Annotated in this window: 93 protein-coding genes, 6 tRNA genes, 2 pseudogenes and 3 other annotated features; of the genes and pseudogenes, 28 read left to right on the forward strand and 73 right to left on the reverse strand. The window is 28.1% G+C overall.

Features of this window, described 5'->3' with window-relative positions; genetic code table 11:
- The 15 genes and pseudogenes from OW763_RS00035 to OW763_RS00105 all read right to left on the reverse strand — a co-directional run.
- Positions 1–393 (reverse strand): annotated as a pseudogene (locus OW763_RS00035) (beta strand repeat-containing protein); the annotation flags it as partial.
- A 166-nt stretch (positions 394–559) separates the two neighbouring features.
- Positions 560–1,873 carry a nucleotide sugar dehydrogenase gene (locus tag OW763_RS00040; protein ID WP_268039000.1) on the reverse strand — a complete coding sequence of 438 codons (1,314 nt, stop codon included), beginning with the start codon at positions 1,871–1,873 and terminating at the stop codon, positions 560–562.
- Positions 1,874–2,008: 135 nt separating this feature from the next.
- On the reverse strand, positions 2,009–3,334 hold the full coding sequence (rfbH, locus tag OW763_RS00045; RefSeq protein ID WP_268039002.1) for a lipopolysaccharide biosynthesis protein RfbH: 1,326 nt from the start codon (positions 3,332–3,334) through the stop codon (positions 2,009–2,011).
- Positions 3,335–3,377: 43 nt separating this feature from the next.
- On the reverse strand, positions 3,378–5,135 hold the full coding sequence (locus OW763_RS00050; RefSeq protein WP_268039003.1) for a thiamine pyrophosphate-binding protein: 1,758 nt from the start codon (positions 5,133–5,135) through the stop codon (positions 3,378–3,380).
- A gap of 17 nt (positions 5,136–5,152) precedes the next feature.
- Complete coding sequence (locus tag OW763_RS00055; protein ID WP_268039004.1) at positions 5,153–6,100, reverse strand: NAD-dependent epimerase/dehydratase family protein; 948 nt, start codon at positions 6,098–6,100, stop codon at positions 5,153–5,155.
- Positions 6,101–6,217: 117 nt separating this feature from the next.
- Complete coding sequence (gene rfbG / locus OW763_RS00060; RefSeq protein ID WP_268039791.1) at positions 6,218–7,312, reverse strand: CDP-glucose 4,6-dehydratase; 1,095 nt, start codon at positions 7,310–7,312, stop codon at positions 6,218–6,220.
- Positions 7,303–8,070 carry a glucose-1-phosphate cytidylyltransferase gene (rfbF, locus tag OW763_RS00065; RefSeq protein ID WP_268039006.1) on the reverse strand — a complete coding sequence of 256 codons (768 nt, stop codon included), beginning with the start codon at positions 8,068–8,070 and terminating at the stop codon, positions 7,303–7,305. Before rfbF ends, rfbG begins: the two co-directional genes overlap by 10 nt.
- 206 nt (positions 8,071–8,276) lie before the next feature.
- Positions 8,277–9,224 (reverse strand): GDP-L-fucose synthase family protein, encoded by a 948-nt coding sequence (locus OW763_RS00070; protein ID WP_268039008.1) that lies wholly within the window; start codon positions 9,222–9,224, stop codon positions 8,277–8,279.
- Positions 9,225–9,272: 48 nt separating this feature from the next.
- Entirely contained in the window at positions 9,273–10,454 is a 1,182-nt protein-coding gene (locus tag OW763_RS00075; RefSeq protein WP_268039009.1) for a DegT/DnrJ/EryC1/StrS family aminotransferase, read from the reverse strand.
- 37 nt (positions 10,455–10,491) lie between these two features.
- The gene (gmd, locus tag OW763_RS00080) at positions 10,492–11,559 is read right to left on the reverse strand and encodes a GDP-mannose 4,6-dehydratase (RefSeq protein ID WP_268039011.1); all 1,068 of its coding nucleotides are present in this window, start codon (positions 11,557–11,559) and stop codon (positions 10,492–10,494) included.
- Positions 11,560–11,575: 16 nt separating this feature from the next.
- A complete protein-coding gene (locus OW763_RS00085; protein ID WP_268039013.1) occupies positions 11,576–12,625 on the reverse strand; it encodes a mannose-1-phosphate guanylyltransferase in 1,050 nt (349 codons plus the stop codon).
- A gap of 178 nt (positions 12,626–12,803) precedes the next feature.
- Entirely contained in the window at positions 12,804–13,784 is a 981-nt protein-coding gene (locus OW763_RS00090; RefSeq protein ID WP_268039015.1) for a glycosyltransferase family 10 domain-containing protein, read from the reverse strand.
- Positions 13,785–13,808: 24 nt separating this feature from the next.
- Positions 13,809–15,689, reverse strand: a complete 1,881-nt coding sequence (locus OW763_RS00095; RefSeq protein ID WP_268039016.1) for a glycosyltransferase — start codon at positions 15,687–15,689, stop codon at positions 13,809–13,811.
- Positions 15,690–15,925: 236 nt separating this feature from the next.
- A complete protein-coding gene (locus tag OW763_RS00100) occupies positions 15,926–16,195 on the reverse strand; it encodes a putative Se/S carrier protein (RefSeq protein ID WP_268039017.1) in 270 nt (89 codons plus the stop codon).
- Positions 16,196–16,314: 119 nt separating this feature from the next.
- Positions 16,315–17,190, reverse strand: coding sequence for a hypothetical protein (locus OW763_RS00105; protein WP_268039018.1), 876 nt, complete (start codon positions 17,188–17,190; stop codon positions 16,315–16,317).
- Between the two features lie 190 nt (positions 17,191–17,380).
- Between OW763_RS00105 and OW763_RS00110 the strand changes: the two genes are divergently transcribed.
- Positions 17,381–19,117, forward strand: a complete 1,737-nt coding sequence (locus OW763_RS00110; RefSeq protein WP_268039019.1) for a coiled-coil domain-containing protein — start codon at positions 17,381–17,383, stop codon at positions 19,115–19,117.
- Between the two features lie 34 nt (positions 19,118–19,151).
- Here the strand turns inward: OW763_RS00110 and OW763_RS00115 are convergent, their stop codons facing one another.
- From OW763_RS00115 to ytxC, 12 genes are all read right to left on the reverse strand, one after another.
- The gene (locus OW763_RS00115) at positions 19,152–20,288 is read right to left on the reverse strand and encodes an aminotransferase class V-fold PLP-dependent enzyme (RefSeq protein ID WP_268039020.1); all 1,137 of its coding nucleotides are present in this window, start codon (positions 20,286–20,288) and stop codon (positions 19,152–19,154) included.
- Between the two features lie 165 nt (positions 20,289–20,453).
- Positions 20,454–21,050 (reverse strand): cell division protein ZapA, encoded by a 597-nt coding sequence (locus OW763_RS00120; RefSeq protein WP_268039021.1) that lies wholly within the window; start codon positions 21,048–21,050, stop codon positions 20,454–20,456.
- A gap of 78 nt (positions 21,051–21,128) precedes the next feature.
- Positions 21,129–23,507 carry a phenylalanine--tRNA ligase subunit beta gene (gene pheT / locus OW763_RS00125; RefSeq protein ID WP_268039022.1) on the reverse strand — a complete coding sequence of 793 codons (2,379 nt, stop codon included), beginning with the start codon at positions 23,505–23,507 and terminating at the stop codon, positions 21,129–21,131.
- 65 nt (positions 23,508–23,572) lie between these two features.
- Positions 23,573–24,592: a phenylalanine--tRNA ligase subunit alpha gene (pheS, locus tag OW763_RS00130; RefSeq protein WP_268039792.1), complete on the reverse strand. Its 1,020-nt coding sequence runs from the start codon at positions 24,590–24,592 to the stop codon at positions 23,573–23,575.
- A gap of 70 nt (positions 24,593–24,662) precedes the next feature.
- Positions 24,663–24,879 (reverse strand) — a binding site (T-box leader).
- 72 nt (positions 24,880–24,951) lie between these two features.
- Positions 24,952–25,743 (reverse strand): TrmH family RNA methyltransferase, encoded by a 792-nt coding sequence (locus OW763_RS00135; RefSeq protein ID WP_268039023.1) that lies wholly within the window; start codon positions 25,741–25,743, stop codon positions 24,952–24,954.
- 13 nt (positions 25,744–25,756) lie between these two features.
- Positions 25,757–26,419, reverse strand: coding sequence for a potassium channel family protein (locus OW763_RS00140; RefSeq protein WP_268039024.1), 663 nt, complete (start codon positions 26,417–26,419; stop codon positions 25,757–25,759).
- A gap of 11 nt (positions 26,420–26,430) precedes the next feature.
- A complete protein-coding gene (locus OW763_RS00145) occupies positions 26,431–27,774 on the reverse strand; it encodes a TrkH family potassium uptake protein (protein WP_268039025.1) in 1,344 nt (447 codons plus the stop codon).
- Positions 27,775–27,966: 192 nt separating this feature from the next.
- Complete coding sequence (gene rplT, locus OW763_RS00150; RefSeq protein ID WP_268039026.1) at positions 27,967–28,326, reverse strand: 50S ribosomal protein L20; 360 nt, start codon at positions 28,324–28,326, stop codon at positions 27,967–27,969.
- Positions 28,327–28,357: 31 nt separating this feature from the next.
- Positions 28,358–28,555 carry a 50S ribosomal protein L35 gene (gene rpmI / locus OW763_RS00155; protein WP_268039027.1) on the reverse strand — a complete coding sequence of 66 codons (198 nt, stop codon included), beginning with the start codon at positions 28,553–28,555 and terminating at the stop codon, positions 28,358–28,360.
- 39 nt (positions 28,556–28,594) lie between these two features.
- Entirely contained in the window at positions 28,595–29,089 is a 495-nt protein-coding gene (gene infC / locus OW763_RS00160; RefSeq protein ID WP_418921784.1) for a translation initiation factor IF-3, read from the reverse strand.
- Positions 29,090–29,364: 275 nt separating this feature from the next.
- A complete protein-coding gene (gene thrS, locus OW763_RS00165) occupies positions 29,365–31,281 on the reverse strand; it encodes a threonine--tRNA ligase (protein WP_268039028.1) in 1,917 nt (638 codons plus the stop codon).
- A 95-nt stretch (positions 31,282–31,376) separates the two neighbouring features.
- Positions 31,377–31,606, reverse strand: a binding site (T-box leader).
- 59 nt (positions 31,607–31,665) lie between these two features.
- The gene (ytxC, locus tag OW763_RS00170) at positions 31,666–32,562 is read right to left on the reverse strand and encodes a putative sporulation protein YtxC (RefSeq protein WP_268039029.1); all 897 of its coding nucleotides are present in this window, start codon (positions 32,560–32,562) and stop codon (positions 31,666–31,668) included.
- A gap of 154 nt (positions 32,563–32,716) precedes the next feature.
- Between ytxC and OW763_RS00175 the strand changes: the two genes are divergently transcribed.
- Positions 32,717–33,424: a DUF6873 family GME fold protein gene (locus tag OW763_RS00175; RefSeq protein WP_268039030.1), complete on the forward strand. Its 708-nt coding sequence runs from the start codon at positions 32,717–32,719 to the stop codon at positions 33,422–33,424.
- Positions 33,425–33,548: 124 nt separating this feature from the next.
- Here the strand turns inward: OW763_RS00175 and OW763_RS00180 are convergent, their stop codons facing one another.
- The 8 genes from OW763_RS00180 to OW763_RS00215 all read right to left on the reverse strand — a co-directional run bounded on the left by OW763_RS00180 (position 33,549) and on the right by OW763_RS00215 (position 41,666).
- Positions 33,549–34,529, reverse strand: a complete 981-nt coding sequence (locus OW763_RS00180; RefSeq protein ID WP_268039032.1) for an ABC transporter ATP-binding protein — start codon at positions 34,527–34,529, stop codon at positions 33,549–33,551.
- On the reverse strand, positions 34,522–35,550 hold the full coding sequence (locus tag OW763_RS00185; protein WP_268039033.1) for an ABC transporter ATP-binding protein: 1,029 nt from the start codon (positions 35,548–35,550) through the stop codon (positions 34,522–34,524). Before OW763_RS00185 ends, OW763_RS00180 begins: the two co-directional genes overlap by 8 nt.
- Positions 35,551–35,564: 14 nt before the next feature.
- Positions 35,565–36,482 (reverse strand): ABC transporter permease, encoded by a 918-nt coding sequence (locus tag OW763_RS00190; protein WP_268039034.1) that lies wholly within the window; start codon positions 36,480–36,482, stop codon positions 35,565–35,567.
- A gap of 17 nt (positions 36,483–36,499) precedes the next feature.
- Positions 36,500–37,450, reverse strand: coding sequence for an ABC transporter permease (locus OW763_RS00195; RefSeq protein WP_268039035.1), 951 nt, complete (start codon positions 37,448–37,450; stop codon positions 36,500–36,502).
- A gap of 185 nt (positions 37,451–37,635) precedes the next feature.
- Positions 37,636–39,282: a peptide ABC transporter substrate-binding protein gene (locus OW763_RS00200; protein WP_268039036.1), complete on the reverse strand. Its 1,647-nt coding sequence runs from the start codon at positions 39,280–39,282 to the stop codon at positions 37,636–37,638.
- Between the two features lie 361 nt (positions 39,283–39,643).
- Positions 39,644–40,522 carry an Hsp33 family molecular chaperone HslO gene (gene hslO, locus OW763_RS00205; protein WP_268039038.1) on the reverse strand — a complete coding sequence of 293 codons (879 nt, stop codon included), beginning with the start codon at positions 40,520–40,522 and terminating at the stop codon, positions 39,644–39,646.
- A gap of 16 nt (positions 40,523–40,538) precedes the next feature.
- On the reverse strand, positions 40,539–41,276 hold the full coding sequence (locus OW763_RS00210) for a class I SAM-dependent DNA methyltransferase (RefSeq protein WP_268039039.1): 738 nt from the start codon (positions 41,274–41,276) through the stop codon (positions 40,539–40,541).
- Positions 41,277–41,393: 117 nt separating this feature from the next.
- A complete protein-coding gene (locus OW763_RS00215) occupies positions 41,394–41,666 on the reverse strand; it encodes an alpha/beta-type small acid-soluble spore protein (RefSeq protein WP_268039040.1) in 273 nt (90 codons plus the stop codon).
- A 280-nt stretch (positions 41,667–41,946) separates the two neighbouring features.
- Between OW763_RS00215 and OW763_RS00220 the strand changes: the two genes are divergently transcribed.
- From OW763_RS00220 to dapB, 3 genes are read left to right on the forward strand one after another with little or no spacing between them, the layout of a single operon-like run.
- A complete protein-coding gene (locus tag OW763_RS00220; RefSeq protein WP_268039042.1) occupies positions 41,947–42,942 on the forward strand; it encodes an aspartate-semialdehyde dehydrogenase in 996 nt (331 codons plus the stop codon).
- A 17-nt stretch (positions 42,943–42,959) separates the two neighbouring features.
- Positions 42,960–43,847, forward strand: coding sequence for a 4-hydroxy-tetrahydrodipicolinate synthase (gene dapA / locus OW763_RS00225; protein WP_268039043.1), 888 nt, complete (start codon positions 42,960–42,962; stop codon positions 43,845–43,847).
- Between the two features lie 6 nt (positions 43,848–43,853).
- Entirely contained in the window at positions 43,854–44,606 is a 753-nt protein-coding gene (gene dapB, locus OW763_RS00230; protein WP_268039044.1) for a 4-hydroxy-tetrahydrodipicolinate reductase, read from the forward strand.
- 38 nt (positions 44,607–44,644) lie between these two features.
- Here the strand turns inward: dapB and OW763_RS00235 are convergent, their stop codons facing one another.
- The 6 genes from OW763_RS00235 to OW763_RS00260 all read right to left on the reverse strand — a co-directional run bounded on the left by OW763_RS00235 (position 44,645) and on the right by OW763_RS00260 (position 51,995).
- Positions 44,645–46,294: a peptide ABC transporter substrate-binding protein gene (locus OW763_RS00235; RefSeq protein ID WP_268039045.1), complete on the reverse strand. Its 1,650-nt coding sequence runs from the start codon at positions 46,292–46,294 to the stop codon at positions 44,645–44,647.
- A gap of 95 nt (positions 46,295–46,389) precedes the next feature.
- Positions 46,390–47,367: an ABC transporter ATP-binding protein gene (locus OW763_RS00240; RefSeq protein WP_268039046.1), complete on the reverse strand. Its 978-nt coding sequence runs from the start codon at positions 47,365–47,367 to the stop codon at positions 46,390–46,392.
- On the reverse strand, positions 47,367–48,365 hold the full coding sequence (locus OW763_RS00245; RefSeq protein WP_272507202.1) for an ABC transporter ATP-binding protein: 999 nt from the start codon (positions 48,363–48,365) through the stop codon (positions 47,367–47,369). The genes OW763_RS00240 and OW763_RS00245 overlap by 1 nt, the downstream gene beginning before the upstream one ends.
- Positions 48,366–48,379: 14 nt before the next feature.
- Positions 48,380–49,276, reverse strand: a complete 897-nt coding sequence (locus OW763_RS00250) for an ABC transporter permease (protein WP_268039795.1) — start codon at positions 49,274–49,276, stop codon at positions 48,380–48,382.
- Positions 49,277–49,352: 76 nt separating this feature from the next.
- Positions 49,353–50,273 (reverse strand): ABC transporter permease, encoded by a 921-nt coding sequence (locus OW763_RS00255; protein ID WP_268039047.1) that lies wholly within the window; start codon positions 50,271–50,273, stop codon positions 49,353–49,355.
- A gap of 537 nt (positions 50,274–50,810) precedes the next feature.
- The gene (locus tag OW763_RS00260; RefSeq protein ID WP_272507204.1) at positions 50,811–51,995 is read right to left on the reverse strand and encodes a pyridoxal phosphate-dependent aminotransferase; all 1,185 of its coding nucleotides are present in this window, start codon (positions 51,993–51,995) and stop codon (positions 50,811–50,813) included.
- 203 nt (positions 51,996–52,198) lie between these two features.
- On the opposite strand from OW763_RS00260, the gene dapD reads away from it, so the two are divergent.
- A complete protein-coding gene (gene dapD, locus OW763_RS00265; protein ID WP_268039048.1) occupies positions 52,199–52,909 on the forward strand; it encodes a 2,3,4,5-tetrahydropyridine-2,6-dicarboxylate N-acetyltransferase in 711 nt (236 codons plus the stop codon).
- A gap of 82 nt (positions 52,910–52,991) precedes the next feature.
- Here the strand turns inward: dapD and OW763_RS00270 are convergent, their stop codons facing one another.
- The 3 genes from OW763_RS00270 to pdaB form a co-directional block, all read right to left on the reverse strand.
- Positions 52,992–53,681, reverse strand: coding sequence for a single-stranded DNA-binding protein (locus tag OW763_RS00270; protein WP_268039050.1), 690 nt, complete (start codon positions 53,679–53,681; stop codon positions 52,992–52,994).
- A 105-nt stretch (positions 53,682–53,786) separates the two neighbouring features.
- Complete coding sequence (locus tag OW763_RS00275; protein WP_268039051.1) at positions 53,787–54,278, reverse strand: hypothetical protein; 492 nt, start codon at positions 54,276–54,278, stop codon at positions 53,787–53,789.
- Positions 54,279–54,458: 180 nt separating this feature from the next.
- Positions 54,459–55,226: a polysaccharide deacetylase family sporulation protein PdaB gene (gene pdaB / locus OW763_RS00280; RefSeq protein WP_268039052.1), complete on the reverse strand. Its 768-nt coding sequence runs from the start codon at positions 55,224–55,226 to the stop codon at positions 54,459–54,461.
- A 167-nt stretch (positions 55,227–55,393) separates the two neighbouring features.
- Between pdaB and OW763_RS00285 the strand changes: the two genes are divergently transcribed.
- Complete coding sequence (locus OW763_RS00285; protein ID WP_268039053.1) at positions 55,394–55,912, forward strand: DUF4364 family protein; 519 nt, start codon at positions 55,394–55,396, stop codon at positions 55,910–55,912.
- Here the strand turns inward: OW763_RS00285 and OW763_RS00290 are convergent, their stop codons facing one another.
- Positions 55,913–56,797 carry a YncE family protein gene (locus OW763_RS00290; protein WP_268039054.1) on the reverse strand — a complete coding sequence of 295 codons (885 nt, stop codon included), beginning with the start codon at positions 56,795–56,797 and terminating at the stop codon, positions 55,913–55,915.
- A 173-nt stretch (positions 56,798–56,970) separates the two neighbouring features.
- Between OW763_RS00290 and OW763_RS00295 the strand changes: the two genes are divergently transcribed.
- The 3 genes from OW763_RS00295 to OW763_RS00305 all read left to right on the forward strand — a co-directional run bounded on the left by OW763_RS00295 (position 56,971) and on the right by OW763_RS00305 (position 58,827).
- Positions 56,971–57,210 carry a TIGR03905 family TSCPD domain-containing protein gene (locus tag OW763_RS00295; RefSeq protein WP_268039055.1) on the forward strand — a complete coding sequence of 80 codons (240 nt, stop codon included), beginning with the start codon at positions 56,971–56,973 and terminating at the stop codon, positions 57,208–57,210.
- Between the two features lie 176 nt (positions 57,211–57,386).
- On the forward strand, positions 57,387–57,518 hold the full coding sequence (locus OW763_RS00300) for a hypothetical protein (protein ID WP_268039057.1): 132 nt from the start codon (positions 57,387–57,389) through the stop codon (positions 57,516–57,518).
- Positions 57,519–57,726: 208 nt separating this feature from the next.
- Positions 57,727–58,827, forward strand: coding sequence for an AI-2E family transporter (locus OW763_RS00305; protein WP_268039059.1), 1,101 nt, complete (start codon positions 57,727–57,729; stop codon positions 58,825–58,827).
- Positions 58,828–58,861: 34 nt separating this feature from the next.
- On the opposite strand, the gene OW763_RS00310 is transcribed toward OW763_RS00305, so the two are convergent.
- Both OW763_RS00310 and OW763_RS00315 read right to left on the reverse strand, forming a co-directional pair.
- Positions 58,862–60,169: a bifunctional folylpolyglutamate synthase/dihydrofolate synthase gene (locus OW763_RS00310; RefSeq protein ID WP_268039060.1), complete on the reverse strand. Its 1,308-nt coding sequence runs from the start codon at positions 60,167–60,169 to the stop codon at positions 58,862–58,864.
- Positions 60,170–60,252: 83 nt separating this feature from the next.
- A complete protein-coding gene (locus OW763_RS00315) occupies positions 60,253–62,892 on the reverse strand; it encodes a valine--tRNA ligase (RefSeq protein WP_268039062.1) in 2,640 nt (879 codons plus the stop codon).
- A 138-nt stretch (positions 62,893–63,030) separates the two neighbouring features.
- Positions 63,031–63,245 (reverse strand) — a binding site (T-box leader).
- A gap of 188 nt (positions 63,246–63,433) precedes the next feature.
- Between OW763_RS00315 and OW763_RS00320 the strand changes: the two genes are divergently transcribed.
- Together OW763_RS00320 and OW763_RS00325 are read left to right on the forward strand one after the other, a co-directional pair.
- Entirely contained in the window at positions 63,434–63,964 is a 531-nt protein-coding gene (locus OW763_RS00320) for a serine/threonine protein kinase (protein WP_268039064.1), read from the forward strand.
- A gap of 232 nt (positions 63,965–64,196) precedes the next feature.
- Positions 64,197–65,396, forward strand: coding sequence for an iron-containing alcohol dehydrogenase (locus OW763_RS00325; protein WP_268039065.1), 1,200 nt, complete (start codon positions 64,197–64,199; stop codon positions 65,394–65,396).
- Positions 65,397–65,571: 175 nt separating this feature from the next.
- Here OW763_RS00325 and OW763_RS00330 read toward each other — a convergent pair whose 3' ends face one another.
- Both OW763_RS00330 and OW763_RS00335 read right to left on the reverse strand, forming a co-directional pair.
- Positions 65,572–67,470, reverse strand: a complete 1,899-nt coding sequence (locus tag OW763_RS00330) for a tetratricopeptide repeat protein (protein ID WP_268039066.1) — start codon at positions 67,468–67,470, stop codon at positions 65,572–65,574.
- Between the two features lie 339 nt (positions 67,471–67,809).
- Complete coding sequence (locus OW763_RS00335; RefSeq protein ID WP_418921785.1) at positions 67,810–71,175, reverse strand: AAA family ATPase; 3,366 nt, start codon at positions 71,173–71,175, stop codon at positions 67,810–67,812.
- A 419-nt stretch (positions 71,176–71,594) separates the two neighbouring features.
- Between OW763_RS00335 and OW763_RS00340 the strand changes: the two are divergent.
- Positions 71,595–71,828, forward strand: a pseudogene (locus tag OW763_RS00340) (ABC transporter substrate-binding protein); the annotation flags it as partial.
- Between the two features lie 556 nt (positions 71,829–72,384).
- Here the strand turns inward: OW763_RS00340 and OW763_RS00345 are convergent.
- Positions 72,385–74,151 (reverse strand): DUF262 domain-containing protein, encoded by a 1,767-nt coding sequence (locus tag OW763_RS00345; RefSeq protein ID WP_268039070.1) that lies wholly within the window; start codon positions 74,149–74,151, stop codon positions 72,385–72,387.
- A 286-nt stretch (positions 74,152–74,437) separates the two neighbouring features.
- On the opposite strand from OW763_RS00345, the gene OW763_RS00350 reads away from it, so the two are divergent.
- Entirely contained in the window at positions 74,438–74,833 is a 396-nt protein-coding gene (locus tag OW763_RS00350) for a helix-turn-helix domain-containing protein (protein WP_268039071.1), read from the forward strand.
- Positions 74,834–75,041: 208 nt separating this feature from the next.
- On the opposite strand, the gene OW763_RS00355 is transcribed toward OW763_RS00350, so the two are convergent.
- Positions 75,042–75,380 (reverse strand): hypothetical protein, encoded by a 339-nt coding sequence (locus OW763_RS00355; protein ID WP_268039073.1) that lies wholly within the window; start codon positions 75,378–75,380, stop codon positions 75,042–75,044.
- A 74-nt stretch (positions 75,381–75,454) separates the two neighbouring features.
- Positions 75,455–78,235, reverse strand: coding sequence for a TrlF family AAA-like ATPase (locus OW763_RS00360; protein WP_268039074.1), 2,781 nt, complete (start codon positions 78,233–78,235; stop codon positions 75,455–75,457).
- A gap of 429 nt (positions 78,236–78,664) precedes the next feature.
- Between OW763_RS00360 and OW763_RS00365 the strand changes: the two genes are divergently transcribed.
- The 6 genes from OW763_RS00365 (at position 78,665) to OW763_RS00390 (ending at position 83,219) form a co-directional block, all read left to right on the forward strand.
- Positions 78,665–79,183: a hypothetical protein gene (locus tag OW763_RS00365; RefSeq protein WP_268039075.1), complete on the forward strand. Its 519-nt coding sequence runs from the start codon at positions 78,665–78,667 to the stop codon at positions 79,181–79,183.
- 41 nt (positions 79,184–79,224) lie between these two features.
- Positions 79,225–79,368, forward strand: a complete 144-nt coding sequence (locus tag OW763_RS00370; RefSeq protein WP_268039076.1) for a hypothetical protein — start codon at positions 79,225–79,227, stop codon at positions 79,366–79,368.
- A complete protein-coding gene (locus tag OW763_RS00375) occupies positions 79,352–80,869 on the forward strand; it encodes a recombinase family protein (RefSeq protein WP_268039078.1) in 1,518 nt (505 codons plus the stop codon). Before OW763_RS00370 ends, OW763_RS00375 begins: the two co-directional genes overlap by 17 nt.
- Positions 80,799–81,596: a recombinase family protein gene (locus OW763_RS00380; protein ID WP_268039079.1), complete on the forward strand. Its 798-nt coding sequence runs from the start codon at positions 80,799–80,801 to the stop codon at positions 81,594–81,596. The genes OW763_RS00375 and OW763_RS00380 overlap by 71 nt, the downstream gene beginning before the upstream one ends.
- Positions 81,560–82,333, forward strand: a complete 774-nt coding sequence (locus OW763_RS00385; protein WP_268039080.1) for a recombinase zinc ribbon domain-containing protein — start codon at positions 81,560–81,562, stop codon at positions 82,331–82,333. Before OW763_RS00380 ends, OW763_RS00385 begins: the two co-directional genes overlap by 37 nt.
- 190 nt (positions 82,334–82,523) lie before the next feature.
- The gene (locus OW763_RS00390; protein WP_268039082.1) at positions 82,524–83,219 is read left to right on the forward strand and encodes a hypothetical protein; all 696 of its coding nucleotides are present in this window, start codon (positions 82,524–82,526) and stop codon (positions 83,217–83,219) included.
- A 151-nt stretch (positions 83,220–83,370) separates the two neighbouring features.
- Here OW763_RS00390 and OW763_RS00395 read toward each other — a convergent pair whose 3' ends face one another.
- From OW763_RS00395 to OW763_RS00420, 6 genes are all read right to left on the reverse strand, one after another.
- A complete protein-coding gene (locus OW763_RS00395) occupies positions 83,371–87,363 on the reverse strand; it encodes a P-loop NTPase (protein WP_268039083.1) in 3,993 nt (1,330 codons plus the stop codon).
- Positions 87,364–87,511: 148 nt separating this feature from the next.
- Complete coding sequence (locus OW763_RS00400) at positions 87,512–87,922, reverse strand: hypothetical protein (RefSeq protein WP_268039084.1); 411 nt, start codon at positions 87,920–87,922, stop codon at positions 87,512–87,514.
- Positions 87,923–87,973: 51 nt separating this feature from the next.
- Positions 87,974–88,603 (reverse strand): hypothetical protein, encoded by a 630-nt coding sequence (locus OW763_RS00405; RefSeq protein ID WP_268039085.1) that lies wholly within the window; start codon positions 88,601–88,603, stop codon positions 87,974–87,976.
- Positions 88,604–88,755: 152 nt separating this feature from the next.
- A complete protein-coding gene (locus OW763_RS00410) occupies positions 88,756–89,916 on the reverse strand; it encodes a hypothetical protein (RefSeq protein ID WP_268039086.1) in 1,161 nt (386 codons plus the stop codon).
- A 603-nt stretch (positions 89,917–90,519) separates the two neighbouring features.
- A complete protein-coding gene (locus OW763_RS00415; protein ID WP_268039087.1) occupies positions 90,520–90,696 on the reverse strand; it encodes a hypothetical protein in 177 nt (58 codons plus the stop codon).
- Between the two features lie 150 nt (positions 90,697–90,846).
- Positions 90,847–91,686: an Rpn family recombination-promoting nuclease/putative transposase gene (locus tag OW763_RS00420; RefSeq protein ID WP_268039088.1), complete on the reverse strand. Its 840-nt coding sequence runs from the start codon at positions 91,684–91,686 to the stop codon at positions 90,847–90,849.
- Between the two features lie 169 nt (positions 91,687–91,855).
- Here OW763_RS00420 and OW763_RS00425 point away from each other — a divergent pair, with 169 nt between their 5' ends.
- Both OW763_RS00425 and OW763_RS00430 read left to right on the forward strand, forming a co-directional pair.
- Positions 91,856–93,526 carry a recombinase family protein gene (locus tag OW763_RS00425; protein WP_268039090.1) on the forward strand — a complete coding sequence of 557 codons (1,671 nt, stop codon included), beginning with the start codon at positions 91,856–91,858 and terminating at the stop codon, positions 93,524–93,526.
- The gene (locus OW763_RS00430; RefSeq protein ID WP_268039091.1) at positions 93,513–94,316 is read left to right on the forward strand and encodes an ABC transporter substrate-binding protein; all 804 of its coding nucleotides are present in this window, start codon (positions 93,513–93,515) and stop codon (positions 94,314–94,316) included. Before OW763_RS00425 ends, OW763_RS00430 begins: the two co-directional genes overlap by 14 nt.
- Before the next feature lie 109 nt (positions 94,317–94,425).
- Here the strand turns inward: OW763_RS00430 and OW763_RS00435 are convergent, their stop codons facing one another.
- Complete coding sequence (locus tag OW763_RS00435) at positions 94,426–98,715, reverse strand: 2-hydroxyacyl-CoA dehydratase (protein WP_268039093.1); 4,290 nt, start codon at positions 98,713–98,715, stop codon at positions 94,426–94,428.
- Positions 98,716–99,124: 409 nt separating this feature from the next.
- On the opposite strand from OW763_RS00435, the gene OW763_RS00440 reads away from it, so the two are divergent.
- Positions 99,125–99,889, forward strand: coding sequence for an ABC transporter ATP-binding protein (locus OW763_RS00440; RefSeq protein WP_268039094.1), 765 nt, complete (start codon positions 99,125–99,127; stop codon positions 99,887–99,889).
- The gene (locus OW763_RS00445) at positions 99,882–100,697 is read left to right on the forward strand and encodes an ABC transporter permease (protein WP_268039095.1); all 816 of its coding nucleotides are present in this window, start codon (positions 99,882–99,884) and stop codon (positions 100,695–100,697) included. The genes OW763_RS00440 and OW763_RS00445 overlap by 8 nt, the downstream gene beginning before the upstream one ends.
- Positions 100,698–100,754: 57 nt before the next feature.
- Here OW763_RS00445 and OW763_RS00450 read toward each other — a convergent pair.
- From OW763_RS00450 to OW763_RS00475, 6 genes are all read right to left on the reverse strand, one after another.
- Positions 100,755–100,828 (reverse strand) — tRNA-Cys (locus OW763_RS00450).
- A 39-nt stretch (positions 100,829–100,867) separates the two neighbouring features.
- A tRNA-Cys gene (locus tag OW763_RS00455) sits at positions 100,868–100,941 on the reverse strand.
- Positions 100,942–100,952: 11 nt separating this feature from the next.
- Positions 100,953–101,027: transfer RNA gene (locus OW763_RS00460), tRNA-Gly, on the reverse strand.
- A 5-nt stretch (positions 101,028–101,032) separates the two neighbouring features.
- Positions 101,033–101,108, reverse strand: a tRNA-Phe gene (locus OW763_RS00465).
- A gap of 4 nt (positions 101,109–101,112) precedes the next feature.
- Positions 101,113–101,189, reverse strand: a tRNA-Asp gene (locus OW763_RS00470).
- Between the two features lie 15 nt (positions 101,190–101,204).
- Positions 101,205–101,280: transfer RNA gene (locus OW763_RS00475), tRNA-Val, on the reverse strand.
- 316 nt (positions 101,281–101,596) lie between these two features.
- Between OW763_RS00475 and OW763_RS00480 the strand changes: the two genes are divergently transcribed.
- Positions 101,597–101,959 (forward strand): tetratricopeptide repeat protein, encoded by a 363-nt coding sequence (locus tag OW763_RS00480; protein WP_268039096.1) that lies wholly within the window; start codon positions 101,597–101,599, stop codon positions 101,957–101,959.
- A gap of 43 nt (positions 101,960–102,002) precedes the next feature.
- Here the strand turns inward: OW763_RS00480 and OW763_RS00485 are convergent, their stop codons facing one another.
- The 7 genes from OW763_RS00485 to OW763_RS00515 all read right to left on the reverse strand — a co-directional run bounded on the left by OW763_RS00485 (position 102,003) and on the right by OW763_RS00515 (position 110,343).
- Positions 102,003–103,352, reverse strand: coding sequence for a sensor histidine kinase (locus OW763_RS00485; RefSeq protein WP_268039097.1), 1,350 nt, complete (start codon positions 103,350–103,352; stop codon positions 102,003–102,005).
- Positions 103,353–103,387: 35 nt separating this feature from the next.
- Positions 103,388–104,737, reverse strand: a complete 1,350-nt coding sequence (locus OW763_RS00490; protein ID WP_268039098.1) for a sensor histidine kinase — start codon at positions 104,735–104,737, stop codon at positions 103,388–103,390.
- 112 nt (positions 104,738–104,849) lie between these two features.
- Positions 104,850–106,004 carry a transglutaminase domain-containing protein gene (locus OW763_RS00495; RefSeq protein WP_268039099.1) on the reverse strand — a complete coding sequence of 385 codons (1,155 nt, stop codon included), beginning with the start codon at positions 106,002–106,004 and terminating at the stop codon, positions 104,850–104,852.
- A 150-nt stretch (positions 106,005–106,154) separates the two neighbouring features.
- A complete protein-coding gene (recX, locus tag OW763_RS00500; RefSeq protein WP_268039101.1) occupies positions 106,155–107,012 on the reverse strand; it encodes a recombination regulator RecX in 858 nt (285 codons plus the stop codon).
- Positions 106,993–108,264, reverse strand: coding sequence for a M16 family metallopeptidase (locus tag OW763_RS00505; protein ID WP_268039102.1), 1,272 nt, complete (start codon positions 108,262–108,264; stop codon positions 106,993–106,995). Before OW763_RS00505 ends, recX begins: the two co-directional genes overlap by 20 nt.
- Positions 108,265–108,361: 97 nt before the next feature.
- Entirely contained in the window at positions 108,362–109,945 is a 1,584-nt protein-coding gene (locus tag OW763_RS00510; RefSeq protein ID WP_268039103.1) for a glycoside hydrolase family 57 protein, read from the reverse strand.
- Positions 109,946–109,956: 11 nt separating this feature from the next.
- Positions 109,957–110,343, reverse strand: a complete 387-nt coding sequence (locus OW763_RS00515) for a DUF4912 domain-containing protein (protein ID WP_268039104.1) — start codon at positions 110,341–110,343, stop codon at positions 109,957–109,959.
- A 169-nt stretch (positions 110,344–110,512) separates the two neighbouring features.
- On the opposite strand from OW763_RS00515, the gene OW763_RS00520 reads away from it, so the two are divergent.
- From OW763_RS00520 to pssA, 3 genes are all read left to right on the forward strand, one after another.
- Complete coding sequence (locus OW763_RS00520; RefSeq protein WP_268039105.1) at positions 110,513–111,229, forward strand: L,D-transpeptidase family protein; 717 nt, start codon at positions 110,513–110,515, stop codon at positions 111,227–111,229.
- 213 nt (positions 111,230–111,442) lie between these two features.
- Positions 111,443–112,888: a HAMP domain-containing sensor histidine kinase gene (locus OW763_RS00525; RefSeq protein ID WP_268039106.1), complete on the forward strand. Its 1,446-nt coding sequence runs from the start codon at positions 111,443–111,445 to the stop codon at positions 112,886–112,888.
- 129 nt (positions 112,889–113,017) lie between these two features.
- Entirely contained in the window at positions 113,018–113,536 is a 519-nt protein-coding gene (gene pssA, locus OW763_RS00530; RefSeq protein ID WP_268039107.1) for a CDP-diacylglycerol--serine O-phosphatidyltransferase, read from the forward strand.
- Positions 113,537–113,595: 59 nt separating this feature from the next.
- Here the strand turns inward: pssA and hcp are convergent, their stop codons facing one another.
- A complete protein-coding gene (hcp, locus tag OW763_RS00535) occupies positions 113,596–115,251 on the reverse strand; it encodes a hydroxylamine reductase (RefSeq protein ID WP_268039108.1) in 1,656 nt (551 codons plus the stop codon).
- Positions 115,252–115,343: the final 92 nt, after the last annotated feature.

Consider the following 115,343-nt stretch of genomic DNA (forward strand, 5'->3'; position numbering starts at 1 on the left):
TACTTTAGTTAGTGTTCCTACTCTAGTTATTGTTCCTACTGTTACTAATTTTGTTATTGTTCCTGCGGTTCCTACTTTAGTTAATGTTCCCACTCTAGCTATTGTTCCCGCTGTTCCTACTTTAGTTAATGTTCCCACTCTAGTTATTGTTCCTGCGGTTCCTACTTTAGTTAATGTTCCCACTCTAGTTATTGTTCCCGCTGTTCCTACTTTAGTTAGTGTTCCTACTCTAGTTATTGTTCCTACTGTTATTATCTTTTCTAAGGTTCCTACATTAATATCTAATTCGCCATCAGAATTAACTTTAAGCGGTTGATAATTATTTCCATCATAACCATATACTGAAGATTTTAACTGCTCAGCTGAACGTTGAAATACTATATTATTAGCCAAAGTTGTTCACTCCCTATTTTTAAGTTAAATATTAAAGCACACGTTGGTACTTCAATATATAATATGAACAACAAGTAACATATGCTACAAATTCAGGACAAGCTTTTATTAATTTTAATCTTACTAAAACAAAAAGTCAGGACAAGCCTGACTTTTGTTTTGCTTATTACAATAATTCAATATTATCTTTATTTTCAATATATTTTGTCGCATTTCTTGTATCAAATATAAATTTAGAATTTTTTTGAATAAAATCATAATCATATTTACTATGAGCTGTTGTTATAACAACTAAATCTGCATTGTTTAATACTGCCTGTGTTAATTCTATTCCATTATATTCTTTTCCTTTATATTTATAAGATAATATATACGGATCATTAAAATTAACTTTTGCTCCTTCTTTTTTAAAATTTTCAATAACCTTAAGAGCAGGACTTTCTCGATAATCATCTATATCGTTTTTATATGCAACTCCCAATATTAAAATTTTTGAACTATTTAAAGGCTTTTTAAAGCTATTTAATATTTTTGAAGCTCTCTGTAAAATATATTGAGGCATGTAATTGTTTATTTCTCCCGAAGTTTCTATAAGTCTTGTATGATAATCATATTCTCTAGCTTTCCATGTTAAATAATATGGGTCAAGCGGTATGCAGTGTCCTCCTAATCCTGGACCAGGATAAAATGGCTGAAATCCATAAGGCTTGGTTTTTGCCGCTTCAATAACCTCCCATATATCTATATTCATTTTATTACATATAATTGCCATTTCATTTATTAAACCAATATTTATGTTTCTATAGGTATTTTCAAGAATTTTTTCCATTTCAGCAACCTTTGGACTAGACACTTCAAACACTTCATCTTCAAGCACATTTCTATATATAGCTGCTGCTAATTGTGTACTGTCTTTTTCTATTCCACCTACTACCTTAGGGGTATTTCTTGTCTTATAAGTTAAATTACCAGGGTCTACTCTTTCAGGCGAAAATGCTAAATAAAAATCACGCTCACATTTTAATCCTGATTTTTCTAATATAGGTAATAGTAATTCTTCTGTTGTGCCTGGATAAGTTGTACTTTCAAGAATTACTAACATTCCTTCGTGAATATATTTTGCAACAGCCTCTGTAGATGATTTTACATAACTTATATCAGGCTGTTGATATTTATCTAAAGGAGTTGGAACACATATAAAAACTATATCTACATCTTTTACAAAATTAAAATCTGTAGTTGCACTTAATTTATCCTTTTTTACTAACCCTTCAAGCTCCAAATCCACTATATCTCCTATATAGTTCTGTCCTTTATTCACCATACTAACTTTTTTTTCTTGAACATCAAATCCTATAACTTTATATCCATCTTTAGCATTTTCAACAGCAAGAGGCAATCCTACATAACCCAAGCCTATAACTCCTATAACCGCAGTTCTGTTTTGTATTTTTTTTGCTAAATTTTCTTTGTTTGTCAATTTAAGCACTCCCTTTGTATATTTAAAGTACTTCTTATTTATTAGTATATAATATGATACTATATTATATTTGTTAATATGCCCATGGGAAGTACTTAAACAGATGTTATAACTGAAAATTCTTCTATATAAAATTTAGGTAATTATATTAACCATAAATCTATCAACAACTTCAATTATATATTGAAGCATTTCATCTGTTAATGCAGGATAAACACCTAAAAAAAATGTATTTGTGAGTATATTATTTGTATTATCTAATTTATGAACAATTCTATAATTTATATTTTTATAAGCTGGGTGTTTTAATATATTACCTGTAAATAACATTCTTGTTTCTATCATATTTTCTTCAAGATAAGTAACAAATTCTCTTCGTGTAAAACCAGCATTTTTTCTTATTGTTAATGGAAATGCAAACCAAGAAGGATCAGCTTTAGGTAAAGTTATTGGAAGTATAAATTTGTCTTCATATTTTTTGAAAAAGTTATAAAGAATATTAAAATTATGTTTTCGTTTCTGTGTAAATATAGGAAGTTTTTTTAATTGTTCTATTCCAATAGCACATTGAATATCAAGAGGTTTTAAATTATATCCTATATTGCTATAAACATATTTATGATCATATCCATAAGGTAAATTTTCATACTTATGCTTAAAGCGTTTACCACAAGCTCCATTTGGATTTGGTTCTCCTGTTTGACAATAACAAGCTCTTCCCCAATCTCTTATAGATAGAGCTTGTTTATATAAATTTAAATTATTAGTAAGAACCGCTCCTCCCTCTCCCATAGTCATATGATGAGCAGCATAGAAACTATAAGTTGAAAAATCACCAAATGTTCCGCAAAGTTGATTATCATATCTAGAATCTAAAGCATCACAAGTATCTTCTATTACATAAAGATTATATTTTTTAGCCACCTCCATTATATTATCCATTTCTGCTGGATTACCTAAAGTATGAGCAAATATTATAGCTTTGGTTTTATTTGAAATAGCATTTTCTATTTTTGAAGCATCTATATTATAAGTTCCTTCTTCAATATCAATTACTACAGGAATTAAATTGTTTTGAATAATAGGATTAAATGTTGTTGGAAATGTCATAGCTGTAGTTATTACTTCATCACCAGGTTTGATTGGATTTTCAATATTAGAAGAGCAGAGAGTACTCAAGGCTATTAAATTAGCTGATGAACCTGAATTTGTTACTACTCCATATTTTATGCCCATATACTTAGTAAATTCATTAATAAATTTCCGTCCCTCTTTGCCTAATGTTAGCCAAAAATCTAAGGCTGAATTTATTACTGCAACCATTTCTTTTTCATCAAATACACGACCTGAATAATGGATTCTTGTTTTACCTGGAATAAATTTCTTATCTTGTTTTCTAACATTGTATAACTCAACTACTTTTTGTAATATTTGCTTTCTGATTTCAGATTCCTTTTCCATATAACACCTTCCTTTTAAAACTTTACATTTAAAACAACAAACTCTAAAAATCAAAAATATTATTTATTATTTCATTTTCTTTCTTTGTAATATATGGACTTATTTTATCTATAGGCTTATCAAATTCTAGTTTAGGATATACAAATGTCTGATAATCAATTTCAATTTCCACAAGAATTGGTAATTTTGAGTTCCCAAAAATTTCGTTAAATCTACTTTCCAAGTCCGACTCTTTATTTATTACTACACTATCGATTCCATAAGCTTCAGCTATCTTAGAAAAACAGCATGACTTATATCCATTTTTTTCATCCGTTGCCGCAAAATTTTTATTAAAATACAATTCTTGAAATTGCTTTATCATTCCTAAACTTTTATTATTAAATACAATTATTATTATTGGAAGATTATAAAATGAAACCATATTAAGTTCCTGTATATTCATCTGTAATCCACCATCCCCTACTATCACAACACATCTATTTCCAGTAGCAATAGATATTGCAATTCCAGCAGGCAGTGCATATCCCATGGCTGCCATTCCCCCACCGTTGATAAATCTTTGATTTTCTTTAATATCTATAACTTGTGCAGCCATCATTTGATTTTGTCCTACGTCTACACAAATTGTATCATTTTCATTTAAATTATCTGAAATAATTTTCATAACTTCATAATGCCATTTATTTTTTATATCTCTATCTAACTCTGATAATGGTGAAAAAAGATTCTTAAGAATTTCAATACCCTTCAAAAATTTATCTTTATTTTTATAAGTTTTATTTCTTTGACTACAATAACAGAGCATTTTTTCGAGGAAATCATTTGCATCTGCAATTATCTTTTCACTAGGGTGTATTCTACTTCCTTCTATTTCGGAATTATCTATATCAACCCAAGCTATTTTTTTACTCAAAAATGGTTCTATATTATTTCCTATCTGTCTTGAATCAAGTCTAGAACCTACAACCAATAGAAAATCCGATTTAGATAAAACTATGTTTCCATACCTATTGCCATACGCACCAATATATCCAGCAAAATTTCTATGATCGTGTGGAAAAGAATCTTTTCCCATTAATGAAACCAACACTGGAATACCAAGTTTTTCAGATAATTTTATAAGATTTTTTTTAGCATTAGATAAACTGCTACCTCCTCCTGATAATATAACAGGAAACTTGGAATTAACAATCATATTATATATATTGGCTATTGCTCTATCACTTATTTCATACTTCATTGAATTTATATCGTTTATGAAACTCTTTTCACAAATCTTTATTTCCTGTCTTTGAATATCCATCGGTATATCTATTAATACAGGTCCTTTTCTTCCACTTAAGGCAATACAAATAGCCTTTTTAAGTTCTTTTTCTACACTATTGACATCATCAATTAATATGCTATATTTAGTTATAGGTTTTACTAAACTTACTATATCTGTTTCTTGAAAACCTTTTTGTCGTACATTAGCTTCATATTTAAAGTTATACGTATTTACCTGTCCTGTAATAAATAATGTTGGAGATGAATCAAAATATGCATCTGCTATTCCAGTAATCAAATTCGTAGCACCTGGTCCACTTGTAGCTATAGCTACTCCCAAATTTCTTGAGTATTTTGCATAAGCAGTTGCCGAAAAAGCTGCAGCCTGCTCATGATAACACTGTATAAATTTTACACTACTGTTTTTATTTATAGAATCTATCAAGTGGGTTACTGCTCCTCCTGTATACCCAAATATATAATTAACACCTAAAATTTCTAGATATTTGATTAAGTAATCGGAAACTTTCATATTGTATACCTCCAGCTTTAACACTTCCTTAAATATAAATTTATATTATTTTTAAACCATTCAATATCTTTTAAAATTCCTTCTTTTAAATTATATTTTGGTATCCAACTAAGTTCTTTTTTCACTAAACTCATATCAGATTCCCATCTGTCTGTATCTGATCTATTTGATTTAAACACATTCCACACTGGTTGTAAATTGGGATTACATTGAGATATTATTGTTTGTACCATTTCTCGAACAGTATGTTGTTTTCCATAACCTGCATTATAAATTTTACCTTGTGTTTTTATATCAAAAGCAATGTATTTTAATAATTCAACTACATCTTCAACAAATATAAAATCTCTTACTGTATCACCACAAGCAAGTTTTGGATCTTCACCTTTTAAACAAGAAAGAATTACACTTGGAACAAGTCTTTTCTTATCTTCATAATATCCGTAAACTGAAAAAAGTCTTATTGTATTAATTGGTTTCTTTTGAGTTTTAGCAATCATATTGCAATATAATGTAGCCGTACTTTTAGTAATACCATAAAGATTAATAGGTTCTAATAGATTACATTCCCTCATAGGATTCTCTTTAAGTCCATATTCTGAAGAACTGCCTATATTTATAAATGATTTATAATCAATATTTTTGCAAGCATTTATGAGATTAATTGTTCCATTTATATTTGTTGATATTATTTTAGATATTTCGTGTTGAAAAGGATAACCGCCATAAGTTGCTAAATGAAAAATATATTCGGGGTTAATTACTTTTATTATTTTATTTAATTTATATTCATCATAAAGATCAACATAATATATTTTTACATCATTTCTTATCTTCTGTAATCTCCAAAGATTTGAAGTACTTCTGACAATTAAGTTTACATCGTATCCCTCATTCACTAAACTTTCTGCTAAACAGGAACCTACAAATCCACTTGCACCTGTTATCAATATTTTTTTATTCAAATTAACCACCTCTTTATTACAAGACAAAAAATAATTATTCTGAGATATAAACAACTTATAGTATTTTCAATAATAATTGTTAGTGAGAATTTTTATTTGCCCACTAACAATTACTTACTATACTAAATTTATATAATTTTTTATTTGTTTTAAACAAATTTCATAAGGATCTTGTATAAAAAAATTCTTATACCATCGAACAGTAAAATCTATGGATTTTTCTATACTCAATCTAGGATACCATTCCAAATATGTTTTAGCTTTTGTACAATCTAAACTTAATAACTTAGATTCATGATAATTTGAGGTCGATTGAACATTTTTCCATAAACCTTTTTCTATTGAATCTCCCTCCCAATATTGTATTAAAAAATTCACAACTTTTTTCACAGGTACTATAGATGTATAATTAGGTCCAAAATTCCAAGCACCAGAATATTTAATTCCATCTGAATACATTTTAGTTGCTAATAGCATATATCCATATAAAGGTTCAAGTACATGCTGCCATGGCCTTACCGAGTCCGAATTTCTAATTTCTATTGTTCTATTATTTATTAATGAACGAATGCAATCAGGAATTAGTCTATCTTTTGCCCAATCCCCTCCTCCTATGACATTACCAGCTCTAACAGATGCTATAGCCTTTCCATGTTCTGCATAATTTTCAGTATTCATAAAAGAATTTCTATAAGAAGCTATAAGAAGCTCAGCACAAGCCTTGCTAGCACTATAAGGATCATAGCCTCCTAATGCATCAACTTCTCTATAGCTCCAAATTTGTTCTTTATTTTCGTAACATTTATCAGTAGTTATCATTACTCCAACTTTAACAGAATCTGTATTTTTAATGCATTCCAAAACATTTAGTGTACCTATAACATTTGTTTCATATGTTTCTTTGGGAATTTTATAAGATAATCCAACTAATGGTTGAGCAGCTAAATGGAAGACTATTTCTGGTTTGTATTTATTAAAAACAAATTTAAGTTTTTCGTCATCTCTGATATCACCACGTATATCTGTCATTTTATTATTCAATTTACATACAACAAAATTGTCATTTTCTGTATAAGGATCTAATCCATAACCAATAATATTAACTCCTAATTCTTTAAGCCAAATTGAAAGCCAAGAACCTTTGAATCCTGTATGTCCTGTAATTAAAACTGTTTTTCCTTTGAAAAAATCTCTAATTTTATTTATATCCATACTTTCCAAGGGGTATCACCACTCTCACAAAGTTTGTTTAGCCTTTGAACATCTTTAAAAGTATCTATTGCAGTCCAAAAACCTTTGTGTTCATATACAGCAAGTTCATTAGCTTTACTTAAATTTTTTAATGGTTCTTCTTCAAAGGCACAATCATCCTCTGGAAAATAATTAAAAATTTTTTTATTTAAAACCATAAAACCTCCATTTATAATATCTTTTAATACAGGTTTTTCACTAAAAGATGTTACTATACCATCTTTAAATTTTAGTATTCCAAAAGGCGAAGTAGGATGCACACCTGTCAACGTTGCAATTTTTCCTTTTTTCTTGTGGTATTCTAAAAGCTTATTAATATTAACATTACTTAATCCATCTCCATAAGTTAACATAAATTCATCCTCTTCTATATACTCTTTTATCTTTTTTATTCTACCTCCAGTAAGAGTTTCGAAACCTGTATCTACCATTGTTATATTCCACTGTTCTTCTTTTAAGTTATTACATATTAAATTATTATTAGTAATATTTAATGTAATATCATTATTTCTCCAATACATTTCCATAAAATATTGTTTTATCATTTCCCCTTTATATCCCAAACATAATATAAAATCATTAAATCCAAAATAGGAATATATTTTCATTATATGCCATATAATCGGTTTCCCACCTATATTCACAAGAGGTTTAGGACGATACTCTGTTTCTTCTCTCATTCTTGTACCTTTACCTCCACAAAGTATTACAACTTTCATAATATCACCTGCAATTTTATTTAATCTTTTTCAAAATTAATGTTTCTTTAAATAAATTTTTATACTTACATTTCTCCATTACATTATATTATTGCATTAAAATTTATGTGATTAATATATATTATCTTTATTCTTCTAATTACATAATCATTCAAAAAAGAATACCTCTCTAAGGTATTCTTAATGATTTCTTTAATACAATTATCTTATTTATAACTTTTAGTACTCTTAATTTTATTCAAGTACCAATTATAAGTTTTTACTACTCCATCATAAAGTTCTGTTTTGTACTTCCAGCCTTTCTTATCTAATCTTGATACATCTAGCACTTTTCTAAACATACCATCTGGTTTAGTAGTATCAAATTTCAATTTTCCTTCATAGCCTACAACCTTTTTAATAGTTTCTGCTAATTCTTTAATTGTTACATCTTTACCTGTGCCTACATTTATAAATTGACTTTCATCATAATTCTCCATTAAAAACAACGCAGCATCAGCCATATCATCAACATACATAAATTCTCTATATTGATTTCCACCACCCCAAATTTCAACAAATGGTATTTTGTTCATCTTTGCTTCATATATTCTTCTTATTAGTGCTGGAATAACATGAGCAGACTTTAAATCAAAATTATCATTTTCTCCATATAAATTACAAGGCATTATACTTATATAATTTACTCCATATTGCTTATTATAAAACTCACAAGCTTTTAATCCCGCAATTTTAGCAATTGAATAACCTTCATTCGTAGGCTCCAAACATCCTGAAAGTAAGTATTCTTCTTTTAATGGCTGTTTAGCATTTTTAGGATATATACATGAACTACCTAGAAAAACTAATTTTGTTACTTTATTATTAAATGCACTTCTAATAACATTACACTGTATAATCAAATTTTCCATTAAAAACTCAGTTGGATATTTAATATTCGCTTCTATTCCACCTACTTTTGCTGCTGCAAGAATAACATATTCAGGTCTTTCTTCATAAAAAAATTCTTCTACTTTTGCTTGATCAATTAAATCTAATTCTTGCCTAGTTCTTACTATTATATTTTTATATCCTTCTTTTTTCAACTTCCTTACAATAGCCGAACCTACCATACCATTATGTCCTGCTACATAAATTTTATTATTCTTCTCCATACTTCATCTCCCTACAAAAACATCTTACTTTTTAATTAATTTTCCAACTTACAAACCATTATTTTGTAAATCTTGTATCAACCCACAAATTCTTTGCAATTTATCTATTATATTATAATGATGATTTCCAATAAAAAGTCCTCTTTCATGAATATAGTCAGAATTATCTAAGCTATTATAAACACTATAATCAAAATATTCTATAACTTTGTTTTTAGTAAAATTTCCAGCAACTATTGGTCTACATTCTATTCCATTTCTATTAAATAAATTAATTAAATCTCCTCTAGAAAACAATGCATTATCTTTAATAATTATTGCAAACCCAAAATATGAAGATTCTCCTATTGATTTCTGTATTCTTATATAATCAATTTTAGAAAATAATTTCTCAAATACTTTACCATTTTCCCTTCTTTTTTTTATAATAATATTAATTTTTTTTAACTGTTCTTTTCCTACAGCCCCTTCAAATTCTAGAGGGCGAACATTATATCCTGGTAATATAAAATTAAACGCTTCATAAAATTCTTCATCCTTCTTACTATAAATTTCACTTGTTTTAGATAATTGTCTAGTCCATCCATGTGCTCTTAAACATACAAGTATATCTCGTAATTCTTTATCATCAGTAACTATCATTCCACCTTCCATTGTAGAAATGTGGTGTGAAAAGAATGTACTAAATGTACCCATTATTCCAAAAGTTCCAGTAAATTTGCCTTTAAATTTTGCTCCCATTGACTCACAATTATCTTCTATTAAAATTAAATTATATTTATTCACTATTTCTTCCAATCTATCATATTCTATAGAATTCCCTAATAAGTTAACAGCAAAAATTGCTTTTGTATTTTTAGTAACTGCTTTTTCAACTTTATCCAAATCAATATTTAATGTATCTAAATCAATATCTACAAATCTGATTTTCAATCCATATTGCTGTAAAGGGAAAAAGGTAGTTGCCCATGAAACAGCTGGAACAATAACCTCATCTCCCTTTTTTAAATTATATTTACTTGAAAAAAGCAGTGCAGCAACAGCTAATAAATTAGCTGATGAACCTGAATTAACCATTACTGCATATTTTGTTCCAAAATAATTTGCAAATTCTTCTTCAAATTCTTTTACTTCTTTTCCCATAGAAAATCTATTAGAATTAATTACTCTTTTAATAGCCTTATATTCTTCATTATCCCATGTTGTTGTAGCTAATGGTAATTTAATCATAAAAGCCACACTCCCCTAAAATATGAAATTTTATTTTTTACTCCAATGTCCTTCTTATATACTCTAACTCTTTTCCTGTTATTTCTTTACAATCAGCTTCAATCATCATATGAATTAATTCTTTAAAATTCACTTTTCTCTTCCACCCCAATTCTTCTTCAGCTTTTGAAGGATCTCCTAACAACATTTGAACCTCAGCAGGTCTAAAATATTGAGGATTAACTTCGACTAAAATCTTGCTTGTTTTCTTATCATAACCTTTTTCTTCTATTCCTCTTCCTTTCCACATTATATCTATTCCAACTTCTTTGAATACAGCTTCAACAAACTCTCTTACTGTATGCGTTTCATTCGTTGCAAGTACATAATCTCCTGGCTTTTCTTTTTGAAGCATTAACCACATACCTTCTACATAATCACCAGCAAACCCCCAATCTCTTTTAGCATCTAAGTTACCAAGTGAAAGAATATCTTGTTTAGCTACAGCAATACTAGCTACTGCTCTTGTAATCTTTCGCGTAACAAAAGTTTTACCTCTTCTTGGTGATTCATGGTTAAACAATATTCCATTACAAGTAAAAAGACCATATGCTTCTCTGTAATTTACTGTTATCCAATATGAATATAACTTTGCAGCAGCATATGGACTTTTGGGATAAAAAGGAGTATTTTCATTTTGAGGATCCATTCCTGGAATCCCTCCAAAAAGCTCAGATGTAGAAGCTTGGTAAAACTTACATTTAACTCCACACTCTTTTATAGCATCTAATATTCTTAGTGTACCTAATGCATCAACCTCAGCTGTATATTCTGGAACATCAAATGAAACCTTAACATGACTTTGAGCACCTAAATTATAAATTTCATCTGGTCTTATTTTTTCAATTAATCTATTTAAATTACTTGAATCTGTTAAATCACCATAATGAAGAAATAATTTTACATTCCCTATTTTAGGATTTTCAAATAAATAATCTATTCTTTTTGTGTTAAATATACTTGCCCTTCTAACTATTCCATGAACTTCATATCCTTTTTTTAATAAAAACTCTGTCAAATATGAACCATCTTGTCCTGTTATACCTGTTATTAAAGCTTTTTTCATAGCTTTATCCCCCATTCTAACCTACTGTTTCTTTTAATTCTTTTATATTAACCAATCTATCTTTTTTACCAATTATTATTACTCCATCATTTTCAACTACATAAATATCATTTACTCCATCAATAATAATAGATTTGCTATTAGAAACTATTATATTATTTCTTCCATCTATACTTTTCACATTTCCTATACTTACATTCCCATTACAGTCCTTTTTCTTACATCTTTCTAGCGCACTCCAACTCCCTACATCATCCCATCCAAAAGCACTTGGAATAACATAAATATTATCTGCTTTTTCCATAATTCCATAATCTACGGATATACTATCAACTTGAGTATATTTTTCTTCCAAAGATTTTTGATACTCTTCATCAGATAACTCTGTTATTTCTCTAAGAATATTAAAGGTATTTTCTAAATACAGCTTTGTAAGTCTTAAAATATTTGATGTTTTCCATATAAACATTCCTGCATTCCAAAGATAATGTCCTTCCTTTAAATATTGTTCTGCCTTTTCTTTATTAGGTTTTTCAACAAATTTCTGTACCTTTCTTATTTCATGTCTGTTAATTACACAATCCATATCACTAAACTTTATATAACCATAACCTATTTCTGCTCTATTAGGCTTCATACCTATAGTCACTATGGCCTCTTTTCTTTTCTCCACAAATTCATCAGCATCCTTTAATGTTTCTATAAACTCTTCTTCGTTAACTATTAGATGATCCGCAGGTAATACAGCTATAGTTGAATTCTTGCATATTTTATTAATATAAAAAGCTGAAAGAGCTATACATGGTGCCGTATTTTTTCCAATAGGCTCCATAATTATATTTCTTTGTGGTAACTCTGGTAATTGCTCTTTTACTAAATGTATATATCTCTTTTCCGTTATTATAAAAATTCTTTCTATAGAAATTAATTTTCTCAACCTTTTTACAGTCATTTGAATCATTGTGTCTTCTCCAAGAAGCTTCAAAAATTGTTTAGGTCTGGATTTAGTTGAAACAGGCCAAAATCGAGTCCCTTTACCTCCTGCCATAATTAACGCACATAACATAAAATCACTCCCAAAATGAATACACAATCTTCATAAAGTTCTCCATATACTTAACTTTATAGTCAAATGTTTTAATTTTGTTTTCATAATAATTATATTAATCGTTGTAAATAAATGTGCATAAAAAACAACAGTCCATTAAACTGTTGTTTATAATTTATTAATTGAAGTAACTTTATCAATCCATAATTTCCTTAATTATATTTTCTGCAAAACCCTTTGCACTAAATTTTTGTATTTGTTCACTTTTTATAAACGCTGAAATTGCATCTATATATTTAATGTATTCATTCTGCGACATATTCTTAATATAATCATATAATTCTTTATACGTACTAAAATCTCTTTTATCTATAAAAGTATTTTTAGGTATTGAATCTGTAATATTAGTAACTCCCCAATAAATTGGTATACATCCTGCAAAAAAGCAATCAAATATTTTTTCCGTAATATACCCATTTATACCTGTTGCATTTTCATAGCAAATACAAAATTTATACTTCTTTAATATTTTATTTTTTGACTCTATTCTACCTTTATAAGAAGGATAGTTATTATTATCTATTAAATTTCCATTAAAACCAACAATCATCTTATCCCAATCAATTCCATATAAATCAAAATCCTCTATATGATTTTCTTCAAACCACCGAACTGCTTTAATTCTTTCACTATATAATTCTAAAGGATGAATTCTTAGTTTATGACCTGCTATCATAGTACAAAGTTTTGATTTTGAATTAATATCAAAATTAATTGATACAGGAATCTTATTGGGCCAATAATATTTAATATACTTCTTTTTATCTACTAATTCATCATTCCATGTAAATATTTTTTTAAAACACTTATGATTTTCCTTTATATAATTCTCTGGTTTTATAAGTGATGATTCCATAAGAATTAAATATAAATCTTTAGAAATTAAATTGTAATCATATCTTATATTACAACTTGGTATATCAATAAAGATTATTTTGTCGTACTTTTCAATAGGATACATATCCAATGTGTCAATACTACTATTCATTTTATTAAGTTTATTTTTTAATATTACAATAGGATATTCCATATTCTCTCCTATCGAATATCTAGCTGGATTAAATAGTGAATTTTTTTTATTATATATCTCATAACAATTAATTATTCCTATCTGCATATTCTTTACCTCTCATAAACAATTTTATAAATTTGATTGTTCTTTATCATGTAAAAGTTTTATTCTCATACTATTTAATGTCGTTGTATTCTCATCTGATAAGTACTTATCTTCTTTTAAAATCAAATCAATCATTTCTAGTTTCTCATCTGAATTATTATTTTTTTGTAATGAATATAAAGAGCTTGTAGTTGCATTTTTATAAGATATCTTTATATCTTCTTTAGAAAATTCATTATCATTTATAAATTCTCTTAATAATTTATAAAAATCTCTTACCCTTGAAACACTTGCTATTGTTTTAGTTGTTGCTGATTGTGAATGAATTCTAAAGTAAGACAGTATTCTGTTCATAAAATAAAAATTTCCTTCTCGTGCTAATCGAACCCATGCATGATAATCATGCATATACTCATATTCATCGCTGAATCCATTAATTTTATCTATTGTTTCTTTTCTAATTAAAATGTTTGAAGGTGCTCCAATTAAATCTCCATACATAATTAATACTTTAAAAAGATATTTCCCATCATATTTTCCCTCGCCAATATTAACTAAATCCCCACTAATAATACGGTTATTTTCATTAATTTGTCTAAAATTATTTGCTACAAAGTTAACATCTGGATTTTGTTCTATTATCTCTGTCAATATTTTCACATTGTCTTTTTCTAATATATCATCAGCAAACAAATATTTTACATATTTTCCATTAGCCATTGACAAGCATTTATTCAAGTTAGCTAAATAACCATCATTAGAAGAATTTTTATGAAGTTTTATTCTTCTATCATTAAATGATTCAATAATTTTAACAGTATTATCAGTAGAACAATTATCGCTAATAATAATTTCTATGTTTTCATAACTTTGTTGTAATGCAGTTATTATAGCTTGGTTTATGAATTTTTCACCATTGTATACAGGTATGCAAATACTTACTAATGGTAATTCGTTACATTTTTCTTCATAGTTTTTTTGAACTAAATATTTTATTAATAATTTTATATTTACAATATTATTATCTAATGAATATCTTTTAGTAATAAAATCTCTATATTCTTTAGAATTATATTCATCGCTACTAATCATTTTTACTGCTTCATCTATTGTATTCCAAACATACTCTTGAGGATAAATTGTTTTTGCTCCAACAAAATTATGCACAATAGGTTTAATTCCCTTACTTGCTGCCTGCATAACACTCATATTTTGTGATTCAAGTACACTTGTACATAATATATAGTTCTTGTCTTCTAGCCATTTATCAATATTATCCTGCCACCCATCAAATATAACATTATCTTCAAGTCCCATTTCTTTAGCCATCTGTTGAAAATATAATACATATCTTTCTTCATTAAATCTGCCTGCTATATACAGCTTATATCTATTATCTCTGTCAAAAATTGCTTTAAATACATGAAATAACAGCATAGGTCCTTTTTTAAAATCTATATACCCTATAAAAGCTATATTGAATCCCTTTTCTCTTTCCTTATAATCATACTTATCTAAATCAACACCATTTGAAATTACTATTGTTTTTTCCTTTTCAACTTTTACTTTACTTAATACATTATTTCTTATATGCTCTGCCACAAATATAATCTTATCAACAGTATCCCAATTAACTTGAGATATATTATTTGTAAAAGCTTCGTAACTGTGTATTCTACATATAATCTTTTTTTCTTTTGCTATTTCTAATTTACTTCCATATATAATAAGTGCATCACACCATTCAAACCAGCATACATCAGCCCATTTCATACCTTCATCAATTTGATTATAATATTTAACAATAACTTTTTTTGTATCATATTTTTCAGATAAAGCATTAATTATATCATTTATGAAGCTATCTAAACCAGGTAAAACAAAAAAAACAATTTTCTTTTTCAATAAATTTCCTCCTTAAAATTAATATCGTTTTGTTAAGTTATATGAATATTGATGAAATTGTAATAACCTTACCATTAGTAATATCACCTATTATTCTTATCTAATAAATTGTAATACAATATAAGTTTATGCTTATTATTATCAAGATGTGTAATATATTAAAAAGTTTAAATTTTTCTTTTAAATAACTGTAATTTTAAAAATAAAAATCCTTACATTATCAATCAATGTAAGGATTAATTTTTACTTTTTATATAATATAAACTATTACCTATATATTTTTTTTGGTATATACTTCTTACTTTTATATCTTTTTCTATTATAGTTTTTTTTGCCTCATCTATATTTTCTTTTTTTACTCTTACAGCCCTAGCACACCCTGCTGATATTGTACATGGTGTAGAAATTATTTTTACATTATATCCTTTTTCTTTTAATGTTTTATATAAAACTATGCTGTGATTGGCAGAATCAAAAACTATTATATAGTCTTCCTCTCTTTTCACTTAGCAGCACCTCTTTTTTTATCCACAATAACTTAATTTATTTTGCTGCTATAAATACTGTTTATCAACGTATTTACAAATGTTTAATAAACTTCATGCCTTATATTAAATTTATACAATTAACACTCAGGTTCACTGCTTGGTGGATCAAATTCATCATATGGGAATTCTAAATCATTAAAGTATGAACATGGATCTCCTGGTGTAATTTGTACACAATCTGGTAATTCTCCACAGCCTTTAGCTGGTACTGATATATTAACTAATCTATATAATTTTATAATAGTAAACAAACCAATAGTTACTCCAAATATTGTATATGTTGTTGTATCCTCAGTAATAGTTCCCATATTAGGTCCTAATGCACTTGCTTTTGCCTGCACTAATACATATGGAGAATTTTGTGGACCATATGCACCTTGATTAGAAAATAAGTTAGACCCAATGTAAACTCCTCTTTGACCTATTCCACCAAATAATACTATTTCTTTTTCATACAAACTGTATGCACAAGCATATTCTTTTTGTGCTGATCCTGGTGGATTTGGCGTTATATTAATTACGTTTCCACCACTATCATAAAATCTTAATTTATAAGTAAATTTATATAGTATTGTAATTTTCCAATATCCATCATTATCATATACACTCAATGGCTCTTCCTTAATTATTTTTATTTCCTCAATTCCAAAACTTTCATCTACTACATTTACAGAACTAACCCCAGTTGGTAATGAAGCATCATATTTAATCAATTGGTCCTTTGGAATATTTACAATTTGATCTCCTATTTTGTAAATTCCCTCTTCTTCATTACAATATGAACCTTTAATAGGTATAGATTCAACTTCTGATTCTCCAGGAATAAAATCTGGTCTTAGGCAATCTTGTTGTTTACATCTACCATATACTTTTGCTGCAATTATACATTCATATTGTGTAATGTCGTGATCACTGTGCCTATATCCATCATTAATTTCTAAGTTCTCTTGCATACAATATCCTCCTTTATAAGAAATTATCAAAAATAATTCCCACCAAGTATTATCTTACAATAACATATTATGTATTAAAGTAAAATTTGTGATTAGTATTATATATTTTTATATCATTTTAGAGTTATAAAATTTTATGTTTTAAACATATATTTTATATATGAGAAGAACTTTTTAAAGGAGTATTTTTATGTTATTGAATGACAGGAATTTTTATACACTAAAGCAATCTGACGGAACTATATGGCAGTTTTCATATAAAAAGAGTTTTGGAATTATTTACAAGACTTTAGAAAACACAAAATGGTCAAACTATAATATTTTAGTAAATGAATGCAGTAATAATTTTTCAGTAGTACTAATACATGATGATAAAATTTGTGTTTTATACCAAGATTCTAGTGGTAACATAAATTTAAATGTATATAATGGTACAACTTGGACTAAGCATGAAATTCTTAAAAAGAAAACTAGTGTGGTAAATGATGTTTATCTTAAAACCATTTACAACAACGATAAACTTCATATATTTTATGGCATACTAAATACTAAAAATAATATAAGAACATTATTCCATCAAACTATTGATGATGATTTGAATTTATCAACACCTAATATAATAGATACAACTAATGTACGCCATATCAATCAATTTACAATTTGCTGTTCAGATAACAACGATCTATATATTCTATATCAAAAACTTATAAATAAATATGAACTAGGCTATAAAATATTTAACTTCAAAAATAATACATGGTCTAAATTCTATACTGTTGATAAAAATGTATCTCCATATATAGACTTTTCATTAACTAGCCTACAAAACACCTTACATACACTGTATATAAAAAGCAATGGTATAAGTAATATTTTAGTTGATGCTTCTGGATATTTATCAGATTTAAAATATACTAAAATACATGAATCTAATAATATAACTTCATGTTCCTTAACCCTATTAAATAATATTATATGGTGTTCTTGGATTTGTGGAAACTGGATTTATAGTTGTTTTTCAAATAATAACGGACTTACTTTTAATACTCCACCTCATCGTGAAATAATTAATACATCACCAATAATTTTCAAAAGTCTATATAATGAATTTTCATCTACCCATAATTGTATAAATAACGAAATATATATGCAAAACACAACTACCTTTAAAATATTACCTAATGTACTTAATACCTTAACCTCTAATGTTAAGAATACAGAACTTCAAAGTGATATCCCTGACAATTATTCAGTATACATGGAAAAATATATGTTAAACCTTAAGCAAAGACTTTCTTTTTACCAAAAAAAATTATCGCAAAAAGACCAATTAATCAATCATCTTAACTCTATACTTTCCCAGGAAAAATCTAAACATTTATGTTCACAAAATATGCTTAAATCTCTTAACCAAAAATATACTGAATTTGAAAAAGAAAAAAAATCATTAACCGAAAATTTAAATTATTTGAAAAAGGATTTAGACGTAAAACAAAACAAAATTGATGATTTAGAAAATATAACTATAAAAAAAGAAAAAGAATTCATATCACTCTCTAATGAAATCAATACTTTAAAAAATCTCGCTACAGAAAAAGATAATAAAATATCTACTTTAAAAAAAGAAATTTCTAAATATGAAGATGTAACACCTGAATATAAAAATAAAATTTCTAACTATGAAGATAAAATAAATGAAACTGAAAACTTAATTTCTGAATATAAATCAAAAATAAATAAAAAAGAAACTACAGTTTCTGAATATGAAAATAAAATAAATGAATATGAAAATATGATTGATGAATATAAAAATAAAATAAATGAATATCAAAATACACTTTCCCAATATAAAGATAAAGTTTCATCACTTACTGAAGAAATAGCTTCTTTGCAAAATGCCTCTATATTAAAAAAAATATTTTTTTAAAAGCAGTATGCAGGATTATCCTACATACTGCTTTTCACTTAGTGCTTATTTTTTTAATTATTTCAATTGTCTTTTCTATTTCCTTTAAAGTATTAAAATATCCTGGACTTATTCTAACTGTACCCTTATAATTAGTTCCAATTATTCCGTGAATCAATGGTGCACAGTGATATCCTGTTCTTACTGCAACTCCTTCTTCATTTAATAAATATCCAACTTCTGAACTATCAATCCCATCTATATTAAAAGATACTACAGCAGCTCTATTATCATAATTAGAGCCTCCATATATTTTAATTCTTGAAATTTCACTTAGCTCTTGTACTAAATATTTAGTAATCATATTCTCATGTTTTCTTATTTTGTCTATCCCTACTTTTTTAATAAATTTTACGCCTTCACAAAGCCCTGCTATACCAGGAGTATTTCTTGTTCCACTTTCGAATCTATCTGGCAAAAATTTCGGTTGTTTCATTAAATTAGATTGACTTCCTGTTCCACCTTCAGTATAGGGATACATATTAACTTTTTCATTTATATATATACATCCTGTACCCTGAGGTCCAAACAACCCTTTATGTCCTGGAAATGCTAAAATATCTATATTATCTTTTACTACATCTATAGGAACAACCCCTGCACTTTGAGAAGCATCAACCATAAATATTATTCCTTTTTCTTTAGCTATCTTACCTATTTCATTTATATTTTGAATAGTTCCCAAAACATTAGAAGCATGATTTATTACTATTGCTTTTGTATTTTTTTTAATTTCTTTTTTTAAAGCTTCAATATTCACATATCCTCTAGTATTAACTCCTATTAGACTAACTTCTGTTCTTTTTTTATTTAAACTATTTATCGGTCTTAATACTGAATTATGTTCAATCATTGTACTTATTACATGATCTCCAGCTTTTAATATGCCTTTTATCCCTATATTAAGTCCATCTGTAGCATTACTAGTAAAAACTATATTAAGCGGGTTTTTAATATTAAATATCGTACTTATTTCTTGTCTGGCTTCCATAATTTTAGATTCTGCTTTAATAGCCATATCATGAGAACTTCTTCCTGGATTAGCAGCATAGTTTCTCATACACTCTAACACTTCATCATAAACCTGCTGAGGTTTTGGAAAAGTAGTTGCAGCATTATCAAGATATATCATTATACCCTCCTGAATTTAGTATTTATTTCTCTTCTACTACTATAATATTAAAATAAATAGATAAAATTTCACTTTTTGCTACACTTAATAATTAAAATATAAATTTATACATAAAAATAAGCCTCCTGTGCACTACCACACGGAGACTTATTTATTTGCTTATTTTTAAGGATTTACATTTAATAATGGATTTTCTTTCTTTTTAATTTTCACCAAATCAATTTGATTTTCAATTAATCTATTTTGTAAATCCATTACCTTATATTTAGAAGACTGAACTTGAAATTTTAATTCTTTGTTTTGTGATTTCAAATCATTTCTTTCCTTTAAATACTTTTTAGCATTTTCCTTTAATATTTCTAATTCTTCATTTAGGCTTTTATTTCCATCTTCAATTTGCTTTACATATTCACCATTTCTAGTCATTTCTAAATTGCTTTGAAGTTCACCATTATATTCTTCTAAATTTTTTATATGCTTTTTTAAATCCTCAACCTGTGTTTGTAAAATAATTTGATTCTTTTTAGCTTCATCTACTTGCTTATGCAAGCTTTCTTTATCAAATTCACATTTTAACAACTCATCAACAACATTTACAGCAGCTAAAACAGAGGCATCAGATATACTTAATCGATTATTCTTCTTTAATATATCTGAAATTTTTTTATCTACATATCCTGCTACTTTATGTAAATATTCTTCTCTTTCTTCGCCTTTTAAATTATACTCAGAACCATTTATCCTAACAGTTACCCTATTCATATGAACACCCTCTTAGATAAATTCAAGAATTTTCTTTATTTATATAATAACATATTTTCTTATCATATGAAATATTAATTATCTAAGCTCTGCTCCTAATTTATATTCTAAGGCTCTTACAATTTTATCATGAACTTTGTTTACTTCTTTATCTGTTAAAGTTTTATTTTCTCCTCTATATATTAATGAATAAGCAATACTCTTTTTACCTTCTGGAATTTGCTTTCCTTGGTATACGTCAAATAATTTTACACTTTCAAGAATTTTTCCACCCTGTTTATATATAGTGTCTTCTATTTCTTGAACTAATACACTTTCATCAATTAAAACGGCAATGTCTCTAGTAACCGCTGGAAATTTAGGAAGTGCGATATATTTTTTTTCTATATTTGCACACTTAAACAACAAATCAAGATTAAGTTCTGCTACATAACATCTTTCTTCTATTCCATAATTATCTGCTACATCTGGATGAATTTCTCCAACTATACCAACAAATTCTTTTTTGATATAAAGTACTGCTGTTTTTCCTGGATGAAAGCTAGAATTTTGATTTTCTCTTTCAAATTTAACCTTATCTACACCTAGCGTATCGATTATATTTTCAACTACACCTTTTAAATTTAAATAATCAACTCCACCATACATTCCAATTGTAACTATATTTCTTTCTTGTGGAAGTTCTTTTCCATCTTCATTAGGTATATATATTTTTCCTATTTCAAATAATCTAACTATTTCATTATTTCTTGAGTAGTTTCTAGCTAATGCTTCCATCATTGATGGAATTGAAGTAGTTCTCATTATACTATAATCTTCACCTAATGGATTTTTAATTTTAACAACTTTTCTAACTGGACTATCTTCTGGTATTAAAACTTTGTCAAACACTTTAGGACTAACAAATGAATATGCTATTGCTTGATTAAGTCCACTTCCTATCAATGTATCTATCACTTTAGTTTCAAGTTTTTGCTTTTCACTTTTTCCTACTCTTATTGTCTGAGATGTAGGAATTGTTGATGGAATATTATTATATCCATAAATTCTAGCAATTTCTTCAGCAACATCTTCCTTTATATTCATATCACATCTAAATGTAGGCACATTTAGAACTAACATATCATCTTCTATTGTTGTAGTAAGCTCTAGTCTATCAAGATACATTTTCATATCTTCTTTTGAAATATCTGTTCCTAAGAATTTATTTATCCAATTTGAACTAACCTTTAATGTATGCGTTTCTAATTTTTCTGGATAAATATCTATAGTTCCTTCCATAATTTCTCCTGCACCTAATTCTTCTATTAAGTGACAAGCTCTATTCATAGCAATTTCAACCATGTTAGGATCTAAATCTTTTTCAAATTTACTTGAAGCATCTGTTCTCAATCCTAGCTTTTTAGAAGAAATTCTTATATTTGTTCCATCAAAATTGGCACATTCAAAAACTATTTCAGTAGTATCTTCTTTAACTTCTGAATTTAATCCACCCATTATACCTGCAAGAGCAATTGTCCTATCTTGATCTTTAATATTAAGAATTTCTGAATCTAATATTCTTTCTTCTTCATCTAAAGTACTAAATTTTTCTCCGTCTTTTGCTCTTTCTATTACTATTTCATTTGAAGTTATTTGTCTTCTATCAAAAGCATGCATTGGTTGCCCAAGCTCTATCATAACAAAATTTGTTATATCAACAATGTTATTTATAGATCTAACTCCTGCCTCAAGTAATCTTTCCTGCATCCATTGAGGTGATGGTTGTATTTTAACATTCTTAACACCTCTAGCCATATATCTTCTACACAGCTTATCTTTTATTTCAACTTTTAAATTATCTTCTATATTTTCACTACAAGCCGTTTTATATCCTATATTAGGCATTTTATATTCTGTTCCTAATGTAGCAGCAGTTTCTCTAGCAATTCCAACTATACTTAAACAATCAGGCCTATTTGATGTTATTTCAAACTCTATAGTTGCTTTTTCTAAATCAATAACTTTTTTTATATCTACACCTATAGGTGTGTCTTGTGGAAGAATCATTAGTCCCTCTACAGGTTCATCCCCTGCTATACCTAATTCTTCTTCTGAGCAAAACATTCCATTTGAAACTACGCCTCTTAATTTTCCTTTTTTGATTTTAGTTCCATCAGCTAGAGTTGAACCATGAAGTGCAGTTGGAACTATATCTTTTTCTTTCATATTATCTGCTGCTGTTACTATTTGTATTGGTTCTTCTGCTTTAATATCAACTTTACATATTGATAATCTTTCCGCTTCTGGATGCTTTTCAATTTCAAGAATTTTTCCTGTTACAACTTTATCTATTATATCCCCAGTTATAATAACTTCTTCTACTTTTGAACCCGAAAGAGTTAGTGCATCTCCAAGTTCTTCTGGTGTAATTTTTATATCAACATAATCTTTAAGCCAATTCAATGGTACTATCATTGTTTTTACCTCCTAGAATAATAATTTACTTAATAAAAAGTTCCTATAATCTTTAAGCTTCATTATTAAAATTGATTTAAGAATCTCATATCACTTTCATATAACAATCTGATATCATCTATTCCGTATTTTTGCATAACCATTCTGTCCAATCCAAATCCAAATGCAAAGCCACTATATACTTCTGGATCAATTCCACAATTTCTTAAAACCTGTGGATGAACCATACCACAACCTAGAATTTCAATCCAACCTTCATTTTTACATACCTTACATCCTTTTCCGCCACATACAAAGCAAGTAGCATCCATTTCAGCTGATGGTTCTGTGAATGGGAAATGATGAGGTCTAAACTTAGTTTTCATCTCACTTCCAAACATTTTTTTAGTAAATGCTTCTAAAGTTCCTTTTAAATCTGCAAACGTAATACCCTTATCTATAACTAACCCTTCCACTTGGTAAAATATTGGTGAATGCGTAGCATCAACTGCATCTGAACGATAAACTTTTCCAGGTGCTATCATTTTTATTGGAGGTTTTTGGTTTTCCATAGTTCTTATTTGTATTGGTGAAGTTTGTGTTCTTAAAACTACATCTTCATTTATGTAAAATGTATCCTGTTCACCTCTTGCTGGGTGATTTTTAGGAATATTTAATGCTTCAAAGTTGTAATAATCTTTTTCTACTTCTGGACCTTCTTCTATTGAAAATCCCATTGCAACAAAAATATCAGTTATACTTTGTAGCGTTAACTCTAATGGATTTTTCTTTCCTATAGTTTGTTTTGTTCCTGGCATTGAAATATCTATTACTTCACTTTTTAACTTTATTTCCTTTTCTTTCGACTTTATCTCATCTGCAGCTTCATTAATAGAAGTTTCTAAACATTCTCTAACCTCATTAGCCATTTTACCTACAATAGGTCTCTCCTCTGATGAAAGTTTACCCATTCCTCTTAATATTTGAGTGAGTTCACCTTTTTTACCAAGGTATTTAACTCTAATGTTTTCAAGTTCTTCTTTACTGGCAGCTTTTTTCAATTCTTCTAGAGCATTGCCTTTTATTAATTCTAATTTTTCTTTCATTTTCTTGCTCCTTTCATTTATACTATTATCATTATTCTTAGATAACATAAAAAAACTCCATCTCCTCATATAAAGGGACGAAGTTTATCCGCGTTACCACCCTAATTAGCCATAAAATTATAGCTCTCTTATAAAACTTTATCGGTTTCAACCGCTAACTGTTACTTTATTTCACAGCTAGAACTCAAGAGTGAACTTCAATATATCATTCTTAAAAAAACTTTCAGTCTATGGTTTTTTCTCCCTAAAAAAACTCCTATATCTACTCTCTCCATCATCGTTTAAATATATTAATTTGTATATATTAATAAATTAACAAACTTACATATTATTATAACCACACTAAATAAAAATTTCAACTATTTTAGCCCAAATGTTCTTTGTCTGAGGGCTTCATACATCATAACACTTGCTGACACTGCTGCATTTAGAGATTCAGCGCCACCTGGCATTGGAATCTTCACTTTCATATCAGCAAAATCATCTACTTCTTTACTTATACCATTTCCTTCATTTCCTACAGATATAATAACCTTTTTAGTAAGATCTACATCATAAAAGTTATTTTCTGCCTCCAATGAACTTACTATAAGTTTAAATCCTTTTTTCTTTAAGTCAGTAATAACATTTAAATTTTCATCCTGAATTATAGGTATTTTAAAAACAGACCCCATCGTAGAACGTAGAGTTTTATTATTATATATATCAACGGTTCCCTTTGTTATTACAACGCCTATAGCTCCACTAGCATGAGCTGTTCTTATTATAGTTCCCATATTACCAGGGTCCTGAATTTTATCTACTAAAACATAAAACCCATCTCTATCCTCAGTCTTTATAATTTTATTGTTTACTACTGCTAAAATTCCTTGGGGATTATTAGTATCACATAATTCCTTTAAAATGCTTTCTGGAATACAATAAACTTTTGTGTTTTCCTGTAAAAAATCCTGTATTTTAAAGTTATTATACCTATCCATTTGATTTTCACCTATGAATACATATGGTACCTCGAAATCTGATTGTAATGCTTCAGTAACAAATCTAAATCCTTCTACAATAAATTCCCCTTTTTCATTTCTATATTTTTTCTTATGTAATTTTTTTATATCCTTTACTAAAGAATTATCTCTACTTTCAATAATATTCAAAACAGCTCATCCTTTATCTGTTAATTTCATTTTCAAGTTTATTTAATTCTTCAATTCCACCTATAGCTACAATAACATCTCCTGGCTGTATAGTATCGTCTGCTGAAGGTGAAATATTTACCTCATTATTTCTTTTTAATGCCATAACATTAATTCCATATTTAGAACGCATATTTAGTTCTTTTAAAGTTCTTCCGTTCCAGTCTTCTGGACTAGCTATTTCAGCTATGCTGTAGTCTGAAGATAATTCAATATAATCTAATATATTTGATGATACCAAATTATGAGCAACTCTAACTCCCATATCCCTTTCAGGAAAAATAACTCTATCTGCCCCTATTTTTTTTAAAACTTTTCCATGTAATTCATTATGAGCTTTTGCAATTATATATTTAACTCCTAAATCCTTTGCTAAAAGTGTTGCCATAATACTTGCCTGAACATCTGACCCAATAGTAACTACTGCAACATCAAAATTACTTACTCCAAGTGTTTTAAGGCTATTTTCATCTGTTGCATCTGCTTGAACTGCATGAGTTACACTATCAGCTACATTTTGAATTGTTTCTTCATCTGCATCAATAGCCAGCACATCATTTCCTAGGGAATAAAGTGTTTTTGCAATTGAACTTCCAAACCTACCAAGTCCTATTACTACAAATTGCTTTTTCTTCATAGAAATCACCTCTAACCAACTAAAATTTTACCATCTGGATATTTTATTGCACTTCCATTTTTCTTATTTGATAACGCTAAAATCAAAGTCAATGCTCCTACTCTTCCTATATACATAGTTATAGCAACTACTATTTTACCTATAGCACTTAGATTAGGTGTAAGCCCTAAAGTAAGTCCTACCGTACCAAAAGCCGATGTTGCTTCATATAATATATATTCAAGTGAAGCTCCTACTTCTGTTATTGATAATATAATGGTTGTAGTTATAACCACTCCCATTGATATTATGATAATAGCAAAAGCTCTATAAACTAAGTCCTTATTTATGGTTCTTTTAAACACTTCTGTATCTTCTCTTTTTCTTATTACTGAAATCACAGTCATTAAAACAAGTCCTATTGTAGCCGTCTTCACTCCTCCTGCAGTAGACCCCGGAGATCCTCCTATAAACATAAGTATCATAGTTAAAAACTTTCCTGCTGGTGTCATAGCAGAAGTTGATATAGAGTTAAATCCTGCTGTTCTAGGTGTAATTGCTGCAAACAATGATCCTAAAACCTTCCCTTTTATTGGTAAACTTTGTAATGTTTCAGGATTATTCATTTCAAATAAGAACATCAAAATCCATCCACCTAAAATTAAAAATATTGTCATTGATATTACAAGCTTAGAATGCAGAGAAAGCTTTTTTATTCCTTTATAATTGTAAATTTCTGACCATACAGTAAAACCTAATCCACCTAATATAACCAAAGCAGATATAGTAATCATAACAACTACATTTTGAGAATAAGGCATAAGACTGCTCCCTGTAAGATCAAATCCAGCATTACAAAATGCAGAAATAGAATGAAATATACTAAAATATATACCTTTTAATATTCCATATTCAGGAATAAACTTTGTAGATAAAAACAATGCTCCTATTCCTTCTACAGAAAATGTAAAAATCAAAATGTATTTAGCCAATTTAACAAGTCCTTGAAGTGAAAACGAGTTCATTGCCTCCTGAATTATAAGTCTCTCTTTAAGAGTTATTCTCTTGCCTAATAGTAGCGCAAACATTGTAGCAAAAGACATAAATCCCAGTCCTCCAATTTGAATCAACATTATTATAATTGTCTTTCCAAAATAGCTCCAATATTCTGCAGTATTTAAAGTTATAAGTCCTGTAACACATACTGCTGATGTAGATGTAAAAATACAATCTATAAACGGCGTTCTTATTCCACCTTCAGATGATATTGGAAGCATCAACAATAAAGCACCTATGAATATAACTATTACAAAACCTAGCGCCACTATTTGAACAGGAGCTAGTTTTCTTTTACGCTTTTTTTTCAAGTTTAACACCCCTAAATTTAAGCATTTATTAAAGATATTATAACATTTAAAATATTTTTGTCAAAAATTCAAAACTAAAGGTTAAAAATTATAAAATTTAATATGATATCTTCCTATACTTAAGTTATCCATAGATTCAAATTTTTATGATTTTCTTAGAATAAAAATAAAATGCAGCTTTTAAAGCCGCATTTTTATTTATTAAGCATTTAATTGTTTTTTAGCTACTTCAACTAAATCTGCAAATGCTTTTGGATCATTTATAGCAATCTCTGAAAGCATCTTTCTATTTAAATCTATACCTGCAAGTTTCATTCCATTGATAAACTTTGAGTATGAAAGTCCATTTATTCTTGTTGCTGCATTTATTCTAGCAATCCAAAGTTTTCTAAAATCTCTTTTCTTTAACTTTCTACCAACATAAGCAAATCTCATAGCTCTCATTACAGTTTCATTTGCAACTTTAAAAGTTTTGCTTCTTCTTCCATAGTAACCTTTTGCAAGTTTTAATATCTTTCTATGTTTTTTACGAGCATGTACGGCTCTTTTTATTCTTGCCATTAGAAAAACCTCCTTCTGTATCTAGTTTTTATTATAAGTATGGTAATAATTTCTTCATTACTTTTTCTTGAGAATCTGAAACAAGTCCACTTTTTCTAAGATTTCTCTTTGTTTTTGAACTTTTTTTAGTTAATATGTGGCTTTTAAAAGCTTTAGATCTTTTAAGCTTTCCACTTCCTGTTTTCTTAAATCTTTTTGCTGCGCCTCTATGTGTTTTCATTTTTGGCATTGTAATTTCCTCCTTTCAATTCTGCACTTTTAATATCAACTAAGCTTTTTTAGGACCTAATATCATTGTCATATTTCTTCCTTCAAGCTTGGGTTGTTTTTCAACAACACACACATCTTCTACTTTTGACAAAAAAGTTTTAAGTATTTGTTTACCTTTGTAAGAATAATCAGCTTCTCTTCCTCTGAATCTTACAGTAACTTTAACTTTATTTTCAGCTAATAAAAATTTTCTTGTTCTATTAGCTTTTATTTCTATGTCATGTTCTTCAATAGTTGCACTCATTCTAGTTTCTTTAACATTAATAACCTTTTGCTTTTTCTTAGCTTCTTTAACCTTTTTAGTCTGCTCATACAAAAACTTTCCATAGTCCATTATTCTACAAACAGGTGGCTTTGCTGTTGGTGATATTAATACTAAGTCTAACTCTTTTTCTTCAGCAATTTTCAAAGCATCTCTTGAACTCATAAGGCCAAGTTGCTCTCCATCATCTGCCATAACTCTTATTTCTCTTTCTCTTATTTGTTCGTTAATAAGACAATCTTTTTTAATATTGATTCACCTCCGAATTAATATACAACTTTTTACAATTATATAGTTTACTATTCTATTAAATAAAAAAAGAACGGCTGTAAGCCGTTCTTTATTATACATTACAATTAATATCCAAACACAAACCAATACATAATAACATTTGTGTTTTTATAATAATGTATAACCTTACTAGCCATGCTGTAAGGTGAGAAACAGCTTAGTTTCTACTTAACACACATAATATTTTACTATTAATGTTTTACATTGTCAATAGTTTATTGTAAATTATTTATTTTTTCTTCAACTTCTTTAACTATCTTTTCACTAAAAGCTTCTAAACTCATTGAACCTAAATCTCCATCTTTTCTACTTCTTACAGCTATAGTTTTTTCATTCATTTCTTTATCTCCAAGAACTAGCATATATGGTATCTTTTGAAGTTGAGCTTCTCTTATTTTATATCCTATCTTTTCATTTCTTAAGTCTAATTCAACTCTTATTCCCTTTTCTTGAAGATTTTTTTGTATTTCAACAGCATATTCTTGTTGATTATCTGTAATGTTCATAATTTTAACCTGTACAGGTGCAAGCCATGTTGGGAAAGCTCCTGCATAATGTTCTGTAAGAATACCTATAAATCTTTCAATACTTCCAAATATAACCCTGTGAGCCATTACAGGTCTATGTTTTTCTCCGTCAGCTCCAACATAAGCTAAGTCAAATCTTTCTGGCATTTGTAAATCAAGTTGAACTGTTCCACACTGCCATGTTCTTCCTATACAATCCTTAAGATGGAAATCTATCTTAGGACCATAGAACGCACCATCACCTTCATTTACTTTATATTGAATTCCACCTGCATTTAATGCTTCTATAAGTCCATTTGTAGCTACTTCCCATTCTTCATCGCTTCCCATTGAATCTTCTGGTCTAGTTGAAAGTTCTACAAAATAATCAAATCCGAATAACTTATAAAAATCATCTATCATTTTTATTACGCCTAGTATTTCAGATTTTATTTGTTCTTTAGTCATGAATATATGAGCATCATCTTGAGTGAAACATCTTACTCTCATAAGTCCATGAAGTGCTCCTGAATATTCATGTCTGTGTACAAGTCCTAATTCTCCCAATCTAATTGGTAATTCTCTATATGAATGTAATGTACTCTTATATGCTAAAATTCCACCTGGACAGTTCATTGGCTTTATAGCATAATTTTCATTATCAATTTTTGTGAAATACATGTTTTCTTTATAATGATCCCAATGTCCTGATTGGTGCCACAATGCTTCATTCAAAATTATTGGAGTTTTAATTTCCCCATATCCAGCTTTCTTGTGTTCATCTCTCCAAAAATCTTCTAAAATATTTCTTATTACCATTCCTTTTGGATAGAAAAATGGGAATCCAGGTCCTTCTTCTTTTATATCATATAATCCTAATTCTCTTCCTATCTTTCTATGGTCTCTTTTCTTAGCTTCTTCTAACATATGGATATAGTTTTCTAACTCATCCTTCTTTGTAAAAGCTGTTCCATATATTCTTTGAAGCATTTTATTGTTTTCATTTCCTCTCCAGTAAGCACCTGCTACTGAAAGTAATTTAAATGCTTTAACCTCTTTTGTTGAAGGCACATGAGGTCCAGCACAAAGATCCACAAAATCTCCTTGCTTATAAAAAGATATTACAGCATCCTCTGGTAAATCTTCTATAAGTTCAACTTTGTAATCTTCATTTCTTTCTTTCATAAATTTAATAGCTTCTTCTCTTGGAAGTTCAAATCTTTCTAATTGAATATTTTCTTTTACTATCTTTTTCATTTCCTTTTCTATATCAGAAAGCATTTCTGGAGTAAATGAAAAATTCGAATCAAAATCATAGTAAAATCCATTTTCAATAGCAGGTCCTATAGCAAGTTTAACCTCTGGATATAGTCTTCTAACTGCTTGAGCAAGTATATGAGAACCTGTATGTCTTAATATCCATCTACCATCAGCATCCTCAAATGTTAATATTTCTAAATTACAATCCTCATTAACTTCTGCCATTAACTCTACAGTTTCTCCATTTATTTTTGCACCCAATGCTTTTTTTCTTAGTGATGGACTAATACTAAATGCTATCTCACTAACTTTAATTCCTTTTTCAAATTCTAAAACTTTCCCATCTTTTAATGTTACTTTAATCATTTATTTTTCCTCCTTTTTACTATATATAGAATATTTTAGTTTTTTTAAAATTAATGTAATTTTAAATTAAAGCAAAAAAAATAAAACTCCTCCCAATATGGGACGAGTTTTATCGCGGTTCCACCCAAATTAACAACAAGATAAAACACATACTCTCATCGTTCTCTCAGTAGCTTTAACGTAGCTAACGGAAAATATCTACTTAAAATTCAATACTCAACTCAAAGGTGGTTTTCAATGGCTCTTGCACAGGAAACTTTTCAGCTAAGATGTTTCCCTCTCTTTGAACAGAAATCTATTTACTCTTCCTTTTCACAGTTTTTAAAATATTCTTTTTATAAATTATATTCTTTATATCATTTCCTGTCAATACTTTTTTTTACATTAAATTTTTACAGTAGTTTTTATTTTTTTACACATTTTACAATCATCACAAAAGCTAACTTTATCTTCAAATACTTTTTTTATAGTATTAATAATTTCTTTATTTATACAATTGTTCCTACAATGAATTATGATTTTTTGTGGACAATAAGTTATAAGTCCACTGATTATTAAATCCTCAATACTTACTGCTCCATTATATTTAGCATCAGATAAATCACTCAGTATCTCTTTCATTATATCATTACCGTCTTTATCTTGTATCAAATATCTGCTATCCTGTTGAATTATTATATTAATTTCTTCTATTTTACTTTCTTGGACATCAACAAAATATTTCAATAACTTTATAAACTCATCATACTCTTTCTCAATCATATATTTTTCTACAACTTTACTAACAATCCCCTCTAAATCAGCTGTTAGTTCTTTCATTCTAAAGGTAATAAATCCTTCTATATTTATTTCATTATTTTCCTCAATACATTTTTTTATTTTGTTAATAATATTGTTTTTTTTATTTATGTAATAAATCATGTCATCATCAAATTCAACTTCTTCATTTCTAAGTATTTTTAAACTTTTAGCTACAATATCACTCATTTCTTCATACTTCAGGAAAAAATAAGTATCATTTAAAAATTTTTGAATTTCATCATAACAAAATTCATTTATAACGACCTTATATAAAATACTTGCTATATACAAATTAAATTTATTTATAATTTTATTATCTATTTCATCATCACAAAATATTTTAATGAAGTGAATTTTTTCATTTATACTTTCTGAAATTCCAATAAACACATTTTTTTCTTCAAAATGTCTCTTTACTTCGTTTAATTCATTAACTATATCTTCTTTTTCATCTTCATATACAACAGTTAGTAGTATCACGCACTTTTCACTCCTTCTTGAAAATAGTATGTGTTTAAAATAAATGTATATACCATGTATTATTAAAATTTATAGTTCCTATATTTTTTCAAAGCATATCATTTATGATATATTTTTATCATGTCATAACTATATTACAGAAAGGTTGATTCAGTTGAAAAAAATAATTTTGGATTATAGAACTTCGGATGAAGAAAAAGAAAATTTACTAATGTTAGGATATAATATTTTATTATGTCCACCTTCTGAACAATTATATAATGCAGTATGTGGTCATCCCGATATGCTCATACATATTCTTAACAAAGAAAATGTAGTTGTTCACAGAGACATGCCTAAAGAATTTACAACTAATTTATCTAAACTTAATATTAATATAATGTACTCTAATTCATCTTTAACCACCTCATATCCTTCAAATATAATTTTAAATGCTGTTAATACTGATAACTATTTTATTCATTATTTAAAGTACACAGATAAAACTCTTTTAAACCTTGTTGAAAAGAACAAAAAGTTAATAAATGTAAAACAAGGGTATACTAAATGTTCTACTGCAGTAATAACTTCTTCTGCAATTATTACAAGCGATAAAGGAATAGCTAAATCTCTTTTCAAAGAAAACATAGATGTTCTTCTTTTACCACCTGGTGATATTGAACTTCCAGGATTAAATTATGGATTTATAGGTGGATGCTGTGGTCTAATAGAGGATAACGTCTTGGCTTTCTTTGGTCATTTAGATTATTATGATTATAAAGACAAAGTTTTAAAATTTCTTAAAAAACATAAAGTCGAGCCCATATTTTTAAGAAAAGGGAAACTTATTGATAGAGGAAGCATACTGACATTAGGAATATAGTTCATCATTCCACTGAATTTAGTCGTGCTAGTGCACTAAATTTAGCCACTTTATTGAACCCCAGTTGCTTAATTTAGTTTTTTAAAAAAGAGATAAAGTTTTCAAAACTTTATCTCTTACTATTCTATTCCACTTCACACAAATGACAAGCAACAAAGTGACCTTTTTTCACTTCTCTAAGCTCAGGTCTTTGTTGATTACAAATGGATTTAGCATATTTACATCTTGCTACAAATTTACATCCTGGTTTTGGATTTATTGGACTAGGCACTTCGCCTTCCAACATAATTCTACTTTTACGCTTCTCTATATCCGGATCTGGTACAGGGATAGCCGAAAGCAGCGCTTTAGTATATGGATGAAGTGGATTATCATATAGTTCTCCACTTGCTGCAAGTTCAACCATATTTCCTAGATACATAACCCCAACTCTATCAGATATATGTTTAACCATTGAAAGATCATGAGCAATAAATAAGTATGTTAAACCTAGTTTTTCCTGTAAATCAATAAGTAAATTTACAACTTGCGCTTGAATAGATACATCTAGTGCTGATATAGGCTCATCACACACAATAAATTCCGGTTCCACTGCTAATGCTCTAGCTATACCTATTCTTTGTCTTTGACCTCCTGAAAATTCATGTGGAAATCTAGAAGCATGTTCTTTGTTAAGTCCAACTAGTTCTAATAACTTATAAATTTTTTCTGTTCTTTCCTTACCAGTATATAATCCATGAATATCCATACCTTCTGATACTATATCACCTACAGTCATTCTTGGATTTAGTGAAGCATAAGGATCTTGAAATATTATTTGAGCTTTTTTAGTAAACTCTTTTTTGTCTTTACCTTTTAGTTTATGTATATCTGTTCCTTCAAATAAAACTTCACCGTCAGTTGCAGAATACAACCCTAAGACAGTCCTGCCACAAGTAGTTTTTCCGCACCCAGATTCTCCTACTAATCCAAGGGTTTCTCCTTTTTTTATACTAAAACTAACATCATCAACTGCTTTTAGCAATGCGTTTTTTCCTACTTTAAAATGTTTTTTTAGATTTTTCACTTCAATCAAAATTTCATTATTTAAGTTATCTTTATTCATTAGAAGAAACACCTCCTATTCCTTTTGGAACTTCGACCTTTGGTGCTAAAGGATGCTGAAGCCAACATCTAACTTTATGATTATCTGTTATGTCTGTCAATTCTGGCATCTTTTCCTTACAAATTTCCATACAATAATCGCATCTTGAAGCAAAAGGACATCCTACAGGAGGCTTTATCAAGTCAGGTGGTGTTCCTTTAAGCGAATATAATGTATCTTTATTTTTTGTTTCTAGTTTTGGAACAGATTGCAACAGCGCCCATGTATATGGATGCTTCGGTTGATAGAATATTTCATCAGTAGTTCCTCTTTCTATAATTTGCCCTGCATACATAACCTGTATCTTATGAGCTATACTAGCAACTACACCTAAATCATGAGTAATCATTATAACAGCTGTACCTAATTTTTTCTGCAAATCATTTATTAAATCCAAAATCTGAGCTTGAATTGTAACATCTAAAGCTGTTGTAGGTTCATCTGCTATAAGTATTTTAGGATTACAAGCAAGCGCTATAGCTATCATTACTCTTTGTCTCATACCTCCTGAAAATTCATGAGGATATTGATCAACTCTCTTTTCAGCATTAGGTATATTAACTAATTTTAAAATTTCCACAGCTTCTTTAAGTGCCTCTTTTTTATCCATTCCTCTATGTATCATCAGACTTTCAGCTATTTGATTTCCTGCTTTCATAGTAGGGTTAAGAGAAGTCATTGGATCTTGGAAAATCATACTGATTTCCCCACCTCTTATACCTCTCATTTCTTTGTCAGACATTTTTACAATGTCTTTTCCCTGAAATAATATTTGTGAACCTTCTTTTATTTCACCTGGCGGCATTTTTATAAGCCTCATAATACTTTTTGATGTAACAGTCTTTCCACATCCTGATTCTCCAACTATAGCTAAAGTTTCTCCCTTATCTAAATCAAAACTTACTCCTCTAACTGATTGCACTTCACCAGCATAAGTATGGAAAGAAACTCTTAAATTCTTTACTTCTAACATTTTTGTCATTTTGCATACCTCCTTTACTGACGAAGCTTTGGATCAAGAGCATCTCTTAGTCCATCCCCTAGTAAATTAAACGCCAACATAGTTATACATATTGCTATCCCTGGGAATATTAATTCATGAGGATAAAAATCCATTACAGCCTGTCCAAATGAACACATTGCACCCCAGCTTGTTTTTGGAGGTTGTATACCAAGACCTATAAAACTCAAAAACGCTTCAGAAAATATAAACGCTGGAATGTCAAAAGTCATGTATACTATAATTATACCTATAGTATTTGGTATTAAATGTCTTAATATTATTCTACTAGAACTAGCACCTAACGCTTGTGCTGCTAAAACATATTCAGACTGTTTAAGCTGCATAACTTGTCCTCTTACCATACGTGCCATTCCCGTCCATCCTGTTAAACATAACGCTAGTAGCAAAGAGGCCATTCCTTGTCCAAGTACTACTGACATTACTATTACAACTATCATATAAGGAATACTTATTAGCACTTCAACTATTCTCATCATAACATCATCTACTCTGCCGCCAAAATATCCACTAACACCACCATATACACATCCAACAATAACCTCTATCAATGTTCCTACAATTCCTATTGCAATGGATACTCTACCACCAATCCAAAGTCTTGAGAACAAATCTCTTCCTAGATTATCTGTACCAAACCAAAATTCTAAATTAGGTTTTAAATTTGCTATATCCACATTTTGTTCAGTATATGGATGTTTGGTAATATATGGTCCTATAATGCACATTACTATAAGTGCAACTAACAGCCACATTGAAAACATAGCTATCTTATTTTGCTTTAACCTTCGCCAAGCATCCTGCCAATATGTCATATTAGGTCTGACAATTGCCTCAGAATCTTGGTTATTACAACCTATTATCTGAAATTTGTCCTTATTTAGCTCTACCATGCTTTTATTATACCCTCCTATCTCTTTTCACCTGTTAATCTTATTCTTGGATCCACTACTGAATACATTATGTCAACTATTAACAATGATATAATATACAAACTAGAATAAAATACAGTAAGTCCCATAATAATATTATAATCATTTGTAACTATGGCATCTATCATAGAGTTACCAAGCCCTGGTATAGAAAATATTCTTTCTATAACTAGCGATCCCACTAAGATAGCTGCAATTTGAGGTCCAAGAATTGTTATTATAGGTATAATCGCATTTCTTATAACATGTTTCCAAGCAATTGCTATTTTGGAAACTCCTTTAGCTTCAGCTGTTAAAATATAATCCTGCCCTATAACATCTAGCACAGACGTTCTCATATATCTTGCATATGTAGCTATACTACTAAAACATAGCGCAATAGTAGGTAAAATTGTATATCTAATTCCTGATAAAAATTCTCCTTTATTGTACCATCCCGCAATAGGTAAATCTAATTTACCTCCAAGTCCTTTTTGAAGTAATGCCGCAAGAACAAAACTAGGTATTGATACTCCTAGAATAGCTAATATCATTACCACATAATCAACATTGGTATTTCTTCTAAACGCAGCTATTATTCCTAAAATCACTCCTATAACAAGTCCAATTAAAATGGCTTGCATCCCTAACCTTGCTGAATTAGGAAATTTATCCTTTATTATATCTCCAACAGAAAACCCTGGAGTTACAAAAGAATCCCCCAAATCACCTTTAACTAAATTTTTTAAATACACTACATATCTTTGAGAAATAGGCTTATCCAAATTATACTTTGATTTTATAATTTCTCTCATTTCAGGTGGTAATTTAGCTGCCTGTGTTGATATAGGATCTCCCGGCATACTATTCATCAAGAAAAAAGTAGCCGTAACAACCACCCATAATGTTAATATCATATATACGATTCTTTTTAGAATATATTTTACCATAATGTTCCTCCTTTCCATACATATAATACTGCAACAGAGAATACTCTGTTGCAGTATTATTCACAATATTAAATTCATTTTCTTACAATTTTAATATGTATATTATCTGAATATGTTAAATTAATAAACAAATACTACAACAGGACAAACCTGTTGTAGTTATGGTTTCTCTTTATTTATATTTTCTATTTTGCTTCAGTTGAAGTCCATTTAAATTCATACATTGGACCAAATGAAGGGAATTGCAATTCTTTAATATTATTTTGTGAAGCATATCTCTTATCTTTGTAGAATACAGGTGCAATACCAGCATCTTCAACTATAAGAACTTTTTCAGCTTGTTTAAATAATTCCATTCTCTTAGCATTATCTGTTTCATTATTTATTTTTTCTACAATAGCTTCATATTTTGGACCATTGTATTTACCATAGTTATTTCCATTATCCTTTTGGAATAAACCTATGAATGAAATTGGGTCATCAAAATCTGCTCCCCAACCTGACATAGCAATTTCAAAATTACCAGTTTGTAATTTATTTATAGAGTCAGAAAAACTAGCTGCTGAATCAAGCTTAATATTTACTCCTAATTTAGATTGCCATTGATTTTGGAAGAACTCTGCACTTTGTCTATTAAAAGCATCGTTATTCTGTGGCAAATATCTTATAGTATATTTAGATGGATCAGATTCTAATCCAAGTTCTTTTAATCCTTCTTTAAATAAAGCTTTTAAATTCCTATTTTCTGCTAAAACTGGAGTTAATGGTTCTTTAACATTATCTCTAAATTTTGTATTTGCATCACCACATGATAAGCCTGTTGGCACTAATCCAGTAGCAACAAATCCTCTTTTATAAATCTTATTTACATATGCTTCTCTATCTATCGCTAATGAAAGTGCTAATCTTATTTTTGCATTAGTAAGTAACTTATTTTTTCCTGTTTGATTCATTTCCATATAGAAAGCACTTGGCATTACTTCTTCTAGATATTTACATTTTTGTGCTTGTCCATCATCTTTAAGTTTTTGTGCATATTCACCAGTTGCAGGTATTGCATCTAACTCTTTGCTACTAAACATTTGATACTTAGTAGATAACTCTTTTGTAACAACTAAGTTAACTGAATCAAGTTTAACATTATCTTTATCCCAATATTTGTCATTTTTCTTTAATATTGTTTTTGCACCTTTTTGCCATTCGCTTATTGCAAATGGTCCATTGAATACCATTTTACTAATATCAGTACCATATTTATCACCTTGTGTTTCAACAATATCTTTTCTTAATGGTGAAAGTACTGGGAATGCTGTCATTTGTAAGAAATAAGGCATTGGTTGTACAAGTGTAACTTGGAATGTCTTTTCATCTAAAGCCTTTATTCCTAAATCTTCTGTTTTTGCTTGTCCCTTATAATACTTAGAAGCATTTTTTACTCCCATTAGGAAAAATGCATATGTTGCCTTTGTATTTGGATTTAAAAGTCTTTTCCAAGCATATTCATAATCTTGAGCTGTTACAGGTTTTCCATCTGACCATGTATTATCTCTTAAAGTAAAAGTATAAACCTTTCCATCATCAGAAATTTTCCATTCCTTTGCCCCAGCTGGTTCTGGTTTGTCACTGTTTGATCTTGCTAATCCTTCAAAGCAGGCATTAATTGTGGTAAATGATGCCATATCAGAGCCTAATGAAGAATCTAATGTTTTTGTAACTGGTACATCTAAACTTATATTATTTCCTTTTACCTTTTTGCTTCCGCAACCAGCTAGTACTGTAGTCAATACTAATGCAGTTGCCAAAATTGAAGCTAGTATTTTTCTCCTTTTCACTTATATTCCCCCTTAATTATGTATTTTTAGTTTAAATTATTATTATTCAAATATTATTAAAATAATAAAGTATACGATTTCTAAGCTATTATGTATCATTAAGTATTTTTTTAATACACAATACTTTGCAAAAAAATAAAACTTTTGACTTTTTTGCATCCAATCACTGCATATTAATTCAAACTATGAAATTAATCGTTCATTGTTAATTCTTTAATTTTTCTACTTTTTTTTTACCATATTAGCATGTCCGTCAATTATTGTCAAATATTTTACTTATAAATACCAATTTTCGAAACCATAATTCTTCTAAAATTGCACTTATTTAACGCACTTTCGTCTGAAATTTGCAAGTTTAGCATCACTCATCTTTCAGCAACTCACCGATTTGTTCATTAGTAAATTCATAAGCTTTATTACAAAAATGACATTTTATCTCTTCTGTTTTTCCTTCTTTATAAATTTTTTCTAATTCCTTTTTACCTATACTAATAAGAGCTCTTTCTACTTTTTCTCTTGAACAATCACATTCATATCTAGGTTCTATCTGATCTAAAATCTTTAATTCCATGTCATCAAATAAAAACTTCACCATATCTTCAATATTTTTACCTGTAGATAAGTATTTAGTAATTGAACCCAAATCTTGCAGTCTATACATTATTAAGTCCGCAAGCATTTCATCTGCTCCTGGCATCATTTGTATTATAAGTCCACCCGCATGCTTAACACTTAAATCTGTATCTACTAGAACACCCAATCCTACTGCTGTTGGTATTTGTTCTGAAGTTGTAAAATAATATGCTAAGTCATCGCCTATTTCTCCTGTATATATGGGAACTTGACCAACATATGGTTCTCTAAGACCCATATCTCTTATCACCAACAGACTTCCTTCTTTTCCAATAGCTCCACCTACATCTAGTTTTCCTAATTTATTTAATGGTAAATCTACTGATGGATTTCCTATATACCCTTTGACATGTGCATCAGCATAGGAAGTAACTGTAATTCCATTCACTGGACCTCCACCTGATATTTTTAATGTAACAACATCTTTTTCAGATTTCAGCATAGCACCCATCAAACTTCCTGCTGTAAGCATTCTCCCAAAAGCCGCTGCTGCTGTAGCTGCACAATTATGTATTTTAACACCTTTATTTACCAAATCAGTAGTATCTGCTGCCAATATTCTTACCTGACCATCTTTTGCTATTGCTCTTATTAATTTATCGCTCATTTTATCTCCCCCTAACTTATTTTTTTAATACATATACTATTCTTTCAGTATTACTACTGATTTTTTTTGTTTGATAGTTATCCATTTTCTTTAAAATACTGAATCCTATCTTTGCTAAAAGTTCATCTAAAAATTCAGTTCTATAAGCTCTTTCTACATGTTCTTCATCAAATCTTCTGTATAGACCTTCCTCTTTAACAAAAAAAGTAAGATACATATTAACAATTTCATTTTCCAATACATTTTCCCATATGTACACAGTTTCATCATCATCATAATTATAAATATTATTACCCAAAATTTGTGTCAACTTATAGTAAGAATTTATATCAAAAACAAACACTCCATCATTTTTTAAATGCTCATATACTCGTATAAAGTACTTATTTAAGTCTTCTTCATCCAATATGTAATTAGTTGAATCTAATACACAAGTTATTAAATCAAACTTATTATGTAGTTCTAAACCACTCATATCTTGACATATAAATTTAGCTTTTATATCTTTTTCTCTCAATTTTTGCTCAGCTTCAGTAAGCATTTCGCAAGACATATCAACAGCCCATGTATTTTGAAATTTTTGGGCCACCTCTCTCGTTATATTCCCAGTTCCACAAGCTAAATCTAAATAATCTTTTTTTTGAATGTTATACTCATCACATATTTTCAATACAGTCTCTGCATATTTCTTATAATCTATATCTCCATAAATCAACCTATCATAAATTTTAGCAAAATCCTTATAGCAACTCACACTTTCACCCCCTTTTTAATAATATATAATGTAAGAATATTATTTAGCAACATTCTACTTTTCTGCAACATTATATATTTTATAATAAAAAATCAACCGAAACAATAAGTTTATTATTTATTTTAATTTATCATCATTTCTATCAATACTTTGTATGATATCATTTTTAGGTATGTTAAGTTCTCGTTTTCTTTTAGTCATTACTCCTCCAATTCTTCCTGTTTCTTCAGCTGTTAATCCTCCCCATCCAAATTCATCAATCTTATCATTTAATCCTAATTCTTTCGCTATTTCATATTTCATTTTTTCTCTTAATCTCTCCAATTCACTTAATTCTTTATTAGCTTTTATCTTTGCTTTTATAACTTTTTTCAAAGGAGTTTTACCCATGCTTATCCTCTCCTCACAATTATATATGTAATAATCATATGTTACTCATATATGGTTATTTTTATTCTTCTAAATAGTTATTATTGTTTCCAATAATAATATAAGCAATACTAAAAAAAATGCATATTATAATTATAGATATATAAAAATTGTAAACCTCTTATATATTTTCAAAAAAAGTTTGTGTTTTCAACGCCATACGATATATAATTATATAGAATATATATTTGAAATTTGAATTGTAGAAATTAAAATAAATTAATTTTTAGGGGGCATTATTATGAAATATAATGTAGCTGTAGTAGGAGCTACTGGAATGGTAGGAAACAAATTTTTAGAAATACTGGAGGAAAGAAATTTCCCAATCAAAAATCTTTATTTGTTCGCATCTAAACGTTCTGCTGGAAAAAACCTTACCTTTAAAGGTAAAGATTTTATAGTAGAAGAACTAAAGGAAGAAAACATAAAAAATAAGGAAATTGATTTTGCTTTATTTTCTGCTGGCGGAAGTGTTAGTTTACAGTACGCTCCAATATTCTCTAATTACGGAATTACTGTTATTGATAACAGTAGCGCATGGAGAATGGATCCAAGTATTCCTCTAGTTGTACCAGAAGTTAATCCTGAAGATATCAATTGGAACAAAGGCATAATTGCCAATCCTAATTGTTCTACAATTCAAGCAGTAGTGGCTTTAAAACCTTTATACGAAAAATATGGAATCAAAAGAATTGTATATTCTACTTATCAAGCAGTTTCCGGTGCTGGAATGGGCGGCTTTTCTGATTTAAAAGAAGGATATAACGGCACAGCTCCAAATAAATTTCCTTATCCTATAGCTGGAAACATACTTCCTCACATAGATGTATTTACAGATAACGGATACACTAAAGAGGAAATAAAAATGATAAATGAAACACAAAAAATATTACACAATGACGATTTAAGAATAACCGCAACTACAGCAAGAGTTCCAGTATTTTATGGACACAGCGAAAGTATAAATGTAGAATTAGAAAAACCTTTTGATTTAAAAGATATTTTTGAATTATACAATGATGCGGAGAACATTATCTTGAAAGATGATATCGAAAATTTAGTATATCCTATGCCTATAGATTGTGAAGGACATGATCAAGTGTTTATAGGAAGAATACGACGCGATTTCAGTATAGAAAATGGATTGAATCTTTGGGTAGTAGCTGATAATATTAGAAAAGGAGCCGCTACTAACGCTGTTCAAATAGCAGAATATATAATTAATCAAAATAAGTAATTCGAGGAGGATTTATAATGAGTTTATTTACAGGGTCTGGAGTTGCTATTGTTACTCCTTTTAAAAACGACAAAGTTGATTTTAAAAAATTAGAAGAACTTTTAGAATGGCATGTTGAATCTGGTACAGACGCAATAATAATATGTGGAACTACAGGTGAAGCTTCTACTATGTCAGAATCTGAAAAAAAAGAAGTTATTAAATTTACTGTTGATGTTATAAATAAGAGAATTCCTGTAATTGCCGGAACAGGAAGTAATAATACCATAGCTGCAGTTAGTATGAGTAAATGGGCTGAAAGTATTGGAGTTGATGGACTTTTAGTAATAACTCCTTACTATAATAAAACAACTCAAAAAGGAATTGTTAAACATTTCGAAACAATAAATGATAGTGTTAATACTCCAATTATAGTATATAATGTTCCCGGAAGAACAGGTCTTAATATACAACCTTCAACGCTTTTAAAATTATGTACTCTAAAAAACATTGTAGCAATTAAAGAAGCTAGTGGTGATATTAGCCAAATAGCTAAAATGAAAGCACTATGCAAAAATGAAATTGATATATATTCAGGAAATGATGACCAAATCATTCCTATATTATCACTTGGAGGCATAGGTGTAATTTCTGTCGCAGCAAATCTATTTCCAAAAGATGTCCATGATATGTGCGAATTATACATGAACGGTAAGCATGCTGAAGCATTAGAACTACAACTAAGAATGCTACCTTTAATAAATAGTTTATTTATTGAAACTAATCCAATCCCAGTTAAAACAGCTATGAATTTATCCAAAATGGAAGTAGGAAATCTTAGACTTCCTTTATGTGAGATGGATGAAAATAATCTAAAAATATTAGCTGATGAATTGAAAAAGCATATTCAAATTAAGGGGGAATAGAATTAAATGGTGAAAATTTTGCTTAGTGGTTGCTGTGGTAGAATGGGAAAAGTTATCTCTGAGTGTATATCAAATTTCCCAAACTTAACTATTACAGCTGGTATTGATAAATATGTTGACTCTTCTTTAGAGTATCCTGTTTTTAAAAATATAGAGGAATGCACTTTAGACATAGACGTAATTCTTGATTTTTCGAATCCAGCTACCTTAAACTCTTTAACAAAATATGCTAAAATCAAAAATACACCTCTTGTTCTGTGTACTACTGGTTATTCTGAACAACAGCTTGAAGATATTAAAAACGCAAGCAACGAAATACCTATGTTTCGTTCAGCAAACATGTCAATTGGAATAAACGTTATAAATAATATATTAAAAAAAGTAAGTGCAATGCTTTATGATAATTATGATATAGAACTAGTTGAAAAACATCATAATCAAAAGTTAGATTCACCTAGTGGTACCGCCTTATTACTTGCAAATACAATAAAAGAATCTATTCCACACGAAACCGTGTTTAATAAAGGAAGAGACGGTATAGGCAAAAGACCTCATAACGAAATTGGTATTCACGCAATACGTGGAGGAAGTATAGTTGGAGAACATGAAGTAATTTTTGCTGGTCAAAGCGAAATTATTGAACTAAAACATACTGCTCTATCAAGAGAAGTTTTTGCAGTAGGTGCTCTTAAAGCATGTGAATTTATGTATGGTAAAACAGAAGGTATGTATTCCATGGATAATGTAATTAATGATTAAAAAAAGTGATTTGCCAGTTGGCAAATCACTTTTTCATTTTATTTTACAGCTTCAATATACGTATTATCAAAGAGTACAAATCCAAGTGGTGATTTTTGAAGTTCTTTTATGTTATTATTCAAACATATTACATCTGTATAGTAATAAATCGGAATTATAGGCATCTCTGACATCAAAATATTTTCTGCTTTTGTTAAATATTCCATTCTCTTAGCTGCATCTATTTCAGATTTAGCAGCCTTGATAAGCTTATCATATTCTGGATTGCTATATCCTGCATCATTATTTCCTCCACCTGTTACCCACATATCAAGGAACGTCATAGGATCAACATAATCTCCAACCCATCCATGTCTTGCTATTTCATAGTTTTTACTAGTTCTTGTTTTTTGGAATACTTTCCATTCTTGATTTTTAAGTTCAATATTAATTCCTAAATTCTTTCTCCACATATCCTGCACTGCTTGTGCTACGTTTTGATGCCCTTCATTTGTATTGTACATTATCGTTAATGTAGGGAAACCTTTACCATCTGGATATCCAGCCTCAGCTAAAAGTTTTTTAGCCTCTTCCACATCTCCTTCAGCCTTAAAGTAATCTTTTTCTTTAAAATCTTTACCATCCTCTTTTGGTATACCATTGGGTACATATGATGTAGCAGGCAATTGACCACCTTTAGTTACATTTTCAACAATTTGTGTTCTATTAATAGCTAACGCCAATGCCTTTCTTATTTTAGTATCCTTTAATACCTTTGCCTCAGGATTAACATTTTCTAAATTATCCGAAACATTTAAACAGTAAAAATATGTTCCTAGGTTTGGATAAATCTTAGCAATTCCATCCTCTAACAATTTAGGTATTTCTTGTGCAGGCGGTTGTTTAATATAGTCTAATTGACCAGCTTTAAATGCCGCCAAAGCACTTGTTTCATTTTCTATCATTTTGTATTCAATTTTTTCTAATTTGATGCTATCCTTATTCCAATACTGATCATTCTTAACAAAAGTTATTGTATCTTTAGGTTTCCATTCTTTCATTTTGAATGCTCCATTGGAAATATATGTTTCTGGTTTTCTTGCCCACCCTTGAGGGTCTTTAGACACCATATCTTCTCTTACAGGCGCATAAGTTGGGAAAGCTAAAAGAGGTAAGAAATATGCAGTTGGATTTTCAAGAGTTACCTCCAAAGTATAATCATCCTTTGCTTTTACTCCAACGTCATCAGCACTTGCATTTCCAGCATTATACTTTTCTCCATTCTTTAAGTAATACATTTGATACGCATATTCAGATGCAGTTTCTGGTTTCAATGCTCTTTTCCAAGCATATTCAAAATCTTGAGCTTTCACATCTTTTTCATCTGACCATTTAGCATCTTTTCTAAGATGAAAAGTATATGTAAGTCCATTTTCTGATATATCCCATTTTTCTGCAACACCTGGTATAGCCTTATCATTTTTATCCAACCTAGTTAAACCTTCAAAAGAATTTACAATTATTGTACCACCATTCACTCCAGTATTTAAAGCAGGATCTATAGTTTTAGGTTCAGAGTTTATGTTGAATTTTATAACTTGTTCACTCGTTGCCCCTTTTTCTTTACCTGCACATCCTGCAAATAACGATACACTTATAGCAAGTGTAAGAGCAATTGCTCCACCCCTTGCTAATTTTCTTTTTAACATTGCTTTTATGCCCCCTTCTTATTATTCTTCATATTTAGTTTTGCATTAAAGCACGTTAAATAAACATGTTAAATGGTGGTAATTTACACATTAATTCAAAGGAGATGGCATGCCGCACAATGACCTCCGCCTAAGTCTTTTAATTTTGGTTCTACCTCTGAACAAATAGGCTTAGCATATCTACATCTATTTTTAAACCTACATCCTGGAGGTGGATCTATCGGTGATGGAATATCGCCTTCCAATACTATTCTCTGTTTTTCATCAGCTTCATCTGGATCAGGTATAGGTATTGCAGATAACAACGCTTGAGTATATGGATGTAGCGGATTACTATACAACTCGTTACTTTCCCCAACTTCAACCATTTTACCTAAATACATAACCCCAATTCTATTAGATATATGCTTAACCATAGATAAATCATGAGCAATAAACAAATATGTCAATCCTAGCTCGTCTTGCAACTCTTCAAGCATATTTACTACTTGAGCTTGAATAGAAACATCTAATGCCGAAATAGGTTCATCACATATTATGAATTCAGGTTCTACCGCAAGAGCTCTTGCTATACCAACTCTCTGTCTTTGTCCACCTGAAAATTCATGTGGATATCTATTAGCATGTTCGCTACTTAATCCTACTCTATTCAATAAGTAACGAATTCTTTCTTCTCTTTCTTTTCCTTTCATTAGATCATGAATATCTATAGCTTCACCTATGATATCTCCAACCGTCATTCTAGAATTTAAAGAAGCATATGGATCTTGAAATATCATCTGCATCTTTCTTCTATATTCTTGCATTTGTTTAGGCGTATACTTAGCTATATCTGTACCATTATATATAATCTTACCCTCAGTAGGCTCATATAACTTTATAATAGTTCTACCTGTTGTGGTTTTTCCGCAACCCGATTCTCCAACAAGCCCTAAAGTTTCTCCTTTATTTATTGTAAAGGAAACATCATCTACAGCCTTTACATTTCCTACTATTTTATTAAAAAGCCCCTTTTTAACAGGAAAATATTTTTTTAAATTTTTAATTTCAACAAGTACTTTATTGTCACTCATTACTCAATGCTCCTTTCTACTTTTGGCGCATCAGGATGATTAAGCCAACATCTTGATTTATGCTCATCATGTAGTTCAAATAAAGGTGGCATTTTTTCCATACATATTTTCATTGCATGTTCACACCTTTCTGCAAAAGGACATCCTGTTGGCGGCTTTAATAAATCAGGTGGCTGACCAGCAATAGGTTTTAATTTTTCTTTTATAAGTGTATTAGGATTTGGTATACTTCTTAACAATCCCCATGTATATGGATGTCTTGAATTGTAAAATATGTCTCTAGTACTTCCTGTTTCTACTATAACCCCACCATACATTACATTAATTCTACTGCAAACATCAGCAACAACTCCTAAATCATGAGTTATCAATATAATTGAAGTATTTAGCTTATCCTTAAGCTCCTTCATAAGTTCTAATATTTGCGCTTGTATAGTAACATCTAACGCTGTAGTAGGTTCATCTGCTATTAATAGTTTAGGATCACAAGCTAATGCCATAGCTATCATCACTCTTTGTCTCATTCCACCTGAAAACTCATGTGGATACTGCTTCATTCTCGCCTCTGGATCAGGCATACCCACTAAATTTAACATTTCTATAGATTTTTTTCTAGCTTCTTCTTTAGAAACACCTTTATGCTTTCTTATAGGTTCCATTAACTGTTCTCCTACAGTTAAAACTGGATTTAACGAAGTCATAGGATCTTGGAATATCATTCCAATCTCATTCCCTCTAATCTTTTGCATTTCTTTTTCTGAAAGCTCTAACACTTTTTTATCTTCAAATATAATTTCGCCCTTTTTAGTTTCACCATTTTCAGATAGAAGTCTCATAAGAGACATCATTGTAATACTTTTTCCACTTCCTGATTCACCAACTATTCCAAGAGCTTCTCCTTTGTCCAAATTAAAAGATACCCCTCTAACAGCTTTAACTTCTCCAATATGTGTATAAAATGATGTATGAACATCTTTTAGTTCAAGTAATTTTTCCATTGTATTCCTCCTGACTATTTTCTCATCTTTGGATCAAGTGCATCTCTTAAACCATCACCTAATAGATTAAATGCAAGTATTGTTACACAAATTGCTCCTGCCGGGAAAAATAATTGATATGGATATAATTGATAACCCTGCATTGCTTCTGATACAAGTGTTCCCCAAGATGCTTGAGGTGCTGAAATTCCTAGTCCTATAAAACTTAAGAATGATTCTGTAAATATAGCACTTGGAACTGCCAGTGTTAAAGTTACTAATATAGGTCCCATACTGTTTGGTATCAGATGTCTTAATAAAATTCTTTTAGTTGAAGCTCCTAAAGTTTTAGCAGCAAGTACAAATTCTTGTTGTTTAAGCTGCATAACTTGACCTCTTACAATTCTAGCCATTCCTATCCAATAAGCTATTGCTAGTGCAATAATAACACTCTCCAGCCCCGCTCCTAATACAACCATGATAAGTATTACATATATCATCATTGGAATTGAATAAAGTACATCAACAATTCTCATCATTATGTTGTCTATTCTTCCACCAAAATATCCAGCAACTCCTCCATACAAAACACCTATTACCAAATTTAAAATACTAGCCGAGAACCCAACCATCAAAGATATTCTCGCACCGTAAAAAACCCTTACAAAAATATCTCTTCCAAACTGATCTGTACCAAACCAATGCTCACTGCTAGGAAGTTTATTTGCAACACTAAAATCTTGTGAAAAATAATCATACTTCGAAAGAATTGGTGCTAAAATAGCCATTGCTGTCATAATAACAACTACTACCAATCCAACTATAGCAACCTTATTTCCTTTTAATCTTCTCCATGCATCTTGCCAATACGTCATGCTAGGTCTAACCATCCTATTAAGTTGTTTATCAGATGATGAAACCTTTTCAAACATTTCACTATCTATTTTTATATAATCATTCGTTGTTTTCGCACATTTTTCTTTTCTTAACTCCATAAGTCGCCCTCCTTTAACCTTCAAGTTTTATTCTAGGATCAATAATTCCATATAAAACATCAACAATCAAATTACACGTTATCAAAAACGTACTATAAAAAACCGTAACTCCTAAAATAGTAGTATAATCTCTATTTGTAATACTTCTTACAAATTCTCCGCCTAATCCTGGTATACCAAATAATGATTCAACTACAAAACTTCCAGTAAGTATACCTGCAACCAAAGGTCCTATATATGTTATAACAGGTATTAGTGCATTTCTTAAACCATGTTTACATATAACAGTTAAACGAGAAAGTCCTTTTGCTTTTGCTGTTCTCATATAATCCTGTCTTATAACATCTAAGAAAGACGACCTTCCAAGTCTTGCTACAAAAGCCATAGAATAGCCACCAAGAGCTATAACTGGTAAAACATAATTTTCTGGTCCATCAAATCCTATTACAGGAAACCAGCCAAGCTTTAATGCAAAAACATAAATTAAAAACGTAGCAAGTACAAAACTAGGAACTGTAACCCCTAACGTTGCTATAATCATCGCAAGTGAATCCTGCCATTTACCTTGTTTTAACGCTGCTGAAACTCCCAAATATAGTCCAACAATTAACGCAAATATTACTGCAATTGTACCTAATTTAGCCGACGCTGGAAATGAATACCCAATTACTTCATTAACCGTTACACCTTCATACGACATTGAAGGTCCCAAATCTCCATGTGCTAAATTTTTTAAATACATCACATATTGTTCATGCAATGGTTTGTCCAATCCGAATTTTTGATTTAAATTAGCTTCAACCTGAGGAGGTAATTTTTTTTCACCATCAAAAGGCCCCCCTGGTATCTTATGCATCAAAACAAAAGTTAAAGTTATAACTACAAAAATCGTTATGATGCTAGAAATCACTCTTTTCATAATATAATTTAGCATTTATATATTCCCCCCTGTATGAAATGTTAATATTATCTATTCCCTTAAAATGTTATATTTTAAGTATAAATTTTAAATATAGTTATTTTGTCATTTGTTGTCATATTTTAATGTGTAAAATGATTTTTTAGCATTGTTTTTCTTCATTTTTCGACATTACATATGAATATTATCACATATATTTTTCACTGTCAAACTCATCTTTCCGCCATATAGCCCCATTGCAAATCCAACGCTTGCTTTTCATTTAGTATTTCATTAAACTTTTCTCAAAATTTTTTCATATATTTGTAAGTATAATTTCCTGTAACTATATTTTTTAGTATATATATCATTATAATTTTGTATATTATCCCTATATTTGTATAGTTCATGTCATTACTTGATTTAATCATATTTTACATTTCAAATATAAATTTTATTATAATCATACTCTTAAAAAGGCACTGAAAATATTATTAAAATATGTAATCTTTTTTTAAACATAAAAAGGATGTTTTGCCTTTCAACAAAACATCCTTAATAATAAATTTAATTTTATTTTTTTATACAGTTTTCTATTCTATTTAAAGCTTCTTTTAATTCTTCCATGCTGCAGCAGTAAGATATCCTTAGGTACCCTTCTCCCCCTTTACCAAAGGCAGAACCAGGAACTACAGCCACCTTAGCTTCATTCAATAGTTTTTCGCAAAATTCATCACTTGTCATATTAAACTTTTTTATACATGGGAATATATAAAAAGCTCCCTTAGGAAGATTAACTTCAAATCCCATTTCAATTAATCTTTTATACACATAGTCTCTTCTTTTTATGAATTCATTTTTCATATATTCAACATCACCCAAACAACTTCTAATACCCTCATACGCTCCCCACTGCACAATAGAAGGTGCACAAGATACATTGTATTGGTGAACCTTCATTATATTATTCATAAGCTTAGAATCAGCACATACATATCCTAATCTAAGCCCTGTCATGGAAAACATTTTAGAAAAACCACTAACTAAAACAATTTTTTCTTTAATATCTTTATATTGTGCTATAGAATAGTATTCTTTTTCAAAACAAAGAGAACTATATATTTCATCAGTAACAACTACAATATCTTTCTCTTTTATTAAAGAATAAATTTTTTCTTTATCATCTTTAGTTAAAATTGCCCCTGTTGGATTACAAGGATAAGATAAAACCATTATTTTAGGATTTTCTTTCATTATAATTTCATAAAGTTTCTCATGATTTATTGAAAAGTCATCATTTAATTTATAATTTAAAACTTCACCGCCTAAAATCTTCACACAGCTCTCATAAGCTGGGTATGCTGGTGTAGGTATTAAAACCTTATCGCCTTTGTTTATAAGCGCTGTAAAAGTGGATAAAAGCCCCTGACTCCCTCCTACAGTTAAACAAATTTCTTCTTCATTATAATTAATATTAAATTCATCTCTTAAATACTTAGATATTTCACATCTAAGCTCTATAATTCCTGCATTTGAAGTATATGTAGTTTTATTATCCATAATAGCATTTATCATAGCTTTTTTTATTTTATCTGGAACATTAAAATCAGGCTGCCCCAAAGTAAGAGAAACCGCTTCTGGAACTTTAACCACCTTATTATAAAATTTTCTTATACCAGATATTTCTATGTTTTGTACATTTTCAGAAACCATATTTTTCACATTCAACGCCCCATTTCCTTTATTCCTTTTTTTCATATTATTTTAAATCCTATATAATAAAATTGCAACCTATAAGAATATTACTTCGCACTTTTCTTACATTGCGTAAGGTTAAACTATTGATTTTTATATTAAAATATTATTACAAGGTATAGTTTTACATATTTTAACTTTCATTTGCAGACAATATTTATTATAATATAAATTAAATTCAACTTTATAAAAGGGAGGCTATAAATATGAATTACGATTTTACTGATCCTTATGAAATAGCAAGATACATAAAAGAAGCAGAGAAATCTACTCCATTAAAAGTATATGTTGATGGGGATTTAAACAATTGTGAGTTTAACAACATCAAATGTTTTGGTGAAAATAATTTTTATATCCTATTTGGAGAAAGTTCAAAAATATCAAATTTTTTAACAGAAAATAAAGATAAAATAAAAAAATTTGAAGTAGAACAGGATAGAAGAAATTCTGCTATTCCACTTTTGGACACAAAAAATATCGACGCTAGAATAGAACCTGGTGCAATAATAAGAGATAGAGTCTCAATAGGTAAAAATGCCGTTATTATGATGGGCGCAGTTATTAATATAGGCTGCGAAATCGGAGAAGGCACTATGGTTGATATGAATGCAGTATTAGGTGCTCGTGCTAAACTAGGTAACAACGTTCATCTAGGTGCTGGTGCAGTAGTTGCTGGAGTTTTAGAACCACCTAGCAAATCTCCATGTGAAGTAGGAGATAATGTCTTAATAGGTGCAAATGCCGTTATACTAGAAGGAGTAAAGATTGGAGACAATTCAGTAGTAGCTGCTGGCTCAGTAGTTATTGAAGATGTTCCTTCTAATGTGGTAATAGCTGGAAGTCCTGCAAAAATAATAAAAGACGTTGACTTAAAAACAAAAGACAAAACAAAATTAATGGAAGATTTAAGAAAATAAAACACAAAACAAACTCAATGGAAAACTTTTTAAAAAGTGTACTTAGTAATTACTAAGTACACTTTTATTTAATGCTTTTAATTTATTCTGATGCAATATCATTTTCTTTAACTTGTTCTGCAAATGGATCTTCAGCTTGTTGTGAAGGTGAATTTTCATCTTCAAATTCCAACTTAGAAATTGAAACTTCATATGCTGTTTTACTTATAACTTCATTTTCTCCTATTTTTTTCTGATATTTTCTACTCTGTAATCTACCCCAAACACAAATATTATCTCCAACATTTAATGTCTTGCAAAATCTAGAATTTCTTCCCCACGATATAGTAGGTATATAATCTGATTTATTGTATGGTCTATTTACAGCCAATAAAATATCAGCTATTTCTCTTCCAAATGGAGTAGTTCTATAGACTGGTTCTTTACATATATATCCATTTAAGAATATTTGATTTGGATTTTTACTTTTTTCAATACATGGATATACATCTCTTGCAAATACAGTAAGTATTAATCTGTTTCCTCCATCTATAAATTTATTGTAAGATCTAAGTTGTCCTTCAATTACCAACTCATCGCCAGCTTTTATATCTATTTCAGTTAGTAATCTTTCTGAAATAGTTATTGGTAAGACATCCTTTACATCGCTAAGTCTATTTACTCCTAGTTTAAATACATAAAACCCTTCTCCATACATTTCATGGCTAAATTCTAACCCTGATACACATATACCTTCTAAATAAATTTTGTTATTCAACATTAAATTGTCCATCTTAACCCCTCTCTCCCTTAGTTTGTTTTTTTTACTTATCTTACTGAAATATAAATATTCATAATTTTTTTAAAATATAACAAATATTTTAAAATTATTTATTAACTACTCTTTATTAAATATTTTTTTACTATCTACTTTCTCAATTAATGAAATAGTAATGGCAACCATATATGAATATAATTGTTCTTCAGTATCAAACGCCACTTCAATAGGTATTTCTTGAGGTTCAACAATATTTGAATTACTACAAACTAAAAATCTTTGAATACAATATACAAAACCTTCATTTTCATTCTCAACACTTGAAATTGTTATTGTATTTTTATTTCCAAATCCATAAGTTATTAGATTTCCATTTATACTAATTTTTTCTTGATATATCGAATCCATGTTTATAAAACAATATCTACAATTTATCTTAGAATTCAATGTGTTAATATGAGAATTTACAATAACATAATCTGCGTAGACATCTTTATGTATGATGTCATAACTAACATCTTCATATTCAATTCCTCTACTACTTATAAATTTTAATACAGCAGCTTTAAAAATCTTGTTTTGTTCTTTCCCCACAAATGCTATTTTTTTCATATTATCAACTCCACCTTAAAATATTTTAATAACACCTTAAGGTTAGTTTAAACATTATTATAAATTTTTATAATCAATATATAAAAAATTGAAGTTTAATAATAGTATACCATATATGGGTTTTTATGTGTTGTTGTTTCCATTATAATACATTTATGCGTTAAATTTCAATAGCTTTTTTTAATTTAGTACTTGTTTTCCTGTATGATCTATACGATAATTTTCTTTGTATATTAAATCAGAAATTGTAACAAACTCATAATCTTCTGATTTTAATTTTTTTATTAATCTAGGTAAATTTTCTGGAGTAAATTTTGCAGCATTATGAAACAATACTATTGAACCAGGTTTTATTTTTTTTACCACCCTATTATATTCTAATTCAGCACCTTGTTCTTTCCAATCTATACTATCCACATCCCACTGTATACAATAATGATTAGTAGACTCTACAGTTTCTATAGTTCTGTCATTATATGAGCCTGATGGAAACCTAAATAATTTTGTATCTATTCCTATTAACTGCATTAATTTAGCATCAGTAATAGCTATTTCTTTAATTATTTTTTCATTTGATACTGTATTCATATCAGGATGACTATTAGAATGGTTTCCTATCTCATTCCCTCTTTTATAAATTTCCTTTGTTTCTTCTGGAAATTCATCAATCCATCTTCCAACAAGAAAAAAAGTTGCTTTGATATCATATTTATCTAATATATCTAAAATTTTAATAGTATTATTTGCACCCCAACTAGCATCAAAAGAAATAGCAATCTTTTTTTCTTTACTATCCACACAATATATTGGTAATTTCTTTTTTTTAGCAAACACTCCTTTACTTGTATAATTAATGACTATAGCAGTAAATCCAAGTAAAACAACCATTGCAATAGCCAATAATATATTTTGTTGTTTAGAACGTTTTGATATTACTAGTATTTTCATAATTCCTCCTAAAATTTTTCTTATTCTATAAAATTTATATATATTTTTGGGTATAATTATTACAGAAAACTTTATCTAAAAAATATAAAAATCAAAAACACTAATTTATTTCAGCGCTTTTTATGTTATAATGATTTATATATTATACGTTAAAAGGAGTGAATAGAATGTTTAATACCGCCTCAGAATTAGCTGAAGATAAGCTTCTTTTGCTCTATTTATTGGACAAAATAAGACTTCCAATTTCAAATAATCAAATAACAGAAATTATATTAGAAAATAATTTCATAAATTACTTTACACTTCAACAATATTTATCAGAACTTGAAAATGCAAACTTTATAAATTATATAGAACAACAAGATAAACATAGAATAATCATATCTAATAGTGGGTTGAAGGTTTTATCATTATTTAAAAATAGAATATCTAAATCTAAAAAGAAGACAATAGATAACTATCTTGAAAATAATATGGACAATATAAAGGAGCAAATTACTATTTCAGCTGATTATACCATTGAGGGAAATAATTATATTGTTAATCTAAAAGCAATTGAAAATAATTCTATACTTATTGATTTAAAGCTAAATGTAGCTTCAAATAAGCAAGCAAAAGATTTATGTGCTAAATGGAAGAATAATTCTTCAGAATTATATAAAAAGTTATTCGAAGTACTTATATAATTAAATCATCGTCATTCCATTAGGCTCTCCGCCTATGGATATGGCTTTTTTATTATCACTTTGAATATTCGCTCTGATTAATAAATTATTATAATTATCACCTACATAAATATAATCATTTATTTTAATGATTCCTCTTGGCATTCCACCTAAATTTATTTTTTTTATTTCTTTATAGTTATTTATATCTACTATGCTAACAGTTCCTTCACCAAAATTTGAAACAAAACAACATTTTGAATCTATATACATATCTACTGGGTATTTACCAACTAAAATCTTATTTACAATCCTAAAATTTTTTAACGATAAAATTCCAATACTACCTCTTATATCAGCTCCTATATTGCTTTCACAAACCAAAATATGATTACTTCCGACAGAAAATAAAGCTTTTGTTGGATACGCTCCCACTCTTATGTTCTTAATATTTTTTTTATCTTCTAAATCTATTAAAGTTAAACTATCATTTTCAAAATTGGAAATTAACAATAACTTTTTTTGTTTATTAATTTCTATACTATGGGGTAATTCACCACATGGAATTTGTTCATCAATTTTATTTGTAATTAAGTTGAAAACCACAACATAATTTAATTCTCCACATATAACATAAGCTTTATCCTTATATACTACCGCATCATTACAATGCATTCCTATAAAATGCCTCTCTATCTCTTTCTTTTCTTTTACATCTATAACAGAAATAGTATTACTATAATTATTAGCGACTAATAGTTTATCTTTGTAAATACAAATACCATGAGGGCCTATTTTTTCTGCATTAGATACTTTTAATGAAATTTTAAATTCTTCTTTAAATTCCCTTATATTAACTACCGATATATTGTCAGAAGAAGTATTACACACATAAAGCCAATTCACCTTTTTTCACCCCCTCACAGTATAATATGTAAGAACTGTTAAAATTGAGATTAAACTAATAGTTTGAAACCAAAATTTTATTATTAATTAAGTTATTTGTACTTGAATAACATGGACAAATCACTTATAATCTAAAATCATGAAACAAACTTACTAAAGAAGGGATGAATATAATGTACACATACAAAACTAAAGGAACTTGTTCTAGAGAAATAAATTTTGACATACAAGATAATAAAATAAAAAACGTTTCTTTTATTGGCGGTTGTAATGGAAATTTAAAAGGAATTTCCAACTTAATTGAAGGAATGGAAATAGAAGACGTTATAAAAAAGCTTAGTGATATAAAATGTGGTTCTAGAGACACTTCTTGCCCTGACCAACTCGCATCAGCACTTAAAGAATTAATTTAAAATAAGCAAAGCAAAACTTCGCAATAAAATAATGCGGAGTTTTATTTTGCTATTATATAAAAAACCTTTCATAAAACAGTATTTTTTTTAAACATTTATACCTCTTCTTTCATATACTATATTGACAGGATAAGCTACAATCCTGTTTTAATCTCCTAAAGAAGGGAGGTTTATTTATGAGTTGTGCCCCTAACTGCTCTTGTTGCTGTGATGATGTTTTATTAGTCATCTTAATAGTCCTACTAATTTGTTGCTGCGGCTGTGGATGTTGTTGTGGATGTTTACTACCATGCTGCTGCTGCTGCTAAAATATAAGTAGTGATATATTATAGTTTCTATAATATATCACTACTTTTCATTTTTTTACAAAATTAAAAATTAAATTGTTAAATTTGTAAATTTATAATTTTATAATTTTTTATTAAATCTTAACCTTATAGGCAAAAATACTAGAATAATAAATAAATTGGTGATATAATCAATCTAATCATAATTAAAGAAAGCGAGGAAATATACTTGATTAAAAACAGAAAAATTCCACATATAGACTTAGTACCCATACTCATTATTTCCTTTTTACTTTTCAAAATCATAAATAATATTGAGTTTTTAGCTGAAGGGGTTTCTATTTTTCTTTCTATTTTATCCCCATTTTTTTGGGCTTTGGCTATAGCCTACATGCTAAATCCATTAATAATTCATATTGAAAAAAGATTCAACCTAAAAAGAGCATTAAGCATACTAATAGTATATATGGTTGTTTTAGGGTTTATTATCCTAACAGTAACTATAATAAGTCCTACTATAGCAGATAATATTGTTGATTTAGCAAATAACGCACCAAAATATCTTAAAGAAACCGAAGCTTTAATTAGTTCAAATGCTAAAAAATTCACCATAGCAAACAATAAGGAACTTATTGATTGGATAAATAAAACTCTAACAACATCTACAGATAAACTAATTGCCATATTGAATTCGAGTTTAAATATTATATTATCCAAAGCAATAACTTTTACTTCTTCATTTGCAAAAATGCTTTTTGGATTTATAATTTCCATATACATATTAAAAGATAAAGAGCTTTTCAAAAAAAATATTAAAGAATTTTTATATGCTCTTATCAATAAAAAATCTGTTGATAAAATTGTTAACATTGGACGTGAAATGAATATAATTTTTTCTCAATATATAATAGGTAAATTTATTGATTCTTTAATAATAGGTTTATTATGTGCTGTTGGGTTGGCATTGTTTAAGATACCCTATGCATTGCTTATAAGTTTAATTGTTGGCATTACAAACATGATACCTTACTTTGGACCTTTTATAGGAATGGTACCCGCTGTTTTAATCACCATATTCTATGGTCCTATTAAAGCTTTAACCGTATTTTTATTTATATTAGCACTTCAACAATTTGATGGTTTATATTTAGGGCCTAAAATTCTTGGAGATAAAGTAGGATTAACTCCATTTTGGATTATACTTGCAATAACTATAGGTGGAGGTACTTTTGGAGTTTTGGGAATGTTTTTAGGAGTACCTATAATGGCAATCATAAAAACATTTTTACAAGAATTCATGTCCAAACGTCTTAATGAAAAAAATATTTAAAATACATTATAAGAAATAATATTGCTATGCAATATTATTTCTTTATTATTCTCCTCATATCCCCTACCATATAAAAAGAACCACAAATTAGTAACAAATCATCCTTATCACAATATTCCAAACCTATTTTATACGCCATTTCATACTCTTCTACAGCTTCACAACATTCATTCCACTTTTCCACTTCTATTTTTAACTCAGAGGCAAGTTCAGCTCTATCACTATGTGGTGTAACACATATAACTTTATCTGCCATTGGAGCAATTATTTTAACCATATTTTCAACTTGTTTATCTGCAAGTATTCCTAAAACCAATATCATATTTTTATATTTCAAATATGTATCTACACTCTCTTTTAATCTTGAAATACTATCTACATTATGAGCTCCATCTATAACTATAAGTGGATTCTCCTTCATAAATTCAAATCTAGCCATCCATTTTACTTTTGACAAAGCCCTTAATACATCCTGCTTGCTGATTTCAATTCCATAGTTTCTAAGTTCTTCTACTGTATATATTACAACAGCACAATTTAGTAGTTGATGCTTTCCGAGAAGAGATAGTTGTATATTATACTTTTCCTTTTGTGTACTTACAACAATATTTTGAACTACCTTGCTTTCATTAATATTATCCAATTCATTGCACCCTAAGTATTGTACATCTTCTTCTGAAACTTTTATAAGTTTTGCATTTTTCTCTTCACATATACTCTCTATAACTTCTGTAACTTCATGATTTTGGGGATATAAAATCACGGGAATATCATTCTTTATTATTCCTGCCTTTTCATAAGCTATTTTGGCAAGAGTATCTCCTAATATATTTATATGATCATAACTTATAGATGAAATAATACTTAATATTGGTGTTATTACATTAGTTGCATCTAATCTCCCGCCTAATCCTACTTCAACTACTGCAAAATCAACTTTTTGTTCATAAAAATACAGCAATCCCGCACAAGTTATTATTTCAAATTGAGTTGGATTATCATAACCAAGTTCTATAACTTTATCTATAACCTTTGCTACTTCAGTAACAACTCTAGCTAAATCTTCTTTAGGTATATTCATACCATTTATTTGTATTCTTTCCTCAAACTCTTCAATATAAGGCGAAGTATACATTCCAACCTTATAGCCACTTTCTACAAGTATGCTAGAAATCATAGCTGTAGTAGAGCCCTTTCCATTAGTTCCAGCAATATGTATACACTTTACTTTTTTATGAGGATTACCTAAAAGCTCAAGTATTTTTTCAGTTCTAGAAAGCCCTAATTTAATACTAAATTTTGATGTATCTTCTATATATTCTCTAGCTTGTTCATAATTCAATTTGAGTCTCTCCTATCTTAATTGTAATTTAACACCATGTATTGTATAAAAAACGTCAGCTTACGACGCTGACGTTTTTGTGTTTATTTTAAACTTTGTATTCTTTCTAAAACAGCTTCATACATTTCTTTATATTTTATACCTTTTTCTCTTTCTTCATTTACAACTGCTTCTGGAGCTTTACTTACAAATCTTTCATTAGCTAATTTTTTCTCTACTCTTTGTATTTCTTTTTCAAACTTTTCTTTTTCTTTGTTTAATCTTTCAAGCTCTTTTTCTACATCTACTAAGTCTAAAAGTGGCATATACATTTCTGATCCTTTTGTAACTGCTGATACAGCATTTTCAGGTGCTTCATCCTTAGAAGATATAAATGCTACTTCTGATGCTGAAGCTAATTTTTCAAAATAAATTCTACCTTGTTCAAAAGCGTCTCTACCTTCTACTGCATAAATCGTAACCTTAGCTTTTCTTGAAGGTGGTACATTCATTTCAGCTCTTACATTTCTTAAAGCTTTTATTGCTTCAATAATGTAATTCATATTTTCTTCTGCTTTTTCATTCTTTAATTCTTCCTTATATTCAGGCCATTTAGAAGTTACTATAGTTTCTTCTGATGATGGAAGATTTGTATATATTTCTTCTGTAATGTATGGCATTACTGGATGTAATAATTTTAATCCAGCAGTCAATACTTGATTTAATACATTTAATACAATACCTTTAGCCTTTTCATCTTCTCCATATAATACAGGTTTTACAAGTTCAATATACCAATCACAGAATTCTGTCCACATGAAATCATAAACTTTCTGTGCAGCTATTCCAATTTCAAATTTATCTATATTTTCAGTTGCCTCTTTAATTATAGTATTAAGTCTTGATAATATCCATTTATCTGCAATTGTATACTCTGTGCAGTCTTTATATTTATCCATTAAATCTTTATCAAGATTCATCATAACAAATCTTGATGCATTCCATATCTTATTTGCAAAGTTTCTAGCCGATTCTACCTTTTCTTCATAATATCTTATATCATTTCCAGGTGCATTCCCAGTTATAAGCATAAATCTTAGTGCATCAGCACCGTATTTCTCTATAACTTCAAGTGGGTCTACTCCATTCCCAAGAGATTTAGACATTTTTCTGCCTTCACCATCTCTTACTATTCCATGAATTAATACTGTCTTAAATGGTATTTCTCCCATACTATGAAGTCCTGAGAATATCATTCTAGCTACCCAGAAGAATATTATATCGTATCCTGTAACTAAAGTATCTGTTGGATAGAAATATTTTAAATCCTCTGTTTTTTCTGGGAAACCTAATGTAGAAAATGGCCATAATGCAGAACTAAACCATGTATCAAGTACATCTTCATCCTGCTTTAAATTTTTACTTCCACATTTAGTACATACAGTTGGTTCATCAACAGATACTATTATTTCACCACATTCTTGACAATACCAAACCGGAATTCTATGTCCCCACCAAAGCTGTCTTGATATACACCAATCTTGTATGTTTTCCATCCAGTTAAAATATGTTTTTGAAAATCTTTCAGGAACAAACTTTATTTCGCCTTCTCTAACAACCTTTATTGCAGGTTCAGCAAGTGGTTTCATTTTTACATACCACTGTTCAGAAGTTATAGGCTCTATTGTTGTACTACATCTATCATGAGTTCCAACATTATGTGTGTGTTCTTCTATCTTTACTAAATAGCCTTGTTCCTTCAAATCTTCTACTATAGCACGTCTTGCTTCATATCTATCCATACCTGAATAACTTCCATATCCTTCTACTATATCTCCGTTTTTATCCATTATTACAATTTGTTCAAGATTATGTCGCTTTCCAACTTGATAGTCATTTGGGTCATGTGCTGGAGTTATTTTAACTGCTCCTGTTCCAAAATCTATCCCAACATAGTCGTCAGCAATTACAGGAATTTCTCTTCCTACTAAAGGTAAAACCAATTTTTTACCTATTAAATGTTTATATCTGCTATCTTCAGGATTAACTGCAACCGCAGTATCTCCAAGCATTGTTTCAGGTCTTGTTGTGGCAATCTCTAAATATTCGTCGCTACCAACAACAGGATATTTTACATGCCAAAAATGTCCATTTTGTTCTTCATATTCAATTTCAGCATCAGATATTGCTGTTTGACATTTAGGACACCAGTTTACTATTCTATTTCCTTTATATATTAATCCTTCATTATATAAATCAACAAATACTTGTTTAACAGCTTTACTCAGACCTTCATCCATAGTAAATCTTTCTCTAGTATAGTCTGCTGAAATTCCTAATCTCTTATATTGAGTCTTAATTCTTTCTCTATACTTATCAGACCATTCCCAAACTTTTTCTAAAAACGCTTCTCTTCCCATTTCTTTTTTCTTTAGACCTTTTTCTAGAAGAGCTTTTTCAACTTTTACTTCTGTAGCTATACTAGCATGGTCTTCTCCTGGAAGCCATAATGTACTATATCCTTGCATTCTTTTTGCTCTTATAAGGAAATCTTGAAGTGTTCCATCTAGTGCGTGACCTAAGTGAAGCTGACCAGTTATATTTGGAGGCGGCATCATTATTGTATACGGTTTTTTATTTTCATCTACCTTTGGAGTAAAATAACCTTTTTCCTCCCAATCTTTATAAATTCTTCCTTCAAATTCTTTAGGATCATAAGTTTTTGCAATATTTACTTCTGACATTTTAATTCCTCCCATTTTTATTATAATTACGAATTTACAATTGAACATTAAAAGTATATGTTGTTTTTTTATTCGATGTCTATCGCCACCTGGAACTTAAAAACTTGTTTATATATAAATAAAAAAAGCGCTCTCGTCCCAAAGGACGACAGCGCGCGTTACCACCTTAATTTCTGCAAAATTACAGACACTCATTAAAATTAACGATGTGACCACCGTCTTTACTTACTATTACTTCAGTAAAGAAACTCCAAAGCTACCTTCAAGATAATTCGTATAGAAAGTTTCACAGCTAATAAACTTTCCTCTCTTGATACTCCTACATCTTTACTCCTCTTTTTCTTTGCTTCTACTTTATTCATCATTGTTATTTTATATTATAACTTTATTTTTTATACTGTCAAGTGCAGATTTTATTTTTGTACCACATTAATTTAAAAAGAATATTGTAATATTAACAATTTATTTTTTATAAATATTTAATATACATCAATATGATCCTGTGTATTATTAAATATTCAGTAAAAAATGAGGTATTAATATGAAATATAAAAATCTTATATCTTTAAATTTAAGCAATTATAGAATAATACATCACAGCAAAAAAGAAAAAATTTATTTAACACCTGACAATAAAGTAATTAAGCTATGTAGAAATTCTGATGATTGTAGACGGGAATATCTTATATTAAGATATTGTCAGCACAATAAGTATTTTCCTAAAGTGTATGAATATAGAAAAGGTTATGTTGTAAGAGACTATGTAGATGGGCTATGTTTAATTGATTATATAAAAAAACATGGTCTAGATGAATCCGTTGCCCTTTCATTAGTGGATCTTATACAAACCTTTGAGACTCTTGAATTTTCAAGATTAGATACAGGCATATCTCATATATTTATAAATAAAAATGGAGAAATTAAAGTAATCGGTTTAAGAAATAATTATCAGCATAAAGAAACCTATCCAAAACACATGATTTCAGGTCTTAGAAAATTAAAGGTATCAAAAAAATTTTTTAAAATGCTAAAAAAACACCACCCTGACTTATATGAAAAATGGAAATATTAGAATGATCTCCTTTTATTATAAATTACACAATATTATGAGATACAATAAAATATTGTTATTATTTTTTCATAAATTTTAATTAAACTTTATAAAAACCCTTCGATATCTATTTAATAGATTTTTTTCATTTTTTTTGTTTTATTTTGTCGACTTTTGTTGTATAATGATATAGATGGTTCAATTTACAAATAATTCATTGAAATGAGATTTTATCTAAGGGGGCATTATATTAATGTGGGAAAAAGAGATTAATATTAATGATATCAAAGAAATACGTGTAAAAACTACAGTCTACTTCGGAATAGGTGCTATTACCAAAATTTCTGATATTTCAACTCAACTTAAAAATATGGGGATTGATAAAATTCTTATAATGACTGGAAAAAACTCATATAAAAGTACCGGAGCATGGGATCATGTTGAAAAATCATTAAACGCTAATGAAATAGAATATATTCTTTATGATAAAGTTACTCCAAACCCAAATGTAGTTCAAGTTGACGAAGCTGCAGAACTTGGTAAAAAATTTGGTGCTAAAGCTGTCATAGGCATTGGTGGTGGTAGTCCTATTGATGCTGCAAAAGGAGCTGCTATATTATTAGAATATCCAGATAAAAATGCTACTGAATTATATGAATTTAATTTTACTCCTGAAAAAGCAGTTCCTATTATAGCTATCAATTTAACACATGGAACTGGTACAGAAGTAGATAGATTTGCTGTAACTACCATAGAAGATAAGGAATATAAACCTGCAATAGCATATGATTGCATTTATCCATTATACGCAATAGATGACCCTGCGTTAATGGTATCACTTCCTAAAAACCAAACTTTATATGTTTCTGTTGATGCTATAAATCACGTTATAGAGGCAGCTACAACTACAGTTTCAAATCCATTTGATGTGTTATTAGCAAAAGAAACTATACGACTTGTAGTTAAATATCTACCAAAAGCCCTTGAAAATCCTAATGACTTAGAAGCTAGATATTACTTATTATATGCTTCAATGATTGCAGGAACTTCTTTTGATAATGGATTATTACACTTTACACATGCTCTTGAACATCCTTTAAGTGGTGTTAAACCCGAGCTAACTCATGGTCTAGGTTTAGGAATGCTTCTTCCATCAATTATCAAACAAATATATGTTGCAAAACCAAATACATTAGCTGCTATTTTAAGCCCTATGGTTGAAGGCTTGACTGGAGATCCTTCTGAAGTAGATAAAGCTTCTGAAGGTGTTAGAAAATGGTTACACACTGTTGGACTAACAGAAAAACTTTCTGATATGGGATATGTAGAAAGCGATATAGAAAAATTAACAAAATTAGTTTTTGAAACTCCTGGACTTTCTTTATTGGTAAGTTTAGCACCAGTTGATGGAACTGAAGATGTTGTTAGGCAAATATATACTGATTCATTCTAATTCTACCCAAGATTATTTATTATCTTTTAAAACATTTTTTTATAAAAGGTAGCCAAATTTAGCTACCTTTTATAGATCTTGAGTTTTTCACTTCTAACAGGATGTTTTTCATATGAAATATCAACAACCTTATTATTACTACACACTCCACATGCATTAAGATATTATTAGAGTTTTATTCAAAATCTTCCTTTTCTTCTATACCATCAACAATATATCCATCCTTATTTAATGCCTTTTCTTTATATTTAGTTGCCTTATCATCATCATACAATTCGCCTGAGCAATATATATTATATAAGTTACCATAAGCTCTTTTATAGTAAGGATCTATCTTAATTGCTTTATTATAGTATTCAACAGCTTTATTTTCATCTTGAGTTTCACACCACCTATGACTATAATAATATCCAATAGTATTATAGTACTTTGCATCATCTCCACCAAGTTCAATAGCTTTTTCTAAATATGGGAAGGATAAATTGAATTGTTCAGGATTACCCATAGAAATCATAGTTATACCCATTAAATAATAAGCATCTACATTATCTGTATTTAGTTTAATTTCTATAGGTTTATCTTTCTCATTGTAATAAGAGTAATCTTTATAATCGTTATAAGCTGCTTTATAGAAATATTCATAAGCTTCTTTAAAGTTTTCTTGGTTTATATATTTGATTCCAATATTAATATAGTCTTCTTTCAAGCTACTACTTCCATAATCAGACGAAGATCCACCTGAAAAACTTTCTGTCATCTTTAAGTACTCATTAGCTTTATTTAAATTTCCACTGTTTTGATATACAGTAGTAAGGCTTTTATAACATTGATACTTTAAATCCCGAGGAGTTTCTTTTTCTTCAGGATTCATACCATATTTAGTGCTAATGCCAGTCTGTTCAAAAACCATTAATGCTCCATTATAACTTTCTATTGCTTTATCATAGTCACTTAAATTACTATATTCACTAGCTAAACTCATATAGGATTTAATCAAAAGAACAATAGCTTTATACTCTTGGCTTTTATAGTCTAAAAATCTATTTGGTATACTTGAATCAGCATTTATATACGACTCTAAAACATTGATTGAATTATTATATAAGTTTTGATCAAAGAATGCTAACCCTGCTAAATACTTTTTTTGTCTATCGTTAATGTTATTTAATAAAAATTGACTATCTAATATAGCAATCTTTTTATATGCTTCACATGTCTTTTCTACATTATTAATTTGAAAATACATATCACTCAAATTTAAAAGTATATATTTATCTTTTAGGTCTAGTGAGCTTGCCTTTTCATACTGTTGTGTAGCGTAACCTATTAACTCATATCCGTAGTCAGTATTGTCCATTAAGAACTTTCCAACTAAATAACTCTGCTTACCAGATTTTATATATAGTTGTTTATTATTGGATTTTATATTAATATCTTGTTTATATAAATTCTTAGTATATAAAACTAACTTTGAAATACTAGCTTCATAATCTGCTTTTGCATTGCTAATAGCATTTTCAATTCTTTTAATCTCTAATTGAATATTCTCAGGATACGAACCATAAATTTTCACAGGTACTTTCTGACCAAACATATTTTGACCATACTTTGTCATAATATATGAATGTTCCCCGCCAGCATAATAGTTATAAGCTATTTTGTTTGGGTCAGGATTTGTTACTATTATATTATTATCTTCAATCAGATACCCTGGATGATTTGGAACTGCATCTGTAGATAGTGCTTTTCCCAAAATAGTTAGAGTATTCCCTTTATTTGATATTATTTTACCTTGAATGGTCCATTTAGGATTTTGGATATATAATTGCTTCAACTGTTTTTCTAATTGGATAACATTATTCTTTAGATTTATAACATTTTTTTTCATTTTTTCAATTTCTGTATTCTTATAAAGTATTTCTTCTGTAGAAACTATACTATTGTTTATATTTGTAATTAATACTGTATTACTGTTCATACCATCAACAGTTGCATTTAATTGTTCTGCATAGATTGGTGAACATATTATTAAAACAAAAAATAACGTAAGTATCAAACTAATCTTATTTTTCATAAAATAACCTCCTCTATCATTATTCTTATTAAAAATTGTTATAGAATTTATATTATGGTTTATTATATCATAATATATTATATTTTCTATTCTCTGTACATTACTTTTGAGTTTTTCACTTATATCTTTTCCTTGAACGTTTATTCTTTCTTCTTTAAATTCCTTGTTATCAATGAAGCTCCTGCTCAATTAACTATTATGTTCGATGAGAGATTAGATGCTTAAAATCTAAAAAATTAGCATAGGAAAATTACCCATGCTAATTTCAAATAAATCTGGTATCTTAAAAATTCAATTTACACAAATCTGTGCACATTCTCAAAACTTTAAATATTCTCTTTAAGTATTTTTATGAAGGAACATTTTCTTAGCTTGAATCAAATCATCAGTGGTAATGGTATTTATACCATTATTTCCTGTTTTAGAGTCATAGACCCTTACACTTTGAACTCTAATAACATTATCAAGGAATTGTTTTATCATAAGTCCATTCTTTATAATAATATATTTATTCTCATAGAACTCAGTTATTATTTTACCTATATTGTCTTCACATTCACTCTCCATTGAATAACCTTTATCTTTAAGAATTTTTAGAGCCAAATTAATTAAATCAGTTTCAGTATAGTCATCAAAATCTAATAAAGTTGGGAATCTATAGCTTAAGGCTGGATTTTGTTTCATCAAATCTCTTATAGTTTTTTCTTCTCCATTCAAAACTATTATCATCCTATTGCTATTTTTATCAATAAATTTAATTAGTTTAACAATAATGTTATTAGAATCCTCTCCTTCAATAAATAAATCAGTTCTATCTATAAATAATACCTTTCCTATTCCTTTATTAATAACATCTTCTAACTTTTTCCCATTTTTAATGGCAGTGTCAATTTCATATTTACTGATTTGAAGAGGAGCTTTTGCATTTACTATACCTAGACTATATAACATTTCAGTCAATATATTTAATACAATATTTTTACCAGTTCCCATTCCTCCAGTAAAAATAATATTCATATACTTGTTTATATCTGAGTTTATACCTAATTTTTTTCTTCTTTCATTAATTCTAAATAACTTATATTGATTTCTTAAAAATTCCTTAGCTTTGTCATTATCAGAAATCCTCATCAGTTTGTTTTCAAGATTAAAACTCTTATCATTTTCAGAAAATATAAGTTTTTCAACATCTTCAGCAATTATACGGTTCATTTCGTAAGCACTAATTTGTTCTTCAGCAACTCTGACACTTTGAATTCTTATAAGATTTTCAATATGGTTTCTAACCATTCTAGCATTACCAGATTGGGCATCTGAATTTTCATAGATATCAACAAAACTCTTTTCAAGCTCTACATGAGCATTTTTAGATATTTCAAATCCTTTTGACTTTAAAAGCCTAAGACCAATTTCCAACAATTCACTTGGTCTATAATCCTCAAAAGTAGTCCATAATGGAAATCTTGATCTAAGACCAATGTTTACATCAAAAAAATCTTCCATTTCTTTACTATATCCAGCTAATATAACAATAACTTCTTTTGAATAATCTTCAATTAGTTTAAGTAATGTTTCAATAACCTCTCTGCCTAATGAATCATTTGCTAACGTATATGCCTCATCAATAAATAAAATTCCACCAATAGCTTCTTTAAATTTTGCCTCTGTTTTTTTAGATGTCTCTTCTGAATTTTCTGCTACAAAACTTGATCTATCTGTTTCAACAAGTTGTCCACCTTTTAAAAATCCCATACTATTTAACATTTCCGCTACAAGTCTTGCAATACTTGTTTTTCCTGTTCCAGGATTACCTGCAAAAACCATATTTAAATTTTGTTCAATCTTTGTATTAACACCTACTGATTTTCTCTTTTCTTGCGCAATTAGCAATTTATATTGATTTCTCAGTAATTTTTTTACTTCATCTAATCCAACAATATCTTTTAATTTTTCCTCTAAATCAAACCTAACTCTAACATTAAAATTAAAATTGCTTCTATCTAATATATCAATTGGTCTTTCCAAATCTAAAAGGTACTTTTTAGATGCATCCATTATAGCATTTTCTATAACATTCCTTACAAATCTTGCATTTCCTAAGCCTTTACTCTCAATAGTCTGGTTTCTTGTAAATAAATCTATTAAATGATTCTTCACATTATTAGCAATATAATACCCTTTATCTTTTGCTATATTAACAGCTATTTCGTACATTTCTTCTGGTGTGTAATCTGTAAAATGTATAGTATTATGGAACCTAGATTTTAATCCTTGATTGTAGTTAAGAACTCTTTCCATATCTTTCTCATAACCTGCTAAAATAACAACTAGATTATCTCTATTATTTTCAATTCCATATAGAAGAGTATCTATAATTTTTCTTCCTACATTATCATTTTCACTTTCACACAAGGCATAAGCTTCGTCAATAAACAAAACCCCTCCAATAGCTGAGTTAACAATATCATTTGTTGTTTTTTCAACATCACTAGTATCTCCAGATACAAAATCAGCTTTACTAACTTCTACAAAAACATTCCTTGATAACACTCCTAAAGCATTTAAAAAATCAAATGTAATTCTAGCAGCATTTGTTTTTCCAGTACCTGCATTACCTATAAATACCATATTTGAAGGTGTATTAACTGTCTTCATACTAAGTCTTTCTCTTATTTTTTGTACTTTAAAGTTGTTTTCAATATTATTAATGTGTTCTTTAAATTCTTTTATCCCTACTATTGAGTCCAATCTATGCTTTACTTCTTCTAAGGATGGTGTTACATAATCGTTTAATTCATATACTTCATTATTTATTTTTGCAAATATTTTATCATGTTCAATATATAATAAAATTCTACTATTTTTCTTAATCTTTTCTTCTTCAATAATTTTCTTTATCGGATTACCTATTTTATATGTAGTATAATCCATTAAAGTAAAATTCTTATCTTCATTAAATTTATAAATATAAGATAAAATACCATAATCCTCTTCTAAATTTTTACTTTCTTTATTTCTAAATGTGATATCAAGACTATAATTCTCTTCTAATTCTTTTAATACTTTGAATAATACTTTTTTCATAAGAAGTGTTTTTTCAACTTTAGTTAAGTTTTTAGTATATAAAACCTTGTCTCTATTTTTAATATGGTTTTCCACAAACTCTAAATAATCCTTATCATTCTTTTTATCATATAAGAACATAACAAATTTATCACTACATCTTATTGTATTAATTTTATCTTCTACATTTTTAGTTGTTTCCAAAAGGAATCTATTATTCATAACATAGTTAGTTTCTAATTCAATACTACTATTTGGATATATCTTAGATAAGATATCAAGCATTTTATCACTTGCCATATTAACATTTGTAAACACTATACCTTCTGAACTATTACTAAGCTTTTCATATAAATCCGTTAAGAATGCATTATAACCGTAGTTAAAATTGTATGAACCTAAATCAATCTCTTCAAGAATTCCATTCTCTAAAAGTTGCTTTGCTCTTAATTCTTTAAACATATGTCTCATACCAACTTTTTTAAATGTATTCATCTCTCCAACAACAAGCAATACACCTTTTTCTTTATTCATTACTTTATCTTTAAAATAATTACTTAATTCCTTAAAATAATCTTCTTGTCCAATAAATTCTCTATTCAATTTTTCTTCTATTTCTGCAAAAATATCTTCATTTAAAATCAATCTCATAATGCATTTCTCCCTCAATAAATATTTTGTCTATCTATACAAATAGTTTGATGACTATAAGTGGTATAAATAACATTTTAATATAAAGATAAAGATAATTATAGCATAATTTAATGATAATTTCATAAAAATCACCATTAAAAATTGTTAAATTAGTAACAGTGATATTGCAGCATAAGTATATATGAAATAAGAGCAGCGAACATCTGAATTTTTATAGCATTTTCATTATATTTAGTGAAATAAAAAATTTTAGAATTTAAGAACCTAAAAGTAAAAATTCTTGTGAGAAAATGAGTTTCAGATTGTTTAATATTTAAATGTAAAGCTTAATAAACCTCAATCACCAGTCCCCCATGAATTTCATATAATACTATAGCATAAACTAATTTATGGAGGTACATGTATTTATGAAGAAAAAGGTTTTTAGTCTATTTTCTATTCTCTGTACATTACTCTTAAGTTTTTCACTTCTAACAGGATGTAATTCTAAAAAAGAAACCTCACTAAAAAAAGTTAAATTAAATGAGGTAGTACGTTCTGTATTCTACGCTCCAATGTATGCTGCAATTAATGAAGGTTTTTTCAAGGATGAGGGCTTGGATATTGATCTTTCAACAGGTCAGGGTGCAGAAACAACTATTTTCAAAACACAAGTATTATAATTAAGAGGTTGTACATAGAAGTGCCTAAAAAACATAAATAACATGAGAAAAGCGTGATAACAACAGTTCTCACGCTTTTCTTGTTCTATAACTACCAAAATTCTTCTCTCTATTACCATTTTTTGAAAGTTAACAATCACCTTAATATTCAGCTTTATCATAATTAATAGGTTCTTGCGTAAGCTTCTTTCTACTTCAGTAAAATTGCTTAAAAAGCCTGTTTCATATGCATAATCATTACATCCATCCTCTACTACTTCATTTGTTGGAGAGTGTGTTGTATATTTTACTGTTTTTTCAATACTGTTCAGCCATTCCCTTAAATTGCTGTTCTCCCATTTGTTGCTGACATACACATTTCTATAGGTGTCTCCAATATACTGTCCACGTTCCGCTGCATCAAAGAGTTTTAGACAGAGTATTTTTTCAATTTGACAAGAACCTGGTAACTTAGTAGGGTGTACAACACCCTACTTGCTTTGATATTAAATATAATAAAGAGATAACTCCAATTTAATAACTCTATACTTAATTATTAGTCTGAAAATTTTTTAAATAAATTTATTACCTCATTCATCTTAACTTCTGCTACATTAGCACCTTTTCTTTCGTAATATTTATTATCATATATAACTGCTTCACCCTGCTCTTCCAATTTCATTATTATGACCCTTTTCCCACCATAATCTAAAAATTTTATATTGTTCGTAATCTGTGATTTATATTTTTTCTCTATTGGTTGCGCATCTATTTTTTGTATTACCTTTTGGAAGTATTTATCATCATCCGTTTCTAAAATATCTATATCGTGGTTAACCCCAGTTATAAAGAAATTACCTTTCTTTATATACTCTTCATTAGTTATCTTCTTAACATCCTCAGCATCACTTTTCTTATCCGCTACTCCTACAATTAAATATCCTACACTATTTTTACCCCTATTTATCATAGCTGTAAGTGTTTTTATTGACTTATCAAAGGTTTTATCAATAAACTCTCTACTAGTTAAATTACAAAAACCCAACTTAAAATCAAATGAACTTTGCTCTGTCGTAGATTGACTTAATATATTTTCTAATTCTATACTCCATTGAACCATAGATGGATCTTCAATATTCTTAGCAAAATTCTTCTCAATAATACCTACTACAGAATTTACATTATTTTCTCTCTCTATTGCACTCCAGTTTCCTCCACCTTGGCTTAAATTAATATTCTTAGATATTCCATCTAAAGCCTTTATAATCCTGTCACCTGACTTAACCTTCATGTTTCTATTAACAGCTAATTCAAATAATGCTAAATATACTATTTGAAAGTATCTAGGTATCTTATCTAAAGTACTCTCTTTAAAAATTAATTGATTGAACTTTTTATTTGACTTAACTAATACACTATTAAGTATATCAAATACTTTATAAAAATCTTCTTTAATTTTTTCTTTTCCTCTAATTGTTATTTGTTCTTCTAATTCTTTAAACTTTTTACTTTTGTCATTATTGAATCCATAAAATTCATCTAATGTTTTACTGCTGGATAATGGCTTGTCCTTCAATAGTGTATATGCTAATATATCTGCTATTATTTCTTCATCTTTAGACTCTCTTACCTGTTCTCTTCTTATTATTGTATTATCAACCCAAAATACCTTATCTACATTTATCCCATAGTCTAATTCTTTATTAGTTATACTTATATTTTTCATATCATTAAGAAGTAACCTTTCTCTTAATGAAGAATCTCCTCTTATTTGACTTGATAATTCTCTAACTATATTGGCAAATAACGATATTGATCCTGCTTGTCTTATTTCTTGTTTAGATAAATGTTTTCCGTTAGAATTTATTCTTCTAAATATTTCATCTATCTGCTCCTCACTCTCCATCTTATAGATAGATAATGGTAATACATAAGATGCTATTTCAGCACATATTTCTCTTTTCATTTTAGGTTTATTCTGTTCTATTTTACCTTTATCATGTATTAACTTACTCTCAGCCATAGCTTCTAAATCAAAATATTCGCCATTTACTGAAAACTCACCTTCTATGAATGATACTATTGCATTTAATCTTTGCATTCCATCTATTATTTCAAAGGTAGTATTATCATCAGTACTTATTTCTGCTAATAATATTAAAGGAACCGGATATCCTTTCATTATTGAATCTATAAAAGCAGATTTTTCTTCTATACTCCACACTAATTTTCTTTGATACCTTCTATTTACTAACAATCTATTACTTGTATAAAACCCATATATTCTTTGTATATTTTCTGATCTTACTGTTAAATCTTGCATCTTACCCCTCCATTACCAAATCACACTTTAAAAGCTATTGTTTTATAATAACCCAACTGCTTTTTTATTTCTATTTTTTGAACTTTATCATCTATTTTCTAACTGCCTACTATAAACATTAGTCACTTCATATTTTATCACTATTTTTACATAATATATATAAAAATACATAATTCGTAGTGTTCTTTTCAATAAACATAATCACAAAAGCCATTACATATTTTCCCTTATAGTGTTTAAACAATCCATCACTTGTCCATACTCCTAAATATACGGAGGTGTTTACATGCAACAACAGCTAGGTGAAACCATAAGAAAATATAGAAAACAAAAAGGCTACACCATGACCCAACTTGCTGATAAACTTAATATTTCAATAGGATTACTCAGCAATATTGAAACAGGCAAAACAGATTCTTTTCAACTTACTTTACTAAATAATATTATAAAAAAATTATCCATACCAATATCAGAATTAGAGCTATTTTCTAAATCCTACCCTATTGAAGAATTAAATATAAATAACACAAAAGATTTCAAGAAATTACGTTCATCACTTGAAAAACTAATTGATGCTTTTATTACAACTTTCTCAGCACTATCCTTTGATGAAGGTAAAATAGCTTTAGTAACTAATATGCTGATTAAGGAGCTCCAGACAATTAATCAATTAATAGAATAACTTTTCTACTTAAAATTTTCATAAACACTTATAGTTCAATATTAAAATATAATAAAATCCCTTATTTTGTGTTTACTCAATTTACCACATAAGTTTTATTTTTATTGACTTTAGCATATTATCTGTACAACTTAAACTACTCTAACCTTACTTTAGTTAATATACTTAATAAAAATGTTATAAACATAAATAATATTTATATATTTTCTTATACTTGGCTAATAATATTTTTTATAATATTATATGTCTCTAAATGAATCACCCAACTTGATTTTTCAATAAGTTGTTGTATTCTACAACTATCTAGAAAATCTTTAGTTTCTTGTTTAAATGTAATATATAATTCTTTTTTACTTTGATTGCATTTTTTGTTATATGAAATTACAAATAATTCTTGAAATACATTCAAACTTTGTATTCTCTTGTATAAATAAACTCTGTACTCTATTGTTTGGAAATCAATATTATTAAGCTGTTCTACTAATTCTCTTCTCATTGAAAATATCTTTTTAATAACCTTATCTTTAATATTTTCTATTTTTTTCACATAAATTACCCCTACATCTTTTTTATATAGTATATGGTAATTTATATATAAATATTATTAAGTAAATAATTTGCTTATCTCTTATATTTGTTACTTCTTTTTTCAAATGCTGGCATAGTACCTTCTAATACATCTACTATATACTCATTCATTTGTAACGACTCCATACTACCAGTTTTATACCTTATTTGTAACTTTTCTTTGTCCATTTTACTATATATTATCTGTTCTGAATCACATGCCACTGCAATATTAGGATTATGTGTTACTATTATTATTTGTCTTTTTTCTTTAGCCTTTATTATATATTTCACTAATTTCTTAAATATAGATTGATTATCCAAATTATCCTCTGGCTGGTCTATTATTAAAGGTGTATTTTCTTTATCTAAAATCAAATAAAAAATTAATAATAATAACCCTCTTTCTCCTGGAGACAGTTTGGATAATACTTTATCTCCTAATTTTAATTCATAATTTATTTTAATATAATCTAGTCCATAAAGATTATTAAAAAACTCTATTTTATCCTTAAATACTTTATCATAATCCGATACTGATTTTTTTAATTTGCTTTCTATTTTACTAACACAATCAAATATACTATTAAAATCCTCTACATTAAGTTCTTCTACTAGCTCTACTAAATTTTCTTTAGCTTGTTGTTTCCCTCTAAAAATGCTTTTTACATTTTGATTAATATAGTTTAATATTTTATCTTCCATAGAATCAACATCCAAATACAGATTAATTTCTATATTTGGCTTTTCCGAATTTTTCATATTTAACTCGCTTATTGCTTTTTTTATATATGAATATTTCTGTGCATATTTATCAATAATTTCTTTGTTTAATTTATATATTACCATACATAACCGTTTTCTATCTTTATACAATTCATCTAACTCTTTTGGTAAATCTTTTTCTAATACTCTTATATTTTCTCTTAATTGTGTTATTTTATCTGAAATCTTGGTTAACTTTTCTCTCCATTTTATAGTTTTTTCTACATACTTCTGATAAATAATTTCAGATTTTGTTAAAGTATTTGTTATCTCTTTTACTTCTTTTTGTGCCCTCTTAAGCTTTTCTACTATTATTCCGTCTTTTCCATCTTCTTCAATAACGCTTATATCTGCTTTTATGTTTAATATCTCACTTTTAATAAATTCCTTTAATAAAATTAATTTTTGATAATTAATTTTCAATTCACCTATTATCAATTCATTAATCCCATTATTTTTTAAATTATCATTTATTTTTTCTATCCATTCACAAAATTTTCCCTTAGTTTTTTCTATCTGTTGTATAGTGTTTTCTATTACATACTGTTTTTTAGTGATATTTTCCAAATCTTTTTTTCTAATTTCTAACTTTTTCTTATAATCTTCAATTTGAGAATTAAGTAAATTTAATTTTTTCTCAACTTTGTTATCTATACTTGGTTTTGATATATCTTTTGGTTTATTACGATTTTCTTGTTCTAATTCCTTTTCATATTCTTTTAATTTTGTATATAAAATTTGTTTTTCTTTGTCAGAAATTTGTTTTTCCTTCGCTAATATTTCAGCGTTTAGTTCCTTTAACTTAATTTTACTGGAATCTATATCTATGATTATACTGTCTGTTAAATATTGCATTAATTCATCTAATGATTTCTTTCCCATCTTTTCTTCATCTGGCAAGTAATCAAAAATAAGTCGTTCTATTTCATCTTTAAACTCATCTTTTAAATCATTGCACACATCTTCAATGTATTTCTGTGGTAAATATTTAACTTTTTCTAATAACATATTATTTTCTATGGGAAATAGATTTTTTTCTTCTTCTGTACCATTTTTCCACTTAAGTTTTACACTATAATTTTTACCTAAGTAATCAGTTTTTTGGTTAAATCTATTTTCGCTCAGAAATGAAAACCTATTATTATGTGTGTTTCCTGCATGTCCTATTATATCTGCTAACGCACTTTTCCCATTTCCCTTATTACCTATAATTGTAACTAAATCATAATTTAATAATATTTCATCACCAAACCATTTATCTTCTGATGTTATTCCTTGTATTTTTATACTATCTATAAATTTATTACTATTCTCCTCAATAATTTTTTTCTTAGGAGGTCTATTCCCTACAAAAAACCTTAATTGTGGCTCTTTTATTGCTTGCTGTAGTCCTTCAAATGTTAAATCAGCTTTTACCCACAAATTTTCTTTTATTATATAATCCCTTGGATCATGATTATCTGAACATATTATCATTGGCTTTCTTTCTATCTCTTTAAATACATATTTATTATAATCATCTATATCTTTAAGCCTTCCCATTTCAAATATATGAGCATGTTCAGCTATTTCTTCTTTAATTGCCATATTTACTTCTAAAGAATTTGTTATTCCGTCATCAATTCCTTTATCTTTTTTACCAGCATGGACACTAATAATACCCTGATTTTTTTTTGCAAACTCTATTATATCCGAATAATCCCAATAAATTGTATCATTATTATCTTTATTTTTAGCTTTGGCGTCCTTCATAATTACATTAAATCTATTTGCTAAATTATCAACTTCTTTATCAGGAAAAATTATAATTACATGTAAATTTGAAGTTCCTTTATCACATCTTAACTCTACCCCAGGAAAAATTTTAATATTTGGTACCATCTGTTTTAGTTTCTTTATTCTTTCTACATCTATAACAAAATGATCAGTTATAGCCACAGCTACCAATTCTTGTTTTTTCCAAGAATTCACTAGAAATTCATCACAATCACTTGATTTATATTTATAATCATATGACGCTGCAGTATGTACATGTAAATCCCACTTTCTCCATTCTGAACCTCTATCCATATATCTCACCTCTTTGAATAATTTAATAACGCTATTATTATAACATTTAATTCAATAATATTACAAAATTCGTTTATATTAGAACTATATCTATTTTTTATTAATTAATACTTAATTATCCACAACTTAAAACTATAACTGAAAATATATAATTTAAAATTTTTAGCTAGAATGATTTAATTAAGCCTTATTTCTTAGTTAAATACTAATCACACTAAATATTACATTTTAAAATTTATTTACTTGCTTTATAACTTTAATATCTAATACTATTATCAAAAATTTTGAAACAATTACTCAATTAATAAAAACAACTAATTCTAAATAATTATAGATTTAGTTGTTTTTCATTTTAATGAAATTTCATTTTAATGTATATTCCTTTCACTTGCTGCACATCCTATTACTGCAAAGGTGGTGAAGTCATAAGTGAAAATTAACAAATACCTCTCTTTTGATATATCACTTCATAAAACCTTGTACTACATAAATAAACACTATTCTAACACTTCATTATCTTATAAATCTCTTATCGATATTCTCAATGATAATTGGTTATCTACAGGTTACCAATCTAATTATGAGGAATCGCTATTTAAATCCTTTGCCACTACTGCTATGAAAAAATATTCCTTAAATCCTCTAGATAGAGGTTGTGATATTGTACTAATCAATAAATTCATAACTGCTAAAGAAGGATCTAAACTTAAATATGCCAAAATAGATAAACTCCACTTCTTATCCAATGATCAATTAGAACTAATCGATTATAAAAGTGGGAAACATCTTCCCCCTATCAATAAATCCTTTTTCACATCTAAAACTCTCTTTACTATCACATCTATAAAAAAGAAGTTTGGAGTTTATCCTGACATATTTAGCCTTTACTATTTAAGACATGGTATAAAATTTTCACAAGAAATCCCTCAAATATATACTACTATCTAAATTATTAACACAAATAAAACTTACTTTTGGAGGTAATACACTTGGAAAAAGAAAATATTGAAATAACTATTACTTATAATAATGAAGAATATTATAAGAATATATTCATGGATTACATAATAGACTTTATATTGAAAAATAATAAAAGGAGCTGTGTAAAAGAAGAAAATGAAGAACGACACTGAAGTATATGAATATAACCCTAATCACTACTGTGCTATATATGGAAGAAGATCAACAAAAAATAACAAAGATAATATACAAAATCAACTTCAAACATGTAGGGATAAAGCTAGTGAACTTAATCTATTAATTAGCCAAGAATACCTTGATTATGAATCTGCAACTAAATATGAACCATTTCACAGACCTGGATTTAAAAAGCTTATATATGACTTGAAACACAATAAATTTAAATCTATTATAGTTTTTAAAAGAGATCGTCTTGCTAGAAAAACTGTGCATTTTAAAGAAATCAAATACTTATGTAAGCAAAATAATGTTAATATAATTTATGCAGCTAACGATGAATTTGCACTAGATGATAATAGTGAAATTTCTTCACTTATAGAAAATATACTTGTTTCCTTTGCTGAATTAGAGCCTGCAAATATAGCTTTAAGAACCAAAGATGGATTAGATAGAAAACGTGCAAGTCATAATTATTCAATATCCGCAAAAGTTCCAAAAGGATACATTAAATTGGGTAAAAGTAAAAATGCTGAATTAATCCATGACCCTAAACTTGCCCCAATAATTACTTACCTTTTTAAACGCTTTTCAGATAGTCCTTTAACAAGAAATTCCTTAAAAGAAATTGTAAATGATGTAAATAGTAAATATAAATTGAAGTTTACCATTTCCATTCTTGAGAGAATAATTAAATCTCCTATATATACTGGATGGTATACTAAAACTCCTAAAACCCCAATTGAAAAATTGCTAATAGCTAATAAAGATAACAGTTTCTCAATAGATAAATCTCAACTCATACCTGCAAATAATATTACACCTATAATAAAAGACTTCGATGTTTGGGAAAAAATCGTAACAAAATATTTTCATGTAAATGGCTTTTCTAATATTAATTCTATGGACTCTTCTAAATGTATGTTTTCAAGTTTGATCTACTGTAAGAGATGCAACTCAAAAGTATATTTAATTGATAATTATTTTGAATGTGTTAATCACTGCTTCAGAACAAAAAAAGAAACTCTCTTAAATAAATTATTATCAGATGTCATTGATGATTTATTTACCAATAAAAAAATTATAAATTATTACAATTATAAAATGGAAGAAATACAATCTCAAACAAGCACAATAGAGAAACAACTTAAATCTTTAAATACACAACAAGATAAATTAATGCTTAAAATGATAAAATATAAAACTATAACTAATACTACCTTTGATGACCTATCTATAGAAGAAAAAACTCTTAAAGATAAATACGATAAATTAAAAGGAAAAATATCTGAATACATCTACTATAAAGAAAATCTCCATGAAAAAATAGTTTTTCAACAAAAAAATCTACTAATTCAGCATTTCATTTTAAATGAAAATATAGCAAATGATTTCTTGAAAAATATAATAAAGAGGGTGAAAGTGTATGTCTCATACCCCAAATACTCCTCACAAATCCAATACAAAAGCAGCAGCATACCTCCGAGTATCAGATAGAAGACAAAATTTAGAAACACAAGAAGCTAAAGCATTTAAATATGCAGCAGAAAACAATCTGCTTTTAAATAAAGATATGGTATTCTGTGAAAAAAAGCCTGCTTCAAATACAAATAACTCACCTATTGTAAGTGATTTAACCGTTGTTTTTAAATCTCGTCCAGAATTATTAAAAATACTGACAATGGCTTCCCATGGAGATGGAGATTTCTCTCACCTTATAGTCTACAGCAGTGATAGATTAGCTAGAGATGTATTTCAAAATGCCCTGATTAAACAACATTTAGAAAAAAACCATGTACAAATTCACTTTACTAAAGAAGGTGAAAATTTTAAAAATGACCCTCTAAGCCAAAAGCTTCAAAATATATTAGCTTGTTTTGCTGAATTTGAAGCTTCAACTATTAGTTCAAGAGTTTCTGATTCTCTTGCTCAAGTATTCAAAAGGGGGGATTGGACTTGTGGAAAACCTCCCCTTGGCTTTATTCTTACAAATAGTCCAACAGGTAAAACTTTAAGCATAGATAATACAAAGCTGGATATAGTAAAAACAGCTTTTGAGCTTTATTCCAGTGGATATGGCTATAGAAAAATTGCTGATATATTATCTCAAAAATATTTTCCATATAGCTTTAAGAAAAGTACTGTAGAATATATGCTATCTAATGAAGCTTATTTTGGTATATTAAGTTGGGAAAAACAGGTGGAAGAAGAAAAAACAATGTAAAAAAAGAGGTTTACTTAAAATCTGACCATAAAGGAAATCTTGATATAGTTGGCTTAGAGAATAAAAATATAATTTATTTACTAAAGAAATTTAAAGCAAATATAAAAGATCCTCAATATTTCTCTTCTCCATATATTCTAAAAGATCTTTTAATCTGCTCAAAATGCGGTAATAAATTAATTCCTAAAAATTACGGAAAACATAAAGCTAGTGTATATAGATGTCCTACAAAAGAAAATGGTAAATCACATAATATTATTAAAACAGAATTAATAGAAGATTTAGTTTTAGACAAGCTGTATGATATCAATTACTGCAAAAATGATATATCTATGGGATACAATAAATATCTATCCTCATTTAAAGAGAAAAATGAAACACATAATAAAGTTATATATGCATTAAAGAATAAGATTTCAGATATTGAAAACAATGTTAAAAATATTGATGAAATGCTGGCTGAAAATCCTAAGCAACATATAATAAATGGACTATTAAAATACAAACATTATTTTCAAGACAAAATATCTCTACTTACAAAGCAGCTGGAAGAAAATAAAAGCCAACTTAATATTAAGCCTATATCATTCAAGAAATTTAATAACCAAATTAATATAATCATAAAACAAATACCTGATAAAAGAGTATTATGCTTTCTTGTAATAGATAAAATATTAGTATCCAATGATAATAATCAACTAAAACTAAATATAATTATTTCTCCAAAAACCTTATAACAATCAGGTTTTAAAAAATAAAACTTGTAGGCACATAGTCCTTCTCGGTATACCGTTAAAGACTACGTGCCTACAACTAAAAGTATGAAAATGGTATTCTATTAAGTTAAATTTTCTTAATAATTTTAGTAACCTTTTTTCACTTAAATCATACTATATATATTAAGAAAAATTTCTATAGAGGACTAATATGAAAAAAATTGAGCTTTATAATATTCTTAGTAAATTTGATTTTAATACCTTAATCAATCAAAATCTAACTCCTACGGAAATACACAAAAAAATATATCAATCCTGTGAAGAAGCTAACTCCCCAAGCCCAAGCCCAAACGCTATTAAAACCTATATTAAAAACAACTTAAATCTTCAATGGAAAAAAAAGAAATGGATTTCTTACCCACAAAATGATATTAATAATACAAAAGGTAAGAAAAAAAGTATTCCAAATCCTTCTGATAATATAACTACATCTCATAAAGGTACAATTGATGAAGAAAATAATCATACCGAAGAAAAAACAGCTTCACCTAATCAAATAAATAACGATACAAAAGCAGAAGAAAAAAGTAATACTATCTGTAGAAAAAATGAGAATAATACTGAAGATAAGTCAGAACCAATAAATAATATAAAGCAGAACAAATCTACCTCTAAAAGAGATACTAGTATTAATACAGTTAACTTTAGAGATGAAGACATAGATGCTTCACAATACGCTGAATATATAACAGCTTTTGGAACCGAAAAAATTTCCATATCAATAAGCTCTTTTGTTCTTGATATGATTGAACAAAGAATATGCAAAAAATATAATATAAAGCGAAAAGGAAATCGCTCTAAGATTATTCAAATTGCACTTACTGAATATTTGAGAATTACTAAATAAAAGAAAGCCTGTCCAAAAGTTTATTAAAACATTTTACTTTTGGACAGTTGTATTTTATACATTAATTGCTTAGGCATTTGTCTTTATATCTGTTTCGGGTAATATGAATAATGGGTAGTTAACATATTATTCTTTCATAAATAAAAATATGTTAAATATTCCATTCACTTATATAACTAATGATTTCATTTATGCAATTATTCAGTTCCACATCATCAAAATAATAATTTTGATTAATAACTTTTATTTTCAAGTCATTTATTGTTTTAATAAAATAAGTTGGTGATACGTTTTTAATTTTTTCGAATAGAATTTCAATTTCACACTTTTTATTTTTCTGTAAAGAAGCTAAATATGTTTTTTCGGCTGAATTTTGACTTGAAATATTTTTAGCATACTGAGAATACTCCCATAATAGCAAATACAACGTATCAATATCTTCTAATTGAGAATTCACTTGTTCTTTTTCTAAGTAAAGTTTATTACTAAAACATTTTAAAACATCTTCCGTTATTACAATTGGAAGTGCTGGAATAATATCCTCAATCATAGATTCATCCTCTGTTTCAATACAAGTTTTAAGTTTTTCCAAAGAAAGCTTGCTTATACTTAATCCATTTCTTTCAACCCTTCCATATTTATTACACATCAAAATATATATATAATGTATTTTAACCTCAAAAGTTGAAACTAAATTGATAAGTAATGAATTTATTTCTTGCTCATTTTCCACATCAAAATTTTTTATAAGAATGGGAACCTTAAGAAAATTACCTTCTTCGATTATACTTATTGGAAATACATATTCAAAATTAAATTCATTAGTTTCATTAATTTTTTCTTTAATTGCTGAAATTAATTGCTTTTCTTTTTGTGTTTTCCAAGAAGTAACCATATAACGACTAAAACCTCTCTCATTACCTACTTTCAAATAGTACTCATTTAGCACAATCAATCTACTTATCCACAAAGTTTCCTTCTCACACAATCTATTATAATCCTCAGAATAATTATTTGTTTCATCGGATATTTGTTTGAAAAAACTTTGCATTTCAAAAAGTTTAGTTTTTGCATCTCGCAAATTAAAAACTGCCAATTTTATTGTATCATTGTTTTCCTTTTTTAATATAGCTACCATTTGATTTATATAATTTCTTATATATGAAAAATAACCAGTCTTAATTTTAGATATATCCTGTGGTAATTTTGATGGTTTTTCAAATGGTCTATTTTCATGTGGAAATAGTCTTTCCTTCTTCAATGAAATAATAATATCTTCTCTAAGATTATCCATAAATATTAGTAATTCATTATTAATTCTCTGTTTCTTTAGTATCTTTTCTAATATCTGAATATTAAACTTGAATAATTTTACTATTTTATTCCTTAACTTATACCAAAGACATAACCAGTCATATATAGAATAACATTCATAATTAGCCATTATAGTTTTAGACCAAAGTTTTGCAAATTCTGAATTAAATGAAATTATAATATTTTCCACTGGTATTTGTTTATGAGCATCATCTGGTAAATTAAGTGAATTAATCACATCTAATGATGGTTTAATTGCATCAGCACAATAAAACTTATAGATAGGTAATGCTTTACAAATAGTATTTAATCTAGCCACACTTTCCTTATTTGCTTTTTTCATTTCATTTGGGAACATCAAATATTCTACATGTATTTCACTTTTATTATCATTTTCATAAACTTGCATAGACATTGTGTGAATTTTCATATATATAAATATTTCTTGTTTATGCCTAGTTACAAATTCCAAATATTGTATTTTATTTAAACCATACCACATATACATTAATTCAGCTATACTCTCAATACTCCACTTTTTCTTATCTAACCATACATCATCTAATGATACTGTAGTAACTATATCAAATTTTTTATCTACTTTAATAAGCCAATTAGCTAAACTCACATAATCATTCATATTTCGCTTTAGAGTCATTGCTTTCAATTTGTTATATAAGTAATACGAATAAATATAGAAATCTGAATCTTCTATTACAAATTTATTTATTCTATTTGCAAGATCACATAAATACCTAATATTCTTGTCATCTGGTACTATCTTCCTCATTTCAGATAAAGTTTTTATTTCTATATCAACTTCTTCAAAACGATTAAATGGATTTATTTCATACAACAACAATAATAATCCACCATGTTCGTCAGCATCATCAAAAACTGTTCTGTTTTTATTGTAATATTCTAATACACTTCCACTAAAAATTCCCCTTATAGCATTTAAAAAATAAGTATAATTATTATCCAAAGTATTTTCAATTAAATTTCTATAAAATTTATCTTTATCATCAACAATATAAGTAGGTAACTTGGAATATAATTTTGAAATATAAGTTTCATCAACAATTTTGAGCATTTTTAATATTGTTTCACTCTTTGAAGTAAATTCATGTAGCCTATTTACAATGTGTTGAGAACGTACAGGATGCAATCCTTCAATATAGAGTTTTTGATCTGTTATCTTAATATAAAACTCATTTTCAATGCTCTTCATTAATTCATTAAAATCTAAATCTTCATTTATTGTACAATTAAATTGTTCTACTAAACCCTTAACAGGTAATTTTATGCCCATAACATCAGCAAGAGTAATTTGCCTTAAAATTGCCATTTTTATAGATGAACCTTTGCTTCCTTGTATAGTTTTTATTTGTTGTGAAATTCTATCATTTATCATCTCGCCATGAGTTAACAAATAAATGTATTCTATAAGCAATCCTTTATCACAAACAATCTCCCACGAACTTTGCCAATTATTGATACTTTCATGTATTTTACCTTCCTTTTTTAGAGTTGCATATATTTTTTCAGCTTGTTCTTTATCTAAAAAAACATCAATAATTCTCATATCCTTTAGATTGCTTGGATCCCCTGAAAATGAATACCAATCATCTTCTCTAGTAGTTAGCAACAACTTATAATTAATACCTATCTTACCTGAAAAATACTGTGATAATACGTTCCATTCTTTTAACTGAATGTCTAAATTATCTAAAACAATTAATATCTTTTCTCCAATTTTAATTCGAGATTTGAAATACTCTACAATGTTATCAAGTTCTTTAACTTCATTGCACCAATTAAGTTTATAAATATGATACTGATTTCTTAAGTTATATGCTACCTGCCATGCTAAAGTAGTCTTTCCCTGTCCACTTGAAGATTTTATAACAGTAATAACGTGTTGTAATATAGATTTTTCTATTTTTTTCTCTATATTTTTTCGTCTTACAGGCAACTGATTTGCAATGTCAGCTGGTTCAGCTTTTTTGCCTTCATAATAATCTTTACTAACATCTTTATGAAGTAAATTATCAAAATCTATCTTTTCAATCCATTTATGTGCAGGGTTTTTAGCACCTTTATCAATATAATCTTTTATTAATTGGATTCGTTTGGTTAATTCTAAAAAATCAATACATTTTCTTTCTCTCATCTTTTCAAAACAAAGACAAAACAATCCATTAACATATAGACTTTCATTACCTGTATTTATTTGATATCTATCTATGAGCATTTTTTCTATTTCTAAAATCAATTTATTTTTCTTAATATTATTAAATTTGAGATGTTGTAAAAAATGATCAAAATCAAAATTGGACCAATTCCAAGTATCATTTTCATCTTTTATTTTCTCAATAATATCAGACCAATACTTCTTTGCCTTCTGATCCATATTTCCTCTAATAAGTTTACTTAGGTTTCCCTTTGCAACATCAAAATCATATATTAAAGTAAAATACCTATCATCATTTATTTTATCAAGTACATATACTTCTAGATAATTTTTTAATACACTTTTCAAAAAACTTGCATCTTGTTTATCTTTAGAGTATTTTAATTGAATATGTTCTATTTTTACAATATCAGAAGTTTTAAAGGAATCAATATCTTCAATTCCTTCTAATTTAATTTTTCTATCATTATTAATTAAAAATTTCAATAACAAATAGCATGAATATAACACTTGATATTCATACCCAATTAGAGCTATTTGACCACCCGTTCTATTGGTCTCAATTTTCTTTATAGAATATTTTGTCTTTTGCATTTTTTTTTGTTTTTCAGTCTTTTTCTTTGATATTTTAATCACCCACTTTTATATTAACCTTTATTTATTTCATTCTTATTAACCTAATATATATATTTCCATAAATTAAACTTCTATCTTATAAAATCCAATAATACTTTCTTTACTAACAGATTGATTATCTTTCAAACGTATTATTGGATTATTAAACCTAGTATCCCATACATGATGACATCTGCACTAAATAGTATATTACATACTTACAAATTAAATATTTTTTAGATTTAGTAGTCTTAAACTTAGTATATTCATCAAAAATAATATCTTTGATGTCGACTAAAAATCCTAATGCATATGGTGTTGATATTTTTCTCCACTCATTTATAATATCTTGTCTATTAATCACGTAACATATATCTGAAACAATTTCAGGACAATCCTTAATATGTTCTACATTACTATCTTCCCAAAATAAGTCATTAAATAAAAAGCCATTTATACAATTATTAATATATTTTCCTCGTTGTTTTAATCTTTTTTTTATGCGATAAGCATATGAACTGTCAAAGTTGTCCCAATCTACTATTTTATTGTTATAATAAGCAATTAACCCTTGTTTCATTTCTTTAAATATGTATAACCAGAAGTTAATAATTCATTTATTTGTTTTCTATTAATTAAATTTAATCATAGAACCCTTAACTTTTTCAGCATATCCCTCTTGCACCAAAATTCTACCAACATAAGAAGCAATAGCAGTCTTTGTTACATGTTTTTGAAGCCAATATCCCAAACTATCAATTGAAGCTTTATCTCTTGAAGTCCCGATACTAATTGTCATACCAGCATACTTTTTTAATAACAACTGATACTGTTGCTTAGTAACTTCTATAACACCAGTTTTACCAAAGTATATCCTAGTTCCAAATTTAACACAGCCATCATATGTAAAGCTACTTCCTTCTGCCCATGTTGCTAATTTTCTTGGATTACTAACCATTAATATAAATTGATTACCATCTTGAGGAAATAACAAAAGTCTATGTGGACTGTCCTTTGCCCACTTATTTAGTCCGTTATCAATCAAATACTTACCTATCTTCACACTTCGTAGTTCTGAACATTTTCTCCAAAAGGTATCATAAAGAGGTATATCTACACTATTGTCAAATTCACCAATATGGATAATAACATTTTTCCATGATACATCAAAAAATTTAGCTCTATCTGATTTGGAAATCCTTATTCCATAACCTGTACCTAGACCATCGCAGTTGCTGTTATTCCATGTTGTTACTATCATAATACTTCCTCCATTCTTATCTTAACAAATATACATTCAAATATTGTTTTTTATCATTAACTTCTACAGTCCTAAATAATTTATCCCTTAACTTCATTGCAAGAATATATAATATTATCAGTATTTATAAATCATTTTTGCAGATAGTTTAATTATTTATCAGTAAATATTTTCTTCCTTTCGTCATCAGACAATAACCTTTCACGATATTTTAAGTCATTGGGAATGTTCTTATTTATTAAACATTTATGTTCCAAACATTCCAAATATAATGCTACTTGAACTAATGCATAATGTTCGAAATCATCTTTTGCACCTTCAAATAAAACATATTTTTCAAGAAATGAAAGTGCTCCTTTTAATTGGATATATGCCCATCGCTTGTTACTATAATTCGTATCATAGCTTAAACAACCGATTTTTTCAAAGTTATATCCATATTTTCTTTGTTCAGCACTCCAGCTACGAGGTGCGTATAATTCAATATATAATGATGTTTCTACATTTTCTTCAGGATACAACAATCCATTATTGTGAAATCCTGTCCAACTCATATTTTGCAATCTGTTATGCTCAAATGTGATAGCATATTTTAATGCATTTAAGTATAAGTTTAACTTATTTTGGTTACGAAGATTTGATAACTTAAGTTCAAACAAATTGATAATATAATCAAAAGGATAGAAAGTTTCAGAACCATCCCTTTCTTCCAGTTCTTTGTTTAAATTTTTTAGATAATCAACATAGTTATCAAACTCTTCTTCTTTTTTAATAGATCTATTTCTCAAATCAGAAATAACTTGTTTTTGATATTGATCAATGGCATTTGTTATTTCTGCAACAAATTCTAATCTAGTTTTAACATATTCAAATATTTGCGAAATGTATATTGCAACTCTTTTGTTACTATCTCCATCTTTGTTTGTATAAACAACGGCGTAAATGTCACAATCATCATTGCGCCATATTTCTCCATCATTCCAAATTGCAAATGGGCTACATTCAAAATCGTTAGCTTGATATCTTTTGTGTCGACTTGTTTCCACAGGATGAACTGAACATAAAGAACGCAAGTATTCAAAATATTTTTCATCTGTTCCTTTCCCATCATTACCAAGCTCACCCAAAATGTCTATTGACTCTTTAATTATGTCATTAGGCACATTGAAAATTTTTGCAAGCTCTTTTATACAATCCACTACTACAGATGAAGCATTCATAAAGTCATAAAAATCAAACGCACTTCTGCTATATTTTCCAGTGTTTAGCTTAAGTTTATTTAAGTAATATACCGTATCATCAAGCCTATCCATTATAGCGCAAATTTTATCCCATGCGCGGTGCTTGCGGTATTTTTTATTATAGGAAATATTGAGTTGCTCATTCACTTTCCTTCTTAATTTGTCAAGAACAACAGTATCAAGATTTATTTTAAATACACATTTTTCCATTATAATATCCTTTCAACTTATTTTATGTAATATAATTATCTTACAAATATATTGAAAACAATTTAATCATTTTACCGTATACATTACATTTAAACTGTACCTAATCAATTTTATCCACTTATCTTTCATTAACTTTCCATTCTAAACATAATTAACTGCATCTAAAAACATTGCCTACATTGTAATCTTCATTTTATCTCTTCATCACAAAACTACATAAAATTACTCTTATATAACCCTAAACTTTCAAATATCAATATACATATTATAACATCATTTTCTTTGTTGTTACATTTAGTTGTATTTCTTTCATATAATACTTAACATTCCAATAATATCTAAATAATTTATAATTTTGATATAATAAAACAGCTACCCAACCCCATATAAATAGAGTTAAATAGCTATACACATGATAAAATTCTAATTAATTTAAATTTTTCCTTTAATCAACATCTAAATATTTTATGAATAATCCTCCCTCTTTTCTCTCATACTATTAATAAATTCTTCTAAAACTATATCCCCATACTTCTCTCTTAAAATATCAACTACAATTCTAGCCTTCCTTTTCTCTAGTTCCTTCAAATTTTCTTCTCCCTCAGGATAATTAACCTCAACTGAAATATCTCTTTTGCCCATAAAATCACCATTTAAAATATTATTCCACTATATACTATTCTATTAAATAAATTCTGTTACAAAAACTTTTAAAACAATAAAAAACACCTACCTTTAACTGGTAGATGTGTTTCAAAAAATAATTTTTCTTTATATTTCATGTTATATTCATTAATGCTTCAAACTTTTAACTATTTCTATACTTAACCCTGTTTTTGTTGCTATAGTCTCTATATCTAATAGATCAAGTAGATTTTTTGCTATTTCTATGGCTTTTTTATTTTCCCCTTCTTCAATAGCACTACTTATCATATTAGCTCTTTCATGTAATGATTTTTCTCTTGCTTTATAGATTTCTATTGTCTTTTTATCACTGCTTAAATATTCAAGTCTCTCCTCAGCTCTTTTTATATCTGTATCCAATTCCATCAACTCCTTTAATTTTTCCTCTGAAATGTCTTTATTAAAGAAAGTCAACCATCTTTGAAGTCTATCCTCTTTTAAATTTTTTTCTTCTAACTTATTAAATTTAGGTAACTCTACAAAATGGATTTCTACTAAATCTGTAAGCATATAGTCTTTTGATTCATCTTCCCAAAGATGAAATTTAGTATGAAATTTATCTAAATTTATATAATCAAAATCTAGTATGTTTATAGTTATTACCTTCTTAAGCTTTTTATAATCCTCGCCCTTAGCTATTTTTTCATTAAACAACTTACCCCAATAGAATAATGTCCTTTTATCCATATTATGTTGATTTGTGAGCTGTACTTCTATATCAATTTGTGTTCCATCTTCTGTTTTTGCTCTTACATCAAGTATTGCAGTTTTATCATTTATAAGTTCTCTAGTTAATTCCTTATTATCTACTATTTCTAATGTAACAAGTCTTTCTCTATCTTTTCTATCTAAAACTGCATTTAAGAATGCAACCAAATTATCTTTTACTTCATTTTCGCCAAAAAGTTTCTTAAAGATATAGTCATTTAATGGTTTTAACCTCTTCATATAAATCACCCCTTCTTACTTATATTATAACTTAAACTACACTTATTTAAAACTTTTGAAAGTAATTATTCATAGGAAAAGACTATATGAGTTTCTTTTAAAAAACCTTCTTTTAAATTCCACCCTAACATAAAATTTATTATAGAACTTCACTATGGAGGTCATATTTATGATTGCAGCAATATATGCTAGAAAATCTATTGAAACTGATAAAGGAGAATCTATAGAAAACCAAATACAGCTATGCAAAGAAATTGGTATTAAAGCTGGAGTTACAGAATTTTTATACTACAAGGATGAAGGGTTTAGCGGTGGAAATACTAATCGTCCTAAATTTAAGCAAATGATGAAGGATGCTAAATCCAAAGAATTTTCAATGCTTATTTGCTACAGACTAGATAGAATTTCTCGTAATGTAGCTGACTTTTCTTCTACATTAGAAACACTTCAAAAATATAATATAGACTTTGTTTCTATTAAAGAACATTTTGATACATCAACTCCAATCGGTCGTGCAATGGTGTATATTGCTTCAGTTTTTGCACAGCTTGAACGTGAAACCATTGCTGAAAGAGTTAGCGATAATATGCTTGAACTTGCCAAAACTGGACGTTGGCTTGGTGGTACTACTCCCCTTGGTTTTAAATCGGAAGCTATTAATTATACAGATATAAATGGTAAAAATAAACGAATGTTTAAATTAATTATAGTGCCAGATGAAATTAAAATTGTTAAGCTGATCTTCAATTTATATGTAGAGAAAAAAGGGTTTCCTTCTGTTGCCCACTATCTATGCACTCATCACTACAAAGGAAAAAATGGTGGAGAATTTTCACAGGGTACTGTTGAACAAATTATAAAAAATCCTGTTTATACCTATGCAGACAAACGAATTTATGATTATTTTAAAAATAAAGGAGCAATAGTTTGTGGAGAATTTAATGGTAAACATGGTGTGATAACCTATAACAAAAGAAAAAAAGGCAAAAAAGAAAACCCTATTAATGAATGGATTATTGCTGCCAGCCAGCATAAAGGTGTTATACCTAGCGACATATGGATTAAGTGTCAAAATATCAATACTCTTAACACTCAAAAATCCTCGCCTAGAAGTGCTACAGGTAAAAAGTTTCTTTTATCTGGTCTTTTAGTTTGTGGTGAATGTGGAAGTGGAATGAGTTCCTGGAGCAGAAATAATCCTAAGAGCGGTAAATATGAAAGATATTATAGATGTAATTTAAAAAACAGAGCTTCTACTAGATGTAGTAGTAAAATGCTAAATGCAGATATAGCTGAAGATTTAGTTTTATCAAATATAAAAGGCATTACTGTAGAACAGCTTATAGATGCTTACGATAAAATAGTATCAGGTGAAAAAAGTAGAGGTAACTTAATTAAAGAAGAACAGCTTAAACTTGAATCTCAAATAGAAACTAACACTAAAATGATTCAAAGCTTAATAAGAAAGTTAGCTCTTCTTGATGATGATCCTATCATTATTTCAGAGTTTCAAAAGGAAATTAATAATTTAAATATACAAAACTCTTCTTTACAAAAAGAACTATTTTCCTTAAAAAATATTCTTAACACTAAAGCTTCTAAATTAGATTATATTGATAAAATTAGTGATAACTTAGAAAACTTTAAAAAGCTTTTTGATTCCACCTGTGATATAGAGAAAAAACGTTCCTATCTTTTAGAAATTGTTAATTATATTGTGTGGAATAGTAAAAACAGAACACTACAAGTTAATTTATTTAATTCTACCTCCTCTACTCCAATCGGTGGGGTTAGAAGAAGGGAAAATAAAAACTTGTGTTTAGAAAATGTTTCCAGATAAAACCATGCAGCAAGTTTTAAGTGGAAGCTGTGATATTGGATTCTGTGGACCTGAGCAAGTTATCTATATCTATAATCAAAAACGTGAAGATCTTCCTATTCTATTTGCACAATTAACTCAAACAGATGGTTCTTTCTTAGTTGGTAGAACTAAGGAAGCTAATTTTAAATGGGAATCTCTAAAAGGAAAAACTATTATAGGTGGAAGACCTGCTGGGATGCCTGAAATGTCTCTTGAATATGTTTTAAGAAATCACGGTTTGAAACCTAATGAAGATGTAACTATTATAACAAATCTGGCTTTTACTGCTACAGCTGGTGCTTTCAAAGCTGGAACTGGTGATTACGTTGCTCTTTTTGAGCCTACTGCCAGTATGCTAGAAAAAGATCAATCTGGATACATTGTAAATTCTATAGGTGAAAGTGCGGGAACCATTCCTTACACTTGCTACTTTTCAACTAATTCTTACATGGAAAAAAATCCTGATGTAATTCAAAAATTTACAAACGCAATACACCGAGGACAAGTATGGGTACAAAATCATAGTGATGAAGAAGTAGCAAAATCCATTCAATCCTTCTTCCCTGGTAGTGATATAAAAATATTATCAAATGTTATTAAAAATTATAAAAGTATAAATGCATTTGCTGTAAGTCCTGTTATGAATGAAGAAGATCTTAATAGACTAATGGACATAATTCAATCTTATAAATCAGATTTAATTCCAGAAAGACCACCTTTTGATGAAATAGTTAACAATGATTATAGTGAAAAAACAGTTAAAGATTAACAATTAAGTTTTCACACTAATATATGTTTTTCTTACAAAAACTTAAATTTTGGAAACATTAAGAAAGCAACTATTTTTGCTAATTAAAAATAGTTGCTTTCTCATTTAATTATTGTTCTCCACTTGCTATTTCCTCTATAACATTTCTACATTTATTCTTATTTTGTTGTTGTTCTTTATCTAAATTTTTATTAGCTACTGCAAGCATTAATTTGATTCTATTTATTTGATTTACTTCACTAGCACCTGGATCATAGTCTACAGCTACAATATTGGTATCTTTATGTCTTCTTCTCAGCTCTTTTATAACCCCTTTACCGGTTACATGATTTGGTAGACATGCAAATGGCTGTACACATACTATATTTTTTACCCCATTTTTTATTAATTCCACCATTTCACCAGTTAAAAACCACCCTTCACCAGTTTGATTTCCTATTGATAATATTGGTGCAGCTCCCTTTGCTATTTCTCTTATAGCTTCTGGTGAATCGAATTTTTTACTTTTTTCTAAAGCTTTCTTCATATCTTTTCTAAAATGTTCCATATACCAGATAGCAGCATCACTTATAAGCTTAGATTTTAAGTTTCCAGATAGATACTTATATTTAAAATCTTCATCATAAGCACAATACAAGAAAAAATCTATTAAATCAGGCACAACAGCTTCTGCTCCTTCGCTTTCAAGAACTCCTACAATATCATTATTCGCAGTAGGATGATATTTAACAAGAATTTCACCTACTACACCTACTCTAGGCTTTTTAATGTCTAAGACTTCAAGATTATCAAACTCATCAACTATGGCATATATATACCTCTTAGCTAATTTATAATTACCTTCTCTTATAACTTCCTTACATCTCACAACCCACTTTTCATATAAAAGATTTGTAGAACCTTTTATTTTTTCGTAAGGTCTAATCCTATACAACACTCTCATCAACAAATCTCCAAAAAGCATAGCAAGTAAAGATTTTTTGACCATAGCATAAGTAGGCGTAAACCCGGGGTTACTTTCAAGACCAACATAATTTAATGAAATTACAGGAACTTTTTCAAAGCCTGCCTCTTTTAATGCTTTTCTAAGAAATCCTATATAATTGCTTGCTCTACACCCACCACCAGTTTGAGATATTACAACAGAAGTATTATTAATATCATATTTACCTGATTTTAGTGCTTCTATCATTTGTCCAATAACTATTATAGATGGATAACACGCATCATTATTTACATATTTAAGCCCTTCTTCAATAGCAGCTTTATCTACAGCTGGAAGCACTTGAAAATTGTATCCTGATGAAGACAAGGCTTCCTGTACAAATTGAAAATGTATAGGTGCCATTTGTGGTGCTAAAATCGTGTGTTTCTCTCTCATTTCCTTTGTAAAAGGAATTTTCTCTATAGATTTATATTCGCCCTTAAATTTAATACCCTTTTTTTCTCTTTCTTCTATTGCAGCTTTTAAAGAACGTATTCTTATTCTTACAGCACCAAGGTTGCTAACTTCATCTATTTTCACGAGAGTATATAACTTATTATGTGCTTTTAATATATCTTCAACTTGATCAGCAGTTACAGCATCCAAACCACATCCAAATGAATTTAATTGTATCAGTTCTAAGTTATCTTGATGTGATACAAACTCAGCTGCAGCATATAATCTTGAATGATACACCCACTGATCCACAACTCTTAGAGGTCTTGTCACATTTCCTAAATGAGCAATAGAATCTTCTGTCAATACAGCCATATCATATTCAGTAATTAAATTGGCTATACCATGATTTATCTCAGGATCAACATGGTACGGACGTCCTGCAAGAACTATTCCTTTTTTTCCAGTCCTTTTAAGATACTCTAATACTTCTTCTCCTTTTTTTCTTATATCATTTTTTAAATTTTCTCTTTCACTCCAAGCTCTATACACCGCATCATATACTTCATTTTTTGATAATCCAAATCCACTTAATTCTTCATAAAGCCTTTTTGCTAACCTTTTTTCATTATCCATAGGAAGAAATGGATTCATAAATTTAATGTTTTTATCTCTTAAAACATCCATATTATTCTTTATTGCTTCTGGATAAGAAGTAACTATAGGACAACTATAGTTATTATCTGCACCTTGTTCCTCTTTTTTATCAATTGGTATACACGGATAGAAAATAAAGTCTACATCCTTATTTACTAGGTCCATTATATGTCCATGAACCAATTTTGCAGGATAGCACACCGATTCTGAAGGAATAGTTTCCATACCTAATTCAAATACTTCCTTTGAAGATCTTTTTGATATTTCTACTCTAAAACCCAACTCATTAAAAAAAGTAAACCAGAATGGATAATTTTCATACATATTAAGTACTCTAGGAATTCCTACAGTTCCCCTCTTAGCTTCATCTTTATCAAGAGGATTATAGTTAAATATTCTATTATATTTGTACTCATAAAGATTTGGTATATCCTTTTTTTTATTTTCCTTATTAGCCCCTTTTTCGCATTTATTTCCTAAAACAAAAACTCCACCATCAGAAAATTGGTTAATAGTTAATAAACAATTATTGCCACATCCGCCACACCTAGTCATTGATGTTTCTATTTTAAAATCACTTAATTTTTCTAATTGAAGAAGTTTAGTTTTATATCCTTCTTTAAATTTTCCCCTTGCAATTAGCGCAGCTCCAAATGCTCCCATTAATCCTGAAATATCTGGTCTCACAGCATGTCTTCCTGATACAAGTTCAAAACTTCTAAGTACAGCATCATTATAAAAAGTTCCCCCTTGAACAATAACCTTTTGTCCCATTTCTTCAGGGTTTCTTAATTTAATAACCTTATATAAAGCATTTTTTATCACCGAATAAGAAAGTCCTGCTGAAATATCTCCAACAGTAGCTCCTTCTTTTTGTGCTTGTTTAACTCTAGAATTCATAAACACAGTACATCTAGATCCTAAATCTATAGGCTCTTTTGAAGCAATCGCAGCTTTTGCAAAATCTTCTACACTCATATTCAATGATTTTGCAAAAGTTTCTATAAATGAACCGCATCCTGAAGAGCACGCTTCATTAAGCATTATACTATCTATAACCCCATCTTTAACCTTAATACATTTCATATCCTGTCCGCCAATATCTAAAATAAAATCAACACCAGGCATAAAAAATTCTGCTGCTTTATAGTGAGCTATTGTTTCAATTTCTCCAATATCCATTTTCAATGCAGTCTTTATCAATCCTTCACCATAACCAGTAACCGCACTATTCATAATTTTAGCTTTTGGAGGTAATTCATTATAAATCTCCTTTAGTATTTCTATTGTGCGTGCTAATGGCTTTCCTTGGTTACTTCCATAATGTGAATATAAAATCAAACCTTCTTCACCTATTAAAACCGCTTTTGTAGTTGTAGAACCAGCATCTACACCTAAAAAACACTTTCCTTCATATTTTGATAATTCTTTTCTTTTAACTTTATATTTTGAATGCCTTTCTTTAAAATTGCTCAGTTCCTTCTTGTCATGAAACAAAGCTCTCAATCTATTTACTTCGCGAGAGGCAGATTTTTTTAATTCAGGTAGCTTTTTATATAAAGATTTAAATAAAATCATATTCTCTTCTTTTGAGGCAAGAGCTGCTCCCATAGCTACAAACAATTGAGAATTCTCTGGGAATATAATTTGTTCTTTCTTTAGTTTTAAAGTTTCACTAAATCTTTTTCTAAGTTCTGATAAAAAATATAATGGTCCTCCTAAAAAAGCTACATTGCCTCTAATAGGTTTACCACACGCAAGTCCACTTATTGTTTGATTAACCACTGCCTGAAAAATCGAAACAGCTATATCTTCTCTTGCTGCACCTTCATTTAAAAGCGGCTGTATATCTGTTTTAGCAAAAACACCACATCGAGATGCAATAGGATAAATTGTCTTATATTTTTTAGCTAATTCATTTAATCCCCGAGCATCAGTTTGAAGCAATACTGACATTTGGTCTATAAATGCACCAGTTCCACCAGCACAAGTTCCATTCATTCTTTGCTCTATATTCTCTTCAAAGTATGTGATTTTTGCATCTTCACCTCCAAGTTCAATTGCAACATCAGTTTCAGGAATAATTGTCTCTACCGTCTTTGAAGATGCTATTACTTCTTGAATAAAAGCTATATTAAGCCATTTAGATACAGCAAGCCCACCTGAGCCTGTTACCATTATAGTAATGCTACAATCTTTAAATTGGGCATAAGCTTCTTCAAAAAGATTAAAAATAGTATTTTTAATATCAGAAAAATGTCTTTTGTAAGTACCATATACTACTTTTTCTTTTTGGTCTAATGCAACTAATTTAACTGTTGTTGAACCTACATCTAATCCAAAATGTAATAAATTTCTCATATTCATCCTCACACTTTTCTAAATTTTTTGTCTGATAATCTACCATAAGATTTATAGATAAATTTTTCAATTATGTTCTAACAATCTTTATATTATGTAAATTATATCTATTAATTGATAATTTTACAATAATATTAGTTGAAATTTATAAATCCCTTTTTAAGCAAATAAGAATAATTACACTATTAGTGTGTTTAATTTTTACACCTCAAATCGAACATGAAATAATTGTTAATTTTTTATGCAGATAATATAATTATAATATCATTTTTTATAAATACAACCCTAAGATAGTTTTTTAATAAAAAGTTTAAAAATATTTCATATTATTCCATTCTATATATTTATAAGTTTAACATTATTTTTTTTCATTCATATAATAAATTATAATTCATTAGGAGTTGATGCTATGAACGAACTAAATATGTCCCACGTTTATATGAACTATCACACTCTAAAAGGTATAACAGAAGCATTAAAAGACATCTCTTTCTCTGTGTATAATGGAGAATTTATAAGTATCGTAGGTCCATCTGGATGTGGAAAATCTACTATTTTAAATATAATTGCTGGACTTTTAGCTCCTTCTAGCGGAAATATATCAATTGATAATAGAAGTCTGAATGATTCATATTTAAAAATAGGCTATATGTTTCAAAAAGATCAATTATTTGAATGGCTTACAGTATGGAACAACGTGCTTTTAGGCTTAAGAATTCAGCATAAACTAACTGAAGAAAATAAAAACAAAGTAAAAAAGCTTTTAACAGATTACACACTTTGGGATTTTAAAGATCATTACCCAAATCAATTATCAGGCGGAATGAGACAGAGAGTAGCTTTGATTAGAACTTTAGCTTTAAATCCTTCTGTTTTACTTTTGGACGAACCTTTTTCAGCACTAGACTATCAGAGTAGGTTAAGTGCAAGCAATGAAATTTATAAAATTATAAAACTAGAAAACAAAACGGCTATTATGGTAACTCATGATATTTCTGAAGCAATCTCAATGTCTAATAGAATTTTAGTACTTTCTAAACGACCAGCAATTTTAAAAAAAGATATAACTATTAAATTTGATGAAAAATTTGATTCACCTTTAAAGCGTAGAGAAGCTCCTAAATTTAGGTTATATTTTAACGACATTTGGGAGGAGTTGGATATAAGTGAATAACAACAGTATCATTGAACATGAAAATTTTATAAAAAATATAAAAAAACAAAAAAGGAAAGTTATAATAACCAGATTGCTTATTCTTTTAGCCTTATTTTGTTTTTGGGAACTTGCAGGTACCCTTGGCTGGATAGATCCTTTCTTAACAAGCACTCCTTCAAGAATGTGGAAAAGCCTAGTTAAAATATACAATGAAGGAACCTTATTTAGACATATTTTTATAACCTGCATTGAAACTATACTAGGTTTTTTATTGGGAACTATTTTTGGTACTTTTATAGCTGTACTTTTATGGTGGTCAGATTTTGCATCAAAAGTTTTAGATCCCTATCTTGTAGTATTAAATGCTCTACCTAAAGTGGCTTTAGCTCCTATTATTATATTTTGGGTAGGTAATGGTATAAAAGCTATAATTTTAATTGCCCTTTTAATTTCTATAGTCGTAACTATAATAAGTATCCTTAATGGATTTAAAGAAGTTAATAAAGACAAAATTAAACTTCTAAGAACTTTCGGTGCTAGTAAGAAACAAATTTTAAACCATCTTATAATCCCGTCATCTATCCCTACTATTATATCTTCTTTAAAAATTAACGTAGGTCTTTCTTGGGTAGGTGTTATTATGGGCGAATTTTTAGTTGCAAAAGAAGGTCTTGGATTTTTAATTATATTTGGCGGTCAGATTTCACAACTTGACATGGTAATGATGAGCATAATAATTCTTTCTGTATTAGCTTTTCTTATGTATGAAGGAGTTGCACTACTGGAAAAACATTTAACACAGAACTTTAATAATAAAAATCACTAAATTTTTAATTACAGCAAAAAATATCTTAACAAATACTTGTTAAGATATTTTTTCATTTGGAGGCGCCACCCAGATTTGAACTGGGGATAAAGGCTTTGCAGGCCTCTGCCTTACCACTTGGCTATAGCGCCACATTACATATTCATTTATCACAACCAATTTTTTAAAATTGGAGGCGCCACCCAGATTTGAACTGGGGATAAAGGCTTTGCAGGCCTCTGCCTTACCACTTGGCTATAGCGCCTCATTTTAAATTGGAGCGGAAGACGAGATTCGAACTCGCGACGTTCACCTTGGCAAGGTGACGCTCTACCACTGAGCCACTCCCGCATGAGTGGTGGCTTCAACTGGAATCGAACCAGTGACACGAGGATTTTCAGTCCTCTGCTCTACCGACTGAGCTATGAAGCCGTATTGGCGACCCGGAAGGGACTCGAACCCTCGACCCCCGGCGTGACAGGCCGGTACTCTAACCAGCTGAGCCACCGGGCCACAACTTATAATACGTGGTGGGCACAACAGGGCTCGAACCTGTGACCCCCTGCTTGTAAGGCAGGTGCTCTCCCAGCTGAGCTATGCGCCCACGTTATTGAGTCAACGATAAATATTTTACAACATTTAATTCGTTTTGTCAAGAAATTTTTATCATTTCTTTCTAACCACTTGCGCTTTTAAGTTTTTTTCTTTAACTCAGAGCGCATTAATATAATATAAAATTTAACGCTAAATGTCAACATGTTAAATGTTTGTTATAAACGATTATCTGTATTTTACATTAGTTTATTATATTTTTCTTCATTTTTCTCAAATTTATACTAAATAAGAATATTTCATACAAAATCAGTTAATAATTAAACTAGTTGTTTTTATTTACAGATATATTACATGGAGGTTAAATCATGAATTACTTTGCTAAAGCCAATAGATTATATAATGAAAAAGAATATCAAAAAGCCATTGATATCTATAAAAAAGCTATTGAATCTAAAGAACATACCTCTGCCTCATTATATAATGCAGCAGTATGTTTTATTAAACTCAATAGCTATACCGAAGCTATTCCTATTTTAAAATCCGCTATACAAACAAAACAAGACAGTAGATATTTCTTTAACCTAGGTTATTGTTATGCTATGCTTAAAAACCCCAAAAAAGCTTTGATTTATTTTAACACAGCTTGGGCTTTAAATAACAACGATACTGATTGTGAAAAAGCTATCAACTTAATTATAAAAAACTATAAAGATAATATATCAGAATAGGCAACTACATATTTTAAATAAAATTAATATATTATATGATTTACTATCTAACTTCTTGGCAGTATTCTATATTTATTTGAAATTGTATCAAAAATTCAGTTTCTTCTGGAGAACTTGAAAGAACAATTTCTCCACCATTTTCCCTAATAAGTTGATTTACAATATAAAGCCCAAACCCATGGTCATTTTTATCTTTTGATTTAGTAGAAAATCCTTTTTTAAAAATTTTATTTTGTATTTCTTTAGGAACCATGGGTCCATTATTAGCAATAGATAAGTAGTATATATTGTTTTCAATATAACCATATATAGATACTATTTTTTTATCTATACTTTCTTCATAATTAAAAGCTTCAAAAGCATTATCTAAAACATTACTTATTATTCCTACCAAATCATTGTCCTCTGCCATTATTGAGTCTAAAGCTGCTTCAAAGTCAACATCTAAATATATGTTGTTTTGAAAAGCGAAATTGCTTTTCACAGCAATCAGACCATCTATATAATCATTTCCAGTATTAAAAAACTTATAAGATGCTTCCAAATTATTAGTAGTTTTCTTGAGATAATCTTTTACTCTTTCTAAGGTATCTGGTCTATTTAAAATACACATAGTATAAATTGTACTAATATGATTATAAAAATCATTTTTTTCCTTTCTAATTATATCAATAATTCCTTCTAAATTATCTGTATATTCTTCTTTAAGTTCAAATTTACTTCTTATTTTTGCTAAATGACTTCTTTTATTATAATCAATAATTCCAACAATAATAAAAAATATAAATAAAATAAATATCAATACTTGATATAAAAGAATATTAACCTTACCATTAACTACATTAGTAAGACTTAAACTAAAGAGTATCATAAGAAATACACCTAAAATCCAATAAGCTATAATACTATCATTATATTTAAACTCCTGAAATTTTAATATCGTTTTTTTTAGCTTATATAATATTAAAATTATAAAAAACTCAATACACCTTATTGTGATAGCAAATTTATAACTACTATTAAGTAGCTCTATACTTTTTGTTGTACTTAAATGATTAAAAAAAGAAAAAATTCCAATATACGCCAATACTATTACACCAAAATAAACGCCTGCAAGCAAAACTACTATAGTTGCAATTTTAAATTTTGTTTCCTCAAATACAGACAATAATATTATTAGGAATATACCGGACACTATTGAAATATATCCAACAGATAAACTTACATTTATCCACACTTTGAATATAAAATATATAAATATAAATATACTAAACTTTAACTTGTTTTCTTTTAAGTAACTTGATTTTTGTATCACTTTGAAAAATGTTAAAAGTACAATTAATGATTCAAAAATCGAAATAATAAATATTCTTACAAAACAATAAATGTCCATAATTTCGCCTTTCAGTATTATGTTATATTCATTAATTAGCTTATTTCCTTACTTAATATTTTCTTTAATTTGAATTCTATTAAAAATTCCGTTTCCTGCTTAGAACTCGAAACAAAGATTTTGCCATCATTTTTTCTAACAAGATGTTCTACAATATATAATCCTAATCCATAATTATTTTTATTTATACTTTTAGTAGAAAACCCTCTTTTGAAAATTTTATTTGCTATTCCTTTTGAAATCATAGGACCATTGTTAGAAATAGATAGGTAGTATTTTTCATTTTTAATATATCCATATACAGATACTGTTTTTTTATCTATATTTCCTATAGTACTAAAAGTTTGAAAAGCATTATCTAATATATTACTCATTATTGCTACTAAATCACTATTATTTACTAATGCAAAATCTAAACTAGTTTGGAAATCAACATCTAAATATATATTATTTTCAAAAGCAAAATTACTTTTTATAGCAATAAGTCCATCTACATAATCAATTCCAGTTGGAAAAAACCTGTACGAATGTTCCAAATTATTAGTAGCTTTATTTAAATATTCTTTTATTCTATCTAAAACATCTGGTTTATTTAAAACACACATAGCATAAATTGTATTGATATGATTAGCAAAATCATGTTTTTCTTTGCGTATTATATCAATAATTTCTTCTAAATTATCTGCATATCCTTCTATAAGCTTAAATTGATTTTTAATTTGTAATAACTCTAATCTCTTTTTATAATCAACAACCCCAATTATCACAAAAACCATCAACGAAATAAATATTAAAATTTGATATATTAAAATATTTACTTTATAACTAATTACAATATTTATACTAAACAAACAAAAAAGCACAACAAATATTCCTAATGTCAAATACGCTTTTACATTTTCATCTAACTCTTTCGATTCTAATTTTAAAAATATCTTTTTGAACTTGTACAAAAAAAATACAACTAATAACTTAACAACACCAATTTGAAGATTTATTCTAATTCCTATCTCAGGTATTTTTAATAGGTGAATAACATTTTCACCTAGAAAAATAGAGAGAATTAAATAGCTTCCTATTTCTAAAATAGCAATATAAATAAAACAAATTAATACGGCTACTGATGATGTTACCATATTGGTATATGTAAGTGTTGAAAGTACCATAATTGTAAGCACAATAATAACAATTGAATGGTATCCCATTGGAAAACACATCTTCGCTAAAGTAGAAAACACCGTAAATATTAATATGAACAAAGCAACATCTAATTTATTATTTTTTAAGTAATGTTCCTTCTGTATTATTTTTAAATATATTAATAAAATTGCACCTGCCTCTAAAGCTGCAATAACTAGCTGTCCAAAAAAATTCCAATTTTGCATATAGCCCTCCTTATAATAATATTATATATAAGGTATTATTATATAATTATTTCCAACAATATCATACACCAACAAAAAAATATGTCAAGATTCTCTAAACTTCTCAAATTTATTATCTCGCTATTCTAGCATTCCTATGATCCAATTTAAAGATAGAACTGTCAAAATAATTTCCTCCTTTATAAAAGGTAACATCTATATTTATCCATTTATCTTCTTTTTCTATATAAACTTGATTCCAAGCATGATTAACCCAGTTAGAACCATTGAATCCTTCTCCAGTAATAATTCTAACCTTTATATTATTAGCTCTGCACATTACTGCATAAAGGCATGCATAATCAAAACAAATGCCTTTCCTTGTATTAAAAGCATTTATTGCACCAGATTTAACACTAAAGTCATTGTTTAATATTTTATTCACCTTATCATAATCATATTCAATGTTTTTACCTATCCAATGGTATATAGCTTTAACTTTTTCATAAGTTGAAATCTGGTTTTTAGCTATATTTACGGAATACTCATCAATTTCTTTATTTGATTTTAATCCTTGTTCTAAAGTAATTCCATTATAATAAACAATCGTTTTTTTAGAATCACTTAAAGAATCAATCTCATCATCCTTTATAACTATTTTAAAAGAATTATTTATAATGTCTGGAAGTTGTTTTGCAAGTTTTGAGTTGAAAATAGGATTTATTACTTCTGAAGATAAAAAACTATAAACATTAGCTTTTTCTAATTTTTGATTATAAACTTGGCTTATTCCAGCCCTAACAAGAATATTTAAAACAAATACTACAGCAAGAATATAACAAATAGCTTTTGGAATTTGGAATAGCACCCCTAATATTCTCTTTATAAATGCATTTTTTCTTTTTATTGATTTCTCTATACTATCAAATAAAGGATACAGAGTAATACAATTTATAAGTCCTATTAATAATTCAATAATTTTATATAGTAAAAAAATTACAATTGGCATTATTATTATATATATAAAAATAGGTTTGCTTTCTATTAAAAACACTATTTCCTGGGGAATATAACTATAAACAGTATCGTATATAGCATCTCCACGTAAAATAAATATTTGCTTTGTAACATAAATCCCTATAATTGCTCCTATTATCAAAGCAATATAACTTCCTATATCTTCTATATCATCTTTTAAATCTTTAGATGAAAATTTAAATAAAAACCCTTTTAATAAGGGATAAAAAAATATTACTATTAGCCCAATATCCACAGGATTTTTGATCATTAAAACACCCCACTTATTATATAAGCTAATTGACAGTTAAATTTGATTTACTATAACAATGCTAAACTTAAATTAATATTATTAAATTTTTGTAACAACAAAACATCTTTAGCTGTCAACTATTTAGAATTTTAAAATTCTAGATTAATATTAGCTTTCTTGTACTATTTCTTTAAGTATCTTTTTAACATTTTCCCACTTATATCCTCTGCGAAGGAGATATTGACTAAGTTTACGGTAAATTTTTATATTGTCTTTTTCTGATTTACATATTATGTTATATCTTTTTTTGGCCAAATTATAAAGTTCCTCTAGATGGATATTATGTTCTTCTTCTATTTGTTCATAGTTCTTTTTAGAACATTCCTTACTATCGTGTTCTTCATTTACCACTTCAGTTAATACATTATTTATTATATTGTAATCAAATCCCCTGCTAGCTAAATAGTTACCTATTTTTTTATAAGTTTTCATATAATTATTTTCTGATTTTTTTATTATATTATATTTTTTTTGAGCTAATTTAAAAGCAGCATCTTTTTCTAAACTACAATCTATATTTTTAAATTTTTCATCTATCAGTTCTTTAGATATTCCCTTTTTTAAAAGCATAAATTTCATTTTACTTTTCCCGCTAGATGAAATTTTTTCTCTAATAAACATATCTGCATATTTACAATCATCCACAAAATTATATTCCTTTAAAAATACCATTACACGCGCCACTACTTTTTCTTCAAATTCTTTTTTTATTAATTTATCAGAAATTTCTTTTTCAGTTTTATAGCTTTTTTCTAATATTTTTAATGCAGTATTTTTAGCTTTTAAATAATTATCTTCATAAATTACTTCTTTTAAAATTTCTAAATCAATTTTTTCATCTTTTTTTAGTTTATAATAGTAAACTAAATCTGAACTACAAGCAAAAGTAAATTCTCCATCTAAGAATACATTTACCCTATCTTTATTTTTTTTGCCAATTTCAATTTTAGTTATTGTTCTTTTCACTTCTTATCACCTTTCCAGGTACTAGTACATGTATAGTTGGGTTTTTAAAAATTTTTCTACATATGTGGTATATATCTTTGCTTGTTATCTTTTCCATATTATTCATGTTATCTATAAATTCATATATATCTTCTCCATCTATAAGTTGATGAAATGCATAATTTGCCAATTGTGTAGAATCTTCTAAAGTATTTGCTATAGCTGTCTTGAATACTTTTTTCATAAGAGCTATATTTTTTTCATTAAAAACTATTTTTTCATTTTTTATATCCTCAATAGATAAATCTATTATTGATAAAGCCTCTTCAACATCTTCTTCATTTACCGAAGTATAAATACTTATAGTTTTAACATATTTGCTCATATCCAATTCTGAATAAATATCATAAGCCAGCCCTTTTTCTTCTCTAAGTCTTCTAAACAAAATTGAATTTGCACTTTCTCCAAATTTGTAATTCAATACTCTAAGCACAAGTTCCTCCTGCTTGTTTAAATTATGAAATGTATAAATATATACTATTGTGCTTTGTTCTAAATCTTTTTTATATGAAATTTTTTTAACAGGTATATTATTTTCAACTTTAACTTCTCCCCTTTTGAATTCTCCCATTTTCCAATCTTTAAAATACTTTTTAATCATTTCGAAAACTTTATAATGTTCATAAGGTGATACTACTGTTATGCAGCAATTATTTGGCACATAATATTGCTTGTAAAAATTCATTAGTTGTTCTCTATTAAATTTTTCAACTGTATCTTGTTTTCCAATAGTATCTATTTTAATAGAACTTTCCTTAAATGCATATTCTAGCGCTTTTTTAAAACTATAATTTTCAATATCATCATTGCCTGTCCTTAATTCTGATAAAATAACTCCTCTTTCTCTCTCTATTTCTTCTTCAAGAAAAGTAGAATTTTGTATCATATCTGAAAGTAGATCAATAGAAACCTCTAGTTCTTCTTTTAATGCTGTTATACTGCAAACTGTACAATTATAGTCAGTATAAGCATTATATTCTCCTCCTAATTGCTCTAATTCCTCATTCAATTCTTCATTTGTTCTTTTTTTTGTCCCTTTAAAAAGCATATGTTCAACAAAATGTGCTATGCCTTTTTCTTCTTTTTTTTCATAAATAGTTCCTATATGGGTTCCTACATGAATAGATGCAAGTTGCGTATCTTTGTTTATAATTACAATTTCAATTCCATTATCTAATTTATATCTTTTTAAATCAAAAATATTTTTTTCCATATATTCTTCCTTTCATGGTTGTTTTCATAGAAACTATTATAATTTATATTGAGATAAATAAAAAGCAATATTAAATAAATTCCTGTGAATTTTACATTCACAGGCTTCTATAAATTTTGTAATCCATATTAGGAAAAATATTATCTATATTTTCTGTATAAGCTAACCATTTAGTATCTATACAATTTTTAACTATTTGTTCGTATAATTTATCAAATTTTTCTATATGGGTATTTACTCTTCTTACAGCATATTCTACGGTAGTATCATTTTTTATAATAAATGGCCAATCTGAAGATTCTGCCAACATAAGTTCTCTTCCTGCCTGATTCAAAGCGCGCTTCTCAATCATTGTAGGTTCTTTATACGTGTTAGTAAGTCTTATCATATCTTTTGCACATCTATGTAATTCTCTATATATCCAATCATTAGATGAATTTAACCATACAGAATAATCACCATTTTCTCCCCAACTAGATGGACAAGGCATGCAACATTGCACTCTTGGATATTTTTTTAAATATTCTAAAGGTGTAGTAAGTTCAAAGTTTGTCCATTCTTCTGATGCCATTCTAATAAACTGCCCTATAAATTCTGGTCCTTCAAACCACCAATGACCATATAATTCAGCATCATAAGGACAGGTTATTATTGGTGGTACATCCATTTGTTTACTTGAATCAGCTATTTGCTTATTCCTTCCATGAGCAAAATGCATTGCATGCTCTCTTACTTTTTTTAGCGCTTCTTCTCTATCATAATATTCTTTTTTGTCTGTTTTACCAGTTACTCTATAATATTTTATTCCTGTATCAATTCTTATACCTGATTTATTTATATACGGTGCAATATATTCCATAGGTGCTTCATATCCTATATCTCTATAAAATTCTCTATAATTATAATCTCCTGGATATCCATTAATACTGCTCCAAACTTGTTTAGAAGATTCCATATCTCTTCCAAATGTAGAAATTCCATTTGGTAATGCAATTGGTGCATATGTACCATATTTAGGTTTAGGTGATGCATTTAAGATTGCTTTGTTTTCTGAAATGAAATAACTTATACCATATTCTTTAAGTATTGATTCTAAAGAATATGTATAAGCACATTCTGGAAGCCAAATACCTTTTGGTCCATGCCCAATACAATCAGTATATGATTTTACAGCTTCTTCAATTTGAGCTTTGACAGTTTCTTTGTTTATCATAAGCAATGGAAGCAATCCATGAGTAGCAGAACATGTTATTATTTCAAGGTAACCAAGCTTATGAAATTTTTTAAAAGCATTCATTAATCTATAATCATATTTTTTATATACTGACAACAAATTACTAAACCTTTCATTATAAAATACAGCTAATTTATTAAGTTCTTTATTATTTTTAGTTCTGATCATTTCTTTTTCTGAAAGCTCAATACATGAATTTAAATATTCCATATATCTTCTATTTAAATATTCATCTTCTAACATTGTCATAAGTGGTGGTGTAATAGACATTGTGATTTTAAACTCAATTTTATCTTTTATCAAACCATCATACACATTTATTAATGGTATATAACATTCATTTATAGCTTCAAACAGCCACCTTTCTTCAAGCGCATCTATAACATCAGGATGTCTTACATAAGGTATATGGGTATGTAATACTAATGAAACATATCCTTTTTCCATAATTATCACTCCTAAACTTGTAAAATTTCTATATAATGAACATCATCTTTAGAGACTTGTCCACTTCTAGGGGTTGTTACTACATTGGACTCTGCTATAGAAACAAATTTATAATCTGAAAGTATTCTTCCTAATTTGATAAATACCTTCATATTATCTTTTTCCATATCTATATACCAGTTATCAGCAAAAATATCTAAAAATATAGTTTGTCTCTCTTTTTCTTTTCCTTCACAAATTTCAAACACTTTTAAAACTGGCTTGGAATTTTCCCATGCCCCTTCACCATAAAAATCTTCAAACCTTTTTATTGTTAAAGGTGAAATATCATAGTAACAAAATACTCTATATGCATTTTGCACCATTAAAACTATAGATGAATTTTTACTAGTACTCACTTTATCACCTCACTACATTTTATCTATTCAATTATACCTTAAATTGGAATTTATGTCACTTGTTTTTGTAATAAAATACAATTTATTCCATATATATTGTAAAGATTTCATTTATTCTACATGTAATACATAGAATAATATTGATAATAATTTGATAGGGGTATTAAATATGTATAAAAACCGGTATAATTCTAAATTTTTAAAACTAATTTTTGTTCTGATTTTTATACTTCTGATAGAATTTTTTCTAATATACAGAGGATATAAAACAAACCACCTAAAAACTTTTAAAGATTATAATGCGAAAAGACCAATAGTTATTATCGTAGATGTATGTGATAGTGTAATGTATATTTTCCAAGACGGAAAAGTTATAAAAACTTACACTGTTGCAGGTGGAAAACCATCTACTCCATCTCCTATTGGTACCTGGACCATAATAAGCAAAGGAACATGGGGAGAGGGTTTTGGTGGAAGATGGATGGGTTTTAATGTACCATGGGGTAAATACGGAATACATGGTACCATTTATCCTAATTCTATAGGATGGAATTCTTCTCATGGTTGTATTAGAATGAGAAATAATGATGTTGCAGAGCTTTATAAAATAACCAAGCACGGAACAAAAGTCATTATATGGGGCGGACCTTATGGAAATTTTGGTTCCTATTTAAGAACACTAAAACCTGGAATGAGAGGATCAGATGTATATGAGCTTCAAAAAATGCTTAGAGCTAAAAATTATTATAAGGCAACTCCCGATGGAATTTATGGTGACTATTTAAAAAATGTAGTACATAAATTTCAAAAAGATAATAAGCTTAAATCAACAGATACTATTGGATTTAGTTTTTATGAAAAACTTGGAGTTAAACTTATTGATTAATCTATTATTAAAAATGACTAGAAAATATAATTAATGTATATTTTCTAGTCATTTTTAATAATATTTTTTTATTTATTTTTTATTAATCTATAATTAGTTCATTTACATATTTTCTTTAAGCATTTATAATTAATAGAAGATATTGTTTTTGTAGAAAAATGAGTTGTATGAACAATATTATTAGCAAACAAAAAAATTAAAGGAATTTTTAAAATGTGGTTAAAAAAACATACGCTTATGCAAAAAAAGAAATTATCAAATTTACTTTTAAGAAATTATTTATTGTTATACATATTAGTTCCACTAATATTAATCGTAGTTACTTTTATTGGTCTTTTTATAACAAGTTTATTTTTAGAAGATATAGAGGATGACATCATATTTCCTACAGCCAATGAAATAATGCAGGATGACTACAAAAAAATTAATTCCTCCGCAATATTAAAAGCAAATGGGTGGATAGAAATAATAGATGCTAATTATACTGTAATTTTCACTAAGGGCAATCCTCAATATAAAATAAACAGCTACACCAAAGAGCAGTACTATAAAATGTTATTACAAAACTCATATGATTATGATAACCTTGCAGCTAATGAAAAATTTAACAAAAATTATGATTATAGTTTTGCCTATAATAAAAATCAAGATTTTATATTAGCAATAGTAGTACCTATTATGTCTTACCCAAATATTCATTTTAAAAGTAATAAAGTAACTCCTAAAAGAGTTTTATTTTTCTTTGCAATATTCTATATAATAAGTCTTGTATTAGGTACAGCATTATATGCAAAATTAACATCAAAAACCTTTGTAACACCTCTAAAGATACTGATGAAAGGTGTTAAAAGCATAACTAATGGAGACTATTCTACAAGAATTACTTTAAAAAGTAAAAATGAATTTGGCTCTCTTAAGGATGCATTTAATTTAATGGCACAAAAAATTGAAGAAGAAAGAAAGTTAAAAGAAAAGTCTGAAGAAACTCGAAGAAAACTTATAATGGATATTTCTCATGATCTTAAAAATCCTCTTGCTAGTATTATAGGTTATTCAGATTTACTTATAAAAAATCCTGATGTATCAGAAAAAGAAAGAATAAAATATCTAAAAGTTTTAGAAAACAACAGTATAAGAGCAAACAACTTAATTAATGACTTATTTGAACTTTCAAAATTAGAAAGTGCTAATTTTAAACTCCAATGTGAAACAAAAGATATATGTGAATTTTTAAGAGAACTGATAGCTGGATATATTCCTCAAATGGAAGAAAAAAGTATTAATTATAACTTTGATATACCAGAAAAAAGTATTCTATTGTGTTTTGATTCCAAAAACATGGATAGAGCAATAAGTAATATTATATTAAACAGTATAAAATATACATCTACCGGAACAAACCTTTATTTATCACTTAAAGAAGGACTTGGATCTATTGTAATAGTTATACAAGATGATGGTATAGGAATTCCAAAAAAACTTTCAAAAGAAATTTTTGCACCCTTTGTTAGAGTGGACTCTTCAAGAAATTCTAAAAGTGGTGGTACAGGAATAGGGCTTGCTATAACTAAAACTATTATAAAAAAACATGGAGGAACTATTAAACTTAATACAGATATAAATAAAGGATGTAAATTTACTATTACCCTAAAAATATAAATTCTTTATTTACTTATATTTGGTTTTATTTATAAAAAATTTAAGATAAATTTAAGGTTTATGTAAGAATTATATAAGGTATATATGCTATTATAAAAAATATTAAATAAGATTTAGGAGTGTTATGTTATGGTTAAAATAAAAAATGCTATACCAAATGTTTTTACATTAAGCAATTTGGCTTTTGGAATTATATCTTTACTTATGACTTTTGAAGGAAATTATAGTTTAGCATGTTATTTTATAATAGCCGCAGCTATCATGGATAGATATGATGGCAGAATGGCAAGATATTTAAATGTATCTAGTGAATTAGGCAAAGAGCTAGATTCCTTAGCTGATCTTATATCCTTTGGTGTTGCCCCTTCAATGCTTGTGTTTAACATTAACAATTTTGGACAACTTGGTATAAGAGGATATCTTTTGCTTTTAATTTTTCCTCTTGCAGGTGCTTATAGACTTGCAAGGTATAATGTTTCTGCCTTCGATGGAGTTTTTAGAGGTATTCCAATAACTGCTGCTGGTATATTATTATCACTTTATTCTTTAGTTACTTTAAATAAAACTATATATTTAGGTGTAACAGCTTCTTTAGTAATTATATTGTCTTATTTAATGATAAGCAGTTTTCAATTTAAGAAGGTATAATTATTTATATATAACTTCCACAACTTACAGCTGTGGAAGTTATATTTTTTTATACTAATTTATACCAATGATGTTTCTAATATTCTTTGTAAATCTTCATCAGGAGTTGATATAGGTTTTAATTCAAATTTATCTACTAATACCTGTAATACATTTGGAGTAATAAATGCAGGTAATGTTGGTCCAAGACGAATATCTTTAATTCCTAAGGATAGTAATGTCAAAAGTATAACAACAGCTTTTTGCTCATACCATGAAAGAATTAATGAAAGTGGAAGTTCATTCACACCACAATTGAAAGCTTCAGCTAGTGCCAATGCAATTCTTATTGCTGAATATGAATCATTACATTGTCCTACATCCAATATTCTTGGGAATCCTGCTACTGTTCCAAGTTCTAATTTATTAATACGGTATTTACCACAAGCAAGAGTCAATATTAACGTATCCTGTGGAGTCTTTTCAGCAAATTCTGTATAATAATTTCTTCCTGGTCTAGCTCCATCACATCCTCCAATCAAGAAGAAATGTTTTATCTTACCAGCATTAACTGCCCCTACTATTTCATTAGCATGACTTAATACTGCATCATGTCCAAACCCTACCATTATCTTTTTTTCTGGTTCATCTTCCTGCCATCCACCTAACTCTAGCGCTTTTTCAATAACCTGAGTAAAATCTTTTTTACCATTAACTTCTTGTATATGAGGAGAATCAGGCCATCCAACTATGCTTGTAGTAAATAACCTATCTTTATAACTATCTCTTGGCTTTTGAAGACAATTTGTAGTCATTAATACACATCCAGGTATTCCATCAAATTCTTCCTGTTGTTTTTGCCACGCTCCTCCGTAATTTCCAACTAGATGCTTATATTTTTTTAGTTCCGGATACCCATGAGCTGGTAACATCTCACAATGAGTATATATATTTATACCTTTTCCTTCAGTTTGTTCCAATAATTCTTTTAAATCTTTTAAATCGTGTCCTGATACAATAATAAACGGTCCTTTTTTCTTAGTAGTTAATACTTCTGTAGGTTCAGGTTTTCCAAAAGTTCCTGTATTAGCTGCATCTAATAATTCCATACACTTAAAATTAATTTTACCCAGTTCCATGTTTAAATTGAATAAATCTTCTACAGTTAACCTATCATCTACTGTAGCTGCTAATCCCTTATAGAAAAAATTATTTACTTCATCATCAAACTTTCCTAATACATAGGCATGATGAGCATAAGCTGCCATACCTTTGAACCCATATATTAACAATTCCCTTAATGAACGTATATCCATATCCAATTTTTCATCAGCCATTATTCCTAAACACTTTGATTCTTCTAATATTTGCTTCTTTGAATCAGGAGCTTTATATTTTACTACTTCCGGTATGTTAGAAATTTCACCTAAATTGTTTTTTAGTTCTTCTTTTATGTGATTTCCTTTCTTAATATATTCTACAAATCTATCAGGCTGGAAATTAACGTTTGTAAGAGTTGCAAACATAGAATCTACTACAAATTTATTGATTTCACTTGAAATCTTTATACCTTTTTCCAAGTTTCTTTGTCCATAAAATCCTATTCCTTTTAATATATGAACTAAAACATCCTGCAGATTAGCCACTTCTGCATTTTTGCCGCACACTCCGTTTTTTACACAGCCTTTTCCACCTAACGTTTGCTCACATTGATAACAGAACATTGAGCTTTCCATAAATCCACTTCCTTCTTTATGTTTGATTTAAAAGCATTTACATTTCTATATTGCCCATTCATATAAAAAATATTAAAATATATAGCACTACT

Source organism: Clostridium aestuarii, assembly GCF_026735135.1.
Lineage (GTDB): Bacteria > Bacillota > Clostridia > Clostridiales > Clostridiaceae > Clostridium_H > Clostridium_H aestuarii.

What these genes read in the sequence shown, in the direction of transcription:
- OW763_RS00195 (WP_268039035.1), bottom strand. Translation starts at nt 37,450, where the DNA reads ATGGTAAAATATATTCTAAAAAGAATCGTATATATGATATTAACATTA.
- OW763_RS00510 (WP_268039103.1), bottom strand. Translation starts at nt 109,945, where the DNA reads ATGGAAAAAGGATATGTTTCATTAGTATTACATACCCATATACCTTAT.
- rfbG (WP_268039791.1), bottom strand. Translation starts at nt 7,312, where the DNA reads ATGGATATAAATAAAATTAGAGATTTTTTCAAAGGAAAAACAGTTTTA.
- OW763_RS00480 (WP_268039096.1), top strand. Translation starts at nt 101,597, where the DNA reads ATGAATTACTTTGCTAAAGCCAATAGATTATATAATGAAAAAGAATAT.
- rpmI (WP_268039027.1), bottom strand. Translation starts at nt 28,555, where the DNA reads ATGCCAAAAATGAAAACACATAGAGGCGCAGCAAAAAGATTTAAGAAA.
- hcp (WP_268039108.1), bottom strand. Translation starts at nt 115,251, where the DNA reads ATGGAAAGCTCAATGTTCTGTTATCAATGTGAGCAAACGTTAGGTGGA.
- OW763_RS00410 (WP_268039086.1), bottom strand. Translation starts at nt 89,916, where the DNA reads ATGGATAGGCTTGATGATACGGTATATTACTTAAATAAACTTAAGCTA.
- dapD (WP_268039048.1), top strand. Translation starts at nt 52,199, where the DNA reads ATGAATTACGATTTTACTGATCCTTATGAAATAGCAAGATACATAAAA.
- OW763_RS00085 (WP_268039013.1), bottom strand. Translation starts at nt 12,625, where the DNA reads ATGTTATGTGCGTTAATTATGGCAGGAGGTAAAGGGACTCGATTTTGG.
- OW763_RS00245 (WP_272507202.1), bottom strand. Translation starts at nt 48,365, where the DNA reads ATGGAAAAATTACTTGAACTAAAAGATGTTCATACATCATTTTATACA.
- dapA (WP_268039043.1), top strand. Translation starts at nt 42,960, where the DNA reads ATGAGTTTATTTACAGGGTCTGGAGTTGCTATTGTTACTCCTTTTAAA.
- rplT (WP_268039026.1), bottom strand. Translation starts at nt 28,326, where the DNA reads ATGGCAAGAATAAAAAGAGCCGTACATGCTCGTAAAAAACATAGAAAG.
- rfbH (WP_268039002.1), bottom strand. Translation starts at nt 3,334, where the DNA reads ATGGAAAAGGAATCTGAAATCAGAAAGCAAATATTACAAAAAGTAGTT.
- OW763_RS00315 (WP_268039062.1), bottom strand. Translation starts at nt 62,892, where the DNA reads ATGTCAGAAGTAAATATTGCAAAAACTTATGATCCTAAAGAATTTGAA.
- OW763_RS00260 (WP_272507204.1), bottom strand. Translation starts at nt 51,995, where the DNA reads ATGAAAAAAAGGAATAAAGGAAATGGGGCGTTGAATGTGAAAAATATG.
- dapB (WP_268039044.1), top strand. Translation starts at nt 43,854, where the DNA reads ATGGTGAAAATTTTGCTTAGTGGTTGCTGTGGTAGAATGGGAAAAGTT.
- OW763_RS00240 (WP_268039046.1), bottom strand. Translation starts at nt 47,367, where the DNA reads ATGAGTGACAATAAAGTACTTGTTGAAATTAAAAATTTAAAAAAATAT.
- OW763_RS00190 (WP_268039034.1), bottom strand. Translation starts at nt 36,482, where the DNA reads ATGGTAGAGCTAAATAAGGACAAATTTCAGATAATAGGTTGTAATAAC.
- hslO (WP_268039038.1), bottom strand. Translation starts at nt 40,522, where the DNA reads ATGAGCGATAAATTAATAAGAGCAATAGCAAAAGATGGTCAGGTAAGA.
- OW763_RS00325 (WP_268039065.1), top strand. Translation starts at nt 64,197, where the DNA reads ATGTGGGAAAAAGAGATTAATATTAATGATATCAAAGAAATACGTGTA.
- pssA (WP_268039107.1), top strand. Translation starts at nt 113,018, where the DNA reads ATGGTTAAAATAAAAAATGCTATACCAAATGTTTTTACATTAAGCAAT.
- OW763_RS00520 (WP_268039105.1), top strand. Translation starts at nt 110,513, where the DNA reads ATGTATAAAAACCGGTATAATTCTAAATTTTTAAAACTAATTTTTGTT.
- OW763_RS00320 (WP_268039064.1), top strand. Translation starts at nt 63,434, where the DNA reads ATGAAATATAAAAATCTTATATCTTTAAATTTAAGCAATTATAGAATA.
- OW763_RS00300 (WP_268039057.1), top strand. Translation starts at nt 57,387, where the DNA reads ATGAGTTGTGCCCCTAACTGCTCTTGTTGCTGTGATGATGTTTTATTA.
- OW763_RS00350 (WP_268039071.1), top strand. Translation starts at nt 74,438, where the DNA reads ATGCAACAACAGCTAGGTGAAACCATAAGAAAATATAGAAAACAAAAA.
- OW763_RS00140 (WP_268039024.1), bottom strand. Translation starts at nt 26,419, where the DNA reads ATGAAGAAAAAGCAATTTGTAGTAATAGGACTTGGTAGGTTTGGAAGT.
- OW763_RS00390 (WP_268039082.1), top strand. Translation starts at nt 82,524, where the DNA reads ATGAAAAAAATTGAGCTTTATAATATTCTTAGTAAATTTGATTTTAAT.
- OW763_RS00255 (WP_268039047.1), bottom strand. Translation starts at nt 50,273, where the DNA reads ATGCTAAATTATATTATGAAAAGAGTGATTTCTAGCATCATAACGATT.
- OW763_RS00075 (WP_268039009.1), bottom strand. Translation starts at nt 10,454, where the DNA reads ATGATTAAATTACCATTAGCTACAACAACATGGGATAATGAAGAATAT.
- OW763_RS00505 (WP_268039102.1), bottom strand. Translation starts at nt 108,264, where the DNA reads ATGGAAAAAAATATTTTTGATTTAAAAAGATATAAATTAGATAATGGA.
- OW763_RS00185 (WP_268039033.1), bottom strand. Translation starts at nt 35,550, where the DNA reads ATGACAAAAATGTTAGAAGTAAAGAATTTAAGAGTTTCTTTCCATACT.
- OW763_RS00215 (WP_268039040.1), bottom strand. Translation starts at nt 41,666, where the DNA reads ATGGGTAAAACTCCTTTGAAAAAAGTTATAAAAGCAAAGATAAAAGCT.
- OW763_RS00400 (WP_268039084.1), bottom strand. Translation starts at nt 87,922, where the DNA reads ATGAAACAAGGGTTAATTGCTTATTATAACAATAAAATAGTAGATTGG.
- OW763_RS00525 (WP_268039106.1), top strand. Translation starts at nt 111,443, where the DNA reads ATGTGGTTAAAAAAACATACGCTTATGCAAAAAAAGAAATTATCAAAT.
- OW763_RS00295 (WP_268039055.1), top strand. Translation starts at nt 56,971, where the DNA reads ATGTACACATACAAAACTAAAGGAACTTGTTCTAGAGAAATAAATTTT.
- OW763_RS00375 (WP_268039078.1), top strand. Translation starts at nt 79,352, where the DNA reads ATGAAGAACGACACTGAAGTATATGAATATAACCCTAATCACTACTGT.
- pdaB (WP_268039052.1), bottom strand. Translation starts at nt 55,226, where the DNA reads ATGAAAATACTAGTAATATCAAAACGTTCTAAACAACAAAATATATTA.
- OW763_RS00070 (WP_268039008.1), bottom strand. Translation starts at nt 9,224, where the DNA reads ATGGAGAAGAATAATAAAATTTATGTAGCAGGACATAATGGTATGGTA.
- OW763_RS00275 (WP_268039051.1), bottom strand. Translation starts at nt 54,278, where the DNA reads ATGAAAAAAATAGCATTTGTGGGGAAAGAACAAAACAAGATTTTTAAA.
- OW763_RS00285 (WP_268039053.1), top strand. Translation starts at nt 55,394, where the DNA reads ATGTTTAATACCGCCTCAGAATTAGCTGAAGATAAGCTTCTTTTGCTC.
- OW763_RS00220 (WP_268039042.1), top strand. Translation starts at nt 41,947, where the DNA reads ATGAAATATAATGTAGCTGTAGTAGGAGCTACTGGAATGGTAGGAAAC.
- OW763_RS00415 (WP_268039087.1), bottom strand. Translation starts at nt 90,696, where the DNA reads ATGGGCAAAAGAGATATTTCAGTTGAGGTTAATTATCCTGAGGGAGAA.
- OW763_RS00050 (WP_268039003.1), bottom strand. Translation starts at nt 5,135, where the DNA reads ATGAAAGTTTCCGATTACTTAATCAAATATCTAGAAATTTTAGGTGTT.
- OW763_RS00440 (WP_268039094.1), top strand. Translation starts at nt 99,125, where the DNA reads ATGAACGAACTAAATATGTCCCACGTTTATATGAACTATCACACTCTA.
- OW763_RS00490 (WP_268039098.1), bottom strand. Translation starts at nt 104,737, where the DNA reads ATGCAAAATTGGAATTTTTTTGGACAGCTAGTTATTGCAGCTTTAGAG.
- OW763_RS00235 (WP_268039045.1), bottom strand. Translation starts at nt 46,294, where the DNA reads ATGTTAAAAAGAAAATTAGCAAGGGGTGGAGCAATTGCTCTTACACTT.
- thrS (WP_268039028.1), bottom strand. Translation starts at nt 31,281, where the DNA reads ATGATTAAAGTAACATTAAAAGATGGGAAAGTTTTAGAATTTGAAAAA.
- OW763_RS00345 (WP_268039070.1), bottom strand. Translation starts at nt 74,151, where the DNA reads ATGCAAGATTTAACAGTAAGATCAGAAAATATACAAAGAATATATGGG.
- OW763_RS00115 (WP_268039020.1), bottom strand. Translation starts at nt 20,288, where the DNA reads ATGATATATCTTGATAATGCTGCAACTACTTTTCCAAAACCTCAGCAG.
- OW763_RS00425 (WP_268039090.1), top strand. Translation starts at nt 91,856, where the DNA reads ATGATTGCAGCAATATATGCTAGAAAATCTATTGAAACTGATAAAGGA.
- rfbF (WP_268039006.1), bottom strand. Translation starts at nt 8,070, where the DNA reads ATGAAAGTTGTAATACTTTGTGGAGGTAAAGGTACAAGAATGAGAGAA.
- OW763_RS00380 (WP_268039079.1), top strand. Translation starts at nt 80,799, where the DNA reads ATGTCTCATACCCCAAATACTCCTCACAAATCCAATACAAAAGCAGCA.
- OW763_RS00435 (WP_268039093.1), bottom strand. Translation starts at nt 98,715, where the DNA reads ATGAGAAATTTATTACATTTTGGATTAGATGTAGGTTCAACAACAGTT.
- OW763_RS00180 (WP_268039032.1), bottom strand. Translation starts at nt 34,529, where the DNA reads ATGAATAAAGATAACTTAAATAATGAAATTTTGATTGAAGTGAAAAAT.
- OW763_RS00250 (WP_268039795.1), bottom strand. Translation starts at nt 49,276, where the DNA reads ATGTTTGAAAAGGTTTCATCATCTGATAAACAACTTAATAGGATGGTT.
- gmd (WP_268039011.1), bottom strand. Translation starts at nt 11,559, where the DNA reads ATGAAAAAAGCTTTAATAACAGGTATAACAGGACAAGATGGTTCATAT.
- OW763_RS00360 (WP_268039074.1), bottom strand. Translation starts at nt 78,235, where the DNA reads ATGGATAGAGGTTCAGAATGGAGAAAGTGGGATTTACATGTACATACT.
- OW763_RS00090 (WP_268039015.1), bottom strand. Translation starts at nt 13,784, where the DNA reads ATGCAGATAGGAATAATTAATTGTTATGAGATATATAATAAAAAAAAT.
- OW763_RS00270 (WP_268039050.1), bottom strand. Translation starts at nt 53,681, where the DNA reads ATGGACAATTTAATGTTGAATAACAAAATTTATTTAGAAGGTATATGT.
- pheS (WP_268039792.1), bottom strand. Translation starts at nt 24,592, where the DNA reads ATGAAAGAAAAATTAGAATTAATAAAAGGCAATGCTCTAGAAGAATTG.
- OW763_RS00120 (WP_268039021.1), bottom strand. Translation starts at nt 21,050, where the DNA reads ATGAATAGGGTAACTGTTAGGATAAATGGTTCTGAGTATAATTTAAAA.
- OW763_RS00420 (WP_268039088.1), bottom strand. Translation starts at nt 91,686, where the DNA reads ATGAAGAGGTTAAAACCATTAAATGACTATATCTTTAAGAAACTTTTT.
- OW763_RS00430 (WP_268039091.1), top strand. Translation starts at nt 93,513, where the DNA reads ATGTTTCCAGATAAAACCATGCAGCAAGTTTTAAGTGGAAGCTGTGAT.
- OW763_RS00105 (WP_268039018.1), bottom strand. Translation starts at nt 17,190, where the DNA reads ATGCAAGAGAACTTAGAAATTAATGATGGATATAGGCACAGTGATCAC.
- OW763_RS00110 (WP_268039019.1), top strand. Translation starts at nt 17,381, where the DNA reads ATGTTATTGAATGACAGGAATTTTTATACACTAAAGCAATCTGACGGA.
- pheT (WP_268039022.1), bottom strand. Translation starts at nt 23,507, where the DNA reads ATGATAGTACCATTGAATTGGCTTAAAGATTATGTTGATATAAAAATT.
- OW763_RS00405 (WP_268039085.1), bottom strand. Translation starts at nt 88,603, where the DNA reads ATGATAGTAACAACATGGAATAACAGCAACTGCGATGGTCTAGGTACA.
- OW763_RS00485 (WP_268039097.1), bottom strand. Translation starts at nt 103,352, where the DNA reads ATGGACATTTATTGTTTTGTAAGAATATTTATTATTTCGATTTTTGAA.
- OW763_RS00330 (WP_268039066.1), bottom strand. Translation starts at nt 67,470, where the DNA reads ATGAAAAATAAGATTAGTTTGATACTTACGTTATTTTTTGTTTTAATA.
- OW763_RS00495 (WP_268039099.1), bottom strand. Translation starts at nt 106,004, where the DNA reads ATGATCAAAAATCCTGTGGATATTGGGCTAATAGTAATATTTTTTTAT.